The following is an 83,708-nucleotide window of genomic DNA, read 5'->3' on the forward strand; positions in this document are numbered from 1 at the left end:
TTACGCCGAGAAGCACCCGGACGTGATCGCCAAGTTTGCCCATGTCACGCTGGATGCCTACGCCGACTATGCCGCGCACAAGGACAGCTGGACGGCCGATTCGGCACCCGTGCAGAAGATTGCCAAGCTGACCGGCTCCAACGCCAGCGATGTGCCTGAGTTGCTCGCCGGCTCTGCGTTCCCGGATGCCAGTGCTCAAGCGTCTGCCCAACTGCTGGAAGGCGGCACGGCCAAGGCGATCAGCGAAACCGCGAAATTCCTCAAGGAGCAAGGCAAGGTAGAAGCCGTTCTGCCGGACTACAGCCCCTACGTCAGCGCTACCTATATCAAATAAGCCGCACCGTTCATAGAGGGCCGAACCCATGGCACAGCTGGAGCTCGATCGTGTCAGCGCGCAGTACCCCGGTGCTTCACTGCCGGTATTACAGAACATTTCCCTGCGCCTGGGGCCAGACCAGCTGACCGTGGCGCTTGGCCCTTCCGGCAGCGGCAAAACCTCGTTGCTCAACCTGATCGCTGGCTTCGTACCCCCTAGCGCGGGAAGCATCCGCCTGGACGGCGAGCCTGTGCTTGGGCCGGGCGCGGACCGCGGTGTGGTGTTTCAGGATGACGTATTGCTGCCATGGCAAAACGTGCTACAGAACGTTGCGTTTGGCCTTGCGCTGGCCGGTACCAGCCGCCCGGTGCGTGAGGCCCGTGCTCAAGAGCTGCTGGGGTTGGTCGGCCTTGCTCATTTCGGCGAGCGCCGGGTATGGGAGCTTTCCGGGGGCCAGAAGCAACGCGTTGGCCTGGCCCGCGCCTTGGCCGCCGACCCGCGCGTATTACTCATGGACGAGCCCTTCGGTGCGCTCGACGCTTTCACCCGCGAGCAGATGCAAGAACTGCTGCTCAACGTATGGCGGCGCACGTCCAAGCCGGTTTTCCTGATCACCCACGACATCGAAGAAGCCGTGTTCCTGGCGACCGAGCTGATCCTGCTTGCGCCTAACCCGGGCCGAATCGTGGAGCGGCTGTCGCTGGATTTCGGCCGTCGATACGCCGAGGGAGAACCGGCGCGGGCGATCAAATCCGACCCCCGCTTCATTGAAACCCGCGAACATGTGCTTTCCCGTGTGTTCTCTCAGCGCAGCGTGACCGAGGAGGCCGTATGAGCAGCGCCGACCTGGCCCTGGAAGCCACTAGCTCCCCCGCCCCCTCCAAGGGCTGGCACGTAGGTACGCGAACCATCAGCCTGCTGACCGGAGCGAGCCTGCTGTTGGCCTGGTGGGCCTCAACCCACTTTGGCCTGATTGACCCGTTGTTCCTGCCCGGCCCCGCGTCTGTTGCGGAAAAAGGCTGGTTGCTGGCAACCACGGGCTACATGGATTCCACTCTCTGGCAGCACCTGGGCGCCAGCCTGCAACGCATCGGCATTGCGCTGGGCCTGGCCATTCTCACGGCAATCCCGGTGGGCCTCGCTATTGGGCGCAACCGTATTGCCAGGGGCATCCTCGATCCGCTGATCGAGTTCTACCGCCCTATACCGCCGTTGGCCTACTTGCCCTTGATCGTGATCTGGTGCGGCATCGGCGAATTTTCCAAGGTACTGCTGATTTACCTCGCCATCTTTGCCCCGATCGCTATTGCCACCGCCACCGGCGTACGCACGGTCGACCCGGCCCGCTTGCGCGCCGCGCAATCGCTGGGCGCCTCCCGGGGGCAACTGGTACGCCACGTGATACTGCCCAGCGCCCTGCCGGACATCCTTACCGGGGTTCGCATCGGCCTGGGCGTGGGCTGGTCCACGCTAGTGGCCGCCGAGCTGATTGCCGCCACCAGTGGGCTGGGGTTCATGGTGCAATCGGCGGCGCAATTTCTGGTCACCGATGTGGTGGTACTGGGCATCCTGATTATCGCGGTGGTCGCTTTCGCGCTGGAGCTGGGGCTGCGCGCGTTGCAGCGCAAGCTGGTGCCATGGCACGGCCAGAGTCACTGATCCGCACTTTCGTATTGGTCAACCGAGCGAACTGAAATGACATTTACCGTAACCCCCCTTAACCCGGCCATTGGCGCGCGGGTCGAAGGCATCGATCTGGCCTCGCCCATCAGCCCCGCCCAGCAGCAGGCGCTCGAACGCGCCCTGCTTGACCATCAGGTGCTGTTCTTCCGCAACCAGCCCCTTACCCCCCGGCAGCAAGCGCGCCTGGCAATGGAGTTCGGCGAGCTGCACATTCATCCCATTTACCCGAACGTGCCCGAGCAGCCCGAAGTGCTGGTTCTGGATACCGCAGTGACAGACGTGCGCGATAACGCCATCTGGCACACCGATGTGACCTTCCTCCCTACGCCCGCCATGGGCGCGGTGCTGGCGGCCAAACAGGTGCCGGCCTACGGTGGCGATACCCTCTGGGCCAGTGGCATCGCTGCCTGGGAAGGGCTGTCGGCGCCCATGCAACGCTTGCTCGAAGGGCTGACCGCCACCCATGACTTCACCAAATCCTTCCCGCTTGAGCGGTTCGGCAGCACGCCGGAGGATCTCGCGCGCTGGGAGGACACCCGTCGGCGCCATCCGCCCGCAAGCCACCCGGTGATGCGTACGCATCCCATCAGCGGGCGCCGGGCGCTGTTCGTGAATGACGGCTTTACTACCCGGATCAATGAGCTGTCCGAACAGGAAAGCGCCGCCCTGCTGCCGATGTTGTTCGCCCATGCCACCCGGCCGGAATTCACCGTGCGCTGGCAATGGCAAGCCGGTGATGTAGCCTTCTGGGATAACCGGGTTACCCAGCACTATGCGGTGGATGATTACCGACCGGCCCGTCGGGTGATGCACCGGGCGACTATCCTGGGTGACGCCCCGTACTGAAACGGGCTTGCCGGTGCTTCGTACTTGGCAATGGCCCAGCAATGGAGTTTGCCAATGCCACCTCGCTACCTTGCCGCCCTGCTGTGCCTTGCCTGCGTTTTAACCGCGCCTGTGAAGGCTGACGACGCCCTCCAGGCGGTGCCGGTAAGCCCCGAATATGCCTTGGCCGCATTCGCCAACCAATCGGTGACGGCGGCCGAGCAGGCACCCGAGGTGGAACAGGCGGTGATTATCCTGCATGGGGTTCGGCGCAATCCGCAGGATTACTTCCATATTGGCCAGCAGATACTGGCCGCCGAGCACTGGACTGATGTCCAAACGCTGCTATTGGCGCCAGGGTTCTTCACCGCTCGGGATAACCCGAACGCGGCCGACGTTCCGTTGTGGGATCGGCGATGGATGCAAGGCAGCCCGTCGGTACAGGGCCAGGCAGGTATTACCCCGGTGCAGGCCCTGGACGACCTGCTGGCGTGGTTGGGCAATGGTGAACGCTATCCTCGGCTCAAGCGCATCCTGCTGATCGGCCATTCGGCGGGCGGCCAGTTGCTGCAGCGTTATGCCGTATTCGGGAATGCCGAGCAGCGCCTTTCCTCCCGGGAGGTTGAGGTGCGCTACGTGATCTCCAGCCCGTCGAGCTACCTCTACTTCGATGACCGCCGCCCTTCGGGAGCTGGCTTCGATGAAGCCGCGGTTGCTCATTGCCCTGAGGTAAACCATTACCGCTATGGCCTTGAGGGCGTGCCAGGTTATCTGGCAGCCCAGCCCATAGCGGCGCATGCGCTGTTCGAGCACTACGCGAAGCAGCACATCTCGTATCTGGTAGGCGCGGCGGACAACGATCCGGGGCACCGGTTGCTGGACAAAACCTGCGCAGCCGAAGCGCAGGGCAGCTCGCGCCTGGACCGCCAACGGCATTTCCTTGCCTATGAACGGCTGCTTGGCCAGCAATGGCATGCCTCTGTTGCACACGCGCAGGCCGAGGTGCCTGGGGTGGGCCATAACGCCGAAGGCCTCTACGCCTCGCCGGTAACGCTCAAATTGCTGGCCAATGGCAGCAGCCACTGATTTTCATCCACCGCGGGGGCGCGCTGGGCTATGGTTGGTTGCCTGGATTTCTTATTTTTCGAAGGAGCGTGTGATGGTCAAGCCTGGTCAAAAAGTTGCCCTCGTCACCGGGGCGTCCCGCGGAATAGGCGCCGCGCTGGCACTGCGCCTGGTGGATGAGGGCTATGCCGTCGCTATCAACTATGCCCGCAGCGCAGCAGAGGCCGAGGCACTGGTAAAGCGGATCACCGACGAGGGCGGCCGGGCCGTTGCCATTCAAGCAGACGTGTCGAAGAGCGAAGACGTGCGACGCCTGTTCGACGAAACCGAGAACCAACTCGGCAAGCTGGACGTGCTGGTGAACAACGCTGGCGTGCTGAAAATGGTTTCGTTGGCTGACAGCACCGATGAGCTTTACGAAAACACGTTCAACATCAACACCCGCGGTACGTTCAATACCCTGCGCGAGGCCGCGCGCCGCATGAACGACGGCGGCCGTATCGTGAATTTCTCCAGCAGCACCGTGGGCATGAACCTGCCCAACTACTCGATCTATATCGCCAGCAAGGCAGCGGTGGAATCCTTCACCAAAGTGTTCGCCCAGGAACTGCGCGGCCGCCAGATTACGGTAAACGCCGTGGCGCCAGGTCCGGTCGCGACCGAGCTGTTCTTCGAAGGCAAAAGCGACGAGCAGGTACAGGCCCTGGCCAAGCGCCCGCCTTTGGAACGCTTGGGCGAACCCGACGACATCGTCAGTGTGGTCGCTTTCCTGGTGGGGCCGGAAGGCTGCTGGATCAACGGGCAAGTGCTTCGGGCGAACGGCGGCATCGTTTAACCGCCGCCCATTCACTTACCGCACCAGGTGCAGGAACTGCATGTGCCGCTCGTACTGGTCGAGCATGTCGGTGATGATCTGGTCCTTGTGGTAGCCCACAAGGTCGTAATCCTGGCTACCCTCGGCCAGATGCACTTCGGCGCGGTAGTAGCGGCGGTTCTTCAGCTCCCGGTTGCCCATGCTGCCCCGGGCGAACGAAGGCGTGAAATACCCGCGCATGCGCACCTGGTACACGAACGGGCGCTCTTCGCCATGGGTCACGATCAGGCTTTCGGCCCCGTGGCCCGTGTCTTCTTCGACCCGAGCGTTGAGCCCCTTGCCCACAAACTCGGCGCACACGTCCTGCATGGCGGGGCGCACCGAACCTTCCATGAAACGGTATACCTCGTCCCGCGACGGGAAGTGCACCGCCTGGCTCAGGCGCTGGCGCCAGCCGCCACGGCCGCGGGCACGCCCGGCCAATGTGGTGGGGGCCAGCGAGTACAGTTGGGCGATCTGCCGCTGGGACTCCATGTAGAACGCCTTGTGCAGGCCCCACATCATCAGCAAGAGGATCAACGAAAACGGCAGCGACGTCAGTACCACCGCCGACTTCAATGAATCGATGCTGCCAGCGAACAGCAGGCCACCCGTCACCAGCGCCGTGGCAGTGCCCCAGAACACCCGCAGCCACTTGGGCCCGTCTTCATCCGGGCTACCGCCCTTGGCCGACAGAGTGGACAGCACTACCGTGCCTGAGTCCGCCGAGGTCACGAAGAACACGAAGCTTACGAATACCGTTACCCCGATAACCGTGCGGCTCCAGGGGTATTGCTGCAACATCAGGTAAAGGGTGCGAGAGGGATCAGCGACCGCTGAACCTGCCAGGTCCAGCACGCCGTGCAGTTGAAGGTCCAGCGCACTGTTGGCAAAGATGGACATCCACGCCAAGGTGAAGCCCAGCGGGATGAACAGCACCCCGAATACGAACTCGCGGATGGTTCGTCCGCGGGAAATACGCGCGATGAACAGGCCTACGAACGGGGCCCACGCGATCCACCACGCCCAGTAGAAGACCGTCCAGTCGCCCAGCCAGCCGCCGGCGTCACCGTAGGCATAGAGGTCAAAGCTCTTGGCAGGCAGTACCGACAGGTAGTCGCCGATGTTCTGTACCAGCGTGTTCAGCAAGTGCTGGGTAGGCCCGGCGAAGAGCACGAACAGCAACAGGCCGCAGGCGAGCAGCATGTTCAGGTCGGACATCAGGCGCACACCCTTGTCCACGCCCGACACGGCTACCAGGATCGCCGCACCCATCATCAGCGCAATCAACCCCAGCTGTACCCATTGGCTATGGGGCACCCCAAACAGCTGATCCAGCCCGGCATTGAGGTGCAGTACCCCAAAGCCCATGTCCGCGCCCAGGCCGAACACCGTCGCGATGATGCCGAAACCATCCACTGCATAGCCGATCGGGCCATTGATGCGCTTGCCAATCAACGGATACAACGCAGAGCGCAGCGCAAGCGGCAGGTTGTGTCGATAGGCGAAATACCCCAGCGCCATGCCCACGAACGCAAACACGCCCCAGCCATGCAGGCCCCAGTGCAGGAACAGAATCTGCATTGCCTGACGCCCGGCGGCTGCGGTACCCCCTTCGCCCACAGGTGGCTGGGAAAAGTGGGTAAGGGGCTCGGATACGCAAAAGAAAAACAGCGTGATGCTGATACCAGCGGCGAACAGCATGCCGGCCCAGGACAAATAGCTGAATTCCGGCTCGTCGTGGTCGGCGCCCAGCTTGATCCGCCCGTACCCCGACAAGGCAGTGACCACCACGAACACCAGATAAAGGGTCATGGCCAGCAGGTAATACCAGCCAACGGTGTTGGCGGCCCAGCTCTGCGCGGCGAGCAACCAGGCCCCGGCCTGGGCAGGGAAGGCCAGCACAACGGCAGCGAAGAGAAGGATGGCACCCGCGGCAAAAGCGAATACTGGCGGGTTCATACGAACAGGTGCGGAAAGACTGCTCACGGACAGGTCGGGCCTCCGGATGAACGCAGCATGCGAACATGTTTAAGTTGAACGAGCGTTCAATTTAAACATGATTATCCGTTGAGGCCAAACCGCCACGGCCAGTCGGTACCGCAGCTGAAGCCGATTCAGCGCGTACTGCCTTCATCCTGCTGCAGGCTGGCCTGCGTGAGGTTGCTGCCTGGCGGCACGCTACGGGTGAGCCACACATTGCCCCCGATGGTCGAGCCTTTGCCAATGGTGATCCGCCCCAGGATGGTGGCCCCGGCATAGATGACCACGTCGTCTTCCACGATGGGGTGGCGCGGCAAGCCCTTCTGCAGGGTGCCATCTTCCGCAGCCGGGAAGCGCTTGGCGCCCAGCGTCACGGCCTGATAAATGCGCACCCGCTCGCCGATGATCGCGGTTTCGCCGATCACCACGCCCGTGCCATGGTCAATGAAGAAGCTTGGCCCGATCTGGGCGCCAGGGTGGATATCAATGCCCGTGGTTGAATGCGCCAGCTCCGAAGCGATACGGGCAAGCAGTGGCAGCCCTGCCTGATACAGGTGGTGGGCCAGGCGGTGGTGAATGACTGCCAGCACGCCGGGGTAGCACAGCAACACTTCATCCACGCTGCGCGCCGCAGGGTCGCCTTGGTAGGCGGCCAGTACGTCGGTATCGAGCAGTTGGCGAATGCCTGGCAAGGCGGCGGCAAAGCCCTGCGTGAGGCGCAAAGCGGTCGCGTCCAGCGCCTCGGTATTGCATGGGCCATGGCGCCCGGCATAGCGAAGCTCCAGGCGCGCCTGGGTCAGCAGCCCATTGAGTGCGGCATCCAGCGTGTGCCCCACGTAGAAGTCTTCACTTTCCTCGCGCAGGTCCACCGGCCCCAGGCGCATCGGGAACAGCGCGCCGCACAACAGCTCGAGAATGGTTGCCATGGCTTCCCGAGAAGGCAGCTCGCGCCCGCCGGTGGAACCGCAGCTGCGGCCGTTCTGCCGGCGCCATTGTTCGCGCGCGGCGCGCAGCTCACCGACAATGCTTTTCAGTTGCCAGTGGCCGCCGTTCTGGCCCCAGCCTTGCCCATTTTCGCTCACGGTCGCTTCTCCTGCGGTTAAGGGCGGTGCATACGGCTCGGGTATGCGCCGCTCCGGCGCCTACTGTACGGGAAATCCGACGTATCAAAAAATAACCGTTTTTGCGCGCTACCCTGCGGTCAGGAATATGTAACAACCTCGCTAAAGTGGGGTCGAGAACGTATTGCCTGGGCGTGGTGCCATGCCTATAGTCGCGGTTCGTCCACTTATCGGATACTTCATGATCACCGAGCAGCTTTCCCGTTTCGCCCGCCTGGACCTGATGCCTGCCGCTACGCCGCTGGAAAAGCTCAACCGGCTTTCCACCTGGCTGGGCCGTGACGTCTACATCAAGCGCGACGACCTCACGCCACTGGCGTTGGGGGGCAACAAGCTGCGCAAGCTGGAGTATCTGGCGGCCGACGCCCTCGCGCAGGGCGCCGATACCCTGGTAACCGCCGGGGCGATCCAGAGCAACCATGTTCGGCAAACCGCCGCCCTCGCTGCCCGCCTGGGGCTGGCCTGCTTCGCCCTGCTGGAAAACCCCACCGGCACCACCCAGGCCGATTACCTGCATAACGGCAACCGCTTGCTGCTGGACCTGTTCGACGCCCGGGTCGAGCTTGTGGAAAACCTCGATAATGCTCAGGCTTCGCTCGAAGCATTGGCGGCGCGCCTGCGTACCGCTGGCAAGCAGCCTTATATCGTACCCATCGGCGGCTCCAGCCCAGTGGGCACGCTCGGTTACGTACGGGCCGGGCTTGAGCTTGCCGAGCAGATCACCGCCAGCGGCGTTGAATTTTCCGCCGTGGTGCTGGCCAGTGGCAGTGCAGGGACCCATGCGGGCCTTGCCTTGGCCCTGAGTGAACAGCTCCCGCACCTGCCGGTGATTGGTGTGACGGTTTCACGGGATGAAGATCAGCAGCGGCCCAAGGTCCGCCAATTGGCCGAGGCCACCGCCGAGTTGCTGGGTGTGCCGGTGCCAGCGGACTTCAAGGTTCACCTCTGGGACGAGTACTACGCGCCTCGCTACGGCGAGCCGAGCGCAGGGGGGCTGGCCGCGATCAAGCTGCTGGCAGGCCAGGAGGGCATATTGCTTGATCCCGTATACACCGCCAAGGCCATGGCAGGCCTGCTTGATGGCATAGGCCGCCAGCGCTTCGACGACGGCCCGATCCTGTTCCTGCATACCGGCGGCGCACCCGCGCTTTTCGCCTATACCGATGCCTGGTCAGCCTGACCTCCTCTCTTACAAAAAAGGATATCCCATGCGCTTGAACGCTCTGCGTCGCCAGTTCGCCGTCACCGCCCTGGTGCTCGCCACCGCCTTTGGGGCTCAGGCCCAGGCTGGCGAGCAACTCCAGCAAATCAAGGACCACGGTGCGATCAAGGTAGGCCTTGAAGGCACCTATCCGCCGTTCAGCTTTGTGGACGAAAGCGGCAAATTGACAGGCTTCGAAGTGGAACTGGCGCAGGCACTGGCCAAGGAACTGGGCGTAAAGGCAGACGTTCAGCCCACCAAATGGGACGGTATCCTGGCAGCTTTGGAATCGAAGCGGTTGGATGTGGTGATCAACCAGGTGACCATCTCCGATGAGCGCAAGAAAAAATACGACTTCTCGGTCCCCTACACCGTGTCCGGCATTCAGGCCTTGACCCGTAAGGCAGACGCAAGCTCGATCAGCAAACCGGCGGACCTGGCCGGCAAGAAGGTGGGCGTAGGCCTCGGTACCAACTACGAGCAGTGGCTCAAGCAGAACGTACCGCAGGCGGACGTGCGCACATACGAAGACGACCCAACCAAGTTCCAGGACCTGATGAACAAACGTATCGACGCGATTCTGGTGGACCGCCTGGCCGCGCTGGATACCGTGAAAAAAACCGGTGACCGCCTGGCCGTGGCTGGCGATGCCTTCTCACGGCAGGAAGCCGGCATTGCCCTGCGCAAGGGTGAGCCCGAGCTGCTCAAGGCGGTGGACGATGCGTTGGCCAAACTGCGCAAGGACGGCACCCTTGCCCAGCTGTCGCAGAAGTGGTTCGGCGCTGATGTAACGCAATGAATCAGGAAAGTCTGCGCGTTGCCCTGGAGTCACTACCCTTCCTGCTCCAGGGCGCCTGGTTTACCGTGATTCTCAGCCTGGGCGGCATGTTCTTCGGCCTGCTGCTCGGCTTTGCGCTGGCACTGATGCGCCTGTCCCGGCTGGTGGCACTGCGCGCGGTGTCGCGGGTGTATGTGTCGTTCTTTCGCGGCACGCCGCTGCTGGTGCAGCTGTTCCTGATTTATTACGGCCTGCCTTCCATAGGGCTGGAACTGAGCCCGCTCACGGCAGCCTTGATCGGCTTTTCGTTGAACATGGCCGCCTATGCGTGCGAAATCCTGCGTTCGGCCATCAGTTCCATCGACCGGGGCCAATGGGAAGCGGCTGCCAGTATCGGCATGACCCGTGCGCAAACCCTGCGCCGCACCATCCTGCCCCAGGCCGCTCGCACGGCCCTGCCACCGCTGGGCAACAGCTTTATCTCGCTGGTGAAGGACACGGCCCTGGCCGCTACCATCCAGGTGCCGGAGCTGTTCCGCCAGGCGCAGCTGGTAACGGCGCGTACCTTCGAAATTTTCGCCATGTACCTTACGGCCGCGTTGATCTACTGGGTGCTGGCCAGCATCCTCGCGCACTTCCAGAACCGCCTGGAACAGCGTGCCAACCGCCACGACCTGGAGCGCTAAGCAATGATTGTGGTGGAACACCTGACCAAGCGATTCAACGACACCACCGTGCTGGACGATGTGGACCTGAAGGTGAACGAAGGAGAAGTGGTGGCGATCATCGGGCCTAGCGGCTCGGGGAAAACCACCTTCCTGCGCTGCCTTAACCTGCTGGAAACACCCAGCGCCGGCCAGATACAGGTCGGCGCAGTGCACATCGATGCCGGCCAGCCTATCGCCCGACAGCAGGCGGCGGTTCGGCAACTGCGCCAGCAGGTAGGTTTCGTGTTCCAGAACTTCAACCTCTTCCCCCACCGCACCGCGTTGGAAAACGTGATCGAAGGGCCTGTGGTGGTTAAAAAGGTGCCTCTGGACCAAGCCCAGGCTCTGGGCCGTTCACTGCTGGCCAAGGTAGGGCTGGCGGGCAAGGAAGACGCTTATCCGCGCAGGCTTTCCGGGGGCCAGCAGCAGCGCGTCGCCATTGCCAGGGCATTGGCGATGGAGCCGCAGGTGATTCTGTTTGACGAGCCCACCTCGGCGCTGGACCCGGAACTGGTTGGCGAAGTGTTGGCAACCATTCGCGGGCTTGCCGAAGAAAAACGCACCATGGTGATCGTGACCCACGAAATGAGCTTTGCACGCGACGTGGCCAACCGGGTGGTTTTCTTCGACAAGGGCCGGATCGTTGAACAGGGCGATCCCAAGGCGTTGTTTGCCTCCCCTCAGCATGAGCGCACCCGGCAGTTTTTGGGGAAGTTTCTGGGATAAAGCGCTGACATTCCGCTTCTAATCCAAGCACAAACGGTTATTTCAAATCGGCTTCAAGCTACTTTAGGGTATAACCACCGGACCACCGGACCATCACATGCACGCCGCCTTTGTGCGGTATCTATTTCGTGAGGACGGTATGGTTCGCGCTTCCCTGTTTACCCCACTACGGGTACTGCTACTCAGTGCCGGCCTGATTGCCGGCGCCGCTCATGCCGCCGATGCGCCTTTGAAGGTAGGCACCACCGCCGCCTTTGCCATTCCCCTCGAAGCCGCTGTGGCTGAAGCAGAGAAGCAAGGGCTCAAGGTGGAGCTGGTGGAGTACACCGACTGGATCGCGCCTAACGTGAGCCTGGCCGCTGGCGACATCGACGTTAATTACTTCCAGCACATCCCCTTCCTGGAAAATGCGAAGCAGGCGGCAGGGTTCGACCTGGTGCCTTACGCGCCCGGCATCATCAACAACGTGGGCCTCTACTCCAAGCGTTTCAAAAGCTTGAACGACTTGCCACAGGGCGCATCGGTCGCCATTGCGAACGACCCGATCAACAGCGGTCGGGGCCTTCAGCTCCTGGCCAAGGCTGGGCTTATCGGGCTCAAGCCAGGTGTGGGCTACAAGGCCACCGAGGATGATATTGTCAGCAACCCCAAGCAGCTGAAAATCCTTCAGGTGGAGGCGGTACAGCTGGTAAGGGCGTATGACGACGCCGACCTGGTGCAGGGCTACCCGGCCTATATTCGCTTGGCCAAGACGTTCGACCCGGAGTCCGCGCTGCTCTTCGACGGCCTGGACCATCCGGAATACGTGATTCAGTTCGTGATTCAGCCCCAGAAGAAAGACGACCCCCGGCTGGCCAGATTCATTGATATCTACCAGCACTCGCCAGTGGTGAAGGCGGCGTTGGACAAGTCTCTGGGCACGCTGTACCAGGTCGGCTGGAAGGGGTAAGCCATGAATGCCCCTTCGCTACGCTTGATCGATAACACGCGCCTGGCCGAAACCAGCCAAGCACCCGACCCTGCTCGGGGCGCACCACATATCTGCCTTCAGGGCGTGAGCAAGGTGTATCAAGGCCCGCTCGGGCCCGTGCAAGCGCTCCGGGATATCAACCTGGAGATTCAGCGGGGCGAGATCTTCGGCATTATCGGGCGAAGCGGCGCCGGCAAATCGTCCCTGTTGCGTACATTGAATCGCCTCGAGTCGCCGACGGCCGGCGACGTGATCCTGGACCAGATCAACCTGGGGACTTTGAACGAAGATCAACTGGTGGAAGCGCGTCGCGGCATTGGCATGATCTTCCAGCACTTCAACCTGATGTCGGCAAAAACCGTGGCGCAGAACGTGGAGCTGCCCCTGAAGGTCGCTGGTGTGTCTCGGGCGATACGGGAGCGCAAGGTCGCCGAGCTGCTGGCCCTGGTGGGGCTGGAGGGCAAGCACCACGTTTACCCCGCGCAGTTGTCCGGCGGCCAGAAGCAGCGCGTGGGTATTGCCCGCGCGCTCGTGCATGACCCCGCCGTATTGCTGTGCGACGAAGCGACTTCCGCGCTAGACCCCGAAACCACGGCATCCATCCTGCACCTGCTGCGCGATATCAACCAGCGCCTTGGCCTCACCATCGTGTTGATAACCCATGAGATGGCGGTTATCCGGGATATCTGTGATCGCGTGGTAGTGCTCGAACAGGGCGAGGTGGTAGAGCAAGGGCCGGTGTGGCAGGTATTCGGCAATCCGCGCCATGAGGTAAGCCGTACCTTGCTCGCCCCGCTGCAACATGGCCTGCCCGCCGCGCTCGCAGGGCGCTTGCAACCCGTTCAGCACCCCGGCGCATCGCTGGTGCTGGCGTTACGCTTCACCGGCGCCAGTGCCACCGTGCCGGACCTGTCCGGGCTGTTTCGTGCCCTGGGTGGGCATGTACGGCTGCTGCACGGCGGCATCGAGCAGATCCAAGGGCACACGCTCGGCCAGCTGGTGATTTCGGTGGCCCAGTCGCCGCTGGAGCCTGCTCAGTTGATCGAGCGCGCCGGCCAGTGGACCGAACAGGTAGAGGTACTGGGTTATGTGGATTGATCGCTTGCTGCAAGGTGCGCTGGATACCTTGTTGATGGTGGGGCTGAGCTCCCTGATTGCACTGTTGGTGGGCATTCCCATGGCGGTGATTCTGGTGACCAGCGACCGCGGCGGTATCTTTGAAGCGCCCGTGGTGAACCGCTTGCTGGGTGGCTTCGTGAACCTGTTCCGGTCCATTCCGTTTTTGATCCTGATGGTGGCGCTGATCCCCTTCACCCGCTGGATCGTTGGCACCACCTATGGCGTGTGGGCCGCGGTGGTACCGCTGACCCTCGCCGCCACGCCGTTCTTCGCCCGTATCGCCGAAGTAAGCCTGCGTGAGGTGGACCACGGCCTGATCGAAGCCGCCCAGGCCATGGGCTGCCGGCGCTGGCACATCATCTGGCACGTACTGCTGCCCGAAGCCCGGCCCGGCATTGTCGGGGGCTTCACGATTACCTTGGTCACCATGATCAACAGTTCAGCCATGGCCGGCGCGGTCGGTGCCGGTGGCCTGGGTGACATCGCCTATCGGTATGGCTATCAGCGCTTCGATACCCAGGTGATGCTCACCGTGATCGTGCTGCTGGTGGCGCTGGTAGCGGTGATCCAGTTGGGTGGCGACAGGCTGGCGCAGCGGCTGAACAAGCGCTGATATCCAGCCGGCGATAGTGCCTAAGGCACACCTACTCCTTCACCCGATACCAGGCCACGTACAGCGCCGGCAGGAACAGCAAGGTGAGCAGCGTGGCGCTGATGATGCCGCCGATCATGGCGTAGGCCATTGGCCCCCAGAACACTTCCCGGGCGATGGGGATCATGCCCAGGCTTGCAGCGGCCGCCGTGAGCAGAATCGGCCTGCGCCGGTGCTGGGTCGCTTCCACCACCGCATCCCACGGCTTGTAGCCATCACGCTCGAAGATGTCGATCTGGGTTACCAGGATTACTGAGTTGCGGATGATGATCCCGATCAGCGCCAGCACACCCAGGATCGCCACGAAGCCCAGCGGCGTGCCGGTCGGTACCAGCGCGACCACCACGCCAATCAGCCCCAATGGCGCGACGCTGGCGACCAGGAACATCTTCTGCACGCTGTGCAGCTGGATCATCAGGAAGGTCGCCATCAGGAACAGCATCAACGGCACAACCTGGGCAATCGGGCCCTGGGCCTTGCCGCTTTCCTCGACGGTGCCGCCGGTGGTGACCTTGTAGCCCGTGGGCAGGTCGGCCGAGAAGCGGTCGATGTCGGGCTTGAGCTGGGTGACCAGGTCGGTAGGCTGAATGCCGTCACGTACCGCTGCCTTGAGCGTTACGGTGGGGAGGCGATCACGGCGCCACACCAGAGGCTGCTCCAGCTCGTAGCGCACGGTGGCGAACGAGAGCAAGGGGATGGACACGCCACTGGGCGTAACGATCTGCAGGTTCTGCAGGGTTTCTGGCGAGTTCCGCTCGGCGTCCTCGGCGCGCCCGATCACATCCACCAGGTAAATGTCGTCGTTCACCTGGGTAATGGTGGTGCCCGTGACAATGGTGTTCATCAGCTTGGCCACGTCCTCGGAAGACAACCCTAGCTGCCGTGCGCGGTCCTGAGCGATGTCGATGCGCAGCACCTTGCCCGGCTCGTTCCAGTCGAAAATCATATCGCCCACGTGTGGGTTTTTATCGAGCAGCGTGGCCAGGTCGATAGCGTGCCGGCGCACCTCATCCAGGTCACGCCCGCTTACACGGTATTGCAACGGCCGCCCTACCGGCGGGCCCATCTCGAGGGGTTGCACATAGGTGCCGATGCCCACGAAGTCCGTGCGCAGTTTTTCTCGCAAGCGCTGGGCCAGTGCTTCGCGCTGTTCCAGGCCTTTGCTGACGATTACCAGCTGAGCGTAATAGGGGTTTTGCAGTTGCTGGTCCAGCGGCAGGTAAAAGCGGATCGCGCCTTCGCCAATGTAGGTGCTCCAGCGCAGAATGTCCGGGTCGCCCTTGATCAAGCCTTCCAGCTTGTCCACGGCCTTGGCGGTTTCGTGAATCGAAGCGTTCTGCGGCAGGTTAAGGTCAACCAGCAGCTCGGGCCGGTCCGAGGACGGGAAGAACTGGTTTTGCACGAAACGCATGCAGAACAGCGACAGCGCGAACAGCAGCAGGGTACCGATGATGGTCAGCCAGCGGTGGCGCATGCAGCCCACCAGCGCGTTGTTGAACGCTCGGCCCACGCGCCCAGGCTCGTCGGAGTGCTTCTTGGCGACTTTCTCGCTGAGGATATGCACGCCGATCACGGGCGCAAAGAACACCGCCACCACCCACGACACCAGCATGGCAATCGCAATCACTGCGAACAAAGTGAAGGTGTATTCGCCCGCGGAGCTGGCGTTCAGCCCGATAGGCGTGAAACCGGCCACCGTTACCAGCGTGCCAGTCAGCATGGGGAAGGCCGTGGAGGTGTAGGCAAAGGTGGCGGCTTTCTCGCGGCTGTCCCCCAGCTCAAGCCGAGTGACCATCATCTCTACCGTGATCATGGCATCGTCTACCAGCAGGCCCAGGGCAATGATCAGTGCACCGAGGGAAATCCGCTGCATGGTGATGCCGCTGTATTCCATGAACACGAACACCATGGCCAGCACCAACGGGATCGAGCACGCCACCACCAGCCCGGCGCGAATGCCGAGGCTGACGAAGCTCACCAGCATCACGATCACCACGGCCTCGAACAATGCACTGGTGAAGCCGCCAACGGCTTTCTCCACGACGGCAGCCTGATCGGAAACCGTGTGGACGCCCACGCCAACCGGCAGCTCAGCGGTGAGCTCACTCATACGGCCGTGAAGGTTTTCGCCGAATTCCTGGATATTCCCGCCGTCGCGCATCGCCACGGCCAAACCAATGGCTGGCTGGCCGTTGAAGCGAAACAGCGGCGCAGGAGGCTCGGCGTAGCCCCGGGTGATTTCCGCCACGTCAGCCAGCCGATAGAAACGGTCATTCACGCGCAGGTTCAACTCGCGCAGGTCCGCTTCGGAATGGAACTGGCCACTGGTGCGCACCGAGATCCGCTCCGGCCCTGCCTCGATCACACCCGCTGGCGTGACGGCATTCTGTGCCTGCAGCGCCTGTACGACTTCACGCTGGTCCAGCCCCAGGGCCGCCAGCTTGCGCGTGGAGAAGTTCAGGTAGATCACTTCGTCCTGCTCGCCGATCATTTCCACCTTGCCCAGGTTGGGCACCTGGCGGATGCCCGCGCGCACCTGCTCTACGTAGTCGCGTAGCTGGCGCATGCTCAAGCCATCGGCGGTAAACGCGTAGATGGAGCCGAACACGTCGCCGAACTCGTCGTTGAAGGCCGGCCCCTGCAAGCCCTGGGGGAAGTCCCCGCGGATGTCGTCGATCTTCTTGCGCACTTCGTACCAGATGTGCGGAATGGCGCCTGCCTTGGTCGTGTCGCGCAGGTACACAAACACCGTGGATTCACCCGGCCGCGTGTAGCTCTTGGTGTAATCCAGTGAGTCGAGCTCTTCGAGCTTTTTCTCGATGCGGTCCGTGACCTGCTTGAGGGTTTCATCCTGGGTCGCACCGGGCCAGCGGCTCTGGATCACCATGGTTTTGATGGTGAACGCCGGATCTTCCTCGCGACCCAGTTTCATGTAGGAAAACACGCCCATAAGCAGGGCAACGAACATCAGGTACCACACGAACGACTGATGCCGCAGCGCCCAGTCCGAGAGGTTGAACTTGCTGCCGCTCATTGGGCCTTTCCTTGGTCTGTCTTGATCTGTTGCCCCGGCTTGAGGCTGTTGAGCCCGGCAATGGCCACCTTCTCTCCCGGACGCACGCTGGCGTCGATGATCGCGGTATCAGCCTTGCGTTCCAGCACATTCACTGTGCGGGGGGCTACGGTATGGGCCTGCTCGTCGATCACCCACACGCGGGTGTGGCCGTCGGCTTCCTGCAATGCGCGAAGCGGCACTTCGCCACGCGGCGCTACCTTGTGGGTCAGGGTCACACTGATGGCGGTGCCCAGCCGCAAGCCCGGTGGGGTTTGCGCAAGGCTCAGGCGCACCTGGCGAGTGCGGGTGGTGCTGTTGGCCTGGGGTTCTATTTCGCGCAGGGTGGCGTGGCTGGCCACGGTCGGGTCCAGCTGCGCTTGCACGTAGAAATCCACGTCGCGGGGCAGTTCCTCAACCAACGTGGCTGGCAGGTCGATCACCGCTTCCTTCACGTCGGGCCGCGCGAGGGTCACTACTTCCTGGCCCGCCGCTACCACCTGACCCGCCTCGGCGCTGAGTGCGGTGACCACCGCATCGTGGTCGGCGCGCAATTCGCTGTAGCCCACCTGGTCCCTGGCCTGGCTTACCGCGGCCTTGGCTTGTTCCAGCGAGGCGCGAGAGGTTTTCAGGTCGGCCGTGGCGCGGTCCAGCAGCGCGGCGGAGCCTACGCCTCGGTCGTACAGTTCCTGTTGTCGGCGGCTGTTCGCCTGGGCATTGATCCACTGCGCCTCGACGCGGCTGAGGTCGCCCTCGCGAGAACGCAACTGGTTCTGCTGATCGGTCGGGTCCAGCACCGCAAGCAGGTCGCCGGCCTTCACTTCGTTGCCCACATCGACCAGCCGGCGCGCGATGCGCCCGCTCACCCGAAAGCCCAAGGTGCTTTCATAACGGGGCTCGATGTTACCGGCGAAGCGCCCCAACTCCTGCTGGGTCACAGCCACCACCGGCGCGGACAGCACCGGGCGGACAGGTTCGGGAGGCGGAGCATCCTCGCCGCAGCCGGCAAGCAGTAACAGCGGCAGCGCACGCCACAGCTTCATTGCGCAGCCTCCTGGGCCACTTCGACCTCCATGTCCGGGTGCAACAATTGCCCACCTGCAATCACCACCCGGTCCCCGGCGGACAAGCCATCGGTGATCACCACTTTGGCGGTGAGGTAGCGGCCCACCGTCACCTTGTGAAGGCTGACTTTGTTGTCCTTGATCAGCCACACGGCTGGGTCGTGCATGTCTTTGGTCAGCGCTGCCCAAGGCAGTTCGATCGCAGGCTTTGAAGGCGCGGTCAGCGAACCGCTCACCACCGAACCCAGGTGCATCCTGGCCGGCAGGGTTTCCAGGGCGACCTTGACCTGAAGCGTGCCCGTTTGCGCCGACACCGTAGGCGTGACTTCGCGCACCTTGCCTCGCACGGTCACACTGGGATCTTCCAGCAGCCGTACCGTGATGGGCGCCTCACCGGTAGGTTTGATGAACAGGGCTTCATACACGTTGAACACTGCGTCGCGCTCGCCGTCTCGCGCCAGGCTGAACATGGGTTGGGTGGCCTGGACTACCTGGCCCACTTCTGCCTGGCGCGCGGTAATCACGCCGGCGGCGTCTGCTACCAGGTCGGTGTAGCCCAGCTGCTCACGCGCGTTCGCCAGCTCGGCGCGGGCGGCAGCGAGGGCACTCTGGCTGCTTTTCAGCGAAGCCTGGGCAGAATCGTATTCACTGCGGCTGGTATAGCCCTTGGGGAGCAGCTTGGCCTGGCGCTCGAAGGCCAGGCTGGCTTGGGTAACGCGAGCCTGTTCGGCCGCTACGGCGGCAGCGGCGGAGTCCACGCTGGTTTGCAGGTCTTTAGGGTCCAGCCGGGCGAGCACTTGCCTCGGAGTGACCCGATCGCCTACATCCACCATACGCTGGACAACCTTGCCGCCTACCCGGAACGAGAGCTGCGTCTGTACCCGGGCCTGGACATCCCCGGTTACCTCGACCTTGGGGGCGAAATCAACGGCCTGTACGGTCTGCACGTTCACCCGTGGCCGCTCGGGCTGCGAGGCCGGCTTTTCGCCACAGCCCCACAGCATCGCGATCACCACCCAGGCCGCTCCTCTACCCCACACACGCGTCATGCACACTCCCTTTGCACGCTGAATCTCGTGATGCGACTGTAACCGATTGTGAGTGGTTCATTACGGCTTGAGTGCCGCGAAAGGAAAAAAACGTGGTGCCGGGAGGGGAATGAACAGGCGGGAGCGCCTGACTGATCAGTCATCAGCCAGGCGTTTGTTTCACTTCAGGCTCAGAACGCTGGCAGTACCGCGCCGTTGTACTTCTTCTCGATGAAGGCTTTCACTTCTGGCGAAGTCAGGGCTTTGGCGAGCTTCTGGATGGCGTCGCTGTTCTTGTTGTCCGGGCGGGCAACCAGGTAGTTCACGTAAGGCGAGTCGCTGCCTTCGATCACCAGCGCATCCTTGGCAGGGTTCAGGCCTGCTTCCAGGGCGTAGTTGGTGTTGATCATGTCCAGGTCAACTTCATTGAGCACGCGTGGCAGCATGGCCGATTCCAGTTCCTTGAACTTGAGGTTCTTGGCATTGGTGGCGATGTCTTTAGGCGTGGCCAGGGCGTTGGTCGGGTCCTTCAGGGTGATCAACCCGGCCTTTTGCAGCAACAGCAGGGCGCGGCCGCTGTTGCTGCCCTCGTTAGGGATGGCCACGGTTGCGCCGTCTTTCAGGTCAGACAGGCTTTTGACTTTCTTGGAGTAACCGCCGAAGGGCTCGACGTGAACACCGATCACGGTTTCAAGGTGCGTGCCTTTACCTTCGTTGAAGTTTTTCAGGTAGGGCAGGGTCTGGAAGTAGTTCGCGTCCAGGCGCTTCTGATCAACCTGCACGTTAGGCTGCACGTAGTCGGTGAATACCTTGATTTCCAGGTCTACGCCTTCCTTGGCCAGGGTTGGCTTGACCAGTTCGAGGATCTCGGCGTGAGGGATCGGAGTGGCCGCGACCACGAGCTTTTCGCCCGCGTGGGTAAAACCGGCAAGGGACAGCGCAGCGGTAAACGCCGAGAACAGCAGAGCCTTTTTCATGGAAGATCCTTGTTTTATCAAAGTGCCAGCAGTCTGGCATGGCGGGGACAATACTCAATTCCCTTATGCCAATGAAATACCTTTTTTCTAGCTGCTTATGAATTTTGTTCAAGTGCGTGGGTATAGCGGTGGATCAGCGAGAGGGCTGCATCTCGGTCATTAGGCCCCAAGCCGCTCAAACACAGCGCCAACTGCCGCTCCAGCGCGGTGAGGTGATTGCCTACGCCTGCCTGATTGAGGTGCTCCGGCAAAATGTCTGTGCCCTCGCTTACCAGCAATGAGAAGTGTACGACGCTCTCGAGTTCGCGGGTGTTGCCGGGCCAGGCATGGGAAATCAGCACCCGCGCCGCGGCTTCGCTGAACGTGGGTACGGGCAGGCTCAGCCGTTGGCTGTACACGCCGAGAAAATATTCCGCCAGGGAAAGAATGTCGCCAGGCCGCTCCCGCAGGGCCGGCAACTCCACCCTGCCCTCGTCCAGATACCGCCATAGCCGCTCATTGAACTTGCCTGCGGCGACCGCGCGGCTAAGGTCGATACTGGATGCGGCCACCAGCCGTACATCCACAGGGGTGGGCTGTGAAGCACCGAGCCGCACCACTTCGTGGTTTTCCAGTGCCTCGAGGAGGGCCACCTGGATGGGCAATGGCAGGTCGGCGATTTCGTCCAGGTACAACGTGCCGCCGTTGGCGGAGCCGAACCAGCCCGCCCGGCTGGCTGCCGAACCCGACCAGGCGCCCGGGGTGTGACCAAACAGCTCAGCCTGGGCATAGGTGGGGCTAAGGGCACCACAATTGACTGAAACGAACAGCCCCGGCCGGTCGCTGGCTTTGTGCAAATGGCGGGCAAGCAACTCTTTGCCCGTGCCGGTTTCACCATGTATCAGCACCGGCAGCGCGCCGGGGGCCAATACTTCCATGCGCTCCCGCAACGCTTGCGAACGAGGGTCGACGAATACCAGCGCCTTGGCGCTGATACTCAAGGGGCTTCGGTCGGCGTCAGGAAAGGTCAGCAAGGGTTGCCCGGCGGTAACACTCAAACTCATGTTTTACTCCCGCCCCGCCGTTATGGCGAAGGCTGCATCAGGCGCGGCGAAGCCCGTTTCTCTGTGCCCGGCCTTGCAGGCGATAAAGGTACGCGAAGCCCTGCTCCCAACGACGGTGGCCGGACTTCACATTAATATGTCCAGCGCCTGTAAGAATGCCGGCCTCGGCGCCCCAGTCCCGGGCCATCTCCAGCGCCCGTGCCACTGTCGCGGCCGGGTCGTTGTCAGACCCCACGACCTGGCTGGGAAAGGGTAAGGGGCTGCGTGGAACCGGGGCGAAATTGGCCAATGCCGCCGGCCGGTTCGCCCTTTCCACGTCGGCGGGCGCTACCAGCAATGCGCCTTGAACACGCCGCAACAAATGAACCGGTGCGTGTTCCGCCCAATGGGCCACCGTAATGCAACCCAGGCTGTGAGCGATGATGACCGTAGGCTTGCTGCTTTGAGCAATGGCGTGGTCCAGCGAGGCGACCCAGTCTTCCCGGCGCGGGTTCATCCAGTCTTCCTGCTCCAGCCAGTGGCTGTTGGGAAGGCTGGCATGCCAATGCTGTTGCCAGTGGCCAAGAGGGGAGCCTTGCCAACCAGGTACGATCAGGTATCGAATGGAATCTGTGCGCATGATGGCATCTCCTGCCCCTGTCTGCTTTCATGGTGAAAGTATAGGGACCCGCCATATATACGTTAAGGAATAAGAAGCTATTTATTAATAACCGGGAATGCTAACCATGAGAACCCTGACCGAGTACCTTGGCCAGTACGCCGCTTACCACCGTGACCCGCGTAACATCGCCACGCATTTCATTGGCATTCCCTTTATCGTACTGGCGGTCGCGATTCTGCTATCGCGCCCGAACTGGTACGGCATCACTCCGGCCCTGCTGGCTACGCTTGCCGCCTGCGTCTTCTACTTACGCCTGGACAGGCAGCTAGGGCTGTTGATGTCTGCCCTGCTCGCCCTGAGCCTATGGTTTGGCCATGCGGTGGCCTCGCTGTCGACCACCAGCTGGCTGTCCATTGGCGTTGGGCTGTTCGTGGTCGGCTGGGCGATACAGTTTTTGGGCCATCACTATGAAGGGCGCAAGCCTGCGTTCATCGACGACATCAGCGGGCTGATCATCGGCCCGCTGTTCGTGGTGGTGGAGTTCGGGTTCCTGCTGGGGCTGGGGCATGAGCTGAAGGCGCGGATCGAGACGGGTACGCCCCTGCCGTGACGTTCTGCAGCCCTTCCCGGGCCTTGCCCGAAGGCCGGCCCCGCCCGGTCTACAAGCGAACCGGGCCCGCATCAACCTGCTGGTTTACTGCGCCTTAGGCTTGAAGAACAGCGTATCGCCCTTGCTCAAACCGGTGAGGCTGTCGTGGTCCTTGACTACTTCGGCTTCGATCAGCTCATCCTGCGCTTCCACTTTGAGGGTAACCCGCGTTGTAGCGCCAAGGGGGCGGATGTCGCGCACCTGAGCGGCATGGTGCGCGTCCAAGGCCAGCCGGGAAAGCGACACTTCATGAGGGCGGAACTGCAGCGGGTGCTCCTCGCCCAGGTGCAGGCGGTTGGAGTCTCCCAAGAAGTGGTAAACGAAGTCGCTGGCAGGCTGCTCATACACTTCGCCCGGCGAGCCGATCTGTTCGATCACGCCCTTGTTCATCACCACGATGCGGTCCGCCACTTCCATGGCTTCTTCCTGGTCGTGGGTCACGAACACCGAGGTCAGGTTGATCTCTTCGTGCAGGCGAGCCAGCCAACGACGCAGCTCCTTGCGAACCTTGGCGTCCAGCGCACCAAAGGGTTCGTCGAGCAGCAACACCTTGGGCTCCACGGCCAGGGCGCGTGCCAGGGCGATACGCTGACGCTGGCCACCAGACAGCTGCTCAGGGTAACGATCGGCCAGCCAGTCCAGCTGCACCATGTTCAGCAGCTCGTGCACTTTTTCCGCGATCTTGGCTTCGCTTGGGCGTTGCTCACGGCTTTTCATGCGCAGGCCGAAGGCGACGTTGTCGAACACGCTCATATGGCGGAACAACGCATAGTGCTGGAACACGAACCCCACGTTGCGGTCCCGCACGTCATGGCCGGATACGTCCTCACCGTGGAACACAATGCTGCCCTGGTCCGGTGTTTCCAGCCCGGCAATGATCCGCAGCAAGGTGGTTTTACCGCAACCGGAAGGGCCCAAGAGCGCAACGAGTTCGCCGCTGCGAATGTCCAGGTCGATGCTATTCAACGCCTGGAACTGGTTGAAACGCTTGCTTACGCTACGTACTTCGATCGACATGAATTATTCCTCCGCGGCGCTATGGCGCAAGCGGTCAAGACGGCTTTCGCTCCACTGCTTGAGCAGCAGAATGAACAGGGCAAGGGCCAGCAGCAAACTGGCTACGCTGAAGGCAGCCACGTGGTTGTACTCGTTGTAGAGAATTTCCACATGCAGCGGCAAGGTATTGGTCACGCCACGAATGTGCCCGGACACGACCGAGACCGCGCCGAACTCGCCCATGGCTCGAGCGGTACATAGCACCACGCCGTAGGTAAGGCCCCATTTGATATTGGGCAGGGTAACGTGCCAGAACATCTGCCACCCATTGGCGCCCAGTAACCGGGCGGCCTCCTCTTCCTGGGTACCCTGTTCCTGCATCAACGGAATCAGCTCGCGGGCCACGAAAGGCACGGTCACAAAAATGGTCGCCAACACGATACCAGGCAGCGCAAAGACGATCTGGATATCGTGGTCTGACAGCCAGGGGCCAAACAGGCCGCGGGCGCCGAACATCAGCACATACACCAGCCCCGCGATGACCGGCGAAACCGAAAACGGCAGGTCGATCAGCGTCACCAGCAGGCTTTTACCGCGAAACTCATACTTGCTGGCGCACCAGGCGGCACTGACGCCGAACACCAGGTTCAGCGGCACCGAGATCGCCACCGCCAATACGGTGAGCTTCAATGCACTCAGCGCATCAGGCTCCAGAATGGCCGTGAAGAACGTACCCAGGCCGGATTTCAGCGCCTGGGACACCACGATAAACAGCGGCAGCAGAAGGAACAGCGCAAAGATTACCCACGCCAGGGTAATCAGCACACGCCGGGCAACAGGGCTGCCACGCCGGGCAGCATTGGCCGCCTGCGCGGCCGAAACGGTCGAACTGGACATAGAGGCCTTCCTTCAAGGGGTTTCGATACGGCGCTGCAGCAGGTTGATCAGCAGCAACAGGATGAAGGACACCACCAGCATCAATACGCCGATAGCGGTTGCTCCGGTGTAGTCGTACTGGTCCAGCTTGACCATGATCAGCAGCGGCAGGATCTCGGTCTTCATCGGCATGTTGCCTGCAATGAAGATCACCGAGCCGTATTCGCCCACGCCCCGGGCAAAGGCCAGCGCAAAGCCGGTAAGCCACGCAGGCAACAAGGCGGGCGCAAGGATATGGCGGAATACCTGCCAAGGGCGAGCGCCAAGGCAGGCCGCGGCCTCCTCCACTTCGCGCGGGATATCAGCCAGTACCGGCTGCACCGTGCGAACCACGAATGGCAGCGTCACGAAGGTGAGCGCAAGGGTGATCCCCAGCGGGGTGTAGGCAATCTTGAAACCCAGGTCCGTAGCAAATTGCCCAACCAGCCCAGCCGGGGCATACAGCGCGGTGAGGGCGATGCCCGCAACGGCGGTGGGCAACGCGAAAGGAAGGTCGATCATGGCGTCGATGATACGCCGGCCCGGGAAGCTGTAACGCACCAGTACCCAGGCGAGCAGGGTTCCGATCACGCCGTTGAGCAAGGCGGCATAGAGCGCGGTACCGAAGCTCAGCTTCAGCGCCGCCAGTACTCGAGGCGCCGTCACAATGGCCCACAGTTGCTCGAGGCTCAGCTGGGCGGCGTTGACGAACATGGCTGCGAGGGGTATCAGCACAATCAGGCTGAGGTACACCAGGGTGTAGCCCAGCGTCAGCCCGAAGCCGGGTATGACGGGGGATATACGGCGCGACATAGAGGTCCTTGTTTGAACGAACCAAGCCCGGGTGGGTACCCGGGCTCGTTGTTGCCAATACCTGGAGCGTTACTGGGCCTGGTAGATCTGGTCGAAGACCCCGCCATCGTTGAAGAACTTGGGCTGGGCAGTTTTCCAGCCACCGAAGTCTTTGTCGATAGTCACAAGGTTCAATTCAGGGAAACTGGCCTTGTACTTCTTCGCAACCTCGGCATTACGCGGGCGGTAGAAGTTTTTCGCGGCGATTTCCTGGCCAGCCGGGCTGTACAGGTGTTCCAGGTAAGCCGTGGCGATAGCGGTAGTGCCTTTCTTCTCGGCATTTTTGTCTACCACCGCAACCGGAGGCTCGGCGAGGATCGACAACGAAGGCACCACGATGTCGAACTTGTCGGCACCACCGTCTTCTTTCAGCGCCAGGTGGGCTTCGTTTTCCCAGGCCAGCAGCACATCACCCTGGCCGTTGTTCACGAACGTAATGGTCGAACCGCGGGCACCGGTATCCAGCACCGGTACGTGCTGGAACAGTTCTTTGACGTAGGCCTTGGCCTTCGTTTCGTCGCCGTTGTTGGCTTTGAGGCCATAGGCATAGGCTGCCAGGAAGTTCCAGCGTGCGCCGCCAGAGGTTTTAGGGTTGGGCGTAATCACCGATACGCCGTCCTTCACCAGGTCGCCCCAGTCCTTGATGCCTTTGGGGTTACCCTTGCGCACCAGGAAAACGATAGTTGAGGTGTAGGGCGTGCTCGCCTCGGGAAGGCGCTTTTGCCAATCGGTCGGGAGCAACTTGCCAAGGTTGGCGATTTCGTCGATGTCGCCTGCCAGCGCCAGGGTTACCACGTCGGCGCGCAGGCCGTCGATGACCGAGCGCCCCTGCTTGCCCGAGCCGCCATGGGACTGTTGGATTTTCACCGTGTCATCAGGGTGCTGCTGCTTCCAGTAGCTCGCGAACTCAGTGTTGTATTCCTGATACAGCTCGCGTGTAGGGTCGTAGGAAACGTTCAACAGCTCGTAATCCTTCGCGACTGCGGAACCAGCGAACAACGCGGCGGCAATGGCAGCCAGCGCATAACGGCGGGGGGACATGGTGGTGCTCCTGATGGCGGCTTTTTTCTGTGTTGGTATTTTCTTATGGCCCGCTGCCGCTGCTCGCTCGTGACTGGGCAACAAGCGGCAAGGTGCTGCTGCGGCCTCCGGTCGCCCGGTCGGTCAACGTGGCTGTCTCAGTTAGGCTTGGACGCCGACTGCTGCAGTCGGAATTTTTCCTTGCGCTCGATCTGCACGACCTGAGCGTTGTGCACGGTGATCTCCACCGCGCCGAAACGCAGGTCACGCAACGCGCTCTGGATTTCTCGAAGGATCGCGGTTTCATCCTGCCCGTCGACACTACGCAGTGGTGCGCTCATGGTTCAGCTCCTGTGAAGGTTGCCGGGTGCGGTACCTGGCTTGGGCTTACTATAAGAGCGGCGATTTATTCTCAGAAATAATATTTGGGCACTTTTATAGACCCGAATCGAATATATAGGGCCCGTGATCGTCTTTCGCATCATGCGAAACATCTACTTACTAAACTGCGGCCTATCCAAGCCATCCAATGTATCGAAAACCTTGCTCTGTTTAGCAAGGGGCTCGCGGTTACTGGCACCTGGCATCGTCTGCCGCAAGCGCCGCGCGCTGTGGCATGCAGCGTTGACGCCTGCGTCTCCTAGGGGAATGAGCCTGTGTTGCCCGCGGCCAAGCCCACGTCCTGGCTCTCTACCCATCAAAAACGCCGACTGGTCGATCAACCCTGTTTACCGATAGATTCTTCGCAGCTATCCATTACTTCAACCGAGGCCTTCTCGCCTATGTGGTACAACGGTTTCCTGGACCTGACCGCCTGGCAGGTAGTCGGCGCAACGCTGCTGATGACTCACATCACCATCGTTGGCGTAACGGTCTACCTGCACCGGTATTCAGCGCATCGCTCGCTGGAACTTAATAGCGGGCTCAAGCATTTCTTCCGTTTCTGGCTATGGCTCACCACAGGCCAGAACACCCGCGAATGGACCGCTATCCATCGCAAGCATCACGCCAAGTGCGAAACCGCCGAAGACCCGCACAGCCCCGTAGTCAAAGGCCTTGGAACGGTTCTTCGCACCGGGGCGGAGTTGTATCGGGCAGAGGCAAACAACCCGGAAACCCTGCGCATCTACGGCAAGAACTGCCCGGACGACTGGATCGAGCGCAACCTCTACAGCCGCTTCACCATGGGCGGTATCGCGTTGATGGCGGTGATCGATCTGGCGCTGTTCGGGGTTATCGGCATTACCGTATGGGCCGTGCAGATGGTGTGGATACCCTTCTGGGCCGCAGGCGTGGTCAATGGCCTTGGTCATGCGGTGGGCTATCGCAACTTCGAATGCCGCGATGCCGCCACCAACCTTGTGCCCTGGGGCATCATCATTGGCGGTGAGGAGCTGCACAACAATCACCACACCTATCCCAACTCGGCGAAGCTCTCCGTGCGCAAGTGGGAATTCGACATGGGCTGGCTATGGATTCGAGTGTTCAGCGCGCTACGCCTGGCGCGCGTCAACCGGGTCGCACCGGTGGCCCACCGGATTCCCGGCAAGGGCTCCATGGACATGGACACCGCCATGGCGATCCTCAACAACCGTTTCCAGATCATGGCCCAATACCGCAAACATGTGATTGGCCCGCTGGTGAAGCAGGAACTTGCCCGGGTGGATCATTCGCTGCGCTATCGGCTGCGGCGCGCCAAGCGGCTGCTATCACGAGAGCCAAGCCTGCTCAATGAACGTCACCATGACCGGATCAACCGCATGCTTGAAACCAGCCAGGCCCTGAAGGTGATCTACGAAAAGAAGCTGGCGCTACAGCAGATCTGGACCCGTACCAGCGCGAATGGCCACGACATGCTGGCGGCAATGAAAGAATGGGTACACGAGGCCGAGGCAAGCGGCATCCAGTCCCTGCGTGATTTTGCCGACAGCCTGAAAACCTATTCCCTCCGGCCCGCTGCTGCCTGAGCCATATGCCTGTGGGCCTTGTAGCAGGGCCCGCAGGCAGGGAACTTCAGGCACCTTTTTGCATCTTAGGCAGATACTCGCTGGTTCAGCGGGCCCTATCGTGGCCACTGTCGGTGGGCCACCCCTCGCCGTGTTCCGAAAGAAGCCGTGATGATGGCCAACACACAAGCTCCGTCCACATCCCTCGAGCAAATCCCTGAAGCGGCCGAAACCCTGCTTGCACTGATGCATGCCCAGGGTGAAGTCGCGCGGCTGAAGGAACGGGAAGAGCTCTTCAGCGCCTTGCTGGTGAGCGTGAATGCCGTACTTTGGGCGTTCGACTGGGAAACCCAGCAGATGATCTACGTAAGCCCGGCTTATGAGCGGATCTTCGGTCGCTCCGCTGGCCTGCTGCTGGCCGATTACAACGAGTGGCGAGACAGCATTTATCCCGACGACCTCGATTATGCCGAGCGCAGCCTGGCCGAGGTGCTGGAAAAAGGCTCGATAGAAGACCGGGAGTATCGAATTATCCGCGCGGACGGCCAGATCCGCTGGCTCAGCGACAAATGCTTCATCAGCCATCGCCCGGAATCCGGCCAGCGGGTGATCGTGGTTGGCATCGCTGAGGACATTACCGAAAAGAAGCATCTGGAAGGAGAGCTTCAGCGCCTCGCCACCACAGACGTGCTTACGCAAAGCAGCAACCGGCGCCACTTCTTCGAGTGTGCCCACCGCGAATTCGAGCAGTCCCGGCTCAATGACACACCCATGGCGTTCCTTTTACTGGATATCGATGACTTCAAGATGATCAACGATACCTACGGCCACCAGGACGGTGACCTGGTGCTGCAGCGCATCGCGGAAAGCGGGAAGGCCGCGCTGCGCCGGGGTGATTTGTTCGGGCGTATCGGCGGCGAAGAGTTTGCGGCGGTATTCCCTGGCTGCGCGCCGGACATGGCGCGGCAGATCGCCGAGCGGCTGCAACGCGAAGTGCAGCGCTTGAGCTTCAGCCAGAACGGAAAAACCTACGGCGTGACCGTGAGCCAGGGGCTGACTAACCTCAAGGCCGACGACGAGGCGCTGGACAACCTCTATTCGCGTGCGGATGCGGCCATGTACCAGGCCAAGCGGCAGGGCAAGAACCAGATCATCATGTCCTGAGCTTTGCGCTCAGCCGTTCTTGCGTAATGCCGCAAGGCTTGCGGCATCCATGCCAAGCAGGCGCGCTGCTTTGCTCTCCGCTACAGGCTTGATGTCGTCCTCTGCAGCCAGGCTCGCCAGTTGGCCCGAGAGGTTCATCACCAGCGCCGGCTTGCCGTATACCCCCATCAATGCGTAACCGAAGCAATGAGCTCGCGAAGGTCAAGTGGCAGCCGCCAGCGGGCGCGCAGGGCCGAGCCAAAGTTCGCGCCGAACCGCTGGATAACACTTTCAACCTGCCCCTCTTCCAGCTTGCCACCGGCCAGCTTCCATTCGTGGAGCGTGCGCAACAAGGCCAGCTCACCCAACCGATGCAACAGGCCGGCGCAATAGCAAATCTCCTGGTCGATACCCTGTTGGCGGGCCAAAGTGCGCGCCAGCTCCGCCGTAGCCAGGGAGCGCTTCCAGAACTTCTGGGCGTGGTCTGTCAGCTGTGGGTCGTCCAACCGTGCGCTGCGCTTGAGCGCCATTCCCAGAATAAGGTTCATGCTTTGGGTCGCGCCCAATCGTGTCAGCGCCTGCATCAATGTGGTAACCGGGCCTTCACGATGGCGAGCGGCACTGTTGGCCGCGGCCAGCAGCACGGCGGTGATTTGCGGGTCGGTACGGATATCCTCCTCGAGCAACCGAAGGTTCAGCGTGCGGGCCTTGAGGCTGCGCACAACGGCATCATGGACCTCGTTCATCACCGGTGCGCCATCCGAGGCTTCGCGGCGCATTTCAAGAAAGCTGTCCAACTTGAGCCCCGGTAATACGGGCGGGAGTTCGCAAATTACGTGCTCACCCTCATCCAGCAGCAGTGCACTCAAGCGCTCGCGCAGCGCTTCGAAATTCACCGGCTTGGTGAGGTAGGCGGTTGGGGCCAGGGGCACTGCCTCGCGCACGCTGGTGCTGTCAACGCGGCTACTGAGCAGGATAAAGGGCAAGCCAGGCACGCTTTTATTGCCGCGACGTACGTGGCGCAATAGCTCCAGGCCGTCGGTGCCCGGCAGCTCACGGCTGGCGATGACGAGGTCTGGCGGTGTGCCCAGCGCCTGCATCGCCTGCTTGCCATCTTCATACACCTCTACCCTCGCGTCGCAACGCACGCTGAGCAGGAGTTGCATGAGCAGATCACGGCTCCAGGGGTCTGCTTCGGCGATCAGCACCCGGGGCACGGCATTTGATGGTCCAGTCATCGAACATCTCTCCAATGGGCGGTACTGCGGTACCCGGCCACTAGAGATTTATAGGCGCCTATCCTCGGTTCTCCAAGTAAAAAACCCGCCTTTTGGCGGGTTCTTCACAGTACGAGCAAGGCTTGCCTTACAGCTCGGCGAAGCACTCTTCGAGAATGGCCAGGCCCTTCTCCAGTTGCTCGTCCGGCGCGGTCAGCGGCACGAGAATCCGCAGCACGTTGCCGTAGGTACCACACGACAGCAGGATCAGGCCTTTTTCACGCGCCTTGGCCACAACCTGGGCAACTGCCGCAGCGTTTGGCTTGTGGCTATCGCCGCCTTCGAACAGCTCTACGGCGATCATCGCACCCAGGCCGCGCACGTCGCCGATCACTGGGTACTTGGCCTGAATGGCGCGCAGGCGCGACGTCAGGTGTTCGGCAACGTCCTGGCAGCGCTGCAGCAGCTTCTCTTCCTCGAACACTTCCATTACCGCCAGGGCAGCGGCGCAGCCCAGCGGGCTACCGGCATAGGTGCCACCCAGGCCGCCGGGAGCGATGGCGTCCATGATTTCGGCCTTGCCGCAAACGCCGGCCAGGGGGAAACCACCGGCGATGGATTTGGCGAAGGTGGTCAGGTCTGGGGTTACACCCATCTGTTCCATGGCGAAGAAGGTACCGGTGCGGCCAGCGCCGGTTTGCACTTCGTCGGCGATCAGCAGAATGCCGTGCTGGTCACACAGGGCACGCAGGCGCTTCATGAACTCTTTCGGGGCTACATAGAAGCCACCTTCGCCCTGAACCGGCTCGATGATGATCGCGGCGATATCACGTGGCTCGGCGTCGTTCTTGAAGATACGCTCGATGCTGGCGATAGAGTCGTCAACGCTCACGCCGTGCAGCTCGCACGGGAACAGCGCGCGGAAGATGCCGCCTGGCATCAAGCCCATGCCGGCAGAGTACGGCACAACCTTGCCGGTAAGGCCGAGGGTCATCATGGTGCGGCCGTGGTAGCCGCCGGTGAAGGCGATCACGCCAGCACGGCCAGTGGCGGCACGGGCAATCTTCACGGCGTTTTCAACGGCTTCGGAGCCAGTAGTCACAAGCAGGGTTTTCTTGGCGAAATCGCCTGGCACCTTGGCGTTGATTTTTTCGCACAGCTCGACGTAGGGCTCGTAGGCCAGTACCTGGAAGCAGGTGTGGGTCAGCTTGTGCAGCTGGGCTTCGACCGCTGCGATGATTTTCGGGTGCAGGTGACCGGTGTTCAGCACCGCGATGCCGCCGGCGAAGTCGATGAATTCGCGACCTTCAACATCGGTAACGGTGGAGTTTTTCGCGTGATCGGCAAAGATCGGGTGGATCTGCCCTACGCCGCGGGGAACAGCAGCCATGCGGCGCTGCATCAGGGATTCGTTGGTCTTGCTCATGAAAACTCCTCAATCGCCGCTCATCGGCGGCGCTGATCAGGATGGCACTGCGACAAGCCTGGGCAGCATGCGATGATCGACTGCCCAGCGGTACTCAGTGCCCAGTTGTGGCTGCCGGCGTTATACGCTCAGGCAGAGGTATTTGATTTCCAGGTAATCTTCGATGCCGTACTTGGAACCTTCGCGGCCCAGGCCCGAGGCTTTCACACCACCGAACGGCGCCACTTCGTTGGAGATAAGGCCGGTGTTGATACCCACCATGCCGTACTCCAGGGCTTCAGCGACACGGAACACACGGCTCAGGTCACGGGCATAGAAGTACGAAGCCAGGCCGAACTCGGTATCGTTGGCGGCTGCAATCACTTCGGCCTCATCCTTGAAGCGGAACAGCGGGGCCAGCGGGCCGAAGGTCTCTTCCTTCGCCACGGCGGCGGTAGCCGGTACGTTCAGCAGCACGGTGGGTTCGAAGAAGTTGCCTTCCATCTGATTGCCGCCAGTGAGCACAGTGGCGCCTTTGCTCAGCGCGTCGGCGATGTGTTCCTTGACCTTGGCCACGGCTTTCTCGTCGATCATCGGGCCAGTGGTGGTGCCCTCTTCCAGGCCGTTGCCGATCTTCAGCTTGGCAACCGCGGCCTTGAGCTTCTCGGCGAAGGCGTCGTAGACGGCATCCTGTACATAGATGCGGTTGGCACACACGCAGGTCTGGCCGTTGTTGCGGTACTTGGAAATCATCGCGCCTTCTACGGCCTTATCCAGGTCAGCGTCGTCGAACACGATGAAGGGCGCGTTGCCGCCCAGCTCCAGGGACACCTTCTTGATGTCAGCGGCGCACTCGGCCATCAGCTGGCGGCCAATGTCGGTGGAGCCCGTGAAGGAAAGCTTGCGAACGATCGGGTTGCTGGTCAGCTCGCTGCCTACTTCGCCAGCGCTGCCGGTGACCACGTTGAACACGCCTTTCGGAATGCCGGCGCGCTCAGCCAGCTCGGCCAGGGCCAGCGCCGAGTAAGGGGTTTGCGACGCAGGCTTGAGCACCATGGTGCAACCTGCAGCCAAGGCCGGGCCGGCTTTACGCGTGATCATCGCCGCAGGGAAGTTCCACGGGGTGATAGCGGCGGTTACGCCGATCGGCTGCTTGAGCACGATCAGGCGCTTGTCTGGCTGGTGGCCCGGAATCACGTCGCCATACACGCGCTTGGCTTCTTCAGCGAACCACTCCAGGAAGGAAGCGGCATACGCGATCTCGCCCTTGGCTTCGGCCAGCGGCTTGCCCTGCTCGAGGGTCATCAGGCGGCCCAGGTCTTCCTGGTTTTCGAGCATCAGCTCGTACCAGCGGCGCAGCTTCGCCGCACGTTCCTTGGCCGTCAGGGCACGCCACGCCGGCAGCGCACGGTCAGCCGCCTCAATGGCGCGGCGGGTTTCGGCCTTGCCCATCTTCGGCACGCTGCCGAGGATCTCACCCGTAGCCGGGTTGTTGACCTTGAGGGTCTGGCCGCTGTCGGCGTCCGCCCAGGCACCATCTACGTAGGCCTGTTGGCGGAACAGTTGGGCGTCTTTAAGCTGCATGTCGGCTCCCTTGGCTGGTTTCACCTTGGCGAAACCCGAAGTGGACGGAGGTTGCCCGAGGTATGGGCGTTTGAAATCTCAAACGCATCGTAGGATCTGGGGCAGAAAAGGACAATAGCTGTTCGAAAAAAAGAACATGCGCGTGCACAGGGGAGTGGCTTTCCCTTTAACCGGCAGCGCTTACACACCGCGAAACGATGCGTAGCTCGTCAGCATAGACGGGCACCGCTGACATGGGTATCATGGCGCCCGCGTTGCACTCGTAGCTCAGCTGGATAGAGTACTGCCCTCCGAAGGCAGGGGTCATGGGTTCGAATCCCGTCGAGTGCGCCATCTTCTTCAAAAGGCTCAGGTGAAAACCTGGGCTTTTTTTATGCTCGCACGATAAGCCCAGGCCACCTCTGATACCTAGACAACTAGACAGATTGACTACTATCCTTTCCGTTCCTACTCTATAGGGCCAGCCCTCCTCAGGAAGGAGCTTTTCATGTCTATGGTCACTGCTAGCACTGAGCATATCCCAGGCCGTAAGGCTGCGGAGGCGGACTTGTTGGCGCGCTTCAAGGTGCGATTGGCCCTTGCGCCGGAAGAGGTCCTGCAGAAAGCGGTCAGCTTGAAGGACGAAAAGGCATTCGCCGAGGTCGGGAAAGAGAAAGCGAACAAGGAGCGCAGCCTGGAAACTCGCGACCAGGAAGCACGAGCGCGGATGAAAGCCCGCGCGTTTGAGCGTGTCCAGAGCCGCTGTGAATTGCTGAGCAGCCTTGAAGCCTACGGAATCCTCGGTGTATCGAAGCAGGCGCTGAGTCAGAAAACCCAGGCTGGGCAGCTCCTTGCTTACACCAATACGAGTAACCGGCGTAAATATTACCCAGCGTTCCAGTTTGCCAATAACAAGGTCAGGCCGATTATTGCCGAGCTGATTTCCGACCTTGGGATCGATCCTGCTGACACTGAAGATGTAAATTTTCTGGTGCAGCACCTCGTCAGCAATATGGACTATTCGAACCCGGGCGAGCCCCATAATGTAGTGCCACGCTACAGTCTGCTTGAGGACAGCGACGCGCTGGAAATCATCAAGCGTGACTACAGGAACGCATTCGAGCCCGGCCAATGACGCCAATGTTTAGCCAAGCGCACTACTCCATAGCGACACCTAAGCTATCCAGGAACTCGTAGACGCTCTCTCCATTTGAGAGGCGCATCTGCGAAACCGGCAAGCAGTCCAGTGAAGCAAGTTGGGAGCTTCGACCTTCGAACAGGACCACATTGCACCCCAAAGCCATAGCCTTCCATGGCTACCCCCTCACTGCCGCCCAACCGCCCCCATCAAAAACTGCGCGAACTGCTCGACTGTCATCTTCTGACCATTGAAGTCCACGTTGCCGGCTTCGTAGCGCAGCGACGAGACGATGTTTTCGCCTTCAAGCTTCGCCAGCCCTTGCAGGGTGGCCATGGTGGAAGCGAGGTTGGCGGCGCCGTCGGCGTTGCGCTTGAGCGAGATCGGGTCGGTGAGGCCGCCCAGTTGGCCTTGAACGGTCACCAGGTCGCAGATGGTGCCTTTGGCCACGGACAGTTGCGCGTCGACCTTGGAGACCATTTGTTGCGCCAGTAACTCACCCGGCAGGTCGAGGTTCGAGGGGCGCGCGAGGTCGAGGGAAACGTTGAGATGGCTCTCGCCCGTGGCGGTTTTCAGCCCCAGCGGTTGCAGCTCCACATGAGGTCGGCCCTCCAGGAGCTTTTCAAGGTTGGTTTGCAGTTCCGCCTGCTGCACGGGCGTAAGTTGCAGCCGCAGCGGCACTTGCGCCTGAGACGCCGCCGCTGCCTGGGGCGCGACCACGTACTGATAGAAATGCGTTAGGTTGCGGCTGGCTTCGATGTCCAGGTTATCGAACACCCAGCGCATCTGCCCACTGCCGATGGGCTTGTCGCCAATGCTCACGGCTTCGAAACGGTAGTCTCCCGAACCCTTGAGCTTGCCGCTCAGCTCTTCGAGCGAGCCCTCGGCGGTGAGGTTGTTCACCTTGAACAGTGGTTTGCCGGGCGCGGTAGCGGCCATGCTGTCGATGCGCAGCGAACTGTTGCCCAGGTAGAAGTCCGAGGCGCCCTTGATACCGCCGGTGTGGAATTTAAAGCCTTGCATCAACAAGGTCATCGGCCGAGCGGGATCGCTGGCGGTGAATTCGAGGCTGTCCGTTTGAACGTCCACCTCCAGCTTCTTCGCATCGAGGCTGCCGCGCTGCACCCCTTGCATACCGGAAAACTTGAACGTGCCCTGCGGCCCCTGCCATTGGCCGGGCAGTATGTTTACCTGGCTTTCCAGGTTACGGCTATAGCTGATAGCGGCGTGCGCCTGGACCGGGGATTCGCCCGGCGGCGTGCCAAACAGTTGAGCCAGGCCGTCGCTTCCCTGCACGCGTACATTCATCGCAACCATGACCGGCAGCAACTTCAGCTGCTTCACGCGGGACCATGGGAACGGGCCGTGCTCGATGTCCGCCACGGAATCGACCTGCAAAGGCTGCCCGCCGTTGAAACCTGGGCTTTGCACGGTCATCACGTAGTGGGCGGTACTGGTGAACAGCCTGCGTTCGAAACTCGTCATCTCGAGGGTGCTTGTGGCGCCATAGCCCGCCAGCGCCTCTTCGAGCTGCTTGTTGCCATCGACCACCTGCTGGCGCAGCAAAGGCTCCACTTGCGTTCCGGTGTACCAGGCCACGCCGGTGGTGCCTGCGGCGACGATGATCAGGGCGCCAACGGCGATAGGTAGGGTTTTGCTCATGGGAAAAACTGCTCCTTGCGTTAAGCCGCACAGCTTTCCATGAAAGCGGCGGGAAGGCACGAACGGCGTTTCGATTCGGGGCAATTAGTGCCCTGGATCAATAACAGGATGTGTCAACAACGGCACACTGTGGCGGCGAGGCGTGGCGGCGTTGGCACAGCGACCATAGCCCTTGCCCCCGCACCGCCCGCGCCAGAGCCTTCCATGGAGCTGGCCCAGGGTTTGCTCGACAGGCAGTGCGTCGAGACGCGCGTTGTTCTTCAGATCCCTTCCAAAGGAACGATCCATGACTACAACAATGAAAGCCGCCGTCGTTCATGCCTTCGGGCAACCGCTGTCCATTCGGGAAGTTCCCGTGCCCCAGCCGGGCCCAGGGCAGTTGCTGGTGAAGATCGCCGCATCCGGCGTGTGCCATACCGACCTGCATGCCGCCGAAGGGGACTGGCCGGTCAAACCCAACCCGCCGTTCATTCCGGGCCACGAGGGCGTCGGCCATGTGGTGGCGGTAGGCGCCGGGGTCAAGCATGTGAAAGAAGGGGACCGCGTTGGCGTACCGTGGCTGTATTCCACCTGCGGCCATTGCGAGCACTGCCTGGGGGGCTGGGAAACGTTGTGCGAAACCCAGCAGAACACCGGCTATTCGGTGAACGGTGGCTTTGCCGAATACGCCCTCGCTGATGCCAACTACGTGGGCCGCTTGCCCGATAACGTCGGCTTCGTGGAGATAGCCCCGGTGCTGTGCGCGGGCGTCACGGTGTACAAGGGCCTGAAAATGACCGAAACCAAGCCTGGGCAATGGGTGGTGATTTCAGGCATCGGTGGCCTCGGCCATATGGCGGTGCAATACGCCAAGGCCATGGGGATGAACGTAGCGGCTGTGGACATTGACGACGGCAAGCTGGAGCTCGCTCGCCGCCTGGGCGCGGAAGTGACCGTGAATGCCCGTGAGCTGGACCCGGCGCGCTACCTCAAAGAGCAGATCGGCGGCGCCCATGGGGCATTGGTCACGGCGGTGTCGCCAAAGGCCTTCGAGCAGGCCATGGGGATGACGCGCCGTGGCGGCACCATTGCGCTCAACGGCCTGCCGCCCGGTGACTTCCCCCTTTCGATCTTCGACATGGTGCTCAATGGCACCACGGTAAGGGGCTCGATCGTGGGCACCCGACAGGACCTGCAAGAGGCGCTGGATTTTGCTGGCGAAGGCAAGGTGCGGGCGACGGTGAGCACTGACCGCCTGGAGAATATCAACGATGTTTTCGAGCAGATGCGCCAAGGCAAGATCGAGGGCCGCGTGGTGATTGATATGCAGTGACCCCTGCCACCGTGCCGACGCTGCGGCAGGATAACCGCGGCGCCGGCACGCCGTTCAGGTGAGCAGCAGGTAGCCCATCAGCATCAAGGGCCAAGCCACCACGGGGCTGAACAGCCCACGCCAGACCAGCGCCCGTGGATCAAAGCCCATACCGTGTACAAAGCCTGCGCTGATACCCCACATCGCCAGGGCCAGCAGGCCATGGCTATAGCGGCCATCCGCGTCGAGCAGCGCCAGCGGGTGCAGCAACATTACCAGGCTAAGCGGCACTGCAAGCAGCAACGACAGCAGGCGGCTGGGCGTGGACGCCAGGCTACGGGCAACCAGCGACCTAGCGTTCATCCTGTGCGCCCTGTTCCAGGCAACCCGCCCCCTCCAGCCACAGGGCATTGATGATTCCAAAGCTGCAGGCGAGCAATACGCCAAGTATCCAGGCGAAATACCACATGGTCGGGCTCCTCAATAAAGGCCGTGGGGGTTACGGTCGATGTGCGCGGGACTGACTTTCCCCCAGAGTTTCCAATAGCACCAAAGGGTGTACATCAGGATCACCGGCACGAAGATCCCCGCCGCAACGGTCATGATGCCGAGCGTGGTGCGGCTGGATACCGCGTCCCACACGGTAAGGCTGGAGGCGGGGTCGATGCTGGAAGGCATCACGAAGGGGAACAGTGCGAACCCGGCGGTGCAAAGCGTGCCCACAATCGCCATCGCAGTGCCGAGGAAGGCCATGGCGCCTCGCCTCAATGTGGCAGACAGCAGCGCCAGGCAAGCACCCAGTACACCCAGCAAGGGCGCCACGGCGGTGTAGGGATACAGCCGGTAGTTGGCCATCCAGCCAGGGTTGCCGCTTTGTACATATTTGGCCATCGGGTTGAGCGCGGCGCCCAGGTCGAGGCCCTTACCTAACACCAGTCCGTGGATCGAGCCCATCGCCAACCACACGCCTGCGCCAATGAAGGCGACCACATAAAGCGCGCCGAACCCTAATACCGCGCGGCGTGCGCGCTCGGCCATCACGCCATCCGTGCGGATCATCAGCCAGCTACCGCCATGTGCGGCGAGCATCGCCAGGCTGACCAGGCCGGCCAGTAAGCCGAAGGGGCTCAGCAGTTGCCAGAAACTTCCGTGGTAGCTGGCTCGCAGTGTGTCATCGAAGCGGAACGGCACGCCCAGCAGCAAATTGCCGAAAGCGACGCCGAACACCAGCGAAGGCACCACGGCCCCTGCGCATAGCGCCCAGTCCCAGCTCTGCCGCCACCGGGTGTTCTGCACCTTGCTGCGGTAGTCGAAGCCGACCGGCCGTACGAACAATGCGAAGAGCACCAATAGCAGCGCCCAGTAGAAGCCCGAGAATGCCGCCGAATACACCAGCGGCCAGGCGGCAAACAGCGCGCCGCCTGCCGTGATCAACCAAACCTGGTTGCCATCCCAGTGGGGGGCGATGGCGTTGATGACCACCCGCCGCTCCCGGTCATCCCGCCCTACCAGCGGCAGCAGCAACATGGCGCCCAGATCGAAACCGTCGGCTATCGCGAAACCGATCAGCAATACCCCTACGATCACCCACCACAGTAGCTTCAGCGTTTCGTAATCAAACATGATCGGCTCCTCAGGCAGCAGCCAGCGTGTCGGTCGCGGTAGGCACAGGCGCGGGCGAATGCCCATGCTCGAAGTGGTAGCGCCCGGTGTGAAGGCTGCTTGGGCCCAGGCGCGCGAACTTGATCATCAGGTACATCTCGATCACCAGCAGCACGGTGTAGAAGGCCACCAGCGCCAGCAGCGAGCCCCACACGTCCGCAGCGGTGAGCGTAGAGGCAGATAGATGCGTGGGCAGCACTTCGCCGATGGACCACGGCTGGCGACCATGCTCGGCCACGTACCAGCCAGTCTGCGTCGCTACCCACGGCAGTGGCAGGCTGAACAGCGCCCACTTGAGCAACCACCGGCGGCGATGCTCAGCTTTTTGAGCAGAGGCCCAGAACGCGACGATGAACAATGCCAGCATCAATACGCCGCTCAGCACCATCAGCCGGAACGTCCAGAAGATCGAGGCCACACCCGGGATCGAATCTAGGGCGGCTTGCTTGATCTGTTCGTCGTTGGCATCCACTACCTTGTCGGTGTATTTCTTGAGCAGCAGGCCATAACCCAGGTCACCCTTCACCGCGTCGAAAGCTTCGCGAGTTTCAGTGCTGCGGTCACCGGCGCGCAGCTTGCCGAGCAGTTCGTAGGCGGCCATGCCGTTGCGGATGCGCCCTTGGTGCTCTGCCACCAGATCCTTGATCCCGGTGACCGGCGTGTCCAGAGAGCGGGTCGCAATAATGCCCATCACGTACGGGATCTTTACCGCATAGTCGGTGCGCTGCTCGGCCTGGTTCGGCAGCCCGAACAGCGTGAACGCCGCTGGCGCCGGCTCGGTTTCCCACTCGGCTTCGATCGCGGCAAGCTTGGTCTTCTGCACATCCCCGATCTCATAACCGGACTCGTCGCCCAACACGATCACCGACAGGATGGAGGCCAGGCCGAACGCCGAAGCGATCGCAAACGAACGGCGGGCAAAGGCAACGTCGCGACCCTTGAGCAGGTAGAAACTGGAGATAGCCAGCACGAACACCGCACCGGTGACATAGCCGGAGGCCACCGTGTGCACGAACTTCACCTGAGCCACCGGGTTGAATATCAGCGCCGAGAAGCTGGTGAGCTCCATGCGCATGGTTTCGTAGTTGAACTCGGCGCCTACAGGGTTCTGCATCCAGCCGTTAGCGATCAGAATCCACAGCGCCGACAGGTTCGATCCCAGTGCCACCAGCCAGGTCACCGCCAGGTGCTGCCGCCACGAAAGGCGATCCCAGCCGAAAAAGAACAAGCCGATGAAGGTCGATTCGAGGAAGAACGCCATCAGGCCTTCGATCGCCAACGGGGCGCCGAAGATATCGCCCACGTAGTGACTGTAATAGGCCCAATTGGTACCGAACTGGAACTCCATGGTCAGGCCGGTGGTAACGCCCAGCGCGAAGTTGATACCGAAAAGCTTGCCCCAGAACTGGGTCATGTCCTTGTAAACCTGCTTGCCGGTCATGACATACACCGACTCCATGATCGCCAGCAGGAACGCCATGCCCAAGGTGAGCGGCACGAACAGAAAGTGGTACAGCGCCGTCATGGCGAACTGTAGCCGGGAGAGGTCGACAACCGATTCGGTAATCATCGTAGAGGTTTCTCGGAAGAGTCGGGAACTGAGCCAAGCATGTGCTGGCCGACTTTTGCGCTATCGCCCGCGATGGGCGCCGGTACCTCGAACCACAGGGCCCGGATACCCAGGAGCAGAACCAGCTTGAGCAGCAGGATCACGGCGATTTCCCGGGCCAAAGGCTGTTTGAGAACATCGAAATGTGCGGCCATCACGGATACTCTTGGGGATGCGGGCATTGTGCTCGGCGCTGCCGCAGGCACGTTGACCTGAGTCAATTTTCGCCGCGCCGCCGCTGCGGCAGGGTGCCGCACCCTGCACCCAAGGACCTTTCTTCAGCGCAACGGGCCTAAGCCCCATGCCCGACCGGAAGCCACCACCATGAGCCTGCTCGACCGCGTTTACCGAACGCTGAACCCCGAAGCGAACCCGGCGCTGGAAACCGCCTTCGAGCGCAGCGAAGGGCAACTGCCCACCCTCTGGCTACTAGGCAAGACCGGGGCGGGCAAATCCTCCCTGGTGCGTGCGCTGACGGGCCTTGACCAGGTAGAGGTCGGCGCGGGGTTTCGGCCCTGCACCATGGCCTCGGCCCGTTACGCCTACCCCACGGACACACCAGTAATGGCCTTCATGGATACGCGAGGCCTGGCTGAAGCGGATTACGATGCCGAAGCCGACCTGGCCCACCTTGAACAGAACAGCCACGCCCTGATTGTGGTGATGAAGGCTGAGGACCCGGAACAGTCGCAGGTGCTGGAGGCGCTCAAGCAGATCCGCCGCTCCGGCAAGATCCGCGAAATACTGCTGGTGCACACCGGCGTGCAACAGATCAGCGACACCGGTGAGCGTGAGCGGTGCATCGCTCGCAACCAGCGCCAGGTCGAGCAGGCCTGGGGGCCGGTAGAAAGCGTAACCGTGGATTTTCTGGGCGTAGACGGCCAGCCGTATGGGCTGCAGGCCCTTACGGAAAAAATTGGCGCTCGCCTGCCGATCGTCACCGAACTGTTCGACGACCAAGGGCACGCGGATGTGGAAGAACGCAACTTCCAGCGCCTCAAGAAAGAGGTGATGTGGTACGCCGGGGCGGCGGGCGCGGCGGATGCGCTACCGGCCGTAGGGCTGGTAGCGGTGCCCACCCTGCAGCTCAAGATGCTGCATAGCCTTGCCAACCGGTACGGCCTGACTTACAACCGGCGGCTGCTGGCTGAGTTCGCTGCGGCATTGGGCACGGGCTTTGGCTTGCAATACGCCTCGCGCCTTGGGCTGCGCCAGTTGATGAAGCTGATCCCGGTGATAGGCCAGACCGTGGGCGGCGCCTCAGCGGCGGTGGCCAGTTACGGGTTCACCTATGCCCTGGGGCGCGCGGCGTGCATGTACTTCTACCGCCTGTCGCGGGGTGAGCCCATCACGGCGGCCGAGGTGCAAGCCCTGTACAAGCAAGCCTTTGAACACATCCTTCCGGTGGCGCGTAATGAAAAGAACCTTTAGTGGCCTAGCAGCGCTCACGCGGCTGTCAGACCGGGTAATGCCCTATGCCCTGCTTTCGGTGGTGCTGCCGGTGCTGGTGCTGGCCGGTTTCGGGGTGTATGCAGTGGTGCGGTACGGCTACATCCTGCACCTGATCCTGGTGTTGCTGGCGTGTACCTTGCTCAGCAGCCTGGGCCTGCTGCTGGCACGCCGCCGATTCGGCCAGCGGGTGGGCCCCGCTGTGAAAGAGGCGCTCGAAGCTACCCCGCGCACGCCCGACTACTGGCGCGCCCAGGACCGTGAGGTGCAGCAGGCGCTGATCCCGGAGCTCAAGGAACTGGTCGCGACAGACTTCCCTTGGCAAGCCCTGCCGCAGACCGGCCTGGCCGTGGTGCGGCTGGTAGCGGCCCGCTATGACGAACGCTCCGCCCGCGCTCATTGGGCATTTACCGCACCTGAGTTGCTGGCCATCGTGGAACAGGTCAGTCGGCGTTATCGCCGTGTGCTCAAGGCCCATGTGCCAGGCGTGGAACACCTGCGGATATCCACGCTGATGAACCTCAATGAGCAGGTTGAACGCTACGGCCCGTTGGCACGCAAGGTATTCAACCTGTACCGGGCGGCACGTCTGATTTCGCCTCAGGGGCTGGTAGCCGAAGCGCTTACGCAAATCCGCGGCGAAGTATTCAGCGGCCTGAGCGATGAGCTGCAAAGCCGTTTGAAGTACCTGTTGTTGATGGAGGTGCTGCGGGCGGCGATCGACCTCTATGGCGGGCATTTCCGACTGGAGGATGACCAGCTGCAACAGGCCCGTGTGACGGCCCGCGACGAAGACCGCAAGGCGCCACCGCTGGACCCGGTTCGCATCGGGCTGGTTGGCCAGGTAGGCGCTGGCAAGTCTTCCTTGATCAATGCGCTGACCGGCAGCTTGAATGCCGAGGTGAGCGCATTGCCCGCCACCGATGGCGTGGCGGTCTATGAGTGCATGATCGAAGGCGCGCCCAACATTCGCTTGATCGACCTGCCGGGGTTGGACGGCACCGAGGCTGTAGAAAAGCTGGTGTTCAAGGAAGCGCGTGAATGCGACCTGCTGTTGTGGACGCTCAAAGCCAACCAGCCAGCGCGGGCGCTGGACCGGCAGTTTCGCGAAAAGCTGAAAGCTTGGTTCGCCCGTCCCGAAAACCTTGGCCACGAACCGCCGGCGATCCTCGCCGTACTCACCCAGGCGGACCGGCTGGTGCCGGGGGGCAGCTGGCCTGCAGGCAGCGCGTTGGAGGAAGGCAGCAAGGCCGCGCGTGCGGTGCAGGAGGCAGGCGCCTATAACAGCCAACTGCTGGACCTGCCCGACTGGATAGGCGTGGCGTTGCCCCAGCAGCAGCCCGCATACGGCCTGGCCGAATTGCAGCAGGGGCTGCAGGCGCTTTATGCCAAGGCCGTGAACGTGCAACTCAACCGCCGCCGCCGCGAAGCCGGCGGGTTCTCGGTCAGCCGCGAGCTGGAGCGGATCAAACGCGGCGCCAAGGGTGTGTTCAGTTTGTTGCGCTAGCCCTTATTCGCGAGCTCCGCCTGCGGCTTCGGCGGATGGCCGTCCCCGTGCTCCCACAGTAGCCGGCGCACTTTCCCAACCGCCGCCCAAGGCCAGGAACAGGTTGATCTGTTCCATGGCCACCCGGGTATTGGCTTCGGCCAGTTGCGCTCGAGCCGTGGTGTAGGTGCGGGTGGCTTGCAGGTCTTCGAGGAAGGATTGCCGGCCTGCCAGGTAGAACTGATGGGACTGGTCCGCGGCCTGGTGGGCGGAGCGCTCGGCTTCGGCCAAGGCGTCGCGGCGTTCCAGCACTGCGGCATAAGTAGACAGGCTGGTCTGAGCTTCACGTACCGCGTTGAGCACCACCCCATCGAAGCTTGCCAGCGCGCCCTGGGTAGCAGCCTCGGCCTCGCGTATGCGAGCGCGGGCACCGTTGGTGGGGATGGTCCAGCTAATCAGCGGGCCGAAGCCCCAACGGTTGGTGGAAGGGTCGCCCAGCTCATCGAGAATGCCCACCGTGCCAACCGTGGCGCCGATGCTGATGTCCGGGTAAAGCTGACCGGTTGCTACACCAATGCGTGCCGTGGCGGCCGCCAATTGCCGTTCGGCTCGGCGGACATCGGGCCGGCGCTTGAGCAGCGTGGCGCCGTCCCCTACCGGCAACAGTTGGGCGATATGGGGCAGCTCGGCGCAGCCCCCTACCCCGGCCGGCAATTGCTCAACGGGTTTGGCCAGCAGCATGGACAACCGATACAGCCCGGCGGCGCGCTCGGCCTGGTAGCGGGGTAACTCGGCGCGCAACGATTTGAACTGGGTTTGTGTACGGGTAACCTGGGTTTCGTCGCCACGGCCTGCGTCGCGCAGCCGTTGCGCCAGGTTCACGCCTTGTTGCTGCAAGTCGAGGGAATGCAGCGCGATATCACGTTCTTCATTCGCCGCGCATACCTGGGTATACGCACGTACCACGTCAGCCACCACGGTGATGCGAGCGGTATCGGCGGCCGCCTGGGCAGCATCGGCATTGGCGTTGGCGGCTTCCACGCCACGCTTGAGCGTGCCCCACAGGTCGAACTCATAAGAAGTTTTGATCGACGCCGCGCCAATGTTCGACACGGGCACTTTTTCGGCTAGCAAAAAGGCTTGGCCGGACTCCTGCAACCGCTGCGCCTCGGCGCTCACACTGGCGTTGAAGCCACCCTCGGCTTCGGCCTGTTCGGTCTGGAAGCGAGCCCGCGCAATGTTCGCGGCCGCTACGCGCAGGTCGGTGTTGGAGGCCAATGCCTCACGCACCAACTGATCCAGGCGCGGATCGTGGTACAGCTGCCACCAATTGGCAGGTACTGGCGCAGACACCACGTTGGGATTGCCTTCGCCCAGCTTCGCCTGAAGGTCCGGGCGGTTGACGGCCGCGGTACTGGGCAACTGGTAATCCGGGCCCACGGTCTGGCAGGCCGCGAGGCTGGCCAACGCGGCCAGCGCCAAGGCACGCAAGGCAGTACTCATTGCGCCGCTCCTTGCTGGCCTGCCGCCGGTGCGTCGTCGAGCAGTGAAACCGTGGCCGTACGGCCAGCGATCATGCGGAAATCCGCGGGTACCTGGTCGAACGCGATCCGCACCGGAATACGCTGGGCCAACCGTACCCAGCTGAACGCCGGGTTTACGTTTGGCAGCAGGTTGCTACCGCTGCTGCGGTCGCGGTCTTCGATACCCGCCGAGATGCTTTGAACGGTACCGCTCAACCGCGCGGTATCGCCCATCACCCGAATGTCCACGGCTTGGCCGATGTGGATGTGCGGCAGCTTGGTTTCCTCGAAGTACCCATCAATGTGATAGGAGTCGCTATCCACAACCGACAGCACCGGCCGGCCGGCCGCCACGAATTCATGCTCGCGCGGGGCGCGGTCGTTTACGTAGCCGTTCACCGGGCTGCGGATCACGGAGCGGTCCAGGTTCAGCTGGGCGGCATCCACAGCGACCTGAGCTTCGAGCACGGCGGCCTGGGCGCGGGCCTCGCGAGACTGGCTTTCTTCCAGTTGCTCCTTGGCTACCAGGTTGCCCAACCCACGGTTGCGCTTGTTCTCGCGCTGCGCCTGGGCGAGCGTTTCCCTGCGGTCGGCCAACCCTGCCTGGGCTTGGCGAAGGGCAAGGCGGAAGCGGTCCTGGTCGATGGTGAACAGTACGTCACCGCGCTTCACCAACTGGTTGTCATGTACTGGCACTTGCTCGATCAGGCCGGAAACGTCCGGCGCGATCTGCACGATATCGGCGCGGATGTGCCCGTCTCGGGTCCAGGGCGCGAACATGTAATACATCACCATGCGCCATACCAGCACCACGGCGAGGGCGACCACGATCAAGGTGAGAAAAAAGCGACCAAACGTCAGCAAAGGTTTTTTCATGTCATCAGGCTTCGGCAGATTACGTCTACCGCGCTGAGCAGCACGGTGTAGAGGGCAATGTTGAAAAGGGCCCGGTGCCAGACCAGGCGGTAGAAGTGCAGCCGGTTGAGCACGGCATGCACGCCCAGAAACAGCACGTAGGCAATGGCCATGATGCCCAGCAAGGTGGGCAGGAAAATCCCGCCGATATCCAGTTCACCGATCACAGCGGGGCTCCATCGATACCATAGGGCGGTTGTTCCTCGGCCTGGTCGCCCTCCACCACTACCTCGGTGCCAGGCAACAACGCCAGGCGCAATCCGCTCAGCGCGAGCAACAAATGAGGGCAGGCTTCGGCGTCCAGGCAGCTGTTGAGCGCGCGCCGGGCCCGGTCCATGGTTCTCAAGCTGGCCATGGGTGGCGGCAGGCGCTCACCGGCCTTGAGGTTGGCGGCGAAATACGCAGCTACTTCGCTTACCACCTGCTTGAGCAACACCTGCGCGCTGCTATCCACCCGGCGCGCATAGGCGAGGATGTCCAGCAGGTTGAGCGCCACGCGCACGTCGCGCAGGGCACCGCCGGTGTCCTGGCCCACTTGGCCCAGGCGCGGCAGCAATTGCATCAGGCGGTCGAGCAAACGCACGGCCATTTGCCGGTGTTCCTGCAGCGTGCCGGGCTCGCCCAGGCGGGTGATGTCCTGCCAGCCGAAACGCGTCAGGCGGCGGGCGGCGGCTTCGGTGCCGAAGGGGCGCACCACGAGGGTCCAGCAGAAGGCAAACAACAACCCGGCCGGGCCCGCGATATTGCCATTGATGAAGCTCATGAAGTCGGCGTCGTATTGGCTCTGAATGCTGATAAAGGTAGAGCTGTTGACGATGGTCAGCAGGGTTCCCAGATAGAACTTCGGTTGCACCGTGAGTGCGCCGATCCAGATGAAAGGCACCGCGAATGCCAGAACCAGCATGGCGAAATCGTGCAGGTTGGGCAGCACCAGGAACAGGTACAGGCCAGACAGCACTACCGACACCATGGTCCAGAAGAAGAACCGGTAGATCTGCGGAGCTGGGTCGTCCATGGAGGCGAAGAAGCTGCATGAAACGGCCGCCAGGATGACCGCGCTGGCGCCGTCGGCCCAGCCGGTCAGTATCCAGATAGTGGAGGCGGCAGCGATCGCGGTTACCGACGACATGGCGGAATAGAACATCAGGCCGCGGTCGAAGAACGGCGTAAGGCGGCCGAGGCGCCAGTGCCGATACACGGCCTTCCAGGGCTCGCGCTGCTCGTTGCGGATGGCCAGGTGGAGCGTGCGGCAGTCTTGCCAAAGGTCGGCCCACTCTTCCAGGCGATACAAGGCATTGGCCAGTAGCAGTTGCTGCCGATCCGCCAGAGCTTCGGGGGCGGGCCGTACCTGGTCGATATGATGATGCAGGGTCTGCCAGGCCGCTTCGCTGGGGTTGTCGCCGCTGGACGCCAGCCACTGCTGAGCGTGCCCAAGCACGGGCGCCATACGGGCGGCGAGTTCCGGCGTACGCCGCTCCAGCGCCACGAGTGCGTCGTCCAGCGCGTCGATGGTGGGCAGCAGGTGGATCATCCGCCCGCGTAATTCCTTACGGTTGCGCACGCTCTGCGGTGTAGCGCCTTCATGGGGCAACTGGCCGATCATCTGCTCCAGCGAATTGAACGTCACCACCATGGACGCCCGCAGCGGCCCTACTTCGTCAGCGCTCACGCTACGTGACAGGTACCGCAGGCTGTAGGCATCCGCCTCGCTGAACCATTTGTCCAGCGCGCCCGCGACCACAGGGGCCAGGCGGCGCGGCCAGAGGATAGCGCCCACCACGGCGGCGCAAACGATGCCGATGAAGATCTCCTGAGTACGCGAAGAAGCCACGTCGAATACCGCCGAAGGGTTATCCACCACCGGCAACGCGATCATGGGCATGGTGTAGCCAGCCAGCATCAAGGCGTAGAAGTTGGCCGTGCGAAGGTGCAGCGACAGGAACAGCAATGTACCTGTCCACAGCGACACCACGATCACCAGCAACACCGGCGCCTGCACGAACAGCGGCACCAGCAACACTGCCGCGCTGGCCCCCAGCAAAGTCCCCAGGAAACGATACACCGCCTTGGAGCTGGTGGGCCCTACGTAAGGGCTGGAAACGATGTACACCGTGGCCATGGCCCAATAGGGCCGGGGCATCTCCAGCTTGAGCGCGATGTACAGCGCCAGCATCGAGGCGGAGAAAGTGCGTACGCCATACCACCAGTCCTGCGCGGGTGGCAGGTCGCTGAAAAAACCTTTCAGGAAGCCCATACGGCGGACCCCTGCCCTGCTTCTTCGAACGCCCTCACTACGCGCAGCGCGGCTTCGAGGTCGGCCTTGTCGACGTTTTTCAACACATCGCGGCGCAGCCGCACCAGCTCGCCCTCGATGGCTTCGGCCAGCTCGCGCCCTTGTGGGGTAAGGCTTAGCGCCTTGGCGCGACGGTCGGTAGTGTCTTCGGTGCGCTGCACAAAGCCTTGCGCGCACAGCTGGTCGAGCAGGCGCACCAGCGAGGGGCTTTCAAGGCCTGAAGCATGAGCCACGGTCACCTGCCGCACGCCGTCGCCCAGGCGCACGATGGCCAGCAGCGGCACCGCGCAGGCTTCGGAGATGCCGTAGTTGGCCAGTGTGGTCTGGCAGATCCGCCGCCAATGCCGGGCCGCTACGACCATGCCGCTACTGATGTTGAGCTGGAGCTTGTCGAGAGTGTTCACAGGCGCCACATAATTGATAGGTTGCTAACTATCAATACTCGATCAAGTCGGTTGTGTAGTCAATAGTTACAAATTGCCACGGCGATGGATGGCCGACCGAACGTTCTTGCGGGCAAAAAAACGGCCTCAGATGAGGCCGGTTTCTTCGTCGTTGATCAGCCGGCTTAGCCCGCCGAGGGCTTCACGCGCCTGGGTACGGTCCATCAGCTTGGCCTGGGCGGCGGGCGGCAAGTCGGTGATGCGGATCACCCCTTTGCTGGTGAGCAACTGGATAAGGTCATCGAGCACCCGCACCATGTCCAGGTCGCTTTGCTGCAAAGCCTTCAGGCTGGTTTCCACGGCTTCGCTGCTGAACCAGGCCTGGATATCCAGGTGGTCGGCGGCGAGGGTTTCGCTGTAGCCCGAAAATTCCGTGGGCTGCACCCGAACGAGGCGGCCTTCGGCGTTGCGCTGGACGTAAAACATCTATGAACCCTCTTGTTCGGCGTTACGCCTTTGGCCCGGCAACAGCATAAGCCATTGCCGGGCCGTGGGCATCAGGCGTGGTCCACCTTGATGTGGGTGTCGGCGCCCGCTACCAGGCTCTTGAGCGCATCGTAGCCGATGCCACCCACCTTGATGCTTACGTCCGCTGCCGAGGCGTTGGTGCTTGGTGCCGCGGTAGCGCTGAGCTTGCCGGCGCTGCTGACCAGCAAGGAACCCGTACCGTCGGTGTTCTGGGTCACTTGCAGGTACTGGGTCAGGTCGCTGCCATGGCCGGACAACAGGTCGCTCAGGTCGATCACGTCGCCTTGGGTAGTGCTGAAGTCGGTGATGGTGTCCGAACCGGTTTCGCCCTTCACATAAACGAAGGTGTCCGCGCCAGCGCCACCGGTGAGGGTGTCGTTGCCGTTTCCGCCGACCAGGATGTCATTGCCCGCCCCGCCGTTCAGGATGTCGTTACCACCCTGGCCGAAGAGGATGTCGTTGCCGTCGCCGCCAAATAACTTATCCGCACCGTCGGCAGTACCGTAGGTATTAGAGCCAGCCGCCAGTTTCGCAATGTCTGCCAGATGGCTGGCATCAGTCAGATAGGCATGCAGCTGCGACTCGGTAGTTACCCCCGCGAAGGCCTTGAGGGCATCAGTGCCCTGCAGCTTGTCGAAGGTGATCAGGTCACCGAAGATGATGTCATTGCCACTGCTGCCGGTGATGGTATCGCTGCCAGGCGCGGTGTAATGGCCCAGTACTGCATCTTCGATCTGCGACGCATCCACCACTTTTTGCGCGTTGTGATCCGAATCGTAGTTATTCAGCGTGCTCGTGCTGATGCTGCTACCAAAACCTATGGCATCGACTGTACCGCTTGAGCCCATTGCACTGACCAATGCTTTGTAGGCAGCAGTAGATTGCGAATCTACATCTTGAGAAGAAGTGCCCGTGACGACATCGTAACCGCCGTTGCCATCAGCCTGCAAAACACCGCTTTTCCAGCTACCGCCGCTGCTCTCCTTATACGTGACGGTGCCATCCGCAGCGACTACAACGCTGCCATTAGCTGCGGTAAAGACTTGGCCGTATTTCCAGGAAGAAAGATCCAGGCTGTCAAGAAGAACCTTTGAGCCGTCACCTTTATAGTCCGAGTCATAAAGGTACGGGTTGCTGGTCTCCTTCGAAACAGTGTTTGGGGCACCGTCTGTGATGAAGTAGGTCTTGTTAGTCGCCCCCTGCGTAATGTCCGTACCTTGGAACCAATTCGCCGCGGTTTTCAGCGCTGCCTCGTAGTTTGTGCCTTCCCCGGAGTTGGACGCCATGGCATCAACAGCGTTAAGCAGCGTCTGCAGCGCATTTTTATCGGTGATATTCACCGAAACGACCGACTCGACTTTGGTATCAAAGTCCACCAGTAGAATCTTAATGACCCCGGAACCGTTGGATTTCGCGGTGTTGTACAGGGAGTTGAAGACGTTGGTCAACGACGCTTTCATTGTGGTCATGGCGGAGGAACCAATACTGCCCGACGTGTCCACAACGAAGGCAATGTTGTAGCTCTTTCCTGGAACCAACGGCTCCGCCTTGTCGCCCACAATGATGTTATTCGCGGTAGCAACGCCGGTGATGGTGTTGGAACCTATGTCACCATTGAGCAGCTTGTAGTCCGCGGCAGTGACAGAGATGTCAACGCTATGGGGCGTTTCGAGCGTTGAACTACCGTCCTTGGACGTCGTGGTCACCTGCAGGGTATCTGTACCGTTGTGGTACGCCGCTGGGGTGTAGGTCAGGCTGGTGACCGTCCACTTGCTCACGTCCACGGACGTATTGCCGGTGGTGGACGTGAACGTATGGCCAGCGCCATCAGACAGCGTCGCCCCTACCGGGATGCTGCTGATCTTGGTGACCGAGGCGGTTTCGGAGCGGTCGATGTCGGTGGTGCCCGCCACCAGGTTAAGTGCGGTGGAACCATTCTCCGCAACGGTGACGTTGGCAGGCGTCAGGGTCGAGGCGTCGGCTACCGGTGTGACGGTAACCGCCACGGTGGAAGCATTGCCGTAGTCCACGCCGTCGTAGGCCTTGTACGTCAGGCTTACCGTGCCGGAGGCGTCTTTATAAGGCGTGAAGGTCAGGTAACCCGCTTCCAGGTTTGCCTTGCTTACCAACTGCGTGGTGCCAGCGGCCACGGTGGTCCAGGTGCTGCCGTTGTAGTACTTCAGGGTGCCTTGGCTTGCCGCAGGGGCGGTAATTTGAATGCTCAGGCTGCTGCTGGCGGTGTCCGCGTCGGTGACACTGAAGTTGGCCCACTTGAGCGCCACAGTGGTGTCTTCGCTGGTGGCTGCCGTGCTCGCAACCGACACAGGCGCGTCATTGGTCGCTGTAACATGCACCGCCCCGCTTACGGCAACCGAATTGGTGCCGCCATCGTTGACCACTACCGTGTAGTTACGGTCTGCGGCGCTCGGGTCTTCACTGGTGTTGGCATAGGTGATCGACTTGATCGCGGCCACGTAGTCGGTGATAGACGCTGTGCCGGTGAGGGTCACGGTGATCTTGCCGCTGACGCTGGTGTCCACGCTGGCGGTGATGCCCGCCGGCAGGGTGCCTGCCTTGAGCACGTCGTAGGCCTGGGCGTTGCTCAGGGTTACGGTCGCGCTCTTGAGCGTGGTGGTGCCATCCGGGTCAGCGATGGTCAGCTGCTTCACCAACTGGGCAGCCGGGGCATTTTCCACGTAAGTGATGTCAGCCGTGCCGCCGGCCGGGTTGAGGTTCACCACCGGCGCATCGTTCACGGCGTCGACGGTAACGGTGAGGGTACCGGTACGTACTACTGGCGTAGCCACGCCCTGCTCGCTCGCGGTCGCCGTTACGGTCAGCACGAAGCTGCCGTTGTAGTTCAGTGGGGTGTTGAGGGTCAGGTTGGCCAGGTTCATCCCGGTCACAACTGCCGAGCCGTTGGCATCGAAAGTCACGGTGGTGGTGCCGTCGGTCAGGGTGGTGCCGGCAGGCGCGCCGCTGAGGGTGGTGACATGGGTCTCCGAGCCATCAGTGGTGTCGCCATAGGTCACGCTGATCGGCGCCAGCTTCACGCCCGCGTCTTCCAGGCCATGGTTCAGGCTGGTGCCCGTGTAGTAACCCTCACCATTGCTGCCATGCAGGGCAGACACGTCCAGGCCGGCGGCAGCCATGTCCTGCACGCTGCCGAAGGTCACCAGGCTGTTGAGCGAGGTGGCCACGCCGTCTACCAGCACGGTCACGTTGTAGTTGCCCGGGCCGCTCTGGTTGTAGTGGTACAGGTCGACGGTGTAGTAGCCGGTATCCGTAGGTGTGAAGGTGGTGCTGGTGACCGCACCGGAGTTCTTGCCCCAGCTGGCGGTCGCCACGGTAGTGCCGCCCAGGGTGATTGCCAGGCTGTCATCACCGGTGCCCGCGAAGCTGTAGGACTTGCCGGCTTCCAGGTACACAAGGCCGCTGACCTTGGTGGCGGTACCCGCGGCGATATCACCGCTGCTGGCGAGCGAGGTCACGCCGTGGACAGTCGGGTTGACGGTCGCGGCGCTGCCTACGGTGTTGATCAGCGTGCTGGTGGCCGCGCCATTGCCGCCGGTGCCCAGGGTGTCCTTGGACAACGTGGTCCAGGTGTCCTTGTTCAGGCCGGTGGAGGCAATGGTCGCAGCGCCTACGGTTACCACCGGAATGTCCACCACCGGGTTGACGGTGATGCTCAAGGTGCTGGTCGAACCGGTGTTGGTGGTGTAGGTGACCTGCTCCACGCTGCGGGCCCAATCCGCAGCCGGAGTGAAGGTGTAGGTACCGTCAGCCGCCACGCTCAAAGTGCCGTGAGCCAGCGCGATGTCGGTGCCGGTGGCGTAGGTGTTGCCGCCAACGCTGACCGAGCTGATGCTCAGGGCGTTGTCCACGTCGATGTCGTTGGTCAGCAGGTTGCCGGTGGCCTTGCCGTCTTCGGCGATCGTGGCCGTATCCGTTTTCAGCACGCTCGGGTCGTCCACTGCGGTGACTTTGAGGGTGCTGTTGTAGGTAGTGGTCTGGGCCGGGTCGCGGGCCAGGTTGCTGCCGCCAACATCGGTAACGGCAACGGTCACATTGCGCACGCCGTCTACTGGCGTGTCGGTAGCGTTGGAGAACTGGATCGCGTTGATCAGCCCTTGGTACTGCTCTACCGAAGCGGTGCCGGTGAGGGTGAAGGTCTGGGTGCCGTTCACGACATCACCGGCCACCAGGGTCACGCCACTTGGCAGCGTGCCGGTGAAGGCCACATTGTCGCCCGCGCCAAGGCCGGTGATGGTCACCACTGCCTTGGCCAGGGTGGTGTTATCCACGTCGGTGATCGACAGGCCACCTACAACAGACACCGCCGGCTGCCCTTCGGTGAAGCTCACCGGTGCGCCAGCGACCACAGGGGCGTCGTTTTCCGGGACCACACCAATATGCGAACTGGCAGTGGCAACAGCTCCACCGGTATCGGTGACCTTGATGCTGATGTCACGGGTTTCGGGGCTTGGGTTCTGCGAGCTGTTGTTGAAGGTGATGCTGTTGAGCACCGTCTGGTACTGGGCAGGAGTCGCTTCACCGCTCAAAGTAACCGTGATGATCGCTTTGCCATTGGCGTCCACGCCTTCGACGATCGAGGCGGTGATGCCGGTAGTGCCGGTATTCACGGCCAGGCTATCGCCGTCGTGGGCATTGGTCAGCACCACCGAGGCGCCCTTGATGTTGCTGTCCACATCCGTCAGCTTCAGGTCGCTGGCAATCAGCGCCACGCCTTGGCCGCCCTTTGGCGTTTCGCCTGCAGCCGGGGTTTCGATGAAGGTATTGCGGAAGGTATCGGTGTTGGTACTGCCGTTCGTGTGAGTGATTACCGGAGCGTCGTTGACTGCAGTAACCGTCAGGGTGCTGTTGTAGGTGCTGGTCTTGGCACCGTCGCTGTCCGTGGTCACGTCGGTGACAGCGATGGTCACGTTGCGCACGCCAGCAGTGGGGGTGTCGCTGCCGTTACTGTAGGTGATGCCCTGGATCAGCGCCTGGTATTCGGCAATGGAGGCCTTGCCGGTGAAGGTGATGGTCTCGACGCCGTTGACTACGGAGGTATTGGCCGTGATCCCTGCAGGCAGGCTGGTGGGGAGGGTAACCACATCGCCATTGCCCAGGTTATCTATCGTTACCACGACCTTGGACAGCTGGTTTCCATCCAGGTCATTCATGCTGAAGTTGCTGACGATGGAAGTCGCGGCACCGTTCTCGGTGAAGCTCACTTTCTCACCGAAGATATCCACGGCATCGTTCTGCGGCTTGACGTTCATCACCGTGGTGATGCTCGAGGTGCCGTTCAGACCGCCATCGTTTACCGAAATGGTGATCTTGCGCTGCTCGTCCGACGGCGTATTGCTGGTGTTATTGAAGGTGACGTGGTTGATCACCCAGGCGTAGTCGGCCGGGCTGGCGTCGCCGCTCAGCTTGATGGTGATGGTGCCGTTGGCATTGACGATCTCGGCCTTGATACCGGTGTTGCCGACGTCCACGGCCAGGCTGTCACCGGGCTTGGCGTTGGTGAGCACGATGCTGCCGCCCTTGAGGGTGGTGTTGTCGACATCCTTCAGCGTGAGGTCGCCAGTGCCGATGATGCGGCCCGGCCCCTTGCCTTCCCACGCCGCCGGCGTGGTGCCGTGGGGCGTTTCGATGAAGGTGTTGCCCCAGTTGTTGGTAACGGTGCTGCCGTCGACGTGGCTGAAGACCGGGGCATCGTTGACCGGCGCCACGTGCACGAGCAGGTTCTGGCTTACGCTTTCCGCCTTGGCGGTGCCATCTTGGGCCGTGGCGGTCACGGTAAAGGTGTAGTCACCATTGGCGTTGGTTGGCGCGGTGAACTTGAGGCTCGACATATTCCAGCCGGTGATGTTCACGGTACCGTCGGCCCCGACGGTCACGTTATGCGCTGCGGTGCCGTCAGTCAGCACGGCATCCTTGGGGAGACCGGTGATTTTCACCGTCAGGGTCTCGGAACCGTCTACGTCGGCAGAGGCTGCCTTGATGGTCGACAGCAGAATCGGCTGGTCTTCCAGGCCGCTGTTGCGGGTTTCGACCAACTGGATGTTGTCCAGTACACCACCGGTGCTGTTCTTGTCGGCGGCCACGAATTCCAGCTTCTGGCTACCGTCAGCGCTGACCGGCAGGTTGAGCGTGTAATGCGTCATGCCGGTGCTGTTGGCGGTCAGGGTGGTGATCAACTGTCCACCCCAGTACACGTTGATCTTCGAATTGCTCTCGGCACCGCTGCGCGCCGAGTAATCGAAGCTTACGGTGTAGGTGGCGCCAGTTTGCGCGCTTACCGTGGTGTACAGGTTGCTCGCATCGTTGGGGTTACGCTCCAACTCGATGACCTGACTGGTAGTGCCGGCGCCGTAGGTGGTGCCCGCGCCGATCTCCACGGTATTGCCCGAGTTATCGGTGTGCCATTCGCCGCTGCCCAGCTTGCCTACCGCTACGGTGGCCTTGCCGCCAGCTGCCACTTCCTGGAGGTCGGTGGATGCCAGGGTGCTCTGGCCGATCAGGCTCAGGATTGGAACGTCAGTAACCGGAGCCACCGTGATGTTCAAGGTGCTCGTCGAGCCGGTGTTTGTGGTGTAGGTGACCTGCGGCACGGTGCCGGCCCAGTCGGCCGTCGGCGTGAAGGTATAGCTGCCATCGGTACTGACCGTCAGCTTGCCCACGCCGGTGTCGATTTCACTACCGGTTGCGTAGGTTTTGCCGCCAACGCTCACTGAGCTGATGCTCAGGGTATTGTCCACGTCGCTGTCATTGCTGAGCAGGTTGCCAGTGGCCTTGCCGTCTTCCTTGATGGTAGCGGTGTCAGCACCCAGTACGCTGGCATCGTCTACCGCTGCGAGGGTAATCGTCTCGGTCGCCGGGGTAGCGCTAGTGGCACCCAGGTTGTCCGTTGCGGTGTAGACAACGGTCGTGCTGCCGTTCCAGTTGGCGGCCGGTACGAAGGTCAAGGTGGCGCCGTTATTGATCGCCGAGACAGTGTCACCTACGTGGACGATGCTGTTCGGATCATTGGCATCGCGCAACAGCATGCCGTCGGCCGGTACCGATGTGATGGTGAAGTGGTCGACGGTACCGTCCACGTCCGACCCGCTCAGGGCCACCGTCACTGGAGTGTCTTCGGTGCCGGTAACGGTGCTGCTGGCCACTACCGGCGCGTCGTTGGTGCCGGTGACCTTGATGACCAAAGTGTCGGTGTCGGTCGCGCCCCATTGATCCTTGACCTGATAGGCGATGGAGAGGGTCTCGGTAGCCCCCTCGGCCAGGTGCTGGTAGGCCGCGTTGCTGGCGTCGAGCGTCCAGGTGCCGTCGGCGTTCAGGGTGAAGCCAGGCACGCTCGGCTGGCTGCTGGTGGTGCTGAAGGTCAGCTGGCGACCGTCGTCAACATCAGTGGCGGTCAGGGTGCCACGGGCGACCGCGTCTTCGTTCACCGCAACGTTGCCGGCGGCAGTCGTGGTGGTGATCACCGGCGTGTCGTTGGTGCCGGTCACCTTGATGACCAGGGTATCGGTGTCGGTCGCGCCCCACTGATCCTTCACCTGATAGGCGATGGAGAGGGTCTCGGTCACGCCCTTGGCCAAGTGCTGGTAGGCCGCGTTGCTGGCGTCGAGCGTCCAGGTGCCGTCGGCGTTCAGGGTGAAGCCAGGCACGTTCGGCTGGCTGCTGGTGGTGCTGAAGGTCAGCTGGCGACCGTCGTCAACATCAGTGGCGGTCAGGGTGCCGCGGGCGACCGCGTCTTCGTTCACCGCAACGTTGCCGGCGGCAGTCGTGGTGGTGATCACTGGCGTGTCGTTGGTGCCGGTCACCTTGATGACCAAGGTTTCAGAGTCGGCCGCACCATATTGGTCGACCACTTTGTAACCGATGTAAAGAGTCTCGGTAGCCCCCTTGGCCAGATGCTGATAGGCCGCATTGCTTGCGTCGAGCGTCCAGGTGCCGTCCTTGTTCAGGGTGAAGCCCGGGATACTAGTCTTGGCTGTCTGGCTGAAGGTCAGCTGGCTCCCGTCATCAACATCCATGGCAGTGAGCTTGCCAGATACCTGGAAGTCTTCATTCACCTTGGCCATGTTGCCAGCGGCAGTGGTGGTAATGACTGGCGCATCATTAGCACCGGTGACAGTAATGGTCAGCGTCTGCGGGGTGCTGACGGCACTGTGTTCGTCAGTGACCACGTAGTTGATTGCGATGGTTTCGGTAGCACCCTTGGTCAGGTGCTGATAAGCCGCGTTGCTGGCGTCCAGGGTCCAGGTGCCATCAGCCTTCAGGGTAAAGCCGGGCACGCTCGGCTGGCCGCTGGCGGTGCTGAAGGACAAGCTGGAATTATCGTCGGCATCCGTAGCGGTCAGCTTGCCAGATACTCGCGAGTCTTCATTAACCCGGGCCGCGCTAGCCGCAGAAGAAGTGGTGATGACGGGGGTGTCATTGGTTCCGGTCAGGGTGACGGTCAGAGCCTGCGGAGCGCTGGCCACACCCTGGGCATCGGTGGCGACGTACTGGATGTCGTAGCTCGTGCTCTGGCCGACGGCCAGGTGCTGGTAGGCCGCATTGCTCGGGTCGAGCGTCCAGCTGCCGTCGGTGTTCAGGGTAAAGCCTGGAACCTTGTCGGCTGAAGTCTGGCTGAACACCAGAGTGGCGGTTTCACCGCTGTCGGCGTCGGTCGCGGTCAGCGTGCCGGAAGCAAGGGGGCTGTCCTCGGCGACGGTAGCCTTGCCGTCGGCCACCGAGGTGGTGATCACCGGGGTGTCGTTGGTGCCGGTCACGGTGACGGTCAGCGTCTGGGGAGCGCTGGCCACACCTTGGGCGTCGGTGGCGACGTACTGGATGTCGTAGGTTGCGCTCTGGCCGACGGCCAGGTGCTGGTAGGCCGCATTGCTCGGGTCGAGCGTCCAGCTGCCGTCGGTGTTCAGGGTAAAGCCTGGAACCTTGTCGGCTGAAGTCTGGCTGAACACCAGAGTGGCGGTTTCGCCGGCGTCGGCATCAGTCGCCGTGAGCTTGCCGGAAGAGAGGGGGCTATCCTCGGCGACGGTGGCCTTGCCGTCGGCCACCGAGGTGGTGATCACCGGGGTGTCATTGGTGCCGGTGACGGTGACGGTCAGCGTCTGGGGAGCACTGGCCACACCCTGGGCGTCGGTGGCGACGTACTGGATGTTGTAATTCGTGCTCTGGCCGACGGCCAGGTGCTGGTAGGCCGCATTGCTCGGGTCGAGCGTCCAGCTGCCGTCGGTGTTCAGGGTAAAGCCTGGAACCTTGTCGGCCGAGGTCTGGCTGAACACCAGCGTGGCGGTTTCGCTGGCGTCGGCGTCGGTCGCGGTCAGCGTGCCGGAAGCAAGGGAGCTGTCCTCGGCGACGGTGGCCTTGCCAGCGACGGCGCTGGTGGTGATTTCAGGCACATCGTTGGTGCCGGTCACGGTGACGGTCAGCGTCTGGGGAGCGCTGGCCACACCTTGGGCATCGGTGGCGACGTACTGGATGTCGTAGCTCGTGCTCTGGCCGACGGCCAGGTGCTGGTAGGCCGCATTGCTCGCGTCGAGCGTCCAGCTGCCGTCGGTGTTCAGGGTAAAGCCTGGAACCTTGTCGGCCGAAGTCTGGCTGAACACCAGCGTGGCGGTTTCACCGCTGTCGGCGTCGGTCGCGGTCAGCGTGCCGGAAGCAAGGGGGCTGTCCTCGGCGACGGTAGCCTTGCCGTCGGCCACCGAGGTGGTGATCACCGGGGTGTCATTGGTGCCGGTGACGGTGACGGTCAGCGTCTGGGGAGCGCTGGCCACACCTTGGGCATCGGTGGCGACGTACTGGATGTCGTAGCTTGTGCTCTGGCCGACGGCCAGGTGCTGGTAGGCCGCATTGCTCGGGTCGAGCGTCCAGCTGCCGTCGGTGTTCAGGGTAAAGCCTGGAACCTTGTCGGCTGAAGTCTGGCTGAACACCAGAGTGGCGGTTTCGCCGGCGTCGGCATCAGTCGCCGTGAGCTTGCCGGAAGAGAGGGGGCTATCCTCGGCGACGGTGGCCTTGCTGCCAGTAACCGAAGTGGTTATGACCGGCGCGTCGTTGGTGCCGGTCACGGTCAGGGTCAGGGTTTCGGTACCGCTTGGGGCACCGTGTTCGTCGGTGACCTGGTACTTGACGGTGATGGTCTGGGTTTCACCCTGGGCCAGCTGCTGGTATGCCGCATTGCTGGCGTCGAGGGTCCAGCTGCCGTTGGAGTTCAGGGTGAAGCCTGGAACCGAAGGCTGGCCGGCTATGGTGCTGAAGGTCAGCGTAGCGCCGTTGTCGATGTCAGTGGCGGTCAGTTGGCCGGTGACGGTCGCATCTTCGTTCACGCCGGCAGCGCTGGCGGCAGGCGAAGTGGTCACCACCGGCGCATCGTTGGTGCCGGTAACCGTCAGGGTCAGGGTTTCAGTAGAGCTGGTAGCGCCGTTCTCGTCGGTCACCAGGTACTGAACGGTGATGATCTGCTTTTCGCCCTGAGCCAGCTGCTGGTACGCAGCATTGCTGGCGTCCAGCGTCCAGCTGCCATTGGAGTTCAGGGTGAAGCCTGGAACCGAAGGCTGGCCGGCTATGGTGCTGAAGGTCAGCGTAGCGCCGTTGTCGACATCGGTCGCGGTCAGTTGGCCAGTGACGGTCGCATCTTCGTTCACGCCGGCAGCGCTGGCGGCAGGCGAAGTGGTGACCACCGGCGCGTCGTTGGTGCCGGTCACGGTCAGGGTCAGGGTTTCGGTACCGCTTGGGGCACCGTGTTCGTCGGTGACCTGGTACTTGACGGTGATGGTCTGGGTTTCACCCTTGGCCAACTGCTGGTACGCAGCATTGCTGGCGTCGAGGGTCCAGCTGCCGTTGGAGTTCAGGGTGAAGCCTGGAACCGAAGGCTGGCCGGCTATGGTGCTGAAGGTCAGCGTAGCGCCGTTGTCGATGTCAGTGGCGGTCAGTTGGCCGGTGACGGTCGCATCTTCGTTCACGCCGGCAGCGCTGGCGGCAGGCGAAGTGGTCACCACCGGCGCATCGTTGGTGCCGGTAACCGTCAGGGTCAGGGTTTCAGTAGAGCTGGTAGCGCCGTTCTCGTCGGTCACCAGGTACTGAACGGTGATGATCTGCTTTTCGCCCTGAGCCAGCTGCTGGTACGCAGCATTGCTGGCGTCCAGCGTCCAGCTGCCATTGGAGTTCAGGGTGAAGCCTGGAACCGAGGGCTGGCCGGCTATGGTGCTGAAGGTCAGCGTAGCGCCGTTGTCGATGTCAGTGGCGGTCAGTTGGCCGGTGACGGTCGCATCTTCGTTCACGCCGGCAGCGCTGGCGGCAGGCGAAGTGGTCACCACCGGCGCATCGTTGGTGCCGGTAACCGTCAGGGTCAGGGTTTCAGTAGAGCTGGTAGCGCCGTTCTCGTCGGTCACCAGGTACTGAACGGTGATGATCTGCTTTTCGCCCTGAGCCAGCTGCTGGTACGCAGCATTGCTGGCGTCCAGCGTCCAGCTGCCATTGGAGTTCAGGGTGAAGCCTGGAACCGAAGGCTGGCCGGCTATGGTGCTGAAGGTCAGCGTAGCGCCGTTGTCGATGTCAGTGGCGGTCAGTTGGCCGGTGACGGTCGCATCTTCGTTCACGCCGGCAGCGCTGGCGGCAGGCGAAGTGGTCACCACCGGCGCATCGTTGGTGCCGGTAACCGTCAGGGTCAGGGTTTCAGTAGAGCTGGTAGCGCCGTTCTCGTCGGTCACCAGGTACTGAACGGTGATGATCTGCTTTTCGCCCTGAGCCAGCTGCTGGTACGCAGCATTGCTGGCGTCCAGCGTCCAGCTGCCATTGGAGTTCAGGGTGAAGCCTGGAACCGAAGGCTGGCCGGCTATGGTGCTGAAGGTCAGCGTAGCGCCGTTGTCGACGTCGGTCGCGGTCAGTTGGCCGGTCACGGTCGCATCTTCGTTCACGGCGGCAGCGCTGGCGGCAGGCGAAGTGGTGACCACCGGCGCGTCGTTGGTACCAGTAATCGTCAGGGTCAGCGTCTCGGTACCGCTTGGCGCACCGTGCTCGTCGGTGACCTGGTACTTCACGGTGATGGTCTGCTTTTCGCCCTGGGCCAACTGCTGGTAGGCCGCGTTGCTCGCGTCGAGGGTCCAGCTGCCGTTGGGGTTCAGGGTAAAGCCGGGCACGGCAGCCTGGCCAGCGGCGGTGCTGAAGGTGAGCACCGCGCCGTTGTCCACGTCAGTGGCGGTCAGTTGGCCAGTGACGGTCGCGTCTTCTTTCACGGCGGCAGCGCTGGCGGCAGGCGAAGTGGTGACCACCGGCGCATCGTTGGTGCCGGTAACTGTGAGGGTCAGTGTTTCGGTACCGCTTGGCGCACCGTGCTCATCGGTGACTTGGTACTTGACGGTGATGGTCTGGGCTTCACCCTGGGCCAGCTGCTGGTACGCGGCGTTGCTCGCGTCGAGGGTCCAGCTGCCGTTGGGGTTCAGGGTGAAGCCCGGAACGGCAGCCTGGCCGGCGGCAGTGCTGTAGGTCAGCACGGCGCCGTTGTCGACATCGGTCGCGGTCAGTTGGCCGGTGACGGTCGAGTCTTCGTTCACCGCCGCTGCGCTATCAGCCGCAACGGTAGTGACCACCGGCGCGTCATTGGTGCCGGTCACGGTCAGGGTCAGAGTGGCAGTCGAGCTAGGGGCACCGACTTCATCGGTCACCAGGTACTGAACCGTGATGGTCTGGGTTTCACCCAATGCCAGCTGCTGGTACGCGGCATTGCTGGCGTCAAGGGCCCAGGTACCGTCGGCATTGAAGGTGAACCCAGGCACAGCAGCTTGATTGGGAGCAACGCTAAAGGTCAGCTGAGCGCCGGCGTCGACGTCAGTGGCAGTCACTTGGCCCGAAACGGTGGAGTCTTCATTTACACCAGCGGCGCTTGCCTCCTCGCTGGTAGTAATGACAGGCGCATCGTTGACCGGGTTAATCACGATATCCAGCGAACCGGTAGCGCCGGTATTGGTGGTATAGGTGACTTGCGGAACGGTCCCGTTCCAGTTGGCATCCGGCGTGAATACGTAATCACCATTCGCCGCGATCGTAATGGTGCCAACACCCGCGATGGTAGCGGCCTGGCCCGCCGTGAACGTGCCGGTAACTCCTGCAACGGTGTAACCGGTCACGCTCAGCGTATTGTCGGCATCGCTGTCATTGGTGAGCACATTGCCGGTAGCTGCGTTGTCTTCGTCCACGGTAGCAGTGTCCGCGCCAATGAGCGTGGGGCTATCGGTCGGGCTGGTTTGCTCGGCGGTAATGGAATCGCCGCTGCTAATGCCGGCGGTATTGAAGCCAATGGTGGGGTCTACCGCGCCTGCGGTTTCCTCCAGCAATACAAAGCTATGGCTACCGCCGCCTGAACCACCGGTATCCACGGTGTTGCCGGCCGCAGTGGCTTCCAGGTCTGTCGTCGGGTCAGCGCCGGCGGCGATGGCCTTCTGCAGCTCGGCTACGGAAGGCGCCTGATGTGCAGGGTCCTCGGCCGGGCGCGTCATGTCCGGAGTATTGGCGCTCCACTGGGAGTCCCGCCCGATATCCAGGTTGCGGCCATCATTGAGCGTGAGGGTCACGGCGCCCGAAGCGCCCGTTTCAACCACCTCACCAGCGAGCAATCGGTCACCTTCGACAAGGACCCGGCGGATCCCCTCAGGCGAAACCGCGATCACTTGGCCAACAATGCTTTTTACGATGGCGACGCCGCTCATGTGACTTCTCCGAGACTACCGTTCTGGTCGCTTCCATACGACTGGCAGGGAAAAGCCCTGACATTTCAGTGGGGAGCGTGATGTATAAAGGGATGATATTGAATGGCGTCATTTACATGACGCAGTTTGTAGGAGATTAACTATCCGACAAACTATTGACCTATTGTGCGGCATCCTAAACAATCCGCCGCGTAATGTCACATTGATATTCCACTGGCTAACCGCCTGCATTGTGTGTCCCCGGTTTCCTTTAAGGACTTGCCGACATCCGCGCGTTTCGGTTGCCAATCTCGCGTGCTCCGACTTTCGGTCGTAGTTATTGTTTTCAAAGGATTTTTTGGGTAATCCTCACAATGCGTTCGCACATCTTTGCTCTGCTTCCCCTCGTAGTTGCCGCCAATTTCGCCCAGGCTGACACGCTGTCGAGTGCTATCCAGCATGCCCTTGAGGTCCATCCTGAGGTACAAGCTGGCGTCAATGCTCGGACGGCTGCTGACTACGCTGTTAAAGCCGCCAAGGGTGGCTACTTGCCACGTGTCGACGTTTTGGCGGGGTATGGCCGGGAGGGTACAGACAGCCCAACCACCCGCACCGCAACGGGTGACGACAAGTTCGAAGTGCTCACGCGAGGTGAATCCAGCGTCCGTTTGCAACAAATGATCTTTGACGGTTTTGCGACGCAGAACGAAGTAGCCCGTCAACAAGCCACCGCCAATTCTCGGGCATATTCGCTGCTGGGCACTTCCGAGCGCACGGCCTTGACCGTGGTTCAGGTTTACCTGGATGTGCTTACTCGTCGGGAATATGTTCGGCTGGCCGAAGAAAATCTGAAGAACCACGAACGAATTTTCGATCAGATCAAACTGCGCACTGCCCGCGGCATAGGCCGCAACGCAGACCGGGATCAAGCGGAAGCCCGTCTCGCTCAAGCGCGCAACAATCTGCTGACCGAGCAGACCAATCTGGCCGATGCCACTACCAACTATTACAGCGCGGTGGGCCAGATGCCTGACCAGCTGGAAACGCCTGCGCCGGTGGTAGACGGCATGCCCGGCAGCCTGGACCAGGCACGTGAGCAGCTGGTTGCGGATAGCCCGGTTCTGCGATCTGCCGAAGCAGACATCGCCGCCACTGAAAAGCAGTACTCCTCAGCCCGCTCGTCGTTTTATCCACGCTTCGATGCAGAACTGTCGCGCAACGCCGATAACAACGTCAGCGGTGAGGAAGGCCATTACAACGGTTGGTCGGCGATGGTACGTATGACCTTCAACCTGTACGCTGGCGGCGCGAACAAGGCGGACCTGGAATCCAAGTCCTACCTGTCGGGCCAGGCGCTGGATATCCGCAACAACGCACTGCGCCAGCTGAACGAAGAGCTTGGCCTGGCGTGGAACGCTTATAACAACGCTACCGCTCAGTTGCCGATCGCCCAGCAGTACGTTGAACGTAACACCCGCGTGCGTACGGCCTACCAGTCGCAGTTCAGCCTTGGCGAGCGTACCCTGCTCGACCTGCTCGACAGCGAGAACGAAACCTTCACGGCTGCCCGCCGCCTGGCCGAGGTTCAGAACCTCAAGCTGTTCAGCCAGTACCGGATCAAGGCCGTGATGGGCCAGCTGTTGCGCAGCCAGGGTGTAGTGCCCCCGCTGGCATCGGTTGTGCAGCAGGACATCAAGCCGGAGGTTAAACTGCCCGGCATGAACTGATTCTTGACGGATCAGCCCTTCGTAACTTCGAAAAAAACAGAGAGCGCAGCGTGGACTCAGAACCCGGTCGAAACCTACCCAGTCATGATCCACGCAGCTTGCACGACGACCCGTTGCTGGACGGTTTGCTGTCGCTCTGTTACCTGCACCAGAAGCCAGCCAGCCGAGCCATGCTCACAACAGGCTTGCCGTTGCCAGACCAACGCCTTTCCCCTGCCCTGTTGGCTCGCGCGGCTGCACGCGCCGGGCTGCAGGGCCGGTTGCTTACGCGTAAGCTGGAGCAGATCCCTGCCATCGCCATGCCTGTGCTGCTGTTGTTGAAAGACAACCGCAGCGCAGTGCTGGTGGGCTGGGAAGGCGACCAGGCCCGCCTGTTGCTGAGCGAAAGCGACGGTGGCGAAGTGAGTGTGAGCCGCGAGTTGCTGGAAGAGGATTACAGCGGCCGCGTGTTCTTCGCTCAGCCCCAGCACAAATTCGATGTAAGCCATGGCTCCCTGATTCCCCGAGCGAAGTCGTGGTTCAAAGACACCCTCAAGCGTTCCCGCTGGCTGTACATGGACGCCATCGCCGCCAGCCTGGTGATCAACCTGATCGCCATGGCCGCGCCGCTGTTCGTGATGAACGTGTACGACCGCGTAGTGCCCAACCAGGCCACGGCCACGTTGTGGGTGTTGGCCGCCGGTATCACCGGCGCCTACCTGTTCGACCTGTTGCTCAAGGGGCTGCGCGGGCTGTGCCTGGACCTTGCCGGCAAAAAGACTGACCTGATCATCTCCGCCACGCTGTTCGAGCGCGTCGTGGGCATGGCCATGAAGATGCGCCCGGCGCGGGTAGGTAGTTATGCGCAGAACATTCATGAATTCCAGGGCATGCGGGACTTCCTCACCTCGCTGACCCTCACCAGCCTGATCGACCTGCCCTTCACCCTGCTGATCCTGCTGGTGATCGCAATCCTCGGCGGCCACCTTGTGTGGATTCCCGTTGTGGCGTTCCCGTTGGCGCTCACCCTTGGCCATCTGCTGCAAAAGCCGTTGACCGCCACCCTTGAGCGCACCATGGCGTTGGCCTCGGAGCGCCAGTCGGCGCTGATCGAAACCCTCGCCGGCCTTGATGGGATCAAGGTGAACAACGCGGAAAGCGAGCGCCAGTACCAGTGGGAGCAAACCATTGGCACGCTGAGCCGCCTTGAGCTGCGCGTGAAGGTGCTGTCCAGCCTGGCGATGAACCTCACCTTGATGATTCAACAGCTCGCCGGCGTGGCGATGGTCATTTTTGGTGTGTATCAGATCATCGACAACAACCTGAGCATGGGTGGCCTGATCGCCTGCTATATGCTCAACACCCGCGCCCTTGGCCCACTGGCGCAACTGTCCGGCCTGCTTACGCGCTACCAGCAGACCAAGGTCACCATGGTGTCGGTGAACCAGATGATGGACCTGCCGCAGGAGCGCAACTTCGAAGAGCGCCCGCTTAGCCGGCCGGTTCTTCAGGGCGCGGTGGAGTTCCGCAACCTGGGCTTTACCTACCCGAACCAACAGAACGTTGCCCTGCGCAATATCAACCTCAGCATTCGCCCGGGCGAGAAGATCGGCATCATCGGCCGCAGCGGTTCGGGCAAAAGCTCGCTAGCCAAATTGATCGTGGGCCTATACGAGGCCGATGAAGGCGCCCTGCTCATCGACGGCGTGGACATCCGCCAGATCGACGTCAGCGAGCTGCGCCACAACATTGGTTACGTCCCTCAGGACATCCAGCTGCTGGCAGGTACCTTGCGCGACAACCTGGTGTCGGGCGCGCGTTATGTGGAAGACGAAATGGTGCTGCAAGCGGCAGAGCTTGCAGGTGTGCATGAATTCGCCCGGCTGCATCCGCAAGGCTATGAACTGCAGGTAGGCGAGCGGGGGCAGAACCTCTCAGGTGGCCAGCGGCAGAACGTGGCACTGGCCCGCGCCCTGTTGCTCAACCCCCAGATATTGCTGCTCGATGAACCTACCAGCGCCATGGACAACAGCGGTGAAGAACGCTTGAAGCAGCGGTTGCAGCCCTTCATTGGCGACAAGACTGTGGTACTGGTCACCCACCGCGCTTCGTTGCTATCGCTGGTGGAGCGCCTGATCGTGATCGATCGGGGGCAGATTGTGGCGGACGGCCCGAAAGCCGCCGTGCTCGAAGCGCTGAAAAAGGGGCAAGTCAATGTCGCTTAAAGTAGACAAGGGCGGTATTGGCGCCTACTTCAAAGGCCGGGACAACTTGTCCGGCCAGCCTCTGCCTGAAGTGAACAAGGCGTTGATCGACGATGCGCCGCGTATCGTTCGCCTGACCATCTGGGGTGTGATTCTCTTCTTCGTGTTCCTTATCGGTTGGGCGCATTTTGCGATCATCGATGAGGTCACCAAAGGCGAAGGCAAGGCTATTCCGTCCTCGAAAATCCAGAAGGTGCAGAACCTTGAAGGCGGTATCGTCGCGCAGATTTATGTGAAGGAAGGCGAGATCGTAGAGCCAGGCGCGCCGCTGATTCGCCTCGACGATACCCGCTTCGCTTCCAACGTGGGCGAAACCGAGGCTGACCGTATCGGCATGGCGCTGCGCGTGGAGCGCTTGAGCGCCGAGGTGGACGACCGCCCGCTGAACATCCCGGCAGACCTGCGCAAGGCCGCGCCCAAGCAGGCTGGTGACGAAGAGCAGCTTTATCGCAGCCGTCGCCAGCAGATGGCCGACGAGATCGGCGGCTTGCAGGCGCAGCTGACGCAGAAGCAACAAGAGTTGCGCGAGTTTGGCTCCAAGCAAGAGCAATACCGTAATAGCTTGAGCCTGCTGCGCCAGGAAATCGGTATGTCCGAACCGTTGGTGAAGCAAGGCGCCGTATCGCCGGTGGAAGTGCTGCGCCTCAAGCGGTCCGAGGTGGAAACCCGCGGGCAGCTTGACGCTACCACGTTGGCTATCCCCCGCGCCCAGGCGGCGATTTCGGAAGTGCAGCGCAAGATCGACGAAACGCGCGGCAAGTTCCGCAGCGACGCCCTTACCCAACTGAACGAAGCCCGCACGGACCTGAGCAAGTACACCGCCACGGCCAAGGGGCTGGAAGATCGCGTAAGCCGTACCATGGTGTCCTCGCCAGTGCGCGGGATCATCAAGCAGGTACTGGTGAACACGGTGGGCGGCGTGATCCAGCCGGGCAGCGATATCGTGGAAATCGTTCCGCTGGACGACACCTTGATCGTGGAAGCCAAGATCCGCCCGCAGGACATCGCGTTCCTGCACCCCGGCCAGGAAGCGATGATCAAGTTCACTGCTTACGACTACACCATTTATGGTGGGCTAAAGGGCCAACTGCAGCAGATCGGCGCGGACACCATCACCGATGAAGATAAAAAGCAGACGTACTACTTGATTCGCCTGCGCACCGACCGCAACCACCTCGGCCCTGATGACAAGCCCTTGCTCATCATCCCTGGCATGGTCGCTTCGGTAGACATCATCACCGGCCACAAGAGCATCCTCAGCTACCTGCTCAAGCCGATCTTGCGCGCGCGGGCAGAGGCGCTGCACGAGCGGTAGTACCGGTTCCCGGGCTTCGCTTGCACTTCGCACAGTCCTACAGGGCCATCACTTGGCCCTGTAGCATGCAACAGTACTAACCTTATTCCGCAACAGTATTTAAGCCCCAATTCTTATTCTTTTATATTGGCTCTCGCGTACCTGCCGGCCCACCGGCGCGCCGCACGAACAGAACGAACACGGTCGTCCCCCGTGAGTTTCTTGTACATGCGTGATCAGCGCATGCGTGGAGAGTCAATATGCCTTCGGCCCCAAACGCTGCCACCGTTTCCAACGGGCAGGCGTTCGAGATCCTTCCATTCGATGGCGCCGTTGGCGCCGAAATCATCGGCCTGGACCTTACCGGGCCGCTGAGCGATACCGACTTCGCCCGCATACATCGCGCCCATCTGGATTACCACGTAGTGGTGTTCCGTGATCAGCGCATTACGCCAGAACAGCAGATCGCCTTCAGCCGCAGGTTTGGCGAATTGCAGATCCATGTACTCAAGCAGTTCCTGCTGGCGGGCCATCCGGAAATCCTGATCGTTTCCAATATCATCGAGCAGGGCAACCCTATCGGGCTGGGCGATGCTGGCAAGTTCTGGCACTCCGACCTGTCCTATAAACAGCTCCCGAGCCTGGGTTCCATGCTGCACGCCCAAGAACTGCCGAGCGAAGGCGGCGATACGTTGTTCGCTGATATGCACAAAGCGCTCGATGCACTGCCGGCCGAACTGCGCTACGCGATCGAGGGCAAACAGGCGGCGCATTCCTACACCGCGCGCTACAGCGAGCCAAAATTCGAAGGCGACTGGCGGCCCCGGTTGAGCCCTGAGCAGCTGGCCCAGGTGCAGGAGGTGATTCACCCTATCGTCCGTACCCATCCGGAAAGCCGGCGCAAGGCACTGTTTGTCAGCGAGGGCTTCACCACTCGGATCGTAGGCTTGCCTGAAGACGAGAGTCGGCAGATTTTGGAAGAGCTCTATCGCTACAGCGTGCTGCCTGAAAACATTTATCGCCACCAATGGCGGCCGCACGACATGGTCTTCTGGGACAACCGCTCGCTGATCCATCTGGCCGCCGGTTGCCCGAGTCACCTGCGGCGCAAGTTGTACCGCACCACTATCCAAGGTGACGCGCCCTTCTAAGGCCCTCCTTCGGCAAACCGCCTATTCGGCCGCGCTGCCGCGTGGCCTGCCCCTCGGTTCTCCGCCCTACGGTTTCGAGACCGGGGCGGCTGCTATCAGGTAGCTTGACCCATGACGCTCCCCGCCCCAGACCATTCGACCCTCGCGCAACCCTTGCTGCCGGTGCCACTGCTTGCCGTAGACGAGGTAACCCTGGAATACCGAACCCCGAAACAGATCGTACGCGCCACGCACCAGGTCAGCTTTGAGGTCGACGCAACCGACCGATTCGTCTTGCTCGGCCCCTCGGGCTGCGGCAAAAGCTCCTTGCTCAAGGCCATTGCCGGCTTTCTATCACCCGCCGAAGGCACGATCCGCCTGGCCGGCGAGCGCGTCATCGGGCCCGGCCCGGATCGCCTGGTGGTGTTTCAGGAATTCGACCAGCTACCGCCCTGGAAAACCGTGAAGCAGAACGTGATGTTCCCCCTGCTAGCCTCACGAGCCGCCAGCCGCGCTGAAGCCGAGGAACGCGCGCTGCATTACCTGAACAAGGTTGGGCTGGCCGCCTTTGCCGACGCCTACCCGCATACGTTATCGGGCGGTATGAAAGCGCGTGCCGCCATTGCCCGTGCCTTGGCCACGCAACCAAAAATGCTCCTGATGGACGAGCCATTCGCGGCGCTGGACGCCCTCACCCGCCGCAAGATGCAGGAGGAACTGCTGGAGCTGTGGGAAGAGGTGCGCTTCACCCTGTTGTTTGTCACCCATTCGATCGAAGAAGCACTGGTAGTGGGCAACCGCATCCTGCTGTTATCGCCCCACCCGGGGCGTGTACGGGCGGAAGTTCATAGCCACCATTACGGCCTGCATAGCTTGGGCAGTGATGGCTTCCAGGCCTCGGCTCGCCGCATACATGAACTGTTGTTCAACGAGCAGCCGCAGGCCCTGCGCGAGGATGAACCGGCTTTTACTGACATCCGTATTGCTTACTAAGGGGCACGCCATGAGAGATGAATATGAAATCGCCCTCGCCCCGTTGGTGGACGTGCCGCTGGAACGCAACCTTTCACTGCCCCGACGCCTCTGGCAACAAGGTTGGCTTCGCAAAGCAGTCATCCTGCTGGTGATAGGCGCGCTATGGCAGGCTGCGGCGCTCTACACCAACAACGACCTGCTGCTGCCCAGCGTCACCCAAACTGCACGGGCCTTGGTTGAAGACACGGCGAGCGGTGAGCTGCCGGCCAAGGTAATGGTTTCGCTGGGTGTTTTGCTCAAAGGCTATGCGCTGGGGATCGCACTCGCATTCGTGCTCACCACCCTGGCGGTAACGACTCAGCTGGGCCGCGACCTGCTGAGCACCCTCACCTCAATGCTCAATCCACTGCCACCGATCGCTTTGCTGCCTTTGGCATTGCTGTGGTTTGGCCTGGGCGAAAAGAGCCTGGTCTTTGTGTTGGTGCATTCGGTGCTCTGGCCCCTCGCGCTTAACACCTATTCGGGCTTCATGGGCGTGTCGGAAACCTTGCGCATGGCGGGCCGTAATTACGGCCTGCGCGGGCTGCGTCTGGTGGCGCTGATTCTGATTCCTGCAGCATTGCCGTCGATCCTCTCGGGCTTGAAGATCGGCTGGGCTTTCGCCTGGCGTACCTTGATCGCCGCCGAGCTGGTATTCGGCGCAACCAACGGCAAGGGCGGCCTGGGTTGGTACATCTACCAGAACCGCAACGAGCTGTTCACCGACAAGGTTTTCGCCGGCCTCGCGGTGGTGATCGTGATCGGCCTGGTAGTCGAGAACCTAGTGTTCAATACCCTGGAACGGCTCACGATCAAACGCTGGGGCATGGCGCGCTGACGCGCTTATTGCCAGGGGCCCGGTTCGCCAATCAACCGGCCCTGCACGCCTTCGATACCCATCTCCCGGATCACTGCCAGCTCGCCTTCGGTCTCCACCCGCTCGGCAATGAGCGGCAGGTCGATGCTGTGCGCCGCCCGCTGGATGGCTTCGATAAACAGCCGCTTGTGGTTTTCCTGGTCGATTGCACGGATATAGCTCCCATCCACTTTCAAATACGCCAGCCCCAGATGCGCCAGGTTGCCGATCATGCTGAAGCGGCCGCCGAAATGTTGCAGGGCCAAGCCAAACCCGAGCGCGTGCAAGCGGCGTGTTACCTGCTCGAGCACCTGCTGCTCTGGCAACTGCTCTTCGCCGATCTCGAAAATCAACCGCGGGCCCAGGCTGGCGTATTGGTTGAGTACATCGAAGATACGGTTCAACGCTTGCGGGTCATCCAGCGTTGCGGCCGACAGGTTCAGGGCGAGTACGCCAGGGCGGGCCTGAAGGTGGGTAATCACGAGTTTGAGCATGGTCAGGTCGAGCCGACTGGACCAGCCAAAGCGTTCGATCCACGGAAGGAACCGCCCCGCCGCCACCGCCTGCCCCTGAGCATCAAGCACTCGCGACAGCACCTTGTGATGCATCGGGGTGTTGTCGGCGGCATTGACCACCGGTTGGAAGAACAACTGCAAGCGTGACGATTGAAGCGCATCGTCCAGCAACCGGTGCCAGGCATGATGGTCATCACCACCCGATTGCATCGCCTGCTGGTCCAGGCACACCCAATGCTCCTCGCCCGCCCCTTCCGCCTGCGCCAGCGCCTGGTCGGCAAGCTTGAGCAGGTCGTGTGGCGCCTCGCCAGCGGTATAGGGCGCCAGCCCCATCCAGGCTACTGGGTAAACGTCCGACGCCGCTGTTTCATACAAGCTATGCAAGGCGGTATCCAACGCCTGGGCCAGTTGGCGCGCTTCTTCGAGCGTGAGCCCCGGGGCTAGCACCGAGAACTCTCCACCGCGGCTGCGGCAGATCAGGTTGCTGGTTTCAGGGTGGCGAGCACAGTGGCGCACCAACATTGCCGCAACTTCCTTGAGCAGGGCATCTGCCGTAGCGGCGCCTTTACGCAAGTTGAGCCCAGCGAGGTCATTCACCCGCAGCAGTAGCAGGTAGCCGGCGCCGTTCTCTTCCGCATGGCTGACACGGGCCTGCAGCTGCATATCGAAATAGCGGCGGTTGGCCAAACCCGTCAGAGTGTCCTGATAGGACTCTACGCGCAGCCGCTCACTGCGCTCCGCCTGCTCGGTAAACAGCGCCTTGAGCTTTTCGACCATCTGGTTCATCGCTTGAACTACCCGACGCAATTCAGGCGTGCGCGGCAGCTCTGGCAGCACTAGAAATTCCCGACGCGCGATGGCATGGGATTGCTCAACCATGTAATCGAGCGGTCGCAACTGCCGCTTGAGCAACAGCGCGCCTAATAAGCCGCTCACCGCGCCACACAGCAACAGCCAGCCCAGGCTACCCAGGGCGCTTTCCCACAACTTGGCCAGGGCGAACATCGGGTGGCTGACCACCTCCACCCTTGCCGCCTGCTGCCACCCACGGCTGACGATAGCGTCCCCGCCCGCCGGCTCCAGGCCTATCAACCGAATGAACCATTGAGGCACACCGGTGCTGTCCGGTTCGGCGCTGCGTTCCACCATGGTTTTATTGTCGGTCAGGTCTACTATCCGGATGCTTGAGTAGTAGCCGCTGTCGAAGATGGAGCTAACCATGAGCTCCACCATCGCCGGGTCATCGATGTTTGGCGTAAGCGAGAGCGCCAGCGCCGTGGCCGCATCCTGCGCATGCGAGCGCAACTGGTTCACGTATTGGGCGCGAGAACTCTCAAGGCTGACAGTAAAACTCCCGCCGAACGCTACGACCAGGAACAGGCAGATGGCTATGAGTAATTGCTTGAACAGAGACATCAGGGCTCCTGATTATTCGGTGGGGTCAGCGGGAAAACCTTCCGCCGCCATTTTCTTCAACAGGTCCTGCCAGCGAGACAGCCGCTTGGTATCACTGACCCGCTTGTTGCCGCCCGCACCTGTCAGCCACAGCCCTTCTGCGTTGAAGGCATAGACCGGCAACAGGTCGGCACGCTGGCTGGCGGGAAGTATTTCATCCATCAGGCTGTCGAGTACCAGCGGCATTGCGTCCGGGCTTGCGTAATAAGTAAGCACCATATGAGCCCGGTTCTGGCGTAGCGCCTTGACGTACGTGATGCGTAGCTTGTCACCCGAGATCCCAAGGCGACGCAGGCTGAAATATTTGGCGATGGCGTAGTCTTCACAATCTCCGGCTCCTTTCCAGAGCGACTGGACCGGCGTGGCCCAATAGTCCACCTCCCGCCAGAGATCGATATCTTCCTGGTACTGCATCTGGTGATTGAAAAAGAGATTCACCACCTTCAGTTGCTCGGCCTCCGAAACCTGGCGCTGGGTGGCCAGCAGTCGCTGCCAGGCATCAATACGCTGCTGCCCTGCACCCAACGGCCCATACAGTGCCTGGGCCCGTCGGCTGATCAGGGAGAAATCCCAGTCGGCCTGCAGCAGGCCGAGCAAGCCGAAGCTCAGCGCCAGCGCCAGGCCAAGGCGGCGAAGCAGCAGCAAAGTTGCGGAACGAGCCATCACCACCACAGCCAGCCTGATGAACACTGGAAAGCATGGAATGGTGCGGGTAGAAATTGCAAAAAACAATGGCAACTTGCGATCACTTGAACGACCCTTACAAGGCCGCTGTCAATTAGCGGCATAACACCCTGAATGGCAATGGATAAGTGCTGAAAAGCTCCTGCAAAGGACGTAAGCTCCGGTTCATCGCAACGGCAGGGCGCAAGCTCGCCACAAATAATGCGGGATGTCTTTTGGCAGGGAGCTAAATCCGCTGAGACTTCGGTCGATAGCCTTTAGTGGTTTCACATTTATCAAGGTAGCCAAAGTGCCTAGAAAACCCAGCCCATTGAGCGTCGTGCTATCGGCCGAGCAGTTGGCTCCGCATCTTGCCCGGTCGATTATCGAAGAGCGGTTGCGCACCGCCATCCTGGACGGCAGCCTGCCAACGGGCACCGCGGTTCGTCAGCAAGAGCTCGCCACGCTGTTTGGCGTGAGCCGCATGCCCGTGCGCGAAGCCCTCCGCCAACTCGAGGCCCAAGGGCTTTTGGCGGTTGAACAGCACAAGGGGGCCGTAGTTGCCCCGGTAATTTCCTGGGACGCAACGGAAACCTATGAGTTGCGGATACTGCTCGAATCCGAGGCACTGCGCCTTTCTGTTCCAGAGCTTACCGAAACGGAATTGAGCGAGGCTGATCGCCTGGTTGCTCAGATGGAAGCCGAAACCGATTATTCGGTGATGGGTGAATTGAACAAGCAGTTTCACTTGGCACTCTACGCCAAGGTCCGCAACCGTCGCTTGATGAAGCTGGTGGAAACAGGCCTGGATGAAGAAGAACGCTTCTTGCGTTTTAACCTGAAGGCGATGGGCTTGGGTAAAGTGTCCCAGGATGATCACCGCGGGCTGATCGCCGCTGCCCGCGAAGGCAATGTAAACCTGGCCGTCGAACTGCTGACTGCTCACTTGCAGCGCGGCATAGAAGCTATTACCCGCTACCTCCAAAGCAATCCCCAGAAGTAACCGTCGCGCCGGCTAACCGGCGCGCACCCCCCTCTCGCATCAACCCTTCCTCTGCTCCCCTCTTGGCTACCAGCGCCAAGAGCACGTCTTGGCTCGCGCTTTTTGGCGTTTCAGCGAGCCAGACGCGTGACCAACCATGGCATTAGCCTCGCAAAGCGCACACTCTTGGCGTTGGATCAGCACGGGCCTTTTCTGAAGGTACCGGCAACAAGGACTGGAGGATCGCTAATGGCCAGGATGTAAGGCCGCCTACAAAGAAATCATTCTTGAATACCTCATCACATGCGTACCGCGCCATTAAAGCGCACTACTTTATTTTGATCTTATTTGATCGAAAGGGTAGCTCTACGCCTTTTAAAACTTAATGGAAAAGTTTTAAAAGGCCCGCTCGCGCCTGAAAAAAAGCGCTCTTCAATTATTATCACAAATAACTTGCCAAGTGGTTTTTCCCTGGACTACGGTAATTACGCCAACACGGATGGATTCAGCGACCGTAATAAGCGTTCGGCAGCCACCATTGCCGAACGGGGCTCCGCTTCGCCTTGTGATATCAAATGCCTTGCCGCACAGCCCCGTGCCAGAGGCCTTGGCGTTGCTTTGCCCGGAAGTTAGATGTTGGCTATCTCAAACCGACCAAGGATTAAATCATGCACTTTCTGGAAAATCTGCTTTTGAGCCGAAAGGAGCAACTTGCTCGTCACGCGATATTCTCGGAGATAACTACGCTTGAAGACCTTCGCCACTTCATGCAAACACATGTATACGCCGTATGGGACTTCATGTCCCTGACAAAGCGGTTGCAGATTGAACTCACCTCGGTATCCCTGCCATGGCTTCCTCCGAAAGATCCGGACTCCGCGCGGCTTATCAACGATATTGTTCTTGGCGAAGAATCAGATCAGCGTTTGAGTGGCGGGCACTACAGCCATTTCGAACTCTATCTGGATGCCATGCGTGAAGTAGGTGCCGATACCGCCCCGATTGAACGGTTCGTGGCATTACAGCGAGACGGCATGAGTTATCAGACGGCGTTGCGAGAGGTAGGCGCCAATGAAGCCGCGCTTCACTTTGTGGGCCATACCTTGGAGATCGCCTGCCAAGCGCCTGCGCATCAGGTAGCCGCGGCGTTCCTGCACGGGCGTGAAAGTGTGATCCCTGCGATGTTCCAGCAGTTGCTGGACGACCTGGGTGTCTCCAACCAACAGGCTCCCACTTTCCGGTATTACCTGCAGCGCCATATCGAAGTTGACAGCGACGACCACGGGCCGGCTGCCGAGCAGCTATTGCAGCGTTTGACAGGCAACGACCTTGTTCTGAGAAGAGAGGTATTGCAGGCGGCCATTGCTGCCGTGGAAAGTCGTCTCGCCTTCTGGGACCGCCTTCGTGATTACTTGAAGCAGGCGCGTGAGGGGGCATCGGCATGACCGCTCTCAGCTACGTGTCCTTTGCCGACCAATGGGAGCGGCGGGCCACTATCCGAACGCGCCCCCGGCGCACGCTTGAAGCGGATGACCGGCTGATCTACCCCTTGAGCCGGCAGCCCATGGCAATCAGCGCGATATTGCAAGAAGCCTGCCCCGAGCAGCGTGATTTCGTGCTGGTACAAACGCTATACAAGTTCATCAACGATATCGTGATCTTCGAAACCGAGATCGTCGACAAGACCGCTCGCAGTATTGCGAAGGGGCGGTTTGGCCTCACCTTCCCACTGCCCTGCCGTTACGACGCGATGACTGTCGTGGTTGACGAGGACTACCACGCCCTGGTGGCGATGGACTTTCTACAGCAGACCATCGCATGTACCGGTATTGCGCCGATCGAGATGCCTGATGAGATAGAGCTCAGCCGCGCCATTCCCGCCGCCATGTCCAAGGCACCGCAGCGGTTACAACCGGCCATGGAGCTTATCTGCGTTGCGATAGCCGAGAACACGGTCACCAACGACGTGGCAGCGTTCGCCAAGGACGACACCGTCAAGCCATCGATCAAGGGTTTGATGGCCGATCATTTGGCGGATGAGGGCCGCCATTCCAGCTTCTGGACAGACCTTACCCGCCTGTATTGGAGCAGCGCTGGCGACGACGACCGGGAAGCCATTGCCCACTGCCTGCCGACCTTCATCGAACACTACCTCACCAATGACATCCAGAAGGCGTTCGACCTGCGCCTTATCGATGCGTTGCTTGTACCGGCGCAGGTCGCAGCTGCGCTTCGGCAGGAGGTGCTCAGCCTGGCTTTTCCTATCGGGCCACAACACCCGCTGGTGCAGAACATCGTCAGGTTTTTCAAGCGCGCCGGCTTGCTCGAGACCGTCTGCGTACAGGCTGCTCTCGCACCCTATCTGCCCTGATAGCTGGAGATACCCATGAAACAGTTAACCATCTGGCTGCTGGGCCGGAGCGAGTTACTACAGGCTTTGAATGACGAGCTGACCGGCTACGGTCATCAATGCCTGACACAGGCTGTTCCAGTACATACCTTGCCTTTACTCCCTCTGGATCTGGTGATCGACGACGGCAGCGTGCCTTTCGCCGAAGCGCACAGACGCGACTTGGGGCAAGCGGTACAGATTTCACTAAAAGTGTGCATCGCGAGCGACGATGCCAACGGGTTACCACAGGTCGCACTTGCCGCTTCGCATGGCGAGCAAATGGTTGCGTATTGCCAGGCAAGCGTTGAGCACGGCGGCAACGGGCGGACGCTGCACGAACAAGCACTAGCGTGCTGGGTAACGGAGTTGGCCGAGGTGGTGGGAGAGTATGCCCGCGACGGGGCGGCCTTTGAGTCGCGAGGAATACCCCACGCATCATCGCGCGCTTCGATGGATCTACGCGCCTTCGATGCCATTGCCTACCGTCACCGGGGCAACGCTACTTCAACGCCGGAACTCCTGACTGTGGCGGAGCAGACCCTGGCTCAGCGGCTGGATAACGCCGTCACCTGTTATAACTCGCTGACGGCATTGCGCTGCAACGGCCAGGCCTGGACCTACGCCGAGCTACGCGCTGCCGCCGAGCCGGTTCGTCACTACGTCTCGAGCCTGGGCACCCCGGCGCAGCCCCCGGTGGTTGGCGTATGCATGGCCAAAAGCCCGGAATTGTTCGCTTGCGTATTAGGTATCGTGCTCGCTGGCGGGGTTTATCTACCGCTCGAGCCTGCCCACCCGGTAGAGCGACGCCGGTACATCCTGGAAAACAGCGGCGCACAGGTGCTTCTTCAGCCCGATGATGAACCCGCCCTACAGGGGAGTTGGCAGCGCCAAGACCCGCGTCGGCTTCCAAAAGTGCCTCACCTACCGGCTACCCCACCTTCAAACGCCGACGCTCCCTGTATGGCGCTTTATACATCCGGTACCACGGGCCAGCCGAAGGGGGTATTACTCAGCCAGCGGAACCTGAGCCATTTTACGGCGTGGTATGCGAGCTACGTCCAGCTTGATGAAGCGTCCCGGGTGCTTCAGTTCTCCACCCTGAGCTTCGATTCCGCGACCATCGATATCTTCCCCACCTGGCTGAGCGGCGCAACGCTGATCGTCGCAAGCGATGACGAACGTCGTGACCCGGCGCTGTTGACCGCCATGGTTACCCGGGAAGCGGTCACACATGGTTTTATTCCGCCGGCAATGCTGAGCATCCTTCCTCTGGATGAAGTAGGGCAGATGCAATGCATCGCTACAGGCGGTGATGTGTGTGAACCCTGGGTGATTGATAGCCTCGCCGAGCGGTGCCGCTTCCTCAACCTTTACGGACCAACCGAGGCGACGGTACTGGTCACGGCCAGCCAGTTCCTTCCAGGCTGCTCAAATCGCTTGCTGGGCTGGCCTATTGCTAACAGCCAGGTATGGCTGTTAGGGGAGGACGGGAAGCCGGTACGGAACAACGAAGTTGGCGAGCTGCACATAATCGGCCCTGGGGTGGGCCTCGGCTACATCGACAACCCCACTCAAACCGCTGAACGTTATATGCGGGTTCAGCTGCCTGATGGCGATTGCGTACGCGCTTATCGAACCGGCGATCTTGGACGTTGGGGCCCGGACGGGCTCGAGTTGGTAGGCCGAAAGGACAATCAGGTAAAGATCCGGGGGTTCCGGGTCGAGCCAGAAGAAATCGAGTATTGCCTGCGAGCAGCACGGCTTTTCGAGCAAGTCGCGGTAGTCATCGATGACCGTCGACGGATCCTTGCATTCGTAGCTCGCCCGCTTTCGCCCGATCTCTCGGGGGATGCCGCTATCCGGGACTACGTGGCCGCTCACCTGCCAACCTATATGCATCCGTCACACTACATTGAGTTATCCACACTCCCTGCCGCCGCTAATGGAAAAGTAGACCGGCAGGCACTCTGCGCCCTTTCGGTTCCCACTGGCGTTGCTGAAGCAACCGTGCCGCTTACCGATTGCCAGACGGTGCTTCAGGGGCTGTGGGCAGACCTGCTGGAACTGGCACCCGAGGAGATATCCACAAGCGAAAGTTTCTTCAACCTCGGCGGTCATTCCATTCTGCTTTCAAAAATGTTGCTAGGGCTAAGAGAACGGTTTGACCGTAGCGTCTCCATCAACCGCTTTATAGAACTGCCTACTATCGAGCGCCTTGAGCAGCTTCTGCAGGCTGAACAGGGAAGTACCGCAGGCCTCGTTGCTCCACAAGCACTGCGGGACGCCGAGCGCCCGATCGACGTTAACCCACTCCCTCTTTCCCAGATTGGGGATGTGCATAAGGTCATTGTCACCGGTGCAAACAGTTTCGTCGGTGTGCACATCGTAGCGGCTTTGCTTGATTGGGGTGCCACCGAAGTGGCCTGCCTTGTACGTGCGCCAAGCACTGAAAGCGCTCGGCGCCGCTTCACTGAGGCCCTTGTGGATAACAGACTGGAAGTGAATCAGTCTCGCGTAAAAGTATATGCGGCCGATCTGACCCGGCCCCTGTTCGGATTGAGCGCAGCTGAGCATAAGTATCTGGACGACCATTACGGCTCACTTATCCACAACGCCGCCAACGTGAATCACGTATTGGATTATGCCTCCCTGGTACCCGACAACGTTGAGCCGTTGTTCGAGCTGTTGAAGTTCTGCGAGGGTCGCCGCAAGAAGGTCCTCAACTACATATCCACACTCTCCGCCTGCAGCGCTGTGGACAACAACGGCGATGTGCTTGAAACAGGCGCTACTCAAGCTCCGCCGATCTATATCCGCAATGGCTACAACCTGAGCAAGTGGGTCGGTGAACGGCTATTGGGCCGCGCTCGCGCCTTGGGGTGCTTCGTGAACATATTCCGCCCTGGGAATATCAGCTTCAACAGCTCGACCGGTGTGTGCCAGCCCCATAAGAATCGACTGATGCTGATGCTCAAGGGCTCTCTCCAGCTCGCTGCGGTTCCAGCGCTGGATATGAGCTTCGACCTTATGCCGGTGGACTTTCTTGCAAAGCTAATCGCCTTTCAAAGTAGCCGCTACGAACCAGACGCGGCTGTCTTCAATCTGCACAACCCCCAGCCTCTGAGCTGGACAGACTACGTCGCTTCTTTTGCCGCACTCGGGCACGACTTCGATCTGGTTCCAATAGCCACTTGGCAAGCAAGGCTGCAGGAAGTGGACAAAGACAACGCGCTGTTTGGCGTTCTCGGGTTCTACCTCAATGGCTTCGAAGAGGACATCGGAGACATTTCCCGCATCCATCATGCCAGCGCAGCTGCAGCAGTAGCCCGAATGGGCGACCAGTACCCCGTGAAGAACGCACAGCTGCTGGCAGCCGGCACTACTTACCTTCGGTCCATCGGCTTCATCTAACCAAACCGCTAAACAGGAGCAGCAACCATGAATCACTTACAGCCAGACACTCGCATCCACAACCCTGCCGGCGTACGCATTCAGTCCGCGGTGGACGTATCTGCACCTGCTGCGGATACGTGGGCTCTGATTGGCAACTTTGGCGGGTTTGAACGTTTCATACCGGCGCTGGAATGCATACAGGTCACAGGCACTGGGGATGGCCAGGTCCGAAACAAGACCTTCAAGGACGGCAATTTCGCCATTGAACAATTGAACACCTACGATGCGGAGGGGATGAGCATGACCTGGACCCTTATCCATACCTCGCTTCCCGTAGGAAACCTCTGGGCCGCTATGCAGGTCGAGGCTTTAGACGAGGCCCATTCGAGGGCAGTATGGACGATCCAGGCCGAACCGCTGCAGACGGGGGACTTACAGGACGCAGAGGCGTTCAAGGGCTTCTTGCAAGCCTTCGCGGATGGCGCAATGGCTGAAGCGGCCCGAGTACTAAGCGCAGCGTAAGGTACCCCAGAAAGACAAAAGCCCTGGTCGCGCGAGCGGCCAGGGCTTTTGGTGTTTGAATCTTGACGATGACCTACTCTCACATGGGGAAACCCCACACTACCATCGGCGATGCATCGTTTCACTGCTGAGTTCGGGATGGGATCAGGTGGTTCCAATGCTCTATGGTCGTCAAGAAATTCGGCAGCCGAGTCGCCTGAGGCGCATCGGCAAAATTCTTGGTACTTCTACTTATAGACAAAACCCCCGATCGCGAGGCGATCAGGGGTTCTGGGTTTGAATCTTGACGATGACCTACTCTCACATGGGGAAACCCCACACTACCATCGGCGATGCATCGTTTCACTGCTGAGTTCGGGATGGGATCAGGTGGTTCCAATGCTCTATGGTCGTCAAGAAATTCGGTAGCGGCCCCGTTTGCACGCGGTCGCGAATCTGGGTATGTGATGTTTGTGATGTCGCCAATTTTCGGTGTGTCTTCACCGCCGCGCTCTGTGCTTACACAGATTGCTTGGGTGTTATATGGTCAAGCCTCACGGGCAATTAGTATGGGTTAGCTCAACGCCTCACAGCGCTTACACACCCCACCTATCAACGTCGTAGTCTTCGACGGCCCTTCAGGGAGCTCAAGGCTCCAGTGAGATCTCATCTTGAGGCAAGTTTCCCGCTTAGATGCTTTCAGCGGTTATCTCTTCCGAACATAGCTACCCGGCAATGCCACTGGCGTGACAACCGGAACACCAGAGGTTCGTCCACTCCGGTCCTCTCGTACTAGGAGCAGCCCCTCTCAAATCTCAAACGTCCACGGCAGATAGGGACCGAACTGTCTCACGACGTTCTAAACCCAGCTCGCGTACCACTTTAAATGGCGAACAGCCATACCCTTGGGACCGGCTTCAGCCCCAGGATGTGATGAGCCGACATCGAGGTGCCAAACACCGCCGTCGATATGAACTCTTGGGCGGTATCAGCCTGTTATCCCCGGAGTACCTTTTATCCGTTGAGCGATGGCCCTTCCATACAGAACCACCGGATCACTAAGACCTACTTTCGTACCTGCTCGACGTGTCTGTCTCGCAGTCAAGCGCGCTTTTGCCTTTATACTCTACGACCGATTTCCGACCGGTCTGAGCGCACCTTCGTACTCCTCCGTTACTCTTTGGGAGGAGACCGCCCCAGTCAAACTACCCACCATACACTGTCCTCGATCCGGATAACGGACCTGAGTTAGAACCTCAAGGTTGCCAGGGTGGTATTTCAAGGATGGCTCCACGCAGACTGGCGTCCACGCTTCATAGCCTCCCACCTATCCTACACAAGCAAGCTCAAAGTCCAGTGCAAAGCTATAGTAAAGGTTCACGGGGTCTTTCCGTCTAGCCGCGGATACACTGCATCTTCACAGCGATTTCAATTTCACTGAGTCTCGGGTGGAGACAGCGCCGCCATCGTTACGCCATTCGTGCAGGTCGGAACTTACCCGACAAGGAATTTCGCTACCTTAGGACCGTTATAGTTACGGCCGCCGTTTACCGGGGCTTCGATCAAGAGCTTCGCTTGCGCTAACCCCATCAATTAACCTTCCGGCACCGGGCAGGCGTCACACCCTATACGTCCACTTTCGTGTTTGCAGAGTGCTGTGTTTTTAATAAACAGTCGCAGCGGCCTGGTATCTTCGACCGGCAAAAGCTTACGGGGCAAGCCCTTCACCTTCGCCGGCGCACCTTCTCCCGAAGTTACGGTGCCATTTTGCCTAGTTCCTTCACCCGAGTTCTCTCAAGCGCCTTGGTATTCTCTACCCAACCACCTGTGTCGGTTTGGGGTACGGTTCCTGGTTACCTGAAGCTTAGAAGCTTTTCCTGGAAGCATGGCATCGACCACTTCATGCCCGAAGGCACTCGTCATCAGCTCTCGGCCTGGGGATCCCGGATTTACCTAAGATCCCAGCCTACCACCTTAAACCTGGACAACCAACGCCAGGCTGGCCTAGCCTTCTCCGTCCCTCCATCGCAGTAACCAGAAGTACAGGAATATTAACCTGTTTTCCATCGACTACGCTTTTCAGCCTCGCCTTAGGGACCGACTAACCCTGCGTCGATTAACGTTGCGCAGGAAACCTTGGTTTTTCGGCGTGCGAGTTTTTCACTCGCATTGTCGTTACTCATGTCAGCATTCGCACTTCTGATACCTCCAGCCAGCTTCTCAACTGACCTTCACAGGCTTACAGAACGCTCCTCTACCGCGTCACTTGCGTGACACCCGTAGCTTCGGTGTATGGTTTGAGCCCCGTTACATCTTCCGCGCAGGCCGACTCGACTAGTGAGCTATTACGCTTTCTTTAAAGGGTGGCTGCTTCTAAGCCAACCTCCTAGCTGTCTAAGCCTTCCCACATCGTTTCCCACTTAACCATAACTTTGGG

Annotated in this window: 61 protein-coding genes, 1 tRNA gene, 3 rRNA genes and 1 pseudogene (2 of these 66 running past the window's edge); 32 read left to right on the forward strand and 34 right to left on the reverse strand. The window is 61.3% G+C overall.

Going from position 1 to position 83,708, the window contains the following annotated elements:
• From tauA to LG385_RS19925, 6 genes are all read left to right on the forward strand, one after another.
• A protein-coding gene (tauA, locus tag LG385_RS19900; protein WP_181119126.1) for a taurine ABC transporter substrate-binding protein crosses the window boundary here: on the forward strand, positions 1-334 show its end. Its footprint begins 650 nt before the window's first position; only the last 334 of its 984 coding nucleotides appear in the window; its start codon lies off the left edge, out of view; the stop codon is at positions 332-334.
• Between the two features lie 28 nt (positions 335-362).
• Positions 363-1,151, forward strand: coding sequence for a taurine ABC transporter ATP-binding subunit (tauB, locus tag LG385_RS19905; protein ID WP_225775613.1), 789 nt, complete (start codon positions 363-365; stop codon positions 1,149-1,151).
• The gene (gene tauC / locus LG385_RS19910; protein WP_225775614.1) at positions 1,148-1,975 is read left to right on the forward strand and encodes a taurine ABC transporter permease TauC; all 828 of its coding nucleotides are present in this window, start codon (positions 1,148-1,150) and stop codon (positions 1,973-1,975) included. Before tauB ends, tauC begins: the two co-directional genes overlap by 4 nt.
• 36 nt (positions 1,976-2,011) lie before the next feature.
• A complete protein-coding gene (gene tauD, locus LG385_RS19915) occupies positions 2,012-2,845 on the forward strand; it encodes a taurine dioxygenase (RefSeq protein ID WP_225775615.1) in 834 nt (277 codons plus the stop codon).
• Positions 2,846-2,899: 54 nt separating this feature from the next.
• On the forward strand, positions 2,900-3,910 hold the full coding sequence (locus tag LG385_RS19920; protein ID WP_225775616.1) for a hypothetical protein: 1,011 nt from the start codon (positions 2,900-2,902) through the stop codon (positions 3,908-3,910).
• 73 nt (positions 3,911-3,983) lie between these two features.
• The gene (locus LG385_RS19925; protein ID WP_225775617.1) at positions 3,984-4,724 is read left to right on the forward strand and encodes an SDR family oxidoreductase; all 741 of its coding nucleotides are present in this window, start codon (positions 3,984-3,986) and stop codon (positions 4,722-4,724) included.
• Positions 4,725-4,739: 15 nt separating this feature from the next.
• Here LG385_RS19925 and betT read toward each other — a convergent pair whose 3' ends face one another.
• Both betT and epsC read right to left on the reverse strand, forming a co-directional pair.
• Entirely contained in the window at positions 4,740-6,704 is a 1,965-nt protein-coding gene (gene betT / locus LG385_RS19930) for a choline transporter BetT (RefSeq protein WP_225775618.1), read from the reverse strand.
• A gap of 155 nt (positions 6,705-6,859) precedes the next feature.
• Positions 6,860-7,807 carry a serine O-acetyltransferase EpsC gene (gene epsC / locus LG385_RS19935; RefSeq protein WP_181113870.1) on the reverse strand — a complete coding sequence of 316 codons (948 nt, stop codon included), beginning with the start codon at positions 7,805-7,807 and terminating at the stop codon, positions 6,860-6,862.
• Between the two features lie 220 nt (positions 7,808-8,027).
• On the opposite strand from epsC, the gene LG385_RS19940 reads away from it, so the two are divergent.
• The 7 genes from LG385_RS19940 (at position 8,028) to LG385_RS19970 (ending at position 13,960) form a co-directional block, all read left to right on the forward strand.
• A complete protein-coding gene (locus tag LG385_RS19940) occupies positions 8,028-9,026 on the forward strand; it encodes a D-cysteine desulfhydrase (protein ID WP_225775619.1) in 999 nt (332 codons plus the stop codon).
• A 28-nt stretch (positions 9,027-9,054) separates the two neighbouring features.
• Positions 9,055-9,846, forward strand: coding sequence for a cystine ABC transporter substrate-binding protein (tcyJ, locus tag LG385_RS19945; protein WP_225775620.1), 792 nt, complete (start codon positions 9,055-9,057; stop codon positions 9,844-9,846).
• Positions 9,843-10,511 (forward strand): cystine ABC transporter permease, encoded by a 669-nt coding sequence (gene tcyL, locus LG385_RS19950; RefSeq protein WP_181113876.1) that lies wholly within the window; start codon positions 9,843-9,845, stop codon positions 10,509-10,511. The genes tcyJ and tcyL overlap by 4 nt, the downstream gene beginning before the upstream one ends.
• Positions 10,512-10,514: 3 nt before the next feature.
• A complete protein-coding gene (gene tcyN, locus LG385_RS19955) occupies positions 10,515-11,258 on the forward strand; it encodes an L-cystine ABC transporter ATP-binding protein TcyN (RefSeq protein ID WP_225775621.1) in 744 nt (247 codons plus the stop codon).
• A gap of 139 nt (positions 11,259-11,397) precedes the next feature.
• Complete coding sequence (locus LG385_RS19960) at positions 11,398-12,207, forward strand: MetQ/NlpA family ABC transporter substrate-binding protein (protein ID WP_225775622.1); 810 nt, start codon at positions 11,398-11,400, stop codon at positions 12,205-12,207.
• A 3-nt stretch (positions 12,208-12,210) separates the two neighbouring features.
• Positions 12,211-13,326, forward strand: coding sequence for a methionine ABC transporter ATP-binding protein (locus tag LG385_RS19965; protein ID WP_413247337.1), 1,116 nt, complete (start codon positions 12,211-12,213; stop codon positions 13,324-13,326).
• The gene (locus LG385_RS19970) at positions 13,316-13,960 is read left to right on the forward strand and encodes a methionine ABC transporter permease (protein WP_181113887.1); all 645 of its coding nucleotides are present in this window, start codon (positions 13,316-13,318) and stop codon (positions 13,958-13,960) included. The genes LG385_RS19965 and LG385_RS19970 overlap by 11 nt, the downstream gene beginning before the upstream one ends.
• 31 nt (positions 13,961-13,991) lie before the next feature.
• Here the strand turns inward: LG385_RS19970 and LG385_RS19975 are convergent, their stop codons facing one another.
• The 6 genes from LG385_RS19975 to LG385_RS20000 all read right to left on the reverse strand — a co-directional run bounded on the left by LG385_RS19975 (position 13,992) and on the right by LG385_RS20000 (position 21,782).
• Entirely contained in the window at positions 13,992-17,033 is a 3,042-nt protein-coding gene (locus LG385_RS19975; RefSeq protein WP_225775623.1) for an efflux RND transporter permease subunit, read from the reverse strand.
• The gene (locus tag LG385_RS19980; protein ID WP_225775624.1) at positions 17,030-18,094 is read right to left on the reverse strand and encodes an efflux RND transporter periplasmic adaptor subunit; all 1,065 of its coding nucleotides are present in this window, start codon (positions 18,092-18,094) and stop codon (positions 17,030-17,032) included. Before LG385_RS19980 ends, LG385_RS19975 begins: the two co-directional genes overlap by 4 nt.
• Positions 18,091-19,164 (reverse strand): efflux RND transporter periplasmic adaptor subunit, encoded by a 1,074-nt coding sequence (locus LG385_RS19985; protein ID WP_225775625.1) that lies wholly within the window; start codon positions 19,162-19,164, stop codon positions 18,091-18,093. The genes LG385_RS19980 and LG385_RS19985 overlap by 4 nt, the downstream gene beginning before the upstream one ends.
• 170 nt (positions 19,165-19,334) lie before the next feature.
• On the reverse strand, positions 19,335-20,120 hold the full coding sequence (locus tag LG385_RS19990; RefSeq protein ID WP_225775626.1) for a MetQ/NlpA family ABC transporter substrate-binding protein: 786 nt from the start codon (positions 20,118-20,120) through the stop codon (positions 19,335-19,337).
• Between the two features lie 95 nt (positions 20,121-20,215).
• Positions 20,216-21,163 carry a sigma 54-interacting transcriptional regulator gene (locus LG385_RS19995; protein WP_225775627.1) on the reverse strand — a complete coding sequence of 316 codons (948 nt, stop codon included), beginning with the start codon at positions 21,161-21,163 and terminating at the stop codon, positions 20,216-20,218.
• Positions 21,164-21,200: 37 nt separating this feature from the next.
• Positions 21,201-21,782 (reverse strand): alpha/beta hydrolase, encoded by a 582-nt coding sequence (locus tag LG385_RS20000; protein ID WP_225775628.1) that lies wholly within the window; start codon positions 21,780-21,782, stop codon positions 21,201-21,203.
• Positions 21,783-21,888: 106 nt separating this feature from the next.
• Between LG385_RS20000 and LG385_RS20005 the strand changes: the two genes are divergently transcribed.
• Positions 21,889-22,374: a DUF962 domain-containing protein gene (locus LG385_RS20005; protein WP_225775629.1), complete on the forward strand. Its 486-nt coding sequence runs from the start codon at positions 21,889-21,891 to the stop codon at positions 22,372-22,374.
• Positions 22,375-22,458: 84 nt separating this feature from the next.
• Here LG385_RS20005 and LG385_RS20010 read toward each other — a convergent pair whose 3' ends face one another.
• The 5 genes from LG385_RS20010 to oscA form a co-directional block, all read right to left on the reverse strand.
• Positions 22,459-23,430, reverse strand: a complete 972-nt coding sequence (locus tag LG385_RS20010) for a sulfate/molybdate ABC transporter ATP-binding protein (protein ID WP_225775630.1) — start codon at positions 23,428-23,430, stop codon at positions 22,459-22,461.
• Positions 23,431-23,433: 3 nt separating this feature from the next.
• Positions 23,434-24,306, reverse strand: a complete 873-nt coding sequence (gene cysW, locus LG385_RS20015; RefSeq protein ID WP_225775631.1) for a sulfate ABC transporter permease subunit CysW — start codon at positions 24,304-24,306, stop codon at positions 23,434-23,436.
• Between the two features lie 12 nt (positions 24,307-24,318).
• Positions 24,319-25,137 carry a sulfate ABC transporter permease subunit CysT gene (cysT, locus tag LG385_RS20020; RefSeq protein ID WP_225775632.1) on the reverse strand — a complete coding sequence of 273 codons (819 nt, stop codon included), beginning with the start codon at positions 25,135-25,137 and terminating at the stop codon, positions 24,319-24,321.
• A 69-nt stretch (positions 25,138-25,206) separates the two neighbouring features.
• A complete protein-coding gene (locus LG385_RS20025; RefSeq protein WP_225775633.1) occupies positions 25,207-26,217 on the reverse strand; it encodes a sulfate ABC transporter substrate-binding protein in 1,011 nt (336 codons plus the stop codon).
• A 137-nt stretch (positions 26,218-26,354) separates the two neighbouring features.
• Positions 26,355-26,537, reverse strand: coding sequence for a sulfur starvation response protein OscA (oscA, locus tag LG385_RS20030; protein ID WP_181113917.1), 183 nt, complete (start codon positions 26,535-26,537; stop codon positions 26,355-26,357).
• 441 nt (positions 26,538-26,978) lie between these two features.
• Here oscA and desA point away from each other — a divergent pair, with 441 nt between their 5' ends.
• The gene (desA, locus tag LG385_RS20035) at positions 26,979-28,163 is read left to right on the forward strand and encodes a delta-9 fatty acid desaturase DesA (protein WP_225775634.1); all 1,185 of its coding nucleotides are present in this window, start codon (positions 26,979-26,981) and stop codon (positions 28,161-28,163) included.
• Between the two features lie 150 nt (positions 28,164-28,313).
• Entirely contained in the window at positions 28,314-29,306 is a 993-nt protein-coding gene (locus LG385_RS20040) for a GGDEF domain-containing protein (RefSeq protein ID WP_181113921.1), read from the forward strand.
• 9 nt (positions 29,307-29,315) lie between these two features.
• Here the strand turns inward: LG385_RS20040 and LG385_RS20045 are convergent.
• The 3 genes and pseudogenes from LG385_RS20045 to gabD all read right to left on the reverse strand — a co-directional run bounded on the left by LG385_RS20045 (position 29,316) and on the right by gabD (position 33,491).
• Positions 29,316-30,523 (reverse strand): annotated as a pseudogene (locus LG385_RS20045) (HDOD domain-containing protein).
• Positions 30,524-30,650: 127 nt separating this feature from the next.
• The gene (gene gabT, locus LG385_RS20050) at positions 30,651-31,928 is read right to left on the reverse strand and encodes a 4-aminobutyrate--2-oxoglutarate transaminase (protein ID WP_225775635.1); all 1,278 of its coding nucleotides are present in this window, start codon (positions 31,926-31,928) and stop codon (positions 30,651-30,653) included.
• 120 nt (positions 31,929-32,048) lie between these two features.
• Positions 32,049-33,491, reverse strand: coding sequence for an NADP-dependent succinate-semialdehyde dehydrogenase (gabD, locus tag LG385_RS20055; RefSeq protein ID WP_225775636.1), 1,443 nt, complete (start codon positions 33,489-33,491; stop codon positions 32,049-32,051).
• A 256-nt stretch (positions 33,492-33,747) separates the two neighbouring features.
• Here gabD and LG385_RS20060 point away from each other — a divergent pair.
• Positions 33,748-33,824, forward strand: a tRNA-Arg gene (locus tag LG385_RS20060).
• 154 nt (positions 33,825-33,978) lie between these two features.
• Entirely contained in the window at positions 33,979-34,605 is a 627-nt protein-coding gene (locus tag LG385_RS20065) for a hypothetical protein (protein ID WP_225775637.1), read from the forward strand.
• Between the two features lie 189 nt (positions 34,606-34,794).
• Here the strand turns inward: LG385_RS20065 and LG385_RS20070 are convergent, their stop codons facing one another.
• Positions 34,795-36,270, reverse strand: a complete 1,476-nt coding sequence (locus LG385_RS20070; RefSeq protein WP_225775638.1) for a YdgA family protein — start codon at positions 36,268-36,270, stop codon at positions 34,795-34,797.
• Between the two features lie 286 nt (positions 36,271-36,556).
• Between LG385_RS20070 and adhP the strand changes: the two genes are divergently transcribed.
• A complete protein-coding gene (gene adhP, locus LG385_RS20075) occupies positions 36,557-37,582 on the forward strand; it encodes an alcohol dehydrogenase AdhP (RefSeq protein WP_181113931.1) in 1,026 nt (341 codons plus the stop codon).
• A 54-nt stretch (positions 37,583-37,636) separates the two neighbouring features.
• On the opposite strand, the gene LG385_RS20080 is transcribed toward adhP, so the two are convergent.
• From LG385_RS20080 to cydP, 5 genes are read right to left on the reverse strand one after another with little or no spacing between them, the layout of a single operon-like run.
• Positions 37,637-37,924 (reverse strand): cyd operon YbgE family protein, encoded by a 288-nt coding sequence (locus LG385_RS20080; protein ID WP_225775639.1) that lies wholly within the window; start codon positions 37,922-37,924, stop codon positions 37,637-37,639.
• Positions 37,914-38,030, reverse strand: coding sequence for a cytochrome bd-I oxidase subunit CydX (cydX, locus tag LG385_RS20085; RefSeq protein WP_225775640.1), 117 nt, complete (start codon positions 38,028-38,030; stop codon positions 37,914-37,916). Before cydX ends, LG385_RS20080 begins: the two co-directional genes overlap by 11 nt.
• An 11-nt stretch (positions 38,031-38,041) precedes the next feature.
• Positions 38,042-39,184, reverse strand: a complete 1,143-nt coding sequence (gene cydB, locus LG385_RS20090) for a cytochrome d ubiquinol oxidase subunit II (protein WP_225775641.1) — start codon at positions 39,182-39,184, stop codon at positions 38,042-38,044.
• Between the two features lie 10 nt (positions 39,185-39,194).
• Positions 39,195-40,793, reverse strand: coding sequence for a cytochrome ubiquinol oxidase subunit I (locus LG385_RS20095; RefSeq protein WP_225775642.1), 1,599 nt, complete (start codon positions 40,791-40,793; stop codon positions 39,195-39,197).
• Positions 40,790-40,987 carry a cytochrome oxidase putative small subunit CydP gene (cydP, locus tag LG385_RS20100; protein ID WP_225775643.1) on the reverse strand — a complete coding sequence of 66 codons (198 nt, stop codon included), beginning with the start codon at positions 40,985-40,987 and terminating at the stop codon, positions 40,790-40,792. Before cydP ends, LG385_RS20095 begins: the two co-directional genes overlap by 4 nt.
• A gap of 169 nt (positions 40,988-41,156) precedes the next feature.
• Between cydP and LG385_RS20105 the strand changes: the two genes are divergently transcribed.
• Together LG385_RS20105 and LG385_RS20110 are read left to right on the forward strand one after the other, a co-directional pair.
• A complete protein-coding gene (locus tag LG385_RS20105; RefSeq protein ID WP_225775644.1) occupies positions 41,157-42,263 on the forward strand; it encodes a YcjF family protein in 1,107 nt (368 codons plus the stop codon).
• The gene (locus tag LG385_RS20110) at positions 42,247-43,788 is read left to right on the forward strand and encodes a GTPase family protein (RefSeq protein ID WP_225775645.1); all 1,542 of its coding nucleotides are present in this window, start codon (positions 42,247-42,249) and stop codon (positions 43,786-43,788) included. The genes LG385_RS20105 and LG385_RS20110 overlap by 17 nt, the downstream gene beginning before the upstream one ends.
• A 3-nt stretch (positions 43,789-43,791) precedes the next feature.
• Here LG385_RS20110 and LG385_RS20115 read toward each other — a convergent pair whose 3' ends face one another.
• The 7 genes from LG385_RS20115 to LG385_RS20145 form a co-directional block, all read right to left on the reverse strand.
• Positions 43,792-45,270, reverse strand: coding sequence for an efflux transporter outer membrane subunit (locus LG385_RS20115; protein ID WP_225775646.1), 1,479 nt, complete (start codon positions 45,268-45,270; stop codon positions 43,792-43,794).
• Entirely contained in the window at positions 45,267-46,166 is a 900-nt protein-coding gene (locus LG385_RS20120) for an HlyD family secretion protein (RefSeq protein WP_181113954.1), read from the reverse strand. The genes LG385_RS20115 and LG385_RS20120 overlap by 4 nt, the downstream gene beginning before the upstream one ends.
• On the reverse strand, positions 46,163-46,372 hold the full coding sequence (locus tag LG385_RS20125) for a DUF1656 domain-containing protein (protein WP_181113956.1): 210 nt from the start codon (positions 46,370-46,372) through the stop codon (positions 46,163-46,165). The genes LG385_RS20120 and LG385_RS20125 overlap by 4 nt, the downstream gene beginning before the upstream one ends.
• Entirely contained in the window at positions 46,369-48,450 is a 2,082-nt protein-coding gene (locus LG385_RS20130; protein ID WP_225776288.1) for an FUSC family protein, read from the reverse strand. Before LG385_RS20130 ends, LG385_RS20125 begins: the two co-directional genes overlap by 4 nt.
• A complete protein-coding gene (locus LG385_RS20135) occupies positions 48,447-48,860 on the reverse strand; it encodes a MarR family winged helix-turn-helix transcriptional regulator (protein WP_181113986.1) in 414 nt (137 codons plus the stop codon). The genes LG385_RS20130 and LG385_RS20135 overlap by 4 nt, the downstream gene beginning before the upstream one ends.
• Positions 48,861-49,028: 168 nt before the next feature.
• Positions 49,029-49,367, reverse strand: a complete 339-nt coding sequence (locus LG385_RS20140) for a tryptophan synthase subunit beta (protein WP_181113958.1) — start codon at positions 49,365-49,367, stop codon at positions 49,029-49,031.
• Positions 49,368-49,438: 71 nt separating this feature from the next.
• Entirely contained in the window at positions 49,439-63,127 is a 13,689-nt protein-coding gene (locus LG385_RS20145; RefSeq protein ID WP_225775647.1) for a retention module-containing protein, read from the reverse strand.
• A 353-nt stretch (positions 63,128-63,480) separates the two neighbouring features.
• Between LG385_RS20145 and LG385_RS20150 the strand changes: the two genes are divergently transcribed.
• The 6 genes from LG385_RS20150 (at position 63,481) to LG385_RS20175 (ending at position 71,352) form a co-directional block, all read left to right on the forward strand.
• Positions 63,481-64,833 (forward strand): TolC family outer membrane protein, encoded by a 1,353-nt coding sequence (locus tag LG385_RS20150; protein ID WP_225775648.1) that lies wholly within the window; start codon positions 63,481-63,483, stop codon positions 64,831-64,833.
• 50 nt (positions 64,834-64,883) lie between these two features.
• On the forward strand, positions 64,884-67,037 hold the full coding sequence (locus LG385_RS20155) for a type I secretion system permease/ATPase (RefSeq protein WP_225775649.1): 2,154 nt from the start codon (positions 64,884-64,886) through the stop codon (positions 67,035-67,037).
• Positions 67,027-68,391 carry an HlyD family type I secretion periplasmic adaptor subunit gene (locus tag LG385_RS20160; protein ID WP_225775650.1) on the forward strand — a complete coding sequence of 455 codons (1,365 nt, stop codon included), beginning with the start codon at positions 67,027-67,029 and terminating at the stop codon, positions 68,389-68,391. Before LG385_RS20155 ends, LG385_RS20160 begins: the two co-directional genes overlap by 11 nt.
• Positions 68,392-68,630: 239 nt before the next feature.
• The gene (locus LG385_RS20165) at positions 68,631-69,521 is read left to right on the forward strand and encodes a TauD/TfdA dioxygenase family protein (protein WP_225775651.1); all 891 of its coding nucleotides are present in this window, start codon (positions 68,631-68,633) and stop codon (positions 69,519-69,521) included.
• Between the two features lie 111 nt (positions 69,522-69,632).
• On the forward strand, positions 69,633-70,493 hold the full coding sequence (locus LG385_RS20170) for an ABC transporter ATP-binding protein (RefSeq protein WP_225775652.1): 861 nt from the start codon (positions 69,633-69,635) through the stop codon (positions 70,491-70,493).
• A gap of 10 nt (positions 70,494-70,503) precedes the next feature.
• Complete coding sequence (locus LG385_RS20175; protein ID WP_181118368.1) at positions 70,504-71,352, forward strand: ABC transporter permease; 849 nt, start codon at positions 70,504-70,506, stop codon at positions 71,350-71,352.
• A 5-nt stretch (positions 71,353-71,357) separates the two neighbouring features.
• On the opposite strand, the gene lapD is transcribed toward LG385_RS20175, so the two are convergent.
• Together lapD and lapG are read right to left on the reverse strand one after the other, a co-directional pair.
• The gene (gene lapD, locus LG385_RS20180) at positions 71,358-73,301 is read right to left on the reverse strand and encodes a cyclic di-GMP receptor LapD (RefSeq protein ID WP_225775653.1); all 1,944 of its coding nucleotides are present in this window, start codon (positions 73,299-73,301) and stop codon (positions 71,358-71,360) included.
• Between the two features lie 12 nt (positions 73,302-73,313).
• Complete coding sequence (gene lapG, locus LG385_RS20185; RefSeq protein WP_413247338.1) at positions 73,314-74,003, reverse strand: cysteine protease LapG; 690 nt, start codon at positions 74,001-74,003, stop codon at positions 73,314-73,316.
• 310 nt (positions 74,004-74,313) lie between these two features.
• Here lapG and LG385_RS20190 point away from each other — a divergent pair, with 310 nt between their 5' ends.
• From LG385_RS20190 to LG385_RS20210, 5 genes are all read left to right on the forward strand, one after another.
• Positions 74,314-75,006 carry a GntR family transcriptional regulator gene (locus tag LG385_RS20190; RefSeq protein ID WP_225775655.1) on the forward strand — a complete coding sequence of 231 codons (693 nt, stop codon included), beginning with the start codon at positions 74,314-74,316 and terminating at the stop codon, positions 75,004-75,006.
• 647 nt (positions 75,007-75,653) lie between these two features.
• Positions 75,654-76,430: a DUF3050 domain-containing protein gene (locus LG385_RS20195; protein ID WP_225775656.1), complete on the forward strand. Its 777-nt coding sequence runs from the start codon at positions 75,654-75,656 to the stop codon at positions 76,428-76,430.
• Positions 76,427-77,356: a diiron oxygenase gene (locus LG385_RS20200; RefSeq protein ID WP_225775657.1), complete on the forward strand. Its 930-nt coding sequence runs from the start codon at positions 76,427-76,429 to the stop codon at positions 77,354-77,356. The genes LG385_RS20195 and LG385_RS20200 overlap by 4 nt, the downstream gene beginning before the upstream one ends.
• 15 nt (positions 77,357-77,371) lie before the next feature.
• On the forward strand, positions 77,372-80,788 hold the full coding sequence (locus LG385_RS20205) for an amino acid adenylation domain-containing protein (RefSeq protein WP_225775658.1): 3,417 nt from the start codon (positions 77,372-77,374) through the stop codon (positions 80,786-80,788).
• 27 nt (positions 80,789-80,815) lie between these two features.
• Positions 80,816-81,292: an SRPBCC family protein gene (locus tag LG385_RS20210; RefSeq protein WP_225775659.1), complete on the forward strand. Its 477-nt coding sequence runs from the start codon at positions 80,816-80,818 to the stop codon at positions 81,290-81,292.
• 60 nt (positions 81,293-81,352) lie between these two features.
• Here LG385_RS20210 and rrf (LG385_RS20215) read toward each other — a convergent pair.
• The 3 genes from rrf (LG385_RS20215) to LG385_RS20225 all read right to left on the reverse strand — a co-directional run.
• Positions 81,353-81,468 (reverse strand): 5S ribosomal RNA (rrf, locus tag LG385_RS20215).
• 105 nt (positions 81,469-81,573) lie between these two features.
• Positions 81,574-81,689: ribosomal RNA gene (gene rrf, locus LG385_RS20220) — 5S ribosomal RNA — on the reverse strand.
• A gap of 125 nt (positions 81,690-81,814) precedes the next feature.
• Positions 81,815-83,708: ribosomal RNA gene (locus tag LG385_RS20225) — 23S ribosomal RNA — on the reverse strand; it runs 994 nt beyond the window's last position.

It is taken from the genome of Pseudomonas sp. Marseille-Q5115 (assembly GCF_916618905.1).
Classification (GTDB): domain Bacteria; phylum Pseudomonadota; class Gammaproteobacteria; order Pseudomonadales; family Pseudomonadaceae; genus Aquipseudomonas; species Aquipseudomonas japonica_A.

Excerpts from the sequence above, each read along its gene's own strand:
- LG385_RS19940 (WP_225775619.1), top strand. The coding sequence starts at position 8,028 with ATGATCACCGAGCAGCTTTCCCGTTTCGCCCGCCTGGACCTGATGCCT.
- LG385_RS20170 (WP_225775652.1), top strand. The coding sequence starts at position 69,633 with ATGACGCTCCCCGCCCCAGACCATTCGACCCTCGCGCAACCCTTGCTG.
- cysT (WP_225775632.1), bottom strand. The coding sequence starts at position 25,137 with ATGTCGCGCCGTATATCCCCCGTCATACCCGGCTTCGGGCTGACGCTG.
- LG385_RS20025 (WP_225775633.1), bottom strand. The coding sequence starts at position 26,217 with ATGTCCCCCCGCCGTTATGCGCTGGCTGCCATTGCCGCCGCGTTGTTC.
- LG385_RS20160 (WP_225775650.1), top strand. The coding sequence starts at position 67,027 with ATGTCGCTTAAAGTAGACAAGGGCGGTATTGGCGCCTACTTCAAAGGC.
- LG385_RS20165 (WP_225775651.1), top strand. The coding sequence starts at position 68,631 with ATGCCTTCGGCCCCAAACGCTGCCACCGTTTCCAACGGGCAGGCGTTC.
- LG385_RS19970 (WP_181113887.1), top strand. The coding sequence starts at position 13,316 with ATGTGGATTGATCGCTTGCTGCAAGGTGCGCTGGATACCTTGTTGATG.
- adhP (WP_181113931.1), top strand. The coding sequence starts at position 36,557 with ATGACTACAACAATGAAAGCCGCCGTCGTTCATGCCTTCGGGCAACCG.
- tcyL (WP_181113876.1), top strand. The coding sequence starts at position 9,843 with ATGAATCAGGAAAGTCTGCGCGTTGCCCTGGAGTCACTACCCTTCCTG.
- LG385_RS20150 (WP_225775648.1), top strand. The coding sequence starts at position 63,481 with ATGCGTTCGCACATCTTTGCTCTGCTTCCCCTCGTAGTTGCCGCCAAT.
- LG385_RS20080 (WP_225775639.1), bottom strand. The coding sequence starts at position 37,924 with ATGAACGCTAGGTCGCTGGTTGCCCGTAGCCTGGCGTCCACGCCCAGC.
- LG385_RS19995 (WP_225775627.1), bottom strand. The coding sequence starts at position 21,163 with ATGAGTTTGAGTGTTACCGCCGGGCAACCCTTGCTGACCTTTCCTGAC.
- LG385_RS20145 (WP_225775647.1), bottom strand. The coding sequence starts at position 63,127 with ATGAGCGGCGTCGCCATCGTAAAAAGCATTGTTGGCCAAGTGATCGCG.
- LG385_RS19960 (WP_225775622.1), top strand. The coding sequence starts at position 11,398 with ATGGTTCGCGCTTCCCTGTTTACCCCACTACGGGTACTGCTACTCAGT.
- cydP (WP_225775643.1), bottom strand. The coding sequence starts at position 40,987 with ATGGCCGCACATTTCGATGTTCTCAAACAGCCTTTGGCCCGGGAAATC.
- tauC (WP_225775614.1), top strand. The coding sequence starts at position 1,148 with ATGAGCAGCGCCGACCTGGCCCTGGAAGCCACTAGCTCCCCCGCCCCC.
- LG385_RS19925 (WP_225775617.1), top strand. The coding sequence starts at position 3,984 with ATGGTCAAGCCTGGTCAAAAAGTTGCCCTCGTCACCGGGGCGTCCCGC.
- LG385_RS20210 (WP_225775659.1), top strand. The coding sequence starts at position 80,816 with ATGAATCACTTACAGCCAGACACTCGCATCCACAACCCTGCCGGCGTA.
- LG385_RS20140 (WP_181113958.1), bottom strand. The coding sequence starts at position 49,367 with ATGTTTTACGTCCAGCGCAACGCCGAAGGCCGCCTCGTTCGGGTGCAG.
- desA (WP_225775634.1), top strand. The coding sequence starts at position 26,979 with ATGTGGTACAACGGTTTCCTGGACCTGACCGCCTGGCAGGTAGTCGGC.
- LG385_RS20105 (WP_225775644.1), top strand. The coding sequence starts at position 41,157 with ATGAGCCTGCTCGACCGCGTTTACCGAACGCTGAACCCCGAAGCGAAC.
- cysW (WP_225775631.1), bottom strand. The coding sequence starts at position 24,306 with ATGTCCAGTTCGACCGTTTCGGCCGCGCAGGCGGCCAATGCTGCCCGG.
- cydB (WP_225775641.1), bottom strand. The coding sequence starts at position 39,184 with ATGTTTGATTACGAAACGCTGAAGCTACTGTGGTGGGTGATCGTAGGG.
- LG385_RS19920 (WP_225775616.1), top strand. The coding sequence starts at position 2,900 with ATGCCACCTCGCTACCTTGCCGCCCTGCTGTGCCTTGCCTGCGTTTTA.
- tcyJ (WP_225775620.1), top strand. The coding sequence starts at position 9,055 with ATGCGCTTGAACGCTCTGCGTCGCCAGTTCGCCGTCACCGCCCTGGTG.
- LG385_RS19965 (WP_413247337.1), top strand. The coding sequence starts at position 12,211 with ATGAATGCCCCTTCGCTACGCTTGATCGATAACACGCGCCTGGCCGAA.
- LG385_RS20135 (WP_181113986.1), bottom strand. The coding sequence starts at position 48,860 with ATGGTCGTAGCGGCCCGGCATTGGCGGCGGATCTGCCAGACCACACTG.
- LG385_RS20000 (WP_225775628.1), bottom strand. The coding sequence starts at position 21,782 with ATGCGCACAGATTCCATTCGATACCTGATCGTACCTGGTTGGCAAGGC.
- gabD (WP_225775636.1), bottom strand. The coding sequence starts at position 33,491 with ATGCAGCTTAAAGACGCCCAACTGTTCCGCCAACAGGCCTACGTAGAT.
- LG385_RS19980 (WP_225775624.1), bottom strand. The coding sequence starts at position 18,094 with ATGAAGCTGTGGCGTGCGCTGCCGCTGTTACTGCTTGCCGGCTGCGGC.
- tauD (WP_225775615.1), top strand. The coding sequence starts at position 2,012 with ATGACATTTACCGTAACCCCCCTTAACCCGGCCATTGGCGCGCGGGTC.
- tauB (WP_225775613.1), top strand. The coding sequence starts at position 363 with ATGGCACAGCTGGAGCTCGATCGTGTCAGCGCGCAGTACCCCGGTGCT.
- LG385_RS20095 (WP_225775642.1), bottom strand. The coding sequence starts at position 40,793 with ATGATTACCGAATCGGTTGTCGACCTCTCCCGGCTACAGTTCGCCATG.
- LG385_RS20205 (WP_225775658.1), top strand. The coding sequence starts at position 77,372 with ATGAAACAGTTAACCATCTGGCTGCTGGGCCGGAGCGAGTTACTACAG.
- LG385_RS20175 (WP_181118368.1), top strand. The coding sequence starts at position 70,504 with ATGAGAGATGAATATGAAATCGCCCTCGCCCCGTTGGTGGACGTGCCG.
- lapD (WP_225775653.1), bottom strand. The coding sequence starts at position 73,301 with ATGTCTCTGTTCAAGCAATTACTCATAGCCATCTGCCTGTTCCTGGTC.
- LG385_RS20110 (WP_225775645.1), top strand. The coding sequence starts at position 42,247 with ATGAAAAGAACCTTTAGTGGCCTAGCAGCGCTCACGCGGCTGTCAGAC.
- LG385_RS20115 (WP_225775646.1), bottom strand. The coding sequence starts at position 45,270 with ATGAGTACTGCCTTGCGTGCCTTGGCGCTGGCCGCGTTGGCCAGCCTC.
- LG385_RS20120 (WP_181113954.1), bottom strand. The coding sequence starts at position 46,166 with ATGAAAAAACCTTTGCTGACGTTTGGTCGCTTTTTTCTCACCTTGATC.
- betT (WP_225775618.1), bottom strand. The coding sequence starts at position 6,704 with ATGAACCCGCCAGTATTCGCTTTTGCCGCGGGTGCCATCCTTCTCTTC.
- oscA (WP_181113917.1), bottom strand. The coding sequence starts at position 26,537 with ATGAGCGCACCACTGCGTAGTGTCGACGGGCAGGATGAAACCGCGATC.
- LG385_RS19985 (WP_225775625.1), bottom strand. The coding sequence starts at position 19,164 with ATGACGCGTGTGTGGGGTAGAGGAGCGGCCTGGGTGGTGATCGCGATG.
- LG385_RS20065 (WP_225775637.1), top strand. The coding sequence starts at position 33,979 with ATGTCTATGGTCACTGCTAGCACTGAGCATATCCCAGGCCGTAAGGCT.
- gabT (WP_225775635.1), bottom strand. The coding sequence starts at position 31,928 with ATGAGCAAGACCAACGAATCCCTGATGCAGCGCCGCATGGCTGCTGTT.
- LG385_RS20040 (WP_181113921.1), top strand. The coding sequence starts at position 28,314 with ATGATGGCCAACACACAAGCTCCGTCCACATCCCTCGAGCAAATCCCT.
- LG385_RS20195 (WP_225775656.1), top strand. The coding sequence starts at position 75,654 with ATGCACTTTCTGGAAAATCTGCTTTTGAGCCGAAAGGAGCAACTTGCT.
- LG385_RS20010 (WP_225775630.1), bottom strand. The coding sequence starts at position 23,430 with ATGTCGATCGAAGTACGTAGCGTAAGCAAGCGTTTCAACCAGTTCCAG.
- cydX (WP_225775640.1), bottom strand. The coding sequence starts at position 38,030 with ATGTGGTATTTCGCCTGGATACTTGGCGTATTGCTCGCCTGCAGCTTT.
- LG385_RS20005 (WP_225775629.1), top strand. The coding sequence starts at position 21,889 with ATGAGAACCCTGACCGAGTACCTTGGCCAGTACGCCGCTTACCACCGT.
- LG385_RS20070 (WP_225775638.1), bottom strand. The coding sequence starts at position 36,270 with ATGAGCAAAACCCTACCTATCGCCGTTGGCGCCCTGATCATCGTCGCC.
- tcyN (WP_225775621.1), top strand. The coding sequence starts at position 10,515 with ATGATTGTGGTGGAACACCTGACCAAGCGATTCAACGACACCACCGTG.
- LG385_RS19975 (WP_225775623.1), bottom strand. The coding sequence starts at position 17,033 with ATGAGCGGCAGCAAGTTCAACCTCTCGGACTGGGCGCTGCGGCATCAG.
- LG385_RS19990 (WP_225775626.1), bottom strand. The coding sequence starts at position 20,120 with ATGAAAAAGGCTCTGCTGTTCTCGGCGTTTACCGCTGCGCTGTCCCTT.
- LG385_RS20200 (WP_225775657.1), top strand. The coding sequence starts at position 76,427 with ATGACCGCTCTCAGCTACGTGTCCTTTGCCGACCAATGGGAGCGGCGG.
- lapG (WP_413247338.1), bottom strand. The coding sequence starts at position 74,003 with ATGGCTCGTTCCGCAACTTTGCTGCTGCTTCGCCGCCTTGGCCTGGCG.